The sequence below is a fragment of the Flavobacterium xylosi genome, from assembly GCF_042787345.1.
In the GTDB taxonomy this organism is placed as follows: Bacteria; Bacteroidota; Bacteroidia; order Flavobacteriales; family Flavobacteriaceae; genus Flavobacterium; species Flavobacterium xylosi.
Map to the genome: position 1 here is coordinate 57672 of NZ_JBHZPZ010000005.1, position 115343 is coordinate 173014.

The following is a 115343-nucleotide window of genomic DNA, read 5'->3' on the forward strand; positions in this document are numbered from 1 at the left end:
AATTATCACTGGAATTCTCAATCTTATTGGCATAAAAAAATGCGCTATCAATATTAGAATTTGTTAGTGTCCTGACTTTGTCCTGTAAAATTAAATACTCTTTATTAGACAAATTTTTGTTATTTTGAGCTAGACAAACACTTGATATTAAAAAGAAGACACAACACATTATAAACTTCATTGATTCTTATTTTGAATATTAATAGAAACTGGACAAATGTATTCTATAAGAAATTATTATCAAAACTATAAATTTAGCAAGAATTCACCATCAAAGTAATAATCTAGATTCGTAAAACAAAAATTGTTTTTAAAAATATAACATTTTTTAATGCTTTTGTTATATTTCTTTATGTAAATTTGTTCTTTTAAAAATCACAACCATGAAACCAGATTTATTTCAAGCTCCGGATTATTACAACCTTGACGATTTATTAACAGAAGAACACAAATTAGTACGTGATTCTGCTCGTGCATGGGTAAAACGTGAAGTGTCTCCCATTATAGAAGAATATGCTCAAAAAGCGGAATTCCCAAAACAAATTATAAAAGGTTTGGGTGAAATAGGCGGATTTGGTCCTTACATTCCTGAGGAATATGGCGGAGCCGGTCTAGATCAAATATCCTATGGTTTAATCATGCAAGAAATTGAACGCGGAGATTCTGGTGTACGTTCTACCTCTTCTGTGCAATCTTCTTTGGTGATGTATCCAATTTGGAAATATGGAAATGAAGAACAACGCATGAAATATTTACCAAAACTGGCTACCGGCGAGTTTATGGGATGTTTTGGATTAACCGAACCTAATTACGGATCTGATCCAGGAAGCATGATTACCAACTTTAAAGATATGGGCGACCATTATTTATTGAATGGTGCCAAAATGTGGATTTCAAATGCTCCGTTTGCAGATATCGCCATTGTTTGGGCAAAAGACGAAACAGGAAGAATTCACGGTTTAATCGTAGAACGCGGAATGGAAGGTTTTACAACTCCGGAAACACATAATAAGTGGTCGCTTCGCGCGTCTTCCACCGGAGAGTTAATATTTGACAATGTTAAAGTACCAAAAGAAAATCTATTGCCAAACAAATCAGGATTAGGAGCGCCACTAGGCTGTCTTGATTCAGCTCGTTATGGTATTGCTTGGGGTGCTATTGGTGCAGCAATGGATTGTTACGACACTGCATTGCGTTATGCCAAAGAAAGAATTCAATTTGACAAACCTATTGCAGGAACACAATTACAACAAAAGAAACTAGCTGAAATGATTACCGAAATCACCAAAGCGCAATTGTTGACTTGGAGATTAGGTGTTCTGAGAAATGAAGGAAAAGCTACAACAGCTCAAATCTCTATGGCTAAAAGAAATAATGTAGACATGGCGATTCATATTGCTCGTGAAGCCAGACAAATTTTAGGCGGAATGGGAATCACAGGCGAATATTCAATTATGCGTCACATGATGAATTTAGAATCTGTGATTACTTATGAAGGAACTCATGACATTCATTTGTTAATTACAGGAATGGATATCACAGGAATTCCAGCTTTTAAATAGTAGCAAACAACTATTATAGTATTTATAAAATCGATAGTAAAAGCTTCTTGGAAACAAGAAGCTTTTTTATATTTACACTAAAAAATACACTATGAATATTGAAGCAATTAATAAGACGATTCAATCCCAAAAAGAATCGTTGTTACAACATTCCTTATACAACAAAGTACAAACAATTGAGGATTTACATACTTTTTTAGAAAATCATGTTTATGCAGTTTGGGACTTTATGTCTTTATTAAAAGCATTACAAGCTAAATTAACTTGCACAACCACTCCATGGTTTGCCACCGAAAATCCAGAAACAAGATATTTAATAAACGAAATCGTTTTGGCTGAAGAGACCGACCTAACGATAGACGGCCGCCATCAAAGTCATTATGAAATGTATATTGAAGCCATGAAATCTTGTGGCGCAGATACGCATGGGATTGAGCGTTTTTTAGCTGAAGTTCATTCGTTTAAAAATGTGTTTGTTGCCATCAAAAAAAGTAATTTACACCCTAACATCAAGGCCTTTTTAGACTTCACTTTCCGAGTAATCGAAGAAGGAAAAACACACGAAATTGCCGCTGCATTTACTTTTGGCCGAGAGGACTTGATTCCAAGTATGTTTACGGCAATTTTGAAAAATTTTCAAGCAAATTTTCCCGAAACCGATTTAAGCAAATTGATTTATTATTTCGAAAGACATATCGAATTAGATGCTGACGAACACGGTCCCATGGCGATGAAAATGATAACGGAACTTTGCGGAACTGACGCACAAAAATGGTCAGATGTAGAAGAAGTATCCCTTTTAGCTTTAGAAAAAAGAATCGGACTTTGGGATGCAATCGAAGAAACAATCATGATGAATGTGGAATTGGCATAAAACCAATGCTTTCAAATAAACGTAACTATTGTTTAGAAATGACTCCTTCTTAATTTCAAAATAATGAAAAAACAATATCAAATAATAGTTGCGTTCTCTTTACTCCTTTTCATAGTGGGTTGCAGTATTGAAATTCCAATTTCTGAAACAAATCCTGCACCAGTAGTCACAAATCCTACAACTGCACCCAATCCCGCACCCTTAATAGTTCAACAAACACAAAATCAAACCTTTAGTTATTTAGCAATAGGAGACGGTTACACTATCGGGCAAAGCGTATGTGAAACCTGCAGATTTCCGGAACAATTGAAGAAAAGCCTGAGTAATTTGAATCCAAACAATACTTATCCTTTAAAGATTATCGCGCAAACGGGCTGGACAACCACCAACTTAATTTCGGCGATTAATTTACAAAATCCAGCTTCAGACTATGATTTGGTTACCTTACTAATTGGTGTAAACAATCAATATCAAAGCAAACCCTTTTCGTTATATGAGAAGGAATTTCCTGAATTAGTAATTAAAGCCATTGCTTTCGCAAAAGGGGATAAGGCGAATGTCATTGTGGTTTATATACCAGATTATGCTTATACGCCTTTTGGTCAAGGATCAGGAAATCAATCGAGGATTTCCCTGGAAATTGATGGATATAATGCTTTCGCAAAAAAGTATTGCATTGACAACACAATCGAATTTATAGATATTACTGATATCAGCAGACAAGGTTTAACAAATCCCAATCTTGTAGCTCAAGACGGATTGCATCCTTCGGAATTAGCGTATTCTTTATTTGTAGAACGTATTTTGCCAAAAGCAGCACAGCAATTCAAAAATAAAAATATCCCATTTTAAAGAAGTTATGCTATAAAACAGCTTTCATTGGTGTTTTTATATATCTTTATTTTTTCTTAAAATAAACAAATGTCTTCCCAAGAACGATTAACCAGAGCCTACAAAGAAGCCCAAAGAATTCCTTTTGATGATCAATCAAAATTTATTCTTTTTAGTGATTGCCACAGAAGCGACAACAGTTTTGCTGATGATTTTGCAAGCAATCGAAACGTCTATTTTCATGCTATGAACCAGTATTACAATGATGGTTTTGAGTATTGTGAGTTGGGCGACGGCGATGAATTATGGGAAAACATTTTTTTTAAAACCATTTTTGAAGCGCACAAAAACGTTTATCTTTTATTAAAGAAGTTTCACGACTCCAACAGATACCATAAAATCTGGGGAAATCATGAAATGGTTTTTCGGAATAAAGAGCACGCCGATAAAACACTTACGAGTTATATAAATACCCAAAATGACAGAGTTGAACCTTTATTTACCGGAATAAAATGTCACGAAGCCATCGTTTTAGTACACCAGGAAACCAAGCAAGAACTATTTTTGACTCATGGTCACCAAGCAGATTTCATGAATTATGTAGGCTGGAAAATCAACCGTTTTATGGTTGCTGTACTATGGAAACCTTTACAAATTTGGGGAATCTCTGACCCAACGAGCCCTGCCAAGAATTATGTAGAACGTATAAAAGTGGAACTACACATAAAAAAATGGATTGAAAACAACAATAGAAAAATTACGATTGTAGGACATACACATCGCCCCAGTTTTTCGTACCCAAGTCAAAACTCAACACCTTATTTCAATGACGGAAGCTGCGTGCATCCTAGAAGCATCACCGGAATTGAAATTGTAAATGGAACAATAACATTGATAAAATGGTTTATCGACACTAAGGAGAATGGCATCCTTCAGGTTGTAAAAGAAGTACTCGAAGGCCCGACTAACCTAAAAGATTATAAATAAAAAAAGCGTCCAGTAAGATGAACGCTTTGTTTTAATTTTCCGGAGCCAATTCCAGTTCTAATCCTTCGAGGCTTTCGGTGATTGGGATTTGACAGCCCAAACGACTGTTAGATTTTACGTAGAATGCTTCTGAAAGCATCGCTTCTTCATCATCCCCCATTTCGGGTAGTGCAACATCATTAAGAACATAACATTGACAAGAAGCACACATGGCCATTCCGCCACAAGTTCCTTCTACAGGTAGTTCATAGGCTTTACATAATTCCATGATATTCATGGCCATATCTGTGGGAGCCTGTAATTCATGCACTACTCCTTCTCTGTCTTTAATTTTTATTAATACATCCATAAAATCAGCTATGAGTTATAAGTTATGAGTTATAAGTTATGAGTTGTGGGGTTTGCGTGAGGGATAAAAGCCAGCTACCGAAGTAGCGCGGATAGCCCGACCGTTTTAAGAAAAAAGGCAAATACTCGTTATATTGAGTAGCCTTTTTTCTTAAAAGGGGCACGCCCTAAACATTTATAGGATATTTACAACAGTTTCAATTTGGGGAGCAAACTTTTTGATGGTGGTTTCCACGCCGGCTCTTAGTGTCATTTGGTTCACACTGCAGCTGGTACATGCTCCTTCGAGACGCACTTTTACATGTTTGCCATCTTCGATAGAAATCAAGGTAATGTCACCGCCATCAGAGTTCAAAAAAGGTCTGATTTCTTCGAGTGCTTTTTGAACTTCTATTGTTAATTCTTCTGTTGTCATTTTCTTTATTTAAAGATTGAAAGATTAGAAAATTGAAAGATTAAAAATCATTTCAATTTTCTAATCTATTTTTTATTTACTGCTGAACAACCGGCCATAGTTGTGATTTTTACCGCTTCGGTAGCCGGCAAACTTTCGTTTCTGCTTACTACTTCACGCACTACATTACGGGTTATTTCTTCAAAAACGGTTTCGATTATTGAACCTGTTTGCATCGCTGCAGGACGACCGTAATCTCCCGCTTCACGGATTGATTGTACAATAGGCACTTCTCCAAGGAATGGAACATCTAAATCTTCTGCAAGATTTCTGGCTCCTTCTTTTCCAAAGATGTAATATTTATTTTCAGGTAATTCTTCGGGTGTGAAGTACGCCATGTTTTCAATAATTCCCAATACAGGGACATTTATTGCTTCAGACATGAACATAGAAACTCCTTTTTTAGCATCAGCCAAAGCTACTGCTTGTGGTGTACTTACAATCACAACACCTGTAATTGGCAATGACTGCACGATTGAAAGGTGAATATCGCCTGTTCCCGGTGGCAAATCGACTAACATGAAATCTAATTCTCCCCAATCAGCATCAAAAATCATTTGGTTTAATGCTTTAGAAGCCATTGGTCCTCTCCAGATTACCGCTTGACTTGGCGCTGTAAAAAATCCTATAGAAAGAATTTTTACTTCATAACTTTCAACCGGTTTCATTTTTGATTTCCCATCGACCATTATAGAGATTGGCTTTTCGCTTTCTACGTCGAACATGATTGGCATCGATGGTCCGTAAATATCGGCATCCAGAATTCCTACTGAGAAACCCATTTTTGCTAATGATACTGCTAGATTTGCAGTAACTGTAGATTTACCTACTCCTCCTTTACCAGAAGCAACTCCGATAATATTTTTTATTCCTGGAATTGATTTCCCTTTGATTTCTGGTTTGTCCGGAACCTCAACTTTACTATTGATTTTGATTTTAGCATCCGGCGACACTAGTTCAAGAATTGTTTTTTTGATATCGTCTTCAGCACGCTTTTTAATATGCATTGCCGGTGTGTGTAACACTAAATCTACTACCACCTCATCGCCAAAAGTAACTACATTTGCTATTGCACCACTCTCCACCATGTTTTTTCCTTCTCCAGCTATAGTAATCGTTTCTAAAGCTTTAAGAATCTCTTTTCTATCTAATTTCATTTTTAGTTAACTGTTTTCTATTGGTGTTTTACCACCGGAATATTATCTTTATTTAAACTGATTTCAGATTGCAAAGATACTGTGAAAAGTTCTTATTATAAAGGTTTTGCATTGCATTTATTGATGTTGGGATTGATGGCGGTTATTCATTTTTTTAAATAAATCATCAATTTTTGCAGATTAGGATATAAAGAAGGTCTTAAAATTGTATTTCAGGTTGCCAAAAGTGCTTCTCAAAATCCACGATTTGATTATCGATCACAACAATTCCCTCGTTTTCAAGTAACTGTTGCATGAGATTGGTTCCGTCAAAATGGAGTTTACCGGTAAGCAGTCCTTTTCTGTTCACTACCCGATGTGCCGGAACATCTGGCATATTGTGGGAAGCATTCATGGCCCAACCGACCATTCTGGCGGAACGGGCAGTTCCTAAAGCTTTGGCAATTGCACCATAGGAAGTGACTTTTCCGTAAGGAATTTGTCTGGCGATGGTGTATACTCTTTCGAAAAAATTATCTTCGGACATGAATTTGAATCTAATAAAAAATGGCGACCACTAAACTATCTTAGGTTTTAGGACTAGAAAGCACTTAAATAATGCTTTATAATATTGATCAAAGTGACAACCGCAATCAATCCGGTTATACTACCAATAATGGTATTCATATTTCTCATGAGATAATCGGCTTTGTTTTGTATTTTTCCAAAAAAGGCGATGTAACAATAGAAAACTAAAAAAGCTCCCAAAACAACCCCATTCACAAAAATAAAAACAAAAGAGGTGTCGAAAGAAAACAAGTTATATGACGATAACGTAATGCTTACCAAAACATAATACGGAATCGGAAAAAAATTAAGTGCAGAAAGCAGCATCCCTAGAAAAAAACGAGAACTCTTACTCTGTTTCTTTATACTTCCTTTTATCTTCTTCGGCTTTTTGGCTATCAAAAGAAAATAAATGGTTAAACCGGAGAATACCACACAACCAATTTCGCGCAATAAAAGCACCAAATCAGGACGGTCATTAATAAATCTGGCAAAAAGAATAGCGAGATACGCTTGAAAAAATATTATAATTATTGCACCAAAAACAAACCATAAAGCACTTTTCTTTCCTTCTTTTAAGTTTACCTTCGCAGCTGTCATATTAAGCAACCCCGGTGGAGTAATCCCTATAAAAGCGGTGATAAAACCGGAAAGTAAAGATATAATTAGACTCATGGACAATGTATCAGCATTCAAAAAAAGACAAAAAATTCAGGTAAAAAAATAAAACTATTCTTTAATTTTAAATCGAATATACGTAATTGCTTTGTTAACTTCCAAATATTGTTTTTCGTAAAAAGTCTGAAAAGCAGTTACTTCCTCCGGACTTCCTTCATTTACGTATACATTATGATTGGCATACAAAACCTCGTGTCCTTCACCGTGAAGCAAACCAAGTGTATAACCATGCATGAATTCGCTATCGGTTTTAAGGTTTACAACACCGTCTTTTTTGAGTACTTTTTTATACAACTGCAAAAACTCGGAATTGGTCATTCTGTGTTTTGTTCGTTTGTATTTTATTTGCGGATCTGGAAACGTAATCCAAATTTCATCCACTTCATTTTCGGCAAAAATATGGTTGATTAATTCGATTTGAGTTCGAATGAAGGCTACATTATGCAAACCTGTTTCAACGGCTGTTTTGGCACCACGCCAAAAACGCGCTCCTTTGATATCAATCCCTACAAAGTTTTTATTAGGATATCTTTCAGCAAGACCCACGGAATATTCCCCTTTTCCACAACCCAATTCCAACACCAATGGATTATCGTTTTTGAAAAATTCAGCATTCCATTTCCCTTTAAGCGGAAACAAATCACCCACTACTTCTTCTCTTGTTGGTTGAAAAACGTTTTCGAATGTTTCGTTTTCCTTGAATCTCTTTAGTTTATTTTTACTTCCCACGCTTTTATAAATATTTCGGCAAAATTAATGAATTATATAAGACCGAAAGCCGTAGCGAAGAAAAATTAATAAAGACCCATTTATTAGACTATTTTTTTATTCCAAAAAAAATAATCCAACACCTTTATCAGACAGTTCAATCGACTTTTAAGAAATCTTGTGACTGTACACTTATTTATTGCCTTGCCTTTTTTTCAAAAAGGCTTCTTCGATCGGTGTTTTTATTTTCACCACCTCGTTTGTATTATCATTTGGTATGGTCATAGACAAAACATAGTGTTTTATTTTCCATTCGGCACCTATTTTTACCAAAACGCCTGAACCCCGGCAAATCTTCATTTGGGTATTCAACAATTCGTCAAACCAAGCTGTTCTCCCCGTTTCATCAAAATAAACATGACGCTCTACTGCTGTAAAATTCCATGCTTTTCCTTTATCAAAAAAAGGCTTGGCGAAAGCCTGAAATTCCGTTTTATTCCAATTTTCTGTGGCATCAGTGCCAATAAAAATAGCATCCTCTGACATTAAATTAAAATAATCGTTATAATTCGCTTCGGCAGCCGCATTATGCCAGGCATCAAGGGTTGAATTGATGTTTTCTTTTAAAATTGTTTGCTTCTCCATCATGCTTTTGCATCCGGATAAAATTAAAACCATAAGGACAGCCAGTATTTTTTTCATTTGTTTTAGGTATTTATTTATGGTTTTTATTTCACCTGATTTTTATTTTTCGATATACGTCAATGGCCATTAAATGCAATAAAAAATTCATGCGTACTCCTTTACGATTTAAAATAAAGGTAGCTAAAAACATTAGGTTATGGAATTAATAATACCAAAACTGGTTAGAATACTGCTTTCGAGCGCACAAACCGGCTTTCGCATTCTTGGCAACTCCTTCCGATTGAGCCGTATTTTTAAACCTAAATTTTGTTATTTCTTAGAAATTAATTCGCTTCAATTAGTAATAATTCGGTTATATTTTTTCAGCTATTGCCGTACCAAAACAACGCGAACCTGCACAATCAGTAACCTGCTTGGTTTTTATTTTACTATTGGGAACACGGTTATACCGCCATACTTTTTCCTTTAGAAGGTTTGAATTTTCAACACAAGTGCACAGCGGCCACTATTTTACATTTTACAGTCTATTTATTTCATAATTTTTGGATTTACAAACATTTATCAGACAAAAATTTTCGAATTAAAAAATAAATATAAAATTCAAATAATTGATAAACAAGTAGTTACTTGCATTTTTCTATTGATTTTCAAACAAAAAACAAAAACAGTGCATACAGTCCAAAAAATGCTCTCCTTTCAAAACAGGTATTTCAACACTTGATTTCACGTACTTTTGTATCGCCCTAAATGAATTATTACGCTTTAAAGTTTAACCTATGAGAAAGTTACCATTCCCAATTATAATTATTGTTATGACATTTTTGTTTTTAACGGTTTCCTGTAAAAAGCAGGAAAAAAAAGAAGTCGAAGAAAGCAAAATCTCTCTTGAAACTCCTTTTGACAGTACTTTGGTAAAAACATTTTTTGTTAATCATCCAAAACTACAAAAATACCAAGCCGATGTGGAGAAGTTATATCGCAAACATCGATTTCATTATGTTTGGTATGATGATAACGGAATTAACGATTTTGGTAATCTATTATATGACAAGATTAATAATCTTGAAGAAGAAGGTGTGCAGGTCGATGTTCCTTATAAAAAACAACTGGCCGATATCTACGAAGATCCAGATAATGATCAAAAGCCGGATGTTGATACGGAACTGCTAAGTTCTTCTCTTTACTTTTTTTATGCTGACAAAGTATTTCACGGTATATCTGCCAATAAAATGAAGGATCTTGAATGGTATCTTCCAAGAAAAAAACAATCCTATGTTAGTTATCTGGATTCACTTTTAATCGAACCTAACTTAATTAACAAAGATGAGAAAGGTGTCTTAAGTCAATATTACCTTCTTAAAGACGTGTTGCAAAAATACCGTGAAATAGAAAAAAAGGGCGGGTGGAAAACCATAGCCATTGATCCAAATGTAAAATCGTATAAACCGGGTGACAATTCTAAAATAATTGCACAAATCAGACAACGTTTATTCGTTACGGGCGATATCTCAAGAGATTCAAAAAGTACAGTTTATGATGATGCATTAGCTGATGGAATTTTGAAATACAAAATGAGAAGTGGCAACACTCCAGATAAAATTATTTTGCCAGCACACATCAAAGACATGAATGTTTCTGTTGCGCAGCGCATCAAAACAATTACGGTTAATATGGAACGCTGTCGATGGATTTCCAATGACATCACTAAATCACCTGAATATATAGTTGTCAATATCCCTGCTTATGAGCTAACTTATTTCAACAATGGAAAACCGGAGTTACGTTCTAAAGTCGTAGTTGGAAAAGCCTTAAACAAAACGGTAGTCTTTAGTGCTGTAATGAAATTTATAGCCTTTAGTCCGTATTGGAATGTACCGACGAGTATTTTGAAAAAAGAGATACTTCCTGCGATTGAAGAAAACGAAAACTATTTAGCTGAAAACAATATGGAATGGAACGGCAAAGATGTGAGACAAAAACCAGGAGGTGATAATTCTTTGGGTAAAGTGAAATTTTTGTTTCCAAATTCCAATAATATTTATTTGCACGATACACCCTCCAAAAGTTTATTCAACAGCGAAGACCGAGCATTTAGTCATGGTTGCATCCGAGTTGCTAAACCAAAAGACTTGGCGAATATCATTTTAAAAAATGATCCAAACTGGACTCCTGAAAAGATTGATGCCGCGATGAATAGTGACACGGAGACCATGTATACACTCAAAAACAAAATCCCGGTTTATATTGGTTATTTCACTTCTTGGGTAGATGACAAAGGAATCATTCATTTTTATGAAGATATCTACAATAGAGACGAACGATTAGCTTCCCTGATATTCGCGAAATAGACGCTCTGTTGAAATCGTAAAAAATTAATATTCCACGAAAAAATGACACTATCTTTTTTAAGAGATAATGTCATTTTTTTTATGGCTTCCAAAAAGGGAATTCTTTAGTGTGCTTTCATTTTATCAAAAGTGGTCCCCAATACTTTTTTCATCTTCTCTAACGAACCTTGAAAAGCTTTCTCAGTAGTATCAGCATGATTGGTGACTACTATAGGCTGCATATTTGCGGCACGAACTTCTATAAGACATCGTTTGTCATTAAGACCCGTCTTATCACTATTCTCATCTCCAAGATGCACTTCAAGACGAGTGATTTTATCTTCAAAACGAGCCAGTACTTTTTCCAATTCGGCAGAAAAATAAGCTTCCAATCGTTCGTGTCCTTCAATATTTTTGTCCGTGTTGATTTGAATTTTCATATTTATTTTATGTTTAGTATTGATTCTCAAATTTAACCATAGTGCGGTAAAAACAATAGTAATTAGTAAAACCTTGTGAAATCAAAAACCCTATTTATAGCATAAAACCTAATAATCAGGCAGTGGCAGTCCCTATTCATTTATTAATATATTCTTAAAAAAGACAAACAATTGGGGATATACTTTATACTGAGTATATATTTTTTTACCTTTATATATATAATTGTACTATGAGAAAATATGTTTTATCCATCGTAGTAATTGTATGTGGAGTGTCAGTTACTACAATTTACCATAACCGCAATGAGAATCTAACGGTTAAAGTATTTTCTATTGCCAAAAATATTCAGGAATACACTCTTGGAAAACCCGGAATCACTGTCAACAAGGACATAATTACTGGCTTCTTTACTAAATTTCCCGAATTAAAAAAATACCAATCTGATGTTACGGCTGTATACAAAAAACGGAATTACAAATCCATTTGGTACGAGGACAAGAAAATAATTGAATTAGCCCGTATGTTATATGCTGAAGTTAATCAATTGGAGCAAGAAGGTATTGACTCTAACTTTCCCTGTGAAGATAAAATTGACGGAATATTCGACACAAAATCTATAGCAGCGAATCTATCCGAAACCGATACAGAACTACTGCTGTCCTCTATGTATGTGTTTTATGCCAAAAAAGTGTTCTTTGGAATTGACACTCAAAAAATCATGGAAATTGGATGGTTTTTACCAACGAAAAATCGCTATTATGAGAATTTACTGGATTCCTTGTTAGCTAATCCCCATTCATTGAACCAAAACAACAAAAACATGTTGGGACAATATTATAAACTCCGCGACTTTTTAAAAACATACCGCCAAATAGAAAAAAACGGCACCTGGAATCCCATAGCCACAGACACTGCTGTAAAATTATACAAACCCAGCGACAGCTCAAAAACCATAGGCCAAATTAGACAGCGACTTACTGTTACTGGAGATTTAAAACAGGATTCCAAAAGTAATGTGTACGATAATGAGTTAATGGCCGGAATATTGAATTACAAAAAACGGAATGGCTATCAACCGAATTATCTGATTACCAATTGGCAAGTTCAACGAATGAATTTACCGATCCAAAAATACATTCAATCGATTACGGTAAATATGGAACGTTGCCGATGGATTGATCCTGAGTTGACAAATGCCAATGAAGTTATATTTATAAATATTCCTGCATTCCAACTGATTTATATTAAAAATGGAAAGAAAGAATTAGAGTCCAATTTGTTGGTAGGTAAAAACATAACGGAGACAGTGGTTTTCAGCAGTTACATCACTTCAATTGTTTTTAGCCCGTATTGGAATATTCCCCAAAGCATTGTCGAAAACGAATTATCAATAGCACTTTTTGCAGACAAAGACTATTTGGCTAAGCATAACATGGAATCAAACAAGGGCAAAGTCAGACAAAAACCTGGAGGAAAAAATCCAATGGGACTGGTTAAATTTATGTTTCCGAATTCTAATGATATTTATTTACACGACACCCCATCCAAAAGTTTATTTGAATTCAACTACCGTGCCTTAAGCCACGGCTGCATCAATATGGACAAGGGCAAGGACTTAGCCCAATTGCTATTAAAAAAAGACCCTCAATGGCCCGTAGAGCGTATAGCCGACGCCATGAAAGGGGAGAAAGAAACCACTTATAGGCTAAAAAATAAGATTCCCATTTACATCGGCTATTTTACCACTTGGGTAGATGACAAAGGAAACATTCATTTTTATGAGGATATTTACAACAAAGACGAAAAATTAGCTTCTTTAGTATCCGAGGAATAGATTGTGACGAGATATTTATTGAAATCATGCAAATCAACCCCCGTTTATTGTCAATAATCCAATTTACAGCGCATTAAATTATTTTCATTTGTTTTTTAACTATCTTTAATATACTAAAATCTTAAAGATAAGTACTATGAATTTCTAACGCTCCTCTTTTAGAACTCTTTTTTTATTATTGTGTTCTATTCTGATTTTTGGTGCGTTCACTAATTTTCGCATAGATGCGAAGGCGCAAAGAATGAAAACGTAAAACAAGGCAGCTTTGCGAGATGATTACAAACAAATTTAGATAGTAAATTAATTTAGTCGGACACTAATGAATAAAAATCAATAAAATGAAATTAGACAAAAAATTAATTCTTGCATTCCTATTAGCATTTACGGTTTCAAAATCACTTTTTGCTCAAAGAGCTGATAATATCATTTCTAACAACAACAATTCGTTGGGATTGTGGTTATTACTAATTATTATTGTTGTGCCAGCTGTTGTTTTCATTGGCGTGTTATATCTCAAATTCAAAGACCAAGTTACAGAAAATGAGGAATGGAAAAAATTGAACAACGAAACCCACTTTTCTGACTATTTGAAAAATTTAAGTAAAAATCAAATTCATAAATTTATAAATCTGAAAAACTCCAAAAAGCTGAAAGACAATAATTCTAAAATCATAAAAACAATTGCGTTTTTATTTTTTTCAGCTAATCTTTTTGCACAAAATCCGAGTAATCCAAAAGATAATTTTTTTAGCCAACCTGGAATTATTATCACTGTAATCATCGTTTTAATTCCGATTTTACTAGCTGTTATTTTTGCAATGGTAAAAGCGAACAATGCTGTTAAAACCTATATTAATAAAGGAAAAATAGCTGAAGCACAAGAATTTGCTGCGCATATTGAAGCATTAGATAATCAGGAAATAGAAGAAAATTTAGTAAAAAGAGAAAATGCGTTGGATTTTAATTTATCGAATAACGAACTTTCAGGAACCGAAAAGGCTGAGGACAAAATTGGAATACTAAACAATATTCGAGAAAAACATGAAACACATTTTACCTCTCTAAAAAAGAAAGCTGTTCGAAAACCAAGTCTGGAACCCAATATTGCCAAACTAATTATATGGTATTTTGGTTGTGCCACTTTTTGGTTGGTTGTTGGAACTGGAATTGGCGAATATTTAGGAATAAAATTTGTCGCTCCAGATATCGATCACACCAGTTGGTTGAGTTTCGGAAGATTGCGTCCTGTTCATACCAACATCGTTTTTTGGGGTTGGGCATCAATAGGAATGATAGGTTTAGGATATTATGTGGTGCCAATAGTTAGTAATGCCAAAATTTACAGCATAAAATGGGGTTGGATTGCACTAGTATTGACCAATTTAATGGTAATTCTGGGTACAATCTGCTTGATGTCTGGAATAAATAACGGAGGTGGTGAATTCCGAGAATACATTTGGCCAGTGATGGCGTTTTTTGCCGTAGCATTAATTTTAACGTTAGCCAACTTTATAATGACGGTTGCCAATCGAACAACTAAAGAAATTTATATTTCAAATTGGTACATTGTTTCTGCAATAATTTTTACCATAATTGTAGCGTTAACTGCTTACCTACCGTTTTGGCAAGATGGCGTTTCCGAAACTATTGTTCAAGGTTATTTTATGCATTCAGGTGTGGGAATGTGGTTTACACTCTATACTTTAGGGTTATTGTATTACTTTATTCCGCAGCAAATTAACAAACCCATTTACGCCTACAGTTTAGGGATTTTAGCCTTTTGGACACAAATCATTTTCTATACTATAATAGGAACGCATCATTTTGTTTTTGCGCCAATTGCTTGGTGGTTGCAAACGGTTGCTATAGTCGGAAGTGCCGGAATGATTATTCCAGTTGTTGCTGGAACTATAAATTTTTCGATGACTTTTAAAGGAAATTGGCACAAAGTAACCACAAGCTACACCTTACCATTCTTTCTCCTTGCCGTTATTTATTATTTTTTGGTTTCAATGCAAGGAACAGCCGAAGCTTTTAAATTTACTAATTTACTTTGGCATTTCACCGATTTTACAGTTGCTCATGCCCATTTAGGATTTTACGGAATAATAACTTTTACCCTCTGGGGTGGCATATATGTAGTGGTTCCCAGACTTACAGGAAAAGAACCACCTCAACATTTAGTTGGTGTACATTTTTGGCTGGCATTTATAGGATTGTTGTTTTATTCCGTTCCATTATCTATTGGCGCCACTTTGCGAGGTTTGATGTGGATGGAAGGAAAACCATTTATCGACAGTGTCGTGCTAATGTTTGACTTTTGGGTTTGGCGTGCTATAGGTGGAAGTTTGATGTTTATCTCGCATTTAATTTTCGCATATAATTTTTATCGAATGACCACAAAAGAACTCGAAGAAGTGGATGTAAAAGAAGAAGCGTTCAAAATTTTAGAACAACAAACAACCTAATTTATAGCTATGAATATTTTCAACAATCATAAAAGATTATACATCACAGCAGGACTTTTGTTTGCGTTGCTAACCTATTTGACTGTAATTGTGCCAGCGTTTCAAAACCAATATTCTAACTTGCCTTTGCCCGGAACAAAACCGCTTAGTGGCGATGCCAAAGCAGGAAAACTTATTTATATCGCCGAGGGTTGTGTAGGCTGTCACTCACAACAAGTTCGAAATGTAGAAATGGATAAAATGTTTGGAAGTCGTCCCGGAATGGCTTCCGATTATGCCAACATTGGTCGAACCAGTATTTGGCAAAACACCGCTACGCTTATGGGAACCGAACGAACGGGGCCAGATTTGACTGATGTCGGAAACCGTCAAGCCAGTAAAGATTGGAATTTAATGCACTTGTACCAACCACGAAGCGTGGTCAAACAATCCATTATGCCTTCCTATAAATGGCTTTTTGAAATGAAATTAAAACCTTCCAAAAATGATGTAATAGTAAGTATGCCCGCGGAATTTTTGAATGGTAAAGCCGGAAAATTGGTCGCAAAGAAAGAAGCATTGCAACTGGTCGCTTACATTCTATCACTTAAACAAACCCCCTTACCAACTGGAACTGTTCCACAAGAATTTTTATACAAAAAAGCGGTTGGCGAAATCCCCAGTTCAAAACTTAAAGATAAAACCGTTGACGGAAAAGCACTTTATGAAGCCAATTGTGTTGCCTGTCATCAAGCCAACGGCGAAGGTTTGAAAGGCGCTTTTCCGCCGTTGAAAGGAAGTGCTGTTGTAACGGGTGAAAATTTAGAATTGTATGTCGATATTATTATGAATGGCTACGACGCCAGAGCCGATTATGGCGTGATGGCTGCGGTGGGAACCAATATGAATTTCACCGAATTCGATGTGGCAGCAATCATCAATTACGAACGAAATTCATGGGGAAACAAGGACAAAGAAGTTACTCCCGAAGAAATAAAAAAAATAATGGATTTTATAAAAATTAAAGTTTCGGCTGAAAATAAATAAAATGAAAAAAGCAATCCCATTTTTGTCTCTCCTCGTTTTCCACATCGCAGCATTTGCTTGTCCCGTCTGCGAACGAAACCAACCCAAAGTTCTAAAGGGAATTGTTCACGGTGCCGGACCTGATAGTAATTGGGATTATGTTAGCATTGTTATTACTATGGCTATTGCGCTTTTTGCACTCATTTTTTCTATAAAATGGCTCTGGAAACCTAATGAAAACAATAAAGATCATATTAAATATTCAATCTTTAAATAAATCAAAATGAAAAATAACAGTTCAGTTTTTATATTTTTAGATGAAGAAACCCAACCATTTGGTGAATTTTATGTACCCATAAATTTTGAATTAGATACCACGAAATTAGTCGATGGCGATCACGTTTTGAAAATTGTGAGCAAAGATCCAAACGGTAAAGAAGGCATCCGAAAAATTCCGTTTTTTGTTCGAAATGGTCCATCAATAGCAGTCGAAGGTATTGCCGAAAATGATATTGTTGATGGTGTAATTCCGATAATGATAAATGCATATGGGAAAGGGGATCAAAAACAATTTTTGATTGAAGGAAGTGAAACACCACAGTCAACACCTGCTTGGTTTTGGGCAATAATTATTGGCTTTATTGGTTTTGCTATTTATTATTTTACGGTTGAAATGACAAGAGGAATTTAGTTTACAATATCATTTTTGGCAACACGTTTTATATAAGTACTTCGGCCAGAAAAGCTTACTATTCAATCCTAGATTCACTTTTGTCGGACGACAATGAAACAGATGTATTAAATTACTCAATGCTATTATAAAAACGACACCATTAGACACTTGGAAAGCCTATCTAAAATGGGGTGCTGTTCTAGCATCCAAAACGCTTTGGGGAATTGAAAAAAAAGATTCCTATTTACATCAGCTATTTTACCACTTGGGTAGATGACAAAGGGGACATTCATTTCTATGAAGACATCTATGATAAAGATGAAAAATTAGCTTCATTAGTAGCTGAATAATAGCTTGGAACGGGACATGTATTTAAAATCATGCAAATCAACCCCTATTTAATGTCAATAATCTAGTTTACAGTGTATTAAATTTTTTGCATTTGTTTTTAATTATCTTTAATATTCTAAAAATTTAGAGATAAGTACTATGAAATTAAAATTCTCCTCTATTAGAACTCTCTTTTTATTATTGTGTTCTATTCTGATTTTTGGTGGGTTCACTAAAATTAAGTCAGACAAAAAATTACTATCTGGTTTAACGCTCAAAAACATGAACACTTCGGTAAGGCCTGGTGATAATTTTGATGCCTATGTTAACGGTACTTGGATAAAAAATGCTAAAATACCAGCAGACAAGCCTTGGTATGGCATTTGGTCAATCTTACGTGACAAATCACAGGAAGATGTGCAAGCCATCATCGAGAATGCTGCCAAAGGCGGTTTTACCATTGGTTCCAATGAACAAAAAATTGGGGACTTCTATGGCGCTTTTATGGATACTATAACAAGAGACCAAATAGGAATTGCTCCACTTCTTCCGGAATTCAAGAAAATTGACGCCATTGCCAGTTATACTGATTTAGCGAAGTATTTTGGTTATGCTAATAAAACGGGGATTAACACCCCATTTGCAATAGGTGTTATCGAAGATTTCAAAGATCCAACACAATACATGCTTTATACCTGGCAAAGTGGTCTCGGAATGCCGGACAGAGAGTATTATTTTCTTGAAGATGCCAAATCAAAAGAAATAAGACAGAAATATGTAATACACATCCAAAACATATTGCAACTGGGCGGAGTAGCAAATCCCGCTGAAATCGCCCCAAAAATTATGGCTTTAGAAACTACGTTAGCGTCTCAACAGATGAAAAAAGAACAAACCCGTGATATGGTAAAGCTTTACAACAAGTACGCTATCAAAAATTTAAAGCAGTTAATGCCTGATTTTGACTGGACTGGCATGTTGAATAATGCGGGAATTATCAACCAGCAAAACATTGTTGTCACACAAATAGAATACATTAAATCGCTCAACAATGTTATAAAAACAACACCATTAGACACTTGGAAAGCCTATCTAAAATGGGGTGTTATTCATGAATCGGCAATGTCATTAAATACGGCTTTAGATAATGAAAATTTCAATTTTTATGGCAAAGCGCTTTCGGGTATTGAAAAACAAAAACCACTATGGCGAAGAGGTGTAGACAAGGTAAACAACAACCTTGGAGAAATTATAGGCAAAGTATATGTTGAAAAATATTTTCAACCGGAAGCTAAAGCACAAGTAACCGTTTTAGTTAAAAATCTACTTGAAGCCTATGGAAAAAGCATCAAAAATTTGGATTGGATGAGTCCGGAAACCAAAAAACAGGCATTTGATAAATTATCAAAAATTACTTTAAAAATTGGTTACCCTGCCAAATGGAAAGATTATTCCACACTAAAAGTGATAAAAGGTGATTTGTATGGGAATTTACAAAAAGCTACTGCCTTTGAATACAACCGATACCTAAATAAACTGGGCAAACCTGTTGAAAGGTCCGAATGGAGAACGACACCGCAAACCGTAAATGCATTTTACAATCCTCTGTTAAATGAAATTGTATTTCCGGCCGCTATTTTACAACCGCCTTTCTTTGATCCAAAAGCAGATGATGCCTTAAACTACGGCGGTATTGGCTCGGTAATTGGGCACGAAATCGGACATGCGTTTGACGATAAAGGAAGCGCTTTTGACGGTAATGGAGTCCTGCGCAACTGGTGGACGAAAAAAGATTTAGCGGCCTTCAAACAAAAAACGGGAGCATTAGTTGCCCAATATAACGGTTTTAAAGTATTCCCTGACCTCAACGTTAATGGAGAGTTTACTCAAGGAGAAAATATTGGTGATTTAGGAGGACTATCCATCGCTATAAAAGCCTATAAAATTAGTCTTAGGGGTAAAAAATCGCCTGTTTTGGATGGTTTTACCGGGGAGCAACGTGTTTTTCTAGGCTGGGGCCAAGTTTGGTTAACTAAAAGTCGCGACGAGTCATTACGAAACCAAGTGGCAAACGACCCACACTCACCCTCAAAATTCAGGATAAACGGCGTTGTGCGCAATATCCCTGAGTTTTATACCGCTTTCAATATAAAACCGAAGGATTCGCTATATCTCGCTCCAGAGAAAAGAGTTAAAATCTGGTAATTCAGACTTCTTTTCTAAATAAAAGAACTCCTTACCACGCCGTTCTATAAATAACAGAATCTCCTATTTTGTTCTACCGTCTGGATCCAAGTTAAAAATAGGACACAGCTAACACTGATTAAGCAGATTTACACTGAATTTCAAGTTGATATTAAAAAGTTAAACACCAATTTCACCAATTTTCACGAATTAGTTTGTGCAAATTCGTGAAATTCGTGTTTAATATCCTACCTAATTTTCGTTTCCACACGGTTGTACTTTACAGTGGTGATTTTTATGCAAAAAACTATATTTCAGTATCTTAGATTGTATTTTATCGTTTCAACCCGGCAAATACAAAAGTCTTTTTTGTATATTTATAGTTGAAAGAAATAAAATCTGTTGACATGAAACGTATACTTGTCCTATTGTTTTTCTGCATTCCTTCCTATTTAATATTGGCGCATTCCTATAGTCTTAAAGCAAGTAAAACTAAAGCTGATATTTCTGCTCTTTCCTTTATTTACAAAAAGACAACTCTTTTCTTGCATGAACCATTTGACAGCACATTGGTTGCTCCTTTTTTTGCCAAATACCCAAAACTGAAATACCTAAAACCCGAAGTGGTCAAACTATATCGGAAACACAATTACCAATTCCTTTGGTATGACCGCAATGAGCTGAATGAGTTTGCTGATTTATTGTACAGTAAAATCAACAATTTAGATCAGGAAGGGCTGAAAATCCGGGTTCCGTACAAGGAAAAAATGCAAACCATTTTCCAGGATTATGACAACAGGAAAGAATCAAATTTGGAGATAGAACTGCTGATGTCTTCGCTGTATTTTTTCTATTTCAATAGAGTTTATAAAGGCGTAGCTATTGAGAAAACGCAAGAATTGGGCTGGTATCTTCCCCGAAAAAAACAATCGTATGTCAATAGGCTGGACTCGTTGTTACAAGATCCCAGTTTAATCAATAAGCGGGACAAAGACCTTTTGGGACAGTATTATCAGTTAAAAGAGGCCTTGAAAAATTATCGGAATATTGAAAAAAAGGGAGGCTGGAGCTCCATTATTTGGCCTAAAAAAACGAAATCGCTGAAACCGGGAGATACCGCTGATGTGGTTTTGCAAATCAGAAACCGACTTTATATAACAGGTGATTTGAATGCCGATTCTAAAAAAAATTGGTACGACAACGAACTTTCGGCCGGAGTGCTGCATTACAAGGAACGCAATGCTTTTACTGCTGATCCCATACTACTGCCCAAACACATCAAGGACATGAATATTTCGGTCAATGAACGGATAAAAACTATTATGACTAATATGGAACGCTGCCGATGGATTTCTCCCAGTTTGATAAAAACACAGCAGTATATCATGGTCAATATTCCTTCCTATGCGCTCACTTATTTCAAAAACGGAAAACCCGCTCTGGAATCTAAAGTGGTTGTGGGCAAATCACTGAATAGAACGGTAGTTTTTAGCGGTGAAATGAGTGAAATTGTATTTAGCCCGTATTGGAACGTCCCTTCAAGTATTTTAAGAAAAGAGATTTTGCCGGCTATTGCCAAAAATGCAAATTATCTCGCAAAACACAACATGGAATGGGTTGGTGATAAAGTGAGGCAACGCCCCGGTCCGGAAAACTCCCTTGGATTGGTTAAGTTCGTTTTCCCAAACTCCTTTTCCATTTATATGCATGATACGCCTGCAAAAACCTTGTTTCAAGAGGAACAAAGAGCTTTTAGTCACGGCTGCGTTCGGGTGGCGCGAGCGAGGGATTTGGCCGTTGCCATTTTGAAGGACGACAAAAACTGGACTCCCGAAAAAATAGACGCAGCCATGAACCGCGGTATAGAAAAAACCTATACCCTTAAAACTAAAATCCCGGTTTATATTGGTTATTTTACCGCTTGGGTAGATCGCGATGGAACGATTCATTTTTATAATGACATCTACGGCCACGATTCCCGACTCTCTGAATTGTTGCTGACCGATTGAGTTTAATGAGCGGTTAGAATTGGCTTTTTTGATTTTGTCTCGAAATAATCTCAGACTCGATTTTGGCCACGCAATCCTCCAGATTTTTTTCTATTTGTTCACTCCAGAAACGAAGCACTTTCCAGTTTTGTGATTCTAGATAATTATTGACTTCAATATCTCGTTGCATGTTTCGTTCTATTTTCTTGATCCAGTATTCAGGATTTGTTAAAGGCTTTTTTCTGGTTTCCCAATCTTTTCCATGAAAAAATTCTGAATCTACAAAAATGGCAATTTTAAGTTGTTTGAAAGTAAGGTCTGGTTTACCAAAGACTGTTTTATTATTTTTTCTATATCTATAACCTAAATTCCATAATGCTTTAGCTAAAGTGAGTTTAGCTTTTGTTGCAGTGCTTTTGATAGCACGCATGTTATTGGAACGTTGTTCTGGAGTGAAACAATCCATGGTATAATTATTTGACTTTCCATGTAAATTTATAAATTTTAAATAAAAGGTGTTGCCTCTTCTTCATCAATTGGAATTGGCACATCCTTCATAAACATCTCAAAAGACCCAATAGGTGCAAAGTCAATATTGATTGTTGTATAATCCCCTTTTTTTCGCCATAAACGAATAGAATCAGTTCCTTTCTTTTGCAACCATTCGCGAGTTACCGGTTCACGTTCTTTTAATCCTAAAACATCTACTAATAACCATTGACCTAATGCAGATTGCCCGTATCTTTTACCATTTTCATCATGTTCTGTGTTACTTCCCGATTGAAAGTTTTTCATATTATCACCAGTTAATAAAGAAGGAATCGTTTTACCATTTGGTAATTGCAAATAGAAACGTATTTCAGGTTTCTCATTTTTAGCTCCATCATAACTTTTTCTAATTTTCAAAAACTCTAGTATATTTTCAGTGAAAAAATCGGGATGTTTTTTATGAAATTCTATTGGAACTGGAATATAAACTTCGTTAAGTGGCCTTGGAGCGTTACTGCCTTTACTTTTAGGCGCACCGTTCCAAGCATTTAATCCAGATTTCTCTTCTACTTCTTTCGATTCATATGAATACAAGGGTAAATAAGCTTCTACTATATCTGGTTCTATAGCTTTTGAAGTTTCAATAATATCAAAATACGCTTTCAATAGGAACGCAAATGGATCTTCAATAATTTTTACATCAAATCTATTCAGAACTAATGAATTATAATTATTAGAAGCGAATTTTTGATGTATCTGCGAATCTCCAAAAGTGTACCTATAATCTTTATTTCCATCTGACCAAGATAATGCTGACCTGGTTTCACTAAGATTTTTAAGGTTATTTATGTCAATCAATGGATAAGCGCATTCATTTATAGTGAATACACCTTTATCTCTGGTTACATAATGGTAAATATTTTTATCGTCTGATAATCCTAAGCGTTTATAATCGCTTTTCATTCTTTCATTCTTAATTTCAGAAATCTTGTAAGCTAACGAATGTAAGTTATCACGATGTATGTTGATTTCATTTTGATACCTTTTGAGTTGCATTACTTTTTGAAATGATGGTTTACTTCCCATCCAAGTTTTCAAACCGACACCTATTCTAACATCTCCAAAAACTGATAAAACGTCATGAGGAGTGTTACCAATATCAACATTCTGACTCTTGAAAATTTTAGCAAAAACCGTTTCTTGAAATTTAGAATCAAGATATGGAATTAAGTCACCTTGTTTTTGACGAAACAAATTTGACAAAGCTCCATAAACCTGTAAAAAACTTTATGTACTCTTCTTGTTGTTCATTAGAAAATTGTTCCCAAACACTCATTTTAAAGGACTTTAATAATTTCTTTACTAATTCTTTCAATCAAGGTAGTCGTCACCGAATTACCTGCTTGCATATACAACTTACTATTGGAAACATTTGGTAAAATATATTGATCCATCGGATATCCTTGAAATGCAAAACATTCTTTAGGAGTTAATTTCCTAATACCATAATCATCCAAAATTAAAGGGACGTTATGGCCTCCTGTTCCCATATTAGCTGTTAGAGTAGGACAAACTTGGCTTTTATTTTCTCTTACATAGACTCTTCTCCATTGATAAATAGTATCTTTTGAAGTCATAGTCTTTTCAAGTTCCGGATAATATTGATGATCTTTTCTATAATATAAATTATCTGCTTGCTTCCCTTTTTCTAAAATATCATGAATTGTATTAGTTAAAGGTATTGGTTGCGGAAATCTAAAATTTCCATGATTCGCTACTTGCTCTTTATCAAAAGCCACAATAAAAATCCTTTCTCTATTTTGAGGAACATTTGCATGAGTCGAAGAATTCAAAATTTTAGTATAGGTTTTGTAACCCAGTTTTTCCTCTAAAATTTCCAATATGACTTTAAAAGTATTCCCTTTATCATGTGAAACAAGATTTTTTACATTTTCAAGGAAAACTACTTTTGGCCTTTTAGTTTCGATAATCTTTTCTAAATCAAAAAATAGTGTTCCTCTTGTATCTTGAAAACCTTTTCTATTTCCTGCTATTGAAAAAGCTTGGCAAGGAAAACCTGCACACAAAACATCAAAATTATCGGGTATATAATTTTTAGTTCTCTCTTTTGTTATATCTCCAAATGGAACTTCTCCAAAATTTGCTCTGTATGTTATTTGTGAATCAGCATTCCATTCAGATGTAAATACGCATTTACCTCCAACATTTTGCAATGCAATTCTAAATCCTCCAATCCCAGCAAAAAGATCTATAAATTTGAAAGTATATTTTTCTGGAGTTGGAAAAGGAACGTTTTCTACTTCAAATAACAATTGTTGTAATGCTAGATCAGAAACTAAATTTTGATTTTCTTCCTCATTTTTATATTCAACAATTTGTTTTAAATATTCAGTTGCTTCTTCTTCAAAATGATCTTTGACACCATTATCATAATTATGCAAATAATGAGTTAATACTGCTTTTCTATTATCATCATCTTCAATAAAGCGAGTTTTAAATTTTTTAGCATCGAATTCATTAATTGATATTTTCTCTTTCATTATCATTTATTTTAGTAATCTTTCTAATTCTTCTATATTTTTAAATGACTTTAAATGTTCAAAGCCAATAAATGTAGTTTTTGAATCTATATTTTTTGTCATACTTCCTTTTAAAAAATCATCATTTTGATGAGAATTCAATGTTGTTACGTCGGCAAATCCGCATATCCAAACATCTTTAGTTCCTTTTTTTATTGTTATTATTGCTGGCTCATCGTTCATTTTATCAATAACAGGGAATTCTCCATATTCAGACATTATCACATTAACTCTTTTACCAGAAATAAAAATAGAAGGTGAATAAGTTTTCGGATTTACAATAGACCAATCTATTAATTCAAGTTTTAAAAAGGTCTCTAATGCTAAAATGCTTAAAATTTTTAATGAAAATTTATCTATGAACGCAACTCCTTCGTATAGATCTCTTAGTTCGTTTATATTATTAAGTTTAAGACTGCTTAAGACTGCCTGCTGAATTTTTATTGTTCCTTTATAGCTAACTGTTTCATATTGAAACGAGTCTCTATTTGATAACACTTTAAGTATAAAATTTTTCATTGTTAATCAGTAAAATTTAGTTTTTATTATATGTAAGCGACAATCCGAACCCCAATTACCATGAAAATTTAGACAAATGATCTAAAAAACAATTCAATTTTCCCTTTCCAATCTTAAAAATCGTTGTTCTACTAACTTTTATTATATCTACTAAATGTTCTATATAGCATTCTTTAATTATTAGATTTTGTTATTTCTTAGAAACAATAAATATTTTCATTAGATTTTTTTTAGTTTATAAACATCTTTACTTATAAATGCTAAAAATTATTATCGCTAAAAAAATCTTTAAAACCCGTATCGAGCGCAAGAATTATTTTCTCTATTATTTCAATTGAAACATTTCTTTTTCCTTTCTCGATATCAGAAATATAATTCCTGTCAACATTCGAAATATTAGCGAGTTGCTCTATCGAGAAGCCTTTTTCTTCTCTTAATACTTTTACTTTTAGACCGAATTTTTCTTTAATCTCCATATTTGATAAAATTAGTTTTACGCCTACAATTGACCCGCCTACAATTGACCTCATTAATTTTTAGTTTTCAACTTGATTTTTTGATAAGTAAATTATTTCCACAAAAAAAACGCTACTCTTTCGAATAGCGTTTTTTGAATTTCTTGTTGGTATCAATTCGTGATGGGATTGCTTTGCCGCGTACCTCGCAACTCCTCGCAATGACAATCTTCTGGGTAATCTGATGCCCTAGCCCTGATTGTAACGAAAATCCTTTATGTCAGCCATTTCGGCGGATATAAAGATTGCAGTGAAAAGCAGGAAATAGCTCCTAAAAATAAATCCTATTCAGCTATTTTTTGCAATTCGGTTACGCCCATATTGTGCAAGGTAAATGCCTGGATGTCTACGTTTTCCTGAATGGTTGCCGCCACGGATTTTCCTGCGCCGTGTCCTGCATTGATGTCAATACGGATTAAAGTAGGATTAGGTCCAGTTTGTTTTTCCTGTAATTCGGCAGCAAATTTGAAACTGTGTGCCGGCACTACTCTATCGTCGTGATCGCCCGTTGTGACCATCGTGGCCGGATATTGGGTTCCTTGTTTTACATTATTCACCGGAGAATAGCCCTTGATGTAGTCAAACATTTCTATGCTGTCCTGTGACGTTCCGTAATCATACGCCCAACCCGCTCCCGAAGTAAAGGTGTGGTAGCGCAACATATCCATAACACCCACGGCCGGCAAGGCGACTTTCATCAAATCCGGGCGTTGCGTCATGGTGGCTCCCACTAACAATCCGCCGTTTGAACCACCGCGAACGGCAAGAAAACTGGAAGAAGTATAGTTTTGAGCAATCAGATATTCAGCGGCTGCGATGAAATCATCAAACACATTTTGCTTTTGCATTTTGGTTCCCGCATCGTGCCATTTTTTCCCATATTCTCCTCCTCCGCGTAAATTAGGAACGGCAAAAATGCCTCCGCTTTCCATCCAAACTGCATTGGCAATACTGAAACTTGGCGTTAAGCTTACGTTGAAACCGCCATAACCGTAAAGCATTGTTGGGTTTTTGCCGTCGAGTTTCAATCCTTTTTTATGGGTGATCATCATTGGGATTTTGGTTCCGTCTTTGGAAGTGTAAAACACTTGTTTAGAAACGTAGTCTTCGCTTTTGAAATCTACTTTCGGTTTTTCATATACCGCCGATTTTCCTGATTTTGGTTCGAATGAATAAATCGTTCCCGGGCTGACATAATTAGTAAACGAATAATAAAGGGTTTTTTCTTTTTTCTTTCCGCCAAAACCGCCTGCAGTTCCCAGCGCTGGCAACTGTATTTCGCGAATCATTTTTCCTGAATAATCATATTGTTTCACCACCGAAACGGCATCTTTCATGTAATTAGCAAAAATGTAACCGCCACCTGTTGTTGGTGACAAAACGTTCTCCGTTTCCGGGATGAAATCTTTCCAGTTTTCCGGTTTTGGATTCTTGACATCCACCGTTACGATGCGTTTGTTGGGCGCATTCAAGTCGGTTTCTATGAATAATTTTGTACCTTCATTATCGATTATATTGTTGTCGCTTTTGAAATTATCAACAATAGTCACAATAGGACTGTTGGGCTTGGTCAGGTCTTGGATATACAATTCGTTTCCGTAAGTCGAAGTCGAAGCGGTGATAACCAAATAATGATCGTCCTCTGTCACGCTTCCGCCTACATAACGTCGTTTTTGGTCTGCGCCAAAGATGATTTGGTCTTGCTTTTGTGCGGTTCCCAACTTGTGAAAATAGAGTTTGTGTTGGTCCGTTTTTGCCGACAATTCGCTTCCTTTTGGCTTGTCGTAACTGGAATAATAGAAGCCCTCGTTTCCTTTCCAGGACACGCCGCTGAATTTCACATCGACAATCGTGTCTTCAATTATTTTTTGGGTGATGGCATCCATTATCATCACTTTTCTCCAATCGCTTCCTCCTTCTGAAATGGCATACGCTACTTTTGAACCGTCTTTGGAGAAATCCAATCCGCCAAGCGAAGTGGTTCCATCTTTAGAAAAAGTATTGGGGTCCAGGAAAACTGTTTCGGTTCCTTTGGCGTCTTTTCTATACAACACCGATTGGTTTTGCAAACCGTTGTTTTTGTAATAATAGGTATAATTCCCCTCGGTGAAAGGTGCGCCTATTTTCTCGTAATTCCACAGTTTTTCCATTCTTGCTTTTAGCACATCGCGAAACGGAATCTGGGCTAAATAATCATAGGTCACTTTGTTTTGAGCTTTTACCCAAGCACCGGTTTCGACAGATTTATCGTCTTCGAGCCAACGGTAGGGATCAGGAACTTTGGTATCAAAATAGACATCAACGGTTTCACCTTTTTGGGTAACTGGGTATTTCATTGTAGTTGGTTTTTGGTTTTGGCCAAAACTTGCAATAGTGGCAGATACAGCCATTAATAAAAAAGTGTTTTTCATCATTTTAGTTTTAGGTTATAACAAAAATAGGGAAATAGTTAGTGTTCCTGATAAAGGAAAGTCTTAAAAAGAGTTAGTCGTTAAAATGTTTTTTTTATTACAGTTATGACAATTTAAACCGAATTATATATTCCTAATGCTGAAAATAACAAACATATAAGTCATATAAGTTTTTTTTAAGTTTAGAAATAATTGACGTGTGCAGCAAAAAAATAATAAACCATATAAGGCATTTAAGGTCATATAAATTTTAAACTAATTCGTTTGTGTCAAAGTTTGAACTCAATTCTTATATGACTTATATGTTAAAAAAAAATAGCCTAAAGACTTATTTTATAGTGTAAAGAAAAACGCTACTCTCTCGAATAGCGTTTTCTTATTTTTATGCTTACGCAAAAGTGCTACAAATTAAAATTCACCCCAAAAACTATGTTTCTTCCTATGTTAGGAATTCCATCGGTTTTCAAGCGGGAAAGATGCGCAATATAGCTTTTGTCCAATAAATTATTCCCGTTCAAATTAATATCGAAAGCCATTTTACCTAGTTTTACTTTTCCTCCAAAACCTAGGTTTACCAATGTGTATCCATTCGATTTTGTTTCAAAACCACTCACGTTATTTTGATTGAAAGTAGAGGAAAAATTCAAAGTGGCGAATCCCTCTTCCAACCAATTATTGATTTTAAATTCGGTTCTAATCGTGTTGTTCCAATTGTTAGCCGGAATCAAAGGCAGAAAATCACTCCCGCCGCTTCGGGATTGTTTCTTACCGGTTACGGACTCAAAACTGGTGTCAAAATGCAACCAATCCAATGGATGGGGGTGAAAATGCAGACCTATTTCGCCTCCGTATAATTTGGCATTATCCTGAATATAATTAAAAACAGCATTCTCATCAATCACTTCTCCTGTTGGAGAAGTGTAGATATAATTGTTGATGTGGTTGTAAAATCCATTGGCAAAAAACTCAAAATGGCTATTTTTATATTCTAAATTCACATCGGTTTGCACGTTTTGTTCCGTTTTCAAGTCACTGTTTCCTACCTCATAACGATTAGTTCCTTCATGAACTCCATTGGAGGTTAATTCGGCTAAATTCGGCGCTCTAAACCCAGACGCCAAATTCAATCGCAATGTCAAATCCTCGGCCAGATTAGTTTTGTAACCCAACGAGGCATTAAAACTATCGTACGATTTATCGATGGCTTTAAAATACCCTTCCTCACCTACAGTTCCGTGTTCTTCCGTGGTGATTTGTCTGTTATCGAAACGCAATCCCCCTTGCAACACGTTTGATTCCCATTCATAGTTAGCAGTTCCAAAAACTCCAAAATCATTGGTTGTCGCATCCGGAATCAGATATTCTTCCCCAGAATTCATATTGGTTTGGTGCATTCCCTGAATTCCAAAAATAGATTCGACTTTTCCTATTGTTGGCAAATGGTATTTTGCATCATAATTGAATGTTTTTAGTTTCATGTGCAAAACCGCAACATCACTATCTTCAAATTCCGAACGATCATTGGCAACATAACCCAAATCGACATCCAGTTTTGAATTTTTTAAATAAAATATGGAATTCAAACTCAACAGATGATTAAAAACGCCTTGTTTAGGAAAACCTGTTTTTTTACTTGTGGATTGCTCTACAATACCATTTTCCGGGATTCCTAAATCCAGGTTGTTGTAATTGTAACGAAAAACCGTCGAAAATTTGGAGTCACTGTAACCAATTCCTGTTTTGAAATCGGTTTCATTGTAACGGGTGTTGGTCACACGGTCGCCATTAGCAATTTTATAATCAGAATGGCTATTGTAACTTCCACGAGCTAGATATTTCCAATTATCAGTAGACGTTTTCAATCCTAAAGAAGTATTACTACCTAAAGTATTCGAAAAAAGCTTCTGGCTGAAATTAGCTTTGAAGGTATTAGCATCGGCAAATTTTTCTGGATTAAAATACAAAACACCACCCAAAGCATCTGAACCATAAAGCAATGAAGCCGGTCCTTTGATAACCTCAACGCTTTCTATTCCGGAGTCATTTAACCCCAAACCGTGTTCGTCTCCAAACTGTTGGTTTTCCATTCGGACACCTTGTGAATATACCAAAACCCGATTCCCGCTCAATCCACGAATGACCGGTTTCCCGATGGAAGTTCCTGTAGAAACCTGCGAAACGCCCGGAATGGTTGCCAATCCTTCGATTAAGGTGGCGGTTCCTTTTCGTTGCATCTCTTTAATACTTTCGTGCTCGACTTTCATCACATTTTGTGATTGTATTTTATTGAAAGCCGTCGAAACGATTACCTCATCCATTTGGAATATCGTTTCTTCGAGAATTATATCGAGTGAGTTTTCTTTTTGTAAACTGTTTATGGTTTTATTTTGTGTTCCAAATCCAACGAAAGTAAAAGTCAGTTTTAGTTTTCCATTAGGGAGATTGGTAAAAGTGTATTTTCCGTTGTCATCAGTTGCAGTTCCCTTGTGCAATTCTGATGCATAGACCGAAACACCTTTTATGGGTTGATTATTTTTATCTGTTACAATTCCAGAAAGTGTGTTTTGCGCTTGAAGCATGGCCGAAAACCCCAAGAATAGGGCTATAATAAAATATTTCATTGAAAATGATTGTATTGTTCCTAACCACATTCTTCTCAAAAATGAAGGAAGATGAGTCTGGAATTATTTAGTAAATAAAATAGAAATGGGACGTGCTGAATAAATCAACAGAAGCTGAAATAAATTCAGCTCAAATTATTTACAGGGGGTCCGCGAAGAGAATATAAACTTCCGGAAAACGAAAGAATCGTTTCCTCAGCACTAATGAAATATGGTATTTCTTTATAAGTAGTATATAATTGATAGGAAAACTCTTTTGGAGAAATATAACTTCCAAAAGTAAAATCACAAACATAACAATGATCAAAATTGTGGTGCTGGTGCGTTATTTCTTTCTGGGTGACGTTGTATTTATGATGGCATTGCTTTTGCGAAAATTGCTTCTCTAAATGATCATAGGTATGAAAGGACTGAAACAGTATTGAAAACAATACGGCAGCCGCTAAAAAAAGACTTATTATGAGCTTATTTTTTTTCATCCTTGGCAAATGTATGAAAACATAAAAATTTTACACCTATTTAAAACAAAAAAACTACAACGTTTAAGATTGTAGTTTTTTTATAATATGTAGAGACGCAAGGTAGAGACGCACTGCAGTGCGTCTCTACATCGTCAAAATTTAAACCAATTTTGCTGCAATCAAATATTCAGCAATTTGTATCGTGTTTGTTGCCGCTCCTTTTCTCAAATTATCCGCAACAATCCACATGTTCAATGTATTGGGCTGGCTTTCGTCACGACGAATTCTACCTACAAACACATCGTCTTTTCCTTGCGCATACATTGGCATTGGATACGTATAGGTATCATTGTTGTCCTGAACCACCACTCCGTCAGTATGATGCAAAATATTTTGGATATCAGACACTTCAAAATCATTGGTAAACTCAACATTTACCGCTTCACTGTGACCACCAACAATAGGCACACGAACAGCAGTTGCCGTCACAGCAATTGTTCTGTCGCCCAATATTTTTTGAGTTTCACGAACCAATTTCATCTCTTCTTTAGTGTAACCATTGTCTTCAAAAGAATCACATTGTGGGATTGCATTTCTATGAATTGGGTATTTGTATGCCATTTCACCCTGAACACCTGCGTATTCATTTTCCAATTGTTGCACCGCTTTTACACCTGTTCCAGTGATGGATTGATACGTAGAAACAATAACACGTTTGATATTGTATTTTTTATGTAAAGGTGCCAAAACCAAAACCATCTGAATAGTAGAACAATTTGGATTAGCAATAATTTTATCTTCTTTTGTTAATTCTCCCGCATTGATTTCAGGAACGATTAATTTTTTGGTCGGATCCATTCTCCACGCCGATGAATTATCGATAACTGTTGTTCCTGCTGCTGCAAATTTTGGAGCCCATTCCAGTGAAGTTTCACCTCCTGCAGAAAATAAAGCAATGTCTGCCTTCATATCTACGGCCGTTTGCATGCCTACAACGGTATATTTTTTTCCTTTGAATTCGATCTCTTTCCCTACTGATCTTTCAGAAGCTACAGGAATTAATTCCGTAACAGGGAAATTTCTTTCTGCTAATACTTTCAACATTACTTCGCCAACCATTCCAGTAGCGCCTACAACTGCTATTCTCATAGTATATTTTTATTATTGGACATTCAATTAGAATTACAAAAGTAAGTAATATTGAAATCAAAACAATCGTGTTCACAAAAAATAACAAAATGTTACAATCATAACATTTCATATACAACCACTAATTCATAGATAAAAAATTTGAAATCAGCAGTACTATAGTTTTTTAGGATTCCTCTGGATTTTTTTGCAAAACATCTTGTTTTAATAATTCAAACCATTAAGAAATTGAGAAAATTTAAGCGCCAATTCTTAATGAAAATTAACTTCTTAATGGTGAAAAATGTCATTGTTTTACGTGAATTTTTAAAAAAGAAAAACCTTCTCAATTAAGAAGCGGTTTAGTCCTGAAACTAATTCAGGATAAATTAGAATATATAGTATAGCGGTATTATTTTTTTACCCTTTGGATCTAATTCAAGTTTTTTTAAACGCATAGAAACATAGTTTTTAACTGTTTCTATGAAGGCTTTCAATTTATTATAGTAAATCATAGCTTTGTGAACCCAAGAAACTGGTTTATCCTAATCTTTTTTTCTATGTTTCTATGAGTTTGTTTTTTTGGAATTGCTAATTTTAAATAATTGCACCCAACAGACTATTTTTTTAATAAATCTCTAATTTGAGTAAGCAATTCTTCCTGAGTAGGTCCGGCTGGAACAGTAACAACTTCTTCTTTCTTTCTGGCTTTTTCAGCAGCTCTCAGAATAACAAAAATAAAGAAGGCAATAATAACGAAATTGATAATCGCCTGGACTAAATTCCCATAGGTAATTACTGCAGCTCCGGCTTTTTTTGCCTCTGCTAAAGTTCCATAACTATTCCCATCTAATGTGATAAATTTTTGTGTAAAATCGATTCCACCTGTTATCAGTCCTACAATTGGCATAATAACATCATCAACCGCAGAACCGACAATTTTACCAAACGCAGCACCAATAACTACCGCAGTTGCTAAACTCAACACATCACCTTTCATTAAAGATGCTTTAAAATCGCCGAAAAATCCCATAATTAATTTTTTAAGTTAAAATTATATTTGCTAAACGAATTTAATCAAAATTTTTATTCAATTACCAACCATTCCCGCAATTACTTACTCTCTATAAAATACTCTCTTTACTCGTTGCGAAATACTGGTAAGAACTTCATAAGGAATTGTGTTTAATTTTTGGGCAATATAATTTACGTTCGGGCTTTCGCCAAAAATAATTACAGCGTCACCTTCCTTGCAACCTATCCCGCTGACATCTACCATTAGCATATCCATACAAATGCTTCCAAGAATAGTCGCTCTTTCATTTTTAATAATCACAAAACCAACTCCATTTCCCCAGCCTCTCGAAATTCCGTCAGCATAACCTATAGGAATTGTTGCGACTTTTGTTGGTTTCTCCGCCATAAATCGTCTGCCATAACCTACGCTATCTCCTGCAGGAATTGTTCTGATTTGAGAAATAATAGATTTAAGTGTGCCTACATTTTCTAAATATTTCTGCTCTTCATCGTCATTTGAAACTCCGTAAAGTCCAATTCCAAGACGAACCATATCATATTGAGAATCGGGATAATTACTAATTCCTGAAGTGTTCAAAATATGTCGAATGGGTTTTATTTGCAGTTCCGTCATTAATTTCGAAGATAATTTCTCGAATAGATCAATTTGTGAATGCGCAAAATCCTTATGTTCTAAATCATCGCTCGTGGCCATGTGCGAAAGAATACTTTTTATCTCAATGGTTTGATTTCCTCTTAAAGTGGTAATCAAATCGTCTAGTGTATTGGCCTCAAAACCCAAACGATGCATTCCCGTATCCAATTTGATATGGATAGGAAAGTGTTTTAATTTTTTTTGTTCGGCAATTTTAAGAAAAGCACGAAGTCCTTTCAAACTGTAAATTTCCGGTTCTAATTGATGTTGGATAATCGCGAGAAAACTCGTGTTTTCTGGATTCAGTACCATAATAGGCAAATGAATTCCCAGATTTTTCAATGAAATTCCTTCATCGGCGAAAGCGACTCCCAAATAATCCACTTTATGATGTTCCAGTAATTTGGCAATTTCAAAGCCACCGTTTCCATACCCAAAAGCCTTGACCATTACCATCATTTTGGTGGCTGGCTTCAACTTCGATTTAAAGAAATTCAAATTATGGCTGATGGCATTCAGATTAATTTCAAGGACCGTTTCATGCGTCTTCTCTTCCAACAGGGAAACGATTTCCTCAAACTGAAACGTTCTTGCCCCCTTAATTAAAATGGTTTCATTGCTAAAGTCCAAATTCTCAAAATCAGAGATAAACTCTGCCGTGCTATTATAAGTTACGCAGTTGACGAATTTATCTTTAAATACCGAAATAGTTTCACCAACACCTATTACCCTGCTGATTTTGTTTGAAATAATTAACTCTGCGACCTTAGAATACAGTTCGTCCTTAGGCAAACCGCTCTGAAAAATATCCGATAAAATCACTGTTTTCTTTTGATATTCTTTGCTATGCCTGTTCGCCTCTTGGGCTCGGGTCTGACTTTCGAGAAAATCCAAGGCTATTTTTAGGGATTGAAAATCGGAACTGTAACTGTCGTCAATAATACTGCATTTATTGATTCCATTCTTGACTTTCAAACGCATTTCAACAGGATACAATAATTTCATTCGGTTTTGAATCGTTGTTACATCGTATTTAAAATACAGCAAAACCATCAAACACGAAATAGAATTCTCAACTGAAGCCGCATCCTGAAAAGGAATTTCTATTTCAAAATTTTCTTTCGCTTGACGAATCTGTAAAACTGTTTTATCAAAAACAGCCCTTTTGGCAACAAAAACATCAGCCGTTGCATCATTGAAACTCCATGAAAAAAGGGTTTGAATCCCATTTTCAAAATCCGACAAATTAGCATCGACAATATCACTCTTCTGATAAATAAGGACTTTCGAATGCTTGAATAAAAGGAGTTTCTCTCTTATTTTTTCTTCTAAATTCCCGAATCCTTCATCGTGTGCAGAACCTATGCTTGTTAAAATTCCAATCGTGGGCTTGATTATTTTCTCCAGTTTTCCCATTTCTGAACTGGTAGAAATGCCCGCTTCGAAAATTCCAAGATTATGCTGTTCATTAATAGCAAGTACTGACAAGGGAACACCCACTTGTGAGTTGTAACTTTTAGGGCTTCTTATGACGTTATAATCCGGGCTTAACAGGAAATTAAGCCATTCCTTGACGATTGTTTTACCATTGCTCCCCGTCAATCCAATAACCGGAAAATCAAAAAGATTGCGATGATATCCTGCAAATTGCTGTAAAGCAACTAATGTGTTTTCGACTACCAAAAAATTAGCTTTGCCGGCAGAGTCTTCTGGAATATGGGTGACTACAAAATTCTGTACGTCTTTTTCAATTAAATTTTTAATGTACAAATGCGCATCATTATTGGGCCCGACCAATGCGAAAAATAAAGTTTGCGAACCATTTTGTAAAGAGCGACTGTCTATAGAAACAGTGTCTATTGTTTTAGCCTTATTGTTATTTACAAATACAGCCTGAATTTGCGAAATTATATTTTGAATTTTTAGAATCATTAATTTAGAAAGCGAATGACGCTCATTTAAGGATTTATATAAATTACTATTACAAAAGAGAAGAATATTTTATTCCCTGATTAGTTAAATAGAAACAATTACTGTTTTCAATGGTTCCTCAAAAATAACACTTCTTTTGACAATGAAGACTTTGAAAGCTCAGAAATTATTGCCAATTTACATTTATTAATTATCAATCCCAATTACTTAGAAAGCCTTATTAAATGTTAACAAACTCAAAAACACAGCTACACTTTACAAAATTATTTATATTTGTTGAAGTCAATAAACATCAGAACTCTTGAAAAAAATCCTTCCTTTATTTTCTTATATTTTTCATCCGATATTTATTCCGGCGATGGCCACCTTATTTTATCTTTTTTTTAATACTACTGCTTTTGCAACTGAAGAAAAGTTATTCGTCTTTTTTCAAGTGGCGATTATTCTGGTGATCATTCCAATACTATTTTTTTTAATTTTAAAAGCTGCCGGAAAAATTGATTCTATAATGATTGCTGAAGTCACACAACGTAAAATACCGCTGATTCTTCAATGTTTTTTAATCATTTTATTGGTTCGAAAAAGCATAACGATAGACCGATATCCCGAATTGCATTTTTTCTTTTTGGGAGCGCTTCTCAGCACTATTTTGGCTCTAATATCTTTATTTCTCAATATAAAAGCCAGTCTGCACATGATGGCAATAAGTGCATTGACCTTATTTGTGATTGCAATAAGTTTACATTTTCAATTTCAGAATACTTTTATCATTGCTTTTTTAATACTCGCAAATGGCCTTGTAGCTTCCTCCCGTATAGAAATGAACGCACACACGAATAAAGAATTAATTATAGGTTTTTTTTTAGGAAGTATTCCGCAGTTGCTTTTATTATTTTTATGGCTATAAAATGTAGAAGATTATTCCAATATTTAGGGATTTCATAGTGATGGGTTCCCCTTCAATTTTTGCCGATTTAAACAAAGAATTTAAACCATAATAAGCATACACATTAATGGTGTTATAACCAACTGAAATATAGGCACCATAAAGAAGTTTATTAAAATCCTTATTACTGGTGACGATAATTTTTCCTTGGTCATCTTCAAAAATAGAACGATCATGAATTAAATAACTCAATTTGAATCCTCCATAAATTCTCCAAAACTTATGGCTTTCATAAGTTGAAGTTCGCCATCTAAATTCAATAGGCACCTCTACTAAAAGTTGTGAAAATTTATTTTTATTAAAACTTGTTTCCGAATCAATAATCGAATACGTTGGCGCTTGATCTGATTTATAAATCGCCAGATTCTGATTGTAATTGTTATAAGAGAATCCAATTCCGGAAGCTAGTGCTTTAGTTCTGTTTTTGTTTATCGGCATATCCCTCAGGAAACCTAATGAAAATCCAGTAGACAATTTGCTTTGGGACAAACCGTCAGGCTTATTGATTAAGGTATTATATGTAAATCCAAAATAAAATTGGTCTTCTCGATATAATGAATCGATTTTTACTTTTGAAGCATCCTCGAGAGTTATGGTTTCTTGTGAAAAGGCATTAAAAATGGATAGAAGAATAAAACAACTTAGAAATAATTTTAAGTGGTTCTTTTTGTTTAATGATTGCTTCATGTGAGTCTTAAAATACATTTTTCGATTCAACTATTGTTTATCGTTGTACAAATATAGGATTTTGACAGGTACCCGAAGCGTATTCCTTTGAAAAAACGCAGTAGTGAATTTTAGTAAATTCCTCCAAAGACCAACTTAGTATCTAATCAAAAAGTTATAAAAACCAACATAAACATTAAAGCAATCATTGACAAACTCACGGTAGTAAAAAGAAATGCACCCATGTACAAAAACACACCGTTTTTTTTATTTTCTGTTTCCATCTCTTCCATGTTTTCGTTTTTTTAGTTTTTCCTTTTTATTTTAATGATGCCTTAAACATTGTTTTTTATGTTCTTCGATTACCTATTTAAAGTCGATTTCCTGCTTCTTTTAAAGAATTCATGTGTTTTTATTCTTCACTTAAAATTACACATTCAAGGTTTATACTACAAATATAATCGATTAAATACATAAATAAATATTTTTAGTGCTTTTTTTCTTACCTTTTTAAAAAATAAAAATAGATAATAAAATATTTCGTTTTTAAAAATCTTGATTTATTTTGCCGAGCAAAAAATCTTAAGATCGCAGAATGTGAAACTTCAAAAAAATATATGTAAGTGATTGGTTTTTATTGGCATCTGTAAAGAGAATAGGATTAGTTTCACAGATACCGGAAAGCGTAGTCTCACAACGAAAATAATGCTTGGCATTTCATGCCTGATCCTTTTTTGTTTTAGAGCTTAGACAAACTAAAACGTTTGCCACGCTGCAACTTCTTCAATTAAGGATTACCCGCGGTGATTCCCTGAGGGGCGTCTGACAAAGAAATTAAAGCTTGGCATTTCATGCCTGATCCTTTTTTGTTTTAGAGCTTAGATAAACTAAAACGTTTGAAAGCTGTAACTTCTTCAATTAAGGATTTCCTGCGGTGATCCCTGAGGGGCGTCTGACAAAGAAATTGAAGCTTGGCATTTCATGCCTGATCCTTTTTTGTGTTAGAGCTTAGACAAACTAAAACGTTTGCCACGCTGTAACTTGTTCAATTAAGGATTACCTGCGTGATCCCTGAGGGGCGTCTGACAAAGAAATTAAAGCTTGGCATTTCATGCCTGATCCTTTTTTGTGTTAGAGCTTAGACAAACTAAAACGTTTGCCACGCTGTAACTTGTTCAATTAAGGATTACCTGCGGTGATCCCTGAGGGGCGTCTGACAAAGAAATTAAAGCTTGGCATTTCATGCCTGATCCTTTTTTGTTTTAGAGCTTAGACAAACTAAAACGTTTGCCACGCTTTAAAACAAAAAATGCTCCCCTTTCAGGAAGCATTATTTCTTTGCAGAGAGGATGGGATTCGAACCCACGATACAGTTACCCATATACTAGCTTTCCAGGCTAGCTCCTTCAGCCACTCGGACACCTCTCTATTTTTATTTGGTGTGCAAAGAACACGAAAAAAAATGAGTTAGAAAAGTAAAATCTAATTATTATATCATTTCTCCTCGCAAAGATGTTTCAAAAATCTTTTTGAAATCATTCGAAGCAATTTTTTGACCTAATAAATACATTAATTTCGTGATTGCCGCCTCAGTGGTGATATCTTTTCCAGAAATAACTCCGATTTCTTTCAAAGAAGTACTCGTTTCATATTGCCCCATACTCACACTTCCGGCAGAACATTGCGTCACATTGATGATATGCAATCCTTTAGTAATGGCTTTTTTCAAAAGGCCAATAAACCAATCTTCTGTAGGAGCATTTCCGGCACCATAAGTCTCTAAAATGATTCCTTTAAGATTCGGAATGCCAAGAATCGCTGCCAAAACGACTTCACTAATTCCAGGAAACATTTTAATGATAGCCACATGGTTATCTAAATTTTTATGGACTTTTAATTGCACATCACTTTTTAAAGGCAAAAACAATTCAGAATTCAGTTTTAGATGCACACCCGACTCTACTAAATGAGGGTAATTTGGTGAAGTAAACGCGTTGAAATGTTCCGCATTTATTTTTGTGGTTCTATTGCCTCTATACAATTTATATTCAAAGTAAAGACATACTTCACTAATTACAGGTTTACCATTTTCACGCAAAGTAGCAATTTGAATCGCAGTTATTAAATTCTCTTTCGCATCGGTACGTAAATCTCCAATAGGCAATTGCGATCCGGTAAATATAACTGGTTTAGACAAATTCTCCAGCATGAAACTTAAAGCGGAAGCGGAATAAGACATCGTATCTGAACCATGAAGCACGACAAATCCATCAAATGAAGCATAATTATCGGCAATGATTGTCGCAATCTTTGCCCATTTTTCGGGATTCATATTCGAAGAATCAATAGGATTTTCGAAAGAAAGAGTTTCTATCTTACAGTCCAATTGTTTCAATTCCGGTATTCTTTGTAAAAGTTTACTGAAATTAAAAGCCCGAAGAGCACCAGTCTCAAAATCTTTTTTCATACCAATAGTCCCACCGGTATAAATCAAAAGTATTTTGGCTTTAGACAACATTATGATATTTTAATGTATTCACAACAGGATTGGAATACATGGCAAGAAAACCTTCTAAAGCTACTGGATTATCATGATCAATTCTCATTTCTAATCTGCGCTCAAAAAGTAATTTTTCATTTTCGGTGTATAAATGCGAATAGGTATTCGATTTATTTACTATATCGTAAGCGATGAAATTCGTAGGCCATAATTTATAATTGCTCAATATTGCATCATCCATAACTTGGGCCAAAGCTTGTATTTGCTTATTTGTATTGTCGTTTTCAGCTGCAATTTTATCAATTTCAGCATCTAAAACTTTCCCAACATGAATGTGGATTCTTTTCTTTTGTCCCATGGCACCACTAAGAATCGTCATGAAATCTTCATTTTTTTCCTTGATATAAATTTCATTATTGGCCTCAGCCATCAATTGAGGCATTTTCAAAGCATCAGTTGGGTCGTATTCATAGGAAATAGAAACCGGTACAATTTTGATTTTTTTGAAATAGTCCATCAAATTCTTTTCGTCAGAACCCATTCCTAGCATTTTCAAAACACCGGGATTTGTCACATCATTCCCATCTTTTGTTCTTCCTTCCCGCTGTGCGATCCAAACCGAACGATTTTCATGAAGCAATAAATTACCAATATATTCCGATAAAAGTTTTGAACTTTGCAGCATTTCTCTTGGAGTCAAACCACGAAGCACCAGAAAATTACGATTCAGTTTCGCTAATGTACTTAAGAATGCTTTTTTAACCAAGTTATCTCCAATCGCGGAAGCCGTCATTACTAAACCATGTTCAAATAATGCCGTATTTAGTAAGGTTGTATCCAAGAGAATGTCTCGATGATTTGAAATAAACAAATAGGATGTGTTTTTTTCTAAATTTTCAAAACCGGAAGTCGTTAAGCCCTCAGAACTTTTCTCTAGTACTTTTTGAACCGAATGGTAGATGAAATTACATTGAAAATCACGAATGGAATGCGTTTTCTTGAGTTGTTCTTTCCAAACTTCGTCTTCTACATCAGGGAAAGTAAAGTTCATTAATGCCTTCATCATAGGATGATGAATAACGTTTTGAAGAGCCTCGTTTACTTCGGAATCGTAAAATGGCCGAATGGCGTCAAATTTTTGCATTTTGGTTCTCAATTTTTGTGTGGGCAAATGAACAAAAAAAATATTAAAATAATGTGAATTCTCTTTTAAATACCGAAAATAGCTTTCGAATTTAGAGTTGTCACCCTAGCAATTTCATTTACCGAAAGGTTATAAATTTGAGCCAGTTTATCAACTATATTAACTAAATAACAGCTCTCATTGCGTTTTCCGCGAAAGGGAATTGGCGCCAGATAAGGTGAATCCGTTTCCAAGACGATGTGTTTTAATTCGATTTGATGCAAGAATTGATCTATTTTTCCATTTTTAAATGTTACAACGCCTCCAATTCCAAGCTTCATATTATAGGAGATTGCTTTTAAAGCTTGTTCGTATGTCCCTGTAAAACAATGAAAAATACCAAATAATTCATCAGATTTTTCATCTTCCAAAATTTGGAATATTTCATCAAAAGCTTCTCGGCAATGAATCACAATAGGTAGTTTATAATGTTTGGCCAACCTTATTTGAGTTCTGAAAGCAATTTGTTGTTCTTGCAAATGGGTTTTATCCCAATACAAATCGATACCAATCTCACCTATGGCGCAGAACTTCCTTTTGTGTAATTCATTTTCCACATGTTGCAATTCTTCCAAATAATTCTCCTTTACATAGGTGGGGTGCAAACCCATCATCAAGAAAACATTCTCAGGATAATTTTCCTCTAATTCATACATGGCTTTAGTACACGTTGAATCAATCGCCGGAATAAAGAAACGTGTAACTCCAACATCTATGGCACGTTGTATCATCTCAGTTCTGTCTTGATCAAATTCTTCACTATAAAGATGCGTATGTGTATCGGTAATTATTGTATTTGTTTCCAAGTGTAAAGTTTAAGGATACAAATTTACAAGAATAAAACTAGGCGGAAAAATTGTTTCACAAAGAAAATACGATTCGCAAAATTCCTTTCCAAACTCAAGAAAACTCCGTGTATCTTTGTGAAACAAGAATAGTAAATACTGGAATAAATTCAGCATAAATGAAAAATCTGCACGACATCCTTAAAAAAGAAAATTACAAAAAAGTAAAATTCAAAATTACAAAAACACAACATCTTTTAATAAAGGCAAAAATCAATGGAGTCATAGGGAACTTCATTCTGGACACGGGAGCTTCCAACAGTTGTGTAGGATTTGAAAGTGTTGATCTATTTTTATTGGAAGCCAAAAAATCAAAAACTAAAGCTTCCGGGGCTGGCGCAAACGGAATGTTTACGCAACTTGCATCAAAAAATCACTTACAGCTTGGTTCTTGGAAAGATTGTGATTTTGAGATTGTAATTTTTGATTTATCTCATGTAAATGAAGCTTTAAAACAACATAAATCAAAAGCAGTACACGGAATTATAGGCGCTGATATTTTGATGAAAGGCAAAGCGATTGTGGATTATTACAATCATTATTTGTATTTAATGAAGTAAAAACAGATAACTCCATACAAAGAGAAGTGACAAAAACTATCTTTTAAAAAAACCTACTTTTATTTTCTTGTTCTATCGACAACGAAAATGAAATCATATGTTGAAATTTTACGATTTATAGGTTCCGCAAAGTGCAAATCATGCTCTTTTTGAATTTTAGGAAAATTAAAAAAGTCCTGTTTAGAATAACCAAACAGGACTTTTTTGTATTCTTAAATGTGATTTTTACAATTCTAATGCTTTTTTAGGATTGTTGTCCATCAATAATTCTAATGGATTTTCTAAAGCTTCTTTTACTGCTACCAAGAAACCAACAGACTCACGCCCATCAATAATTCTGTGGTCATAAGATAAAGCAACGTACATCATTGGGTGAATTTCCACTTTTCCATTTACGGCAATAGGACGCTCAATAATATTGTGCATCCCAAGGATTCCTGATTGTGGAGGATTGATAATTGGAGTAGATAACATACTTCCAAAAACACCACCATTAGTAATCGTGAACGTTCCACCAGTCATATCATCAACGGTAATTTGTCCGTCACGTGCTTTGATAGCTAATCTTTTGATATCAGATTCAACACCACGGAAAGTCAAATTCTCCGCATTACGAACAACAGGAACCATTAGTCCCTTTGGTCCTGAAACCGCAATAGAAATATCGCAAAAATCGAAAGCAATCTTATGATCACCATCCATCATTGAGTTAACATCCGGGAATAATTTTAATGCTCTGGTCACGGCTTTAGTAAAGAATGACATATAACCCAAACCAATCCCACCATGTTTCGCTTTGAATGCGTCTTTGTATTCATTACGCAAGGTATTGATAGGCGTCATGTTTACTTCATTGAAAGTAGTCAACATCGCTGTTTCATTTTTAGCGGCAACTAATCTTTCTGCTACTTTACGACGTAACATAGATAATTTAGTTCTTTCCGTACCACGAGATCCTCCTGTAGGAGTTCCCATCGATGGTACAGCATTTACGGCATCATCTTTAGTAATTCTTCCGTCTTTTCCTGTTCCTGTAAGTGATGCAGGAGCTATATTTTTTTCGTCTAATATTTTTCTTGCTGCTGGAGAAGGCGTTCCTGAAGCGTAAGTTGCTGCTGCTACTGGAGCCGCAACCGGTGCTGCTTTTGGTGCTTCAGCTTGAACTTCAGCTTTTGGTCCCGAAGTTTCGGGATCGACTGTTTTTGCAACTTCAGCCGCTGGTGCATCACCTGATGGTTTAGCCGCATCTGTATCGATAAGACAAACAACTGCACCAACTGCAACTGCATCTCCTTCTTCTGCTTTTAATGTAATAATTCCGCTGGCTTCTGCTGGTAATTCTAGTGTTGCTTTATCAGAATCAACCTCAGCAATTGCTTGGTCTTTTTCTACATAATCTCCGTCTTTTACTAACCAAGTTGCAATTTCAACTTCTTTGATTGATTCCCCCGGTGATGGAACTTTCATTTCTAAAATCATGTCTTATTATTTTAAATTATGAATTTTAAATTTTAATAGGTTTATTATCTACTTATTCCTTTTTAGCCCCGATTGCAGTGAAAATCCTTTTTGTCTCTTTTTAGAGATAAAAAGATTGCAACGGAAAGCGGGAAATAGCTCCTAATATTTAATTGAATAAATTTTTATCAAATACCATTCGTATTGCATCTGCCTGACGACGTTTTGCTCTTGTATAACTTCCTGCCGCTGGTGCTGCATACGCTTTTAGCGAAGCCAATCTCCATTTTACCAAATCGAAGTTCATCAACATGAAACTGTAAGCTCCCATATTTTTTGGTTCTTCCTGTGCCCAAACATAATCATCGGCGTTTGGATATTTAGCGATAATCGCTTTTAGTTGTTCTAACGGTAATGGGAACAATTGTTCGATTCTAACTACGGCAACATCTTTACGACCATTGATTTCTCTTTCGGCAGTAATGTCATAATAGAATTTACCCGTACAGAAAACCAATGTTGTCACCTCTTCTTTATTCACGGTTTCATCATCGAATGTTTCCTGGAAACTACCGTTTGCAAATTCTTCAACAGTAGAAACTACTCTTGGATCACGCAACAAACTTTTTGGAGTAAACACAATTAGCGGTTTACGGAAAGTTGTTTTCATTTGTCTTCTCAACAAGTGAAAGAAGTTGGCTGGCGTTGTACAATCGGCAACATACATATTTTGTCTGGCACACAATTGTAAATAACGTTCCATTCTTGCAGATGAATGCTCCGCTCCTTGTCCTTCATATCCGTGAGGCAATAATAAAACAATTCCGTTTTGGTTGTTCCATTTATCTTCTCCACAAGATATGTATTGGTCAATCATAATTTGGGCCCCATTACTGAAATCCCCAAATTGCGCTTCCCATATAGTAAGTGTATTTGGATTTGTTAAAGCATAGCCATAATCAAAACCTAAAACACCATATTCAGATAAAAGGGAATTGAAAATATTGAATTTCCCTACTTTACCTTCTAAATTATTGATTAAAACTACTTCTTCTTCAGAATCTTCGACTTTTACTACGGAATGACGATGAGAAAAAGTACCTCTTTCTACGTCTTGTCCAGAAATACGAACATCATACCCTTCTTTCAATAATGATCCATAAGCTAAATGTTCAGCCATAGACCAATCCAGCTTATTGGTTTCGAAAAACATTGTTTTTCTATCGTTAATCAGTTTCTGGATTTTGCTGATAAACTTTTTATCTGAAGGCAAATTACAAATTGCATTTGCGACATCGGTAAGACCTTCTTTAGGAAAAGAAGTATCTACTTTTTCAAGCATTTGTACATCAGTAACCTGTTCAAAACCTCTCCATTCATTTTTCATAAATGGTGTGATAATAGTCAGGTCTTTTTTACGTGATTCTTCAAGGTTTACCTCTAAATTAGATTTGTACTCTTTCTCTAATCCATTTACATAAGTTACATCAATAACACCTTCTGACAAGAGTTTTTCTGCATAGATATCTCTGGGGTTTTGATGCTTTGCAATAATTTTATACAGAACTGGCTGAGTGAAACGAGGCTCATCACCTTCATTATGCCCGTATTTTCTATATCCTAATAAATCGATGAATACATCTCTACCGAATTGCATTCTGAAATCCAAAGCAAACGACATGGCGTGTACTACGGCCTCAGCATCATCTGCATTTACGTGTAATACCGGCGACAGCGTTACTTTGGCAACATCCGTACAATAGGTTGATGAACGAGCATCCAAATAATTAGTTGTAAAACCAACCTGATTATTGATTACAATGTGAATTGTACCTCCCGTTTTGTATCCATCCAATTGCGCCATTTGCACAATTTCATACAGAATTCCCTGACCAGCGATTGCTGCATCTCCGTGAACGGCGATTGGCAATACTTTAGAGAAATCGTTAGGGAAATATTTATCTTGTTTTGCTCTGGTAATTCCTTCAATTACTGCACCTACTGTTTCAAGATGCGAAGGATTTGGCGCCAAATTAATATTTATATTTTTTCCTGATCTGGTTACTTTTTCAGCCGTAAGCCCTAAATGGTATTTTACGTCACCATCAAAATATTCCTGATCGTAATCTTTTCCGTCAAATTCTCCAAAAATGTCTTGGGTAGATTTACCAAAAATATTGGCTAAAACATTCAAACGACCACGATGTGCCATTCCCATTACAAATTGCTCGACTCCTTGCTCTGCTGCTTTTTCAATCAAAGCATCAAGGGCAGGAATAATAGATTCTCCACCTTCCAGTGAAAATCGTTTTTGACCTACATATTTAGTATGCAAGAAATTCTCGAAAGAAACGGCTTGATTTAATTTTTCAAGGATTGTTTTCTTTTCATCAGCAGAAAAATTCGGCTGATTGTCATTTTTTCCTAATTTTTTCTGTATCCATTCTACCACTTCCGGTTTACGAATATACATATACTCTATCCCAATGTGCTGACAATAAATAGCCTCAAGGTGCATTATAATTTCCTGAAGCGTACAAGGTTGAATACCGATAACTTTAGCCGCATCAAAAACCGTGTTCAAATCGGTTGCAGAAAGATTAAAATTAACAATATCTAATGTAGGAGATGATATTCTTCTGTCTCTTACGGGATTTGTTTTTGTAAACAAATGTCCGCGAGTTCGATAGCCATCTATCAATTTAAGTACGTTGAATTCTTTCTGAAGTTTTTCCGATACATGCTTGCTCTCCATGTCCCCAGAAGCAACATTTGCTATATAGGTTACTGGATTTTCCTCATTATAAGTAGTCATCCCAAAGTCAAATCCTTGAAAAAAACTTCTCCAGCTCGGCTCTACGCTATCTGGATTTACTAAATATTGATCGTATAATTGTGCGAAAAATTCGGTGTGTGCTGCGTTTAAAAATGAAAACCTATCCATATCGTTAGTGTCTGTACTTTTTTGTTAAATAGTTTGACAAAAGTACAATAATCAATTATATCTAAATCTATTTTTTAACTACTTTTACGTAAAGATTTGTTAAAAAAACCAACGAAATATGAAAAAAATTCGCCTTTTAACCATTTTAAAGTCCATTTTGATTTTCCTGTCCCTATTCTCTTCTGGATTTTTATTGGCTCAACAACAAACGGCATCACCAAAAACTAAAAGTGATTTTTGGAGAAAAGTACAATTTGGCGGAGGTATCGGATTAAGTTTTGGTTCAGGCTATACCGATATTTCGCTCGCACCAAGTGCTATTTATAATTTCGATCAATATGTAGCTTTGGGTCTTGGCGCTCAGTACACGTATGTAAAGCAAAAAAATTATTACGCGTCAAACTTATATGGAGCAACTATTATTGCATTGTTTAATCCAATACCCGAAATCCAACTTTCGGCAGAATTAGAAGAATTGAGAGTGAATGTTGATTTGATTGGCTCTGATGGCAATTCGCAAGACTACTGGAATACCGGTTTATTTCTGGGTGCCGGTTATAGAAACGGAAATGTGACTATCGGAGCACGTTATAATGTGTTAAATGACAACAACAACATTTATGGCAATGCATTCATGCCATTTGTAAGGGTTTATTTTTAATTTAGCATCATGAAAAAGACCCAGCAATTATTCTTTATTTTATTTATAAGTTCCTGTTTTGCACAAAATAACATTTTACAATCCGGTCCTATGGTCGGTTATTGCGAAATGAAAGAAGCAGTTATTTGGTTACAGACCAATAAGGAAGCTACAGTTAAAGTAGCCTATTTCTCGACCGACAATCCGTCCAAAATATTTTACTCTAACAATTACACTTCCTCGAAAGATTCTGGATACACGTACCATATTATTTTAGACCAATTACAGCCTGGCAAAAAATACAAGTACCACATTTTGATAAATAATAAAAAAATCAACTTGCCCTATGAAACTTCATTTTCCTCAAAAAAATTATGGCAGTGGCGAGAGGACGCACCTGATTTCACGGTAGCATTTGGCAGCTGCATGTATATCAATGAAACAGAATTTGACAGACCCGGAAAGCCTTATGGAAGCGGCTATTCCATTTTTGAAAGCATTGCTAAAAAAAATCCGGACATCATGATTTGGGGTGGAGATAATTCCTATTTAAGAGAAGCCGATTGGGACAGCAAAACTGGTATTTATTATAGAAATACCCATTCGAGATCAATCAAGGAAATTCAGCCTTTGTTAGCAAAAACTCAAAATTTTGCAATTTGGGATGATCATGATTTTGGTCCTGATGACAGCGACCGCAGTTTTTACAACAAACATATTACTCAAAAAGCATTTAAGGATTTTTGGGGAAATAAAAGTTACGGAATCAGTCCTGATCAAAATGAAGGCGTTTTTTCAACTTTCAATTGGGGGGATGCACAGTTTTTTCTAATAGACGATCGCTTTTTCAGATCTCCAGATAATCGAATTACCGGAGAAAGAACCATGCTAGGAACTACACAATTTGAATGGCTAATTGATGTTTTAATTTCATCAGACGCCAGTTTTAAAATAATTGTAATTGGTGGCCAAGTCATAAATGCCGTTCTGGACGCAGAAAATTATGGCCGCTTTCCTCTAGAAAAAGAAAAACTACTTAAGGAAATCACAGACAATAAAATAAAAGGAGTGTTTTTTCTAACTGGCGACCGGCATTTTGCCGAAATGTCAATGCTCCCCCGTGAAAACACCTATTCTATTTACGACTGGACCGTTTCTCCATTGACAGCAGGAATTGTTTCCAAAAAAGTATTAACCGAAGACAATAAATATAAAGTTCCGGGAAGTGCATTTGTACAGAATAATTTTGGGACATTCTCTTTTTCCGGCTCGAAAGAAGACCGACAAATGAAACTTACATTATTCGATGTAAACGGAAATGAATTATGGAATAAAATAATCTTGAAAAAAGAGCTGCAGTAATTAGTATTTATTCCTAAACCACACTTTTTGCCATTCTCTTTTTAGAATTAAAAAAGATACTTGTTCGGCTAGGACTACTAAATCTGATCCGTCCAATTGTTTTATTTGTTCCTCAGAAACATCTATTATGTATAGCAGATTAAGATATTCCGCAAATTTATATTGTATCAGTCTATAAATTTTTTCATGCAATTGCAGTTTCAATTCTTGAGGAGAAATACTCATGGGAAAATCAATTGCTTCATTAGCGAGATTAAAATCCTTATTCATTTGTTCAATTAACTTGAGATATAAGGCTTCTTTTTCGGCTTCCGAAATAAGCAAATCAATATTTTGTGGCACTACGAACATTTGATTTTAGAATTTAGATTAACGAATTTAGATTTTTGATTTTATGAAACTGCTCTAAATGTTTGATTTTTTTTGAATTATATTGATATTTTAAATAGACCATTATTTATCTGAAGTAAAACTTCTGAGATCAAAAATCGTTGATCAAAAATCTCAAATCTACACTTTTCGTCCCATTAAATTTTCTCCAAAAGTTCTCAATATTGATTTTTTATCCTCCTCAATATTCATTTTTTCAACGATTTCAAATGCCTTGAAGGTAAATTCCTGAATCGCATCTTGGGTAGCTTTTGAAGCACCTGAACTGTTAAAAATTTCTTTTACAGAACTAATTTTATCTGAATTATCATCAGGGTGAATTGAAAATAAATGACTTAATTGCTCCGCTTCTTCTTTGGTCGAAAATTCTAATGCTTTTAGATACAAATAGGTTTTTTTGTTTTCAATAATATCACCACCCACTTGTTTTCCAAAGGTTTCGGGATCACCAAAAGCGTCTAAATAATCATCTTGCAACTGAAAAGCCAGTCCTAAATTTAATCCGAAATCATAAATTAAATTCGCGTTTTCTTTGGATGTTTGCGCAATAATCGCCCCCATTTTCATCGCCGCAGCCACCAAAACTGCTGTTTTGTATTCGATCATTTTCAGATAATCCGGAATCGTAACATCATCACGAGTTTCAAAATCCACATCCCATTGTTGCCCTTCACAAACCTGAAGCGCTGTCTTGCTGAACAATTTGGCCAGTTTCCGGAATATTTTTGGTTGATATTTTTCGAAATACTGATAGGCCAAGATAAGCATGGCATCACCCGATAAAATCCCGGTATTGACATTCCATTTTTCGTGAACAGTCGCCTGCCCTCTTCTTAGAGGAGCATCGTCCATGATATCATCGTGAACCAACGAAAAATTATGAAAAACTTCAACGGCTAAGGCAGCGGGCAATGCTTTTTTATAATTGGCATCAAAAATTTCACTTGTCATTAAAGTAAGTACCGGACGTATTCTCTTTCCCCCAAGATCTAATATGTAATGAATGGGCTCATATAGATTTTTAGGTTCTTTGATCTCATATTGTGATTGCAAATAATCTGAAATAAATTCCTGATACTGATAAATGCTATGCATAAAAATTAATTTTTGGCTAATTTACAGTATTCACAAGAGATTACAAACTGCGTTCCTTAAGGAAATGTTAAATAAATAAAAATACAATGGAAACTTCTTTGGTATTCAAAGTTTCCGCTTTACATTTGTATTCGAAATTTTAACATTTCCACCACACAAAATAACCTTTCCAATTATTATGAAAACAAAATGGACAATTGATTCAAGCCAATCAGATGTTATGATCAAAAACAGACACTCCATAATTGCTTATTTGGATGGCACAATCCATAAATTCAAGGGTCACGTTGACATCCAGAATAACGAACTTGAAGATGCTTCGATCGAATTTGCTTTAGATGTAAACAATACAGATACAAAACTGGAACAAAGAGACATGCACGTAAAACTAAACGATTTTTTTGATACCAATGAATATCCGGTCATCAGCTTTAAGTCGACTTCGTTTCAAAAAGTAAACAAGAATATCAATTTTTTGAAAGGAAATCTAACGATTAAAAATATTACTAAAGTAATTGAACTGGACGCAGAATTCATCGGAATTAACACTACAAACGGAATTGAAAAAGCAGCTTTTGAAATTATAGGAAAGATAAACAGTAAAGATTTTGATTTAAAATTCAATTCTTATACACAAACCGGAGGCTTAGCAATAGGACAAGATATTAAACTGATTGCCAACTTAGAATTTACAGCCTAAAAACCAGTTTGCAAAATCAATTTGGCATAAATAAAAAACACTAAAAAGCATTTAGCACAAAAAAATGAAAGAAAAAATTATATCAAAAGCAAGCGACATGTTTTTAAAACTAGGTTTTAAGAGCATTACTATGGATGATATTGCAGGAGAAATGTGCATTTCTAAAAAAACGATTTACAAGTATTTCTGTAATAAGGAAATACTTATTGAAGAAAGTACAGCCGCCATTCATAAAGAAATTCACGAAATTATTGATACTATTATTAAACAAAACCACAATGCAATTGAGGAAAATTTTGAGATCAGAAAAATGTTTAAAGAGATGTTTAAATCATCTGACACCTCGCCTATATATCAATTGAAAAAACATTATCCTGAGATATATGAAAAGGTAATGCTTAGAGAAATCAATGAATGCAATTCCGCTTTCGAACAAAATATTAAAAAAGGAATTCAACAAGGATTATATCGAGAAAACATCAATATCGATAGTTATATCCAATTTTATTACCAGCTAGTATTTAGCATTAAAGCAAACATCGTTTCGGAAAAAGAAAGCCAAAAAATAGAACTTGAAATATTAGAATACCACACCCGAGCTATGGCAACACCAAAAGGATTAATTGAACTTGAAAAACATTTACTAAACTATACTATATAATGAAGAAACTAATCTTAATCACATTCTTGATTTTTGCCATTACTGCAAAATCACAAGAAGCAAAATCGCTAACACTAAAAGATGCGATTACCTATGCATTAGAAAACAAAGCCGATGCCAAAAAAGCCAAGCTGAAAGTAGAAAACAGTGAATACCAAATTCAAGAAGTACGCTCACAAGCGTTACCTCAAATTTCAGCAAATGGAAGTTTAACTTACAATCCCGTTTTACAGACAACCGTTATCGACGGAGCAAATTTTGGTCAACCGGGAAGCATTATTCAAGCAAATTTTGGACAAAAATGGAATTCAACGGCTGGTGTTTCTTTGACACAAGCGATTTTCGATCAAACGGTTTTTACAGGTTTGAAAGCGGCAAAATCTACTAGAGAATTTTACCAAATTAACGAACAATTAACCGAAGAACAGGTAATTGAGCGCGTAGCCAATAATTATTATCAGGTATATGTTCAAAGACAAAAATTAACGGTTATTGACAGTACGTATAAAAATACCACCAAAGTAAAAAACATCATTAAAGGTCAATTTGATAATGGTCTAGCCAAAAAAATTGATTTGGATCGAATTTTAGTAAAGATTTCAAACATCAATACGCAACGTCAACAGGTTTTGAATGCGGTACAAATTCAAGAAAACGCATTGAAATTTTACATGGGAATGCCAATAGAAACTCAAATCGAGATTCCACAAACTGCATTTGAAGTGAGTCCACGATCGTTGTCAGAAATTCCAAATACGGCAAACAGAACAGAATATTTGCTTTTGAAAAAACAAGAACAACTTTTAGGTTATCAAAAAAAGGCTGTTGAAGCCGGTTATTACCCAACATTATCATTGAGTGCCGGGTACAATTATATTGGTCAGGGTCCTAAAATGCCTATTGGTGGTAAACCAGCTGATGGCGTGTTTTGGTCAGATTTCTCTTCAATTGGTTTGAATTTAAAAGTGCCTATTTTTACAGGATTCGGTACACGTGCCAAAGTTAGACAAGCTGATATTGATTTAAGAGCTATAAAAGAAGACATCAACGATACAAAATTATCGCTTGATCTGGCTTTCGCCAATGCAAAAACTCAAATTGACAATAGCTTAACCACTATCAACAATCAAAGAGAAAATGCCCAATTAGCCAAAGAAGTTTTAGACAACACCAGAAACAATTATGTACAAGGATTAGCCTCTTTAACTGATTTACTAGATGCCGAAAACTCATTGACTGAAGCACAAAACAACTACACCTCTGCGATATTAGATTACAAACTGGCAGAAATTCAATTAATCAAATCAAAAGGAGAATTAAGAACACTTATAAATAACTAACAAAATGAAAAAAAATATAATAACCATAGGATTAATCGTAGCCGCCTTAGCAATTATTTCTTATACTTTAATGAATAATAAAAAAGAAAACGAAGCAAAAACAGCCATTGTAGCGGAGAAAAATGCCAGCGTTTCTGTTAAAATTGGAACTGTTAAAACCGAAGAGGTTTCGTTAGATTTTTCTGCTAATGGTAATTTTGAACCTTTACAAGAATTAAAATTTTCTGCAGAGAAACCAGGCAGAGTGGTACGAGTTCTTGTTAAAGAAGGAGACAATGTGAGAATTGGACAAACTTTGGCAATTATCAGAAGTGAGCAAATTTCATCTGATTTACAGACCGCTCAAGCTTCTTATCAAAATGCACAAGCGGATTACAATCGTTTTGAAAATGCCTACAAAACCGGTGGAGTTACAAAACAACAATTAGATCAAGCCAAATTAGGTTTAGTAACTTCAAGATCCAGATTACAACAAGCAAAGGTTAATATTGGTGATACTAATATCAAAGCAACAATCAATGGAATTGTAAATAAAAGATATATTGAACCAGGTTCTGTTCTTGGTGCCGCAACTCCAATGTTTGATTTAGTAAATGTTTCAAAATTAAAACTGAAAGTTACTGTTAACGAAAGTCAAGTGGCCGGTTTGAAATTAGGCAACATTGTACAAGTTAGCGCCAGCGTTTATCCGGACACGAAATTTTCAGGTAAAATTACTTTCATCGCACCAATGGCAGATTCTAGTTTAAACTTCCCAGTAGAAATCGAAATTGCTAACAATTCATCCAATGATTTAAAAGCAGGAATGTACGGAACCGCTGAATTTGCATCCAACCAACAAAAACAAACGTTGATGATCGTTCCTAGAAATGCCTTTGTAGGAAGTGTTAGCAGTAACCAAATTTTCGTTGCAGAAAACGGTGTTGCTAAACTGAAAACGGTAACTGCCGGAAGAATCCTTGGTGATAAAGTAGAAATTATAAACGGACTTTCTGATGGAGAAACGGTAATTACAACTGGTCAAATCAATCTTCAAGATGGATCTAAAGTGGATATTATAAAATAGTCGAAAGTCATAAAGTCAAAAGTCGCAAAGTCAAAAGTAGAAACACTAAGACTTGATACCGTAAACTTTAAGACCTAAAAAATAAATATATGAAATTAGCAGAAATATCCATAAAACGTCCTTCATTAGTAATTGTGTTGTTCACGATTCTAATCCTTGGTGGACTATTCAGTTACAGTCAATTAGGCTATGAATTGATTCCGAAATTTGAACAAAACGTAATTACAATTGCTACAATTTATCCCGGAGCTTCGCCAAGTGAGGTCGAAAATACGGTGACTAAAAAAGTGGAAGATGCAGTAGCATCATTGGAAAACATCAAAAAAATCGACTCTCGTTCCTACGAAAGTTTATCAACCGTATCAATTACTTTAAATACAAAAGCTAAAGTCGATATTTCGTTGAACGATGCCCAACGAAAAATAAATGCCATAATTAGTGATTTACCCGATAATGCAAAGACACCTTCGTTAAGTAAATTCTCATTGAGTGATTTACCGATAATGACTATTGGTGCCAATGGTAAAATGGATGAAGTAGAATTTTATGACTTGATTGACAAGAAAATTGCTCCTGTTTTATCCCGCGTGACCGGTGTGGCTCAGGTAAACATCATTGGTGGACAGGAAAGAGAAATTCAAGTCAGTTTAGATGCGGTTAAAATGCAGGGTTACGGACTTTCTGTTCCTCAAGTACAACAGGTAATCTTGTCTTCAAATCTAGATTTCCCAACAGGAAACATTCAGACTCGGGAACAAAAAATCCTAATTCGTTTAGCCGGAAAATACAAAAATGTTGAAGAATTAAAAAACTTAATTGTATCCTCTAAAAATGGCATCCAAGTTCGTTTAGCTGATATTGCCGATGTTCAGGATGCTCAAAAAACAGCGGAGAAAATAGCGCGTATTGATAGAAAAAGTGCCATCATTTTACAAATTGTAAAACAATCGGATGCTAATGCAGTTGCCGTTAGTGAACAGGTGCTAAAAACGATTACAAAATTAGAAAGTGACTATAAAGCCAATGATGTAAAACTGAATGTGGCTAATGACAGCACGGTTTTCACATTGGAAGCCGCTGATTCTGTAATTCATGATTTACTGATTGCGGTATTTCTTGTGGCATTTGTAATGTTATTTTTTCTGCACAGTGTCAGAAACTCCTTGATTGTAATGGTTTCTATCCCAGCTTCATTAATCTCCACGTTCATTGGATTTTACTACCTTGGATACACGCTGAATTTAATGAGTTTGCTAGGACTATCACTGGTTGTAGGTATTCTTGTGGATGATGCGATTGTAGTTTTGGAGAATATTTACAGGCATATGGAAATGGGTAAAAACCGTGTTCGTGCCGCGTACGAAGGAACTGCAGAAATTGGTGGGACGGTAACCTCGATCACCTTAGTAATTGTAGTGGTGTTTCTACCAATTGCAATGAGTACCGGATTAGTTTCCAATATCATTACTCAATTTTGTGTTACGGTAATTATTTCAACATTATTCTCCTTATTAGCTTCGTTTACCATAATTCCTTGGTTGTCTTCCCGTTTTGGAAAACTAGAACACATTGAAGGTAAAAACGTTTTTGGACGAGTAATCCTTGGATTCGAAAAACAATTAACCCGTTTCACGAACTGGATTTCAGATTTATTAGAATGGTGTTTGAATCATTACAAAACGACGCTATTAGTTGTTCTGGTATTGTTTTTCGGCTCTGTTGCGCTTGTTCCTGCAGGATTCATTGGTGGAGAGTTTTTTGCCCATTCCGATAGTGGAGAGTTTTTAGTTCAAATAGAATTGCCTAAAGACGCTTCCTTAGAACAAAGTAACTTTATGACTCAGAAAGCAGAAGCTTATTTGAACACGCAAGAATACATCAAAAGTTTGATTACTAAAGTTGGCCAAACCAGTGAAGGTATGGGTTCGTCTCAAGCTACAGCATACAAAGCAGAGATTGATGTAAAAATGATTGATCAAAAAGACAGATCGGATGATGCATCCGTTTATGCCGCAAAAATGAAACGCCAATTAGAAAAAATATTGGTCGGAGCCAAAGTAAAAACGACTCCGGTAGGTATTTTGGGAACGGCAGAAGACGCTCCAATAGCATTAATTGTTACGGGTTCCAGTTTAGACAATGCTATGATTTTTGCGAAAGCAGCCGAAGCGGAATTGAATAAAATTCCTGGAGCAACAGGTGTGAAATTATCTGTAGAATCCGGAAATCCAGAAATTAATGTACAGGTTGACAGAGATAAAATGGCTGCCCTAGGTTTATCCTTGCAAACCGTTGGTTTAACCATGCAAACGGCTTACAGCGGAAATACCGACGGAAAATTCAGAGCTGGCGAATATGAGTATGACATTAACATTAAATACAGTAGTTTCGACAGAAAAAGCATAGATGATGTAAGTAATCTTCTTTTTATAAATGAAAGAGGAGAACAAATTAAGTTGTCACAATTTGCAACCGTAAAAGAAGGTTCCGGTCCAAGTCAATTAGAAAGAAGAGACAAGACAGCCTCTGTAACCGTAAAAGGACAAACTGTAGGTGTACCGGTGGGAACCGTTGTTGCCCAACTTGAATCAAGATTAACTAAGATGAAAAAGCCCGTAGGTGTAAATTACATTTGGGGTGGTGATCAGGAAAATCAAAGTGAAGGTTTTGGAACGTTAGGTTTTGCCCTATTAGCCGCGATTATCTTGGTTTATCTGGTAATGGTTGGATTGTATGACAGTTTTGTTCACCCGTTTGTAGTATTATTTGCTATTCCGCTTTCGTTTATCGGAGCCTTATTAGCCTTGGCTTTGACCAATAATACGTTGAATATATTTACTATTCTTGGAGTAATTATGTTGATTGGTCTGGTTTGTAAAAATGCAATTATGTTGGTGGATTATACCAATCAGCGAAGAGCTGCGGGTGAAAGCATAAGAACAGCATTAATTCAGGCCAATCACGCACGTCTTCGTCCAATTTTGATGACGACTATTGCAATGGTATTTGGGATGTTCCCAATCGCATTGGCTTCTGGAGCTGGTGCCGAATGGAAAAATGGATTGGCTTGGGTAATTATTGGTGGATTGATCAGTTCATTATTCTTGACCTTGATTATTGTTCCGGTGATTTATGAAATCATGGAGAAATTAATTTACAAATTTACAAAGGGAGAAAAAACAGATTACGAAGCTGAAATGGTAGCTGATTACGACCATGCAGCATTGAGTGAAGATGGATTTAATCCAAAACATACGATATAATTTCATTTTTTAGCTATAAAGAAAGGCTTCCAATAGTATTGGAAGTCTTCTTTTTTTAATAGTATTTATCACTGATGTCCACTTAAAATAAGTTGAAAACCAGCTGGTTAGAATCAAGTTCATTGACATTATTATAATCTGATTTCATAAGTAATTCATTTACAGGTGTTTTATCTAGTAATGATGCTGATAAAATTTGTAGAATTTCGTAGATTGAACGATTGATTTTTAAGTCTTTTGCAATGATTGACACCAAGCAATAAGTTATTATTGCGCTCTGGTCAGCAGTTACTATAAAGCACAAAAAAAGCGGCTTAAAACATAAGCAGCTTTTTTTGGTATTATTTTATAAATTTTTTGAAACTGATTAGTATTCCAGTTTCCCCACATGTCTCATGATACGGACAATTTTAGATTTTCTATTATTGATATAAGAAGAAGAACTTGTTGCTTTATACTTTCTTGGATTTGGTAAAATAGCCGCTATTCCTGCCGCTTGTTGTGGCGTAAGATTTGCCGCCTCTTTTCTGTACCAGTGTTCTGCCGCAGCTTGTGCTCCATAAACTCCATCCCCCATTTCGATACTATTCAAATAGACTTCCATGATGCGTTTTTTACCCCAAATGGTCTCTATCAAAACGGTGAAATATGCTTCCAATCCTTTTCTTAAATAACTTCTTCCCTGCCAAAGAAAAACATTTTTGGCGGTTTGTTGCGATATGGTGCTTCCTCCTTTTATTTTACGGCCTCTTTCGTTGCTTTTGTATGCTTTTTGCATTGCGGTAAAATCAAAACCATTGTGTTTCAGGAAAGTTCCGTCTTCACTGGCGATTACTGCTTTTTGCAGATTAACCGAAATATTTTCAAGAGGTTCCCAATCGTGACTGAAATAAACTTCTTTCCCGGCTGCTTTATTTTCAATGGCACGAATGACCATCAAAGGAGTAAACGGCACAGGCAAAAATTTAAACAGAACAACGAAGAAAATTGAAAGTCCAATGAACCATAATAAAATTTTGAATAGAAATCTACTTAGTTTGCTCATAAAAGAAGTCGTGTCTTTTTTTACGGGTTGCTTTGATCTTCTTGGTGTTATTTTCGTTGCCATTATACTAAATCTGCTAATTCTGTTCCTATTAAACTTCCTATTGCCACGCCCATTCCCCCTAACCGTACCCCGCAATATACATTTTCAGTTAATTGAGAAACGATAGGGTTCTTGCTGTTGCCAATACCCATAATTCCACTCCAACGGTGTGCAATTTCAAATTTTTGGTTTGGCAAAATTACTTCTTTTAATAGTTGTTCCAATCTATTTTGTACAATTTCTGTTTGTCCAAATTCGGTTGTTGTTTCCGTATCAAAATCAAGATTTCTGCCACCACCCAATAAAATTCGATCACCAATATTTCTGAAATAATAATAACCTCTGTCTAAGTGAAAAGTCCCTTTTATATCTAAATTTTCTATCGGTTCCGTAATTAAAACTTGGGCCCTGGCTGGCTTTACTGCTCCATTTGTCAATGCATTGGCAAATCCGTTAGTCGCAAATAATAATTTTTTTGTACTGAAACTAAAATCGCCAAGCACTACTTCAACATCATTTCCTTTATCCACATACGATGTTACCGTTTGCTGATTTAAAATTAAAATATTTTCCGAAACTGCTTGTTTCATCAAAGCCTGCATCATATTTCCAGTGTCAATCTGCGCCTCAAAGGGATTAAAAATCAGATATTCATGAATGCCTCCGAATCCAAAACGATCGACTTCTTTAGCAAACACATCACTTTTAAAAAGCGGTTTTAGGATCTCATTTATAAAGGGTAGTTTACCAACACATTCAGAATAAGCACTTTCGTCAGCTGCCAAAAACAATTCATAACCGCCGTAAGGTTTAAAATCCATCGCCGTATCGCTAAGCCTTCTTCTTAATAATTGCAAACCATTCCAGCGTTTTTGGACAAGATTTACAACTTCCTCTTCCGAATGGGATTTTAAATCATCTATAATTTCCGAAAGGCTGCCAAAACAGGCGAAACCAGCATTTTTAGTACTGGCGCCTTGTGGTAACATTCCTTTTTCCAACACCAGAATTTTACTGTCAGGAAATCTTTCGCGCAAGCGTAATGCAGCATGGAGTCCCACAATACCACTTCCTACTATAGTGTAATCAATATTTGTAAACCAATTTTTTAATTCCCAATAGCTTAAATCCATGTCTCAATAATTTTTATAAAAATAATATTTTTTACCTCTGATACCCTAATCAATAAAAATAATTATTAGAAATTAAACAAAGGGTTCGATTCCTAAAACGCTACGAAACTCATTTTAATGCTAGTAACACAAAATTTAGATTAAAATCAACATTTTACATGTTTAATGAGTTTTAATTATAATATTTTGTTAAAATGGCGAAATATTTATACCTTTGAAACGTTAAATTTAACCAAAACCCAAACCCTTTATGAATAAAAATCTACTCTCAATTGCATTGATTGCAATTACAAGTTTTTCCTTTGCCCAGGGAGGAACTTTATGGAAAACAACCATTAAAAAAAATACTTCAGCTGTTTTTGAAAACAAATCACAGTTATCGAATGCTAAAATATTCGAATTGAATGTCACTGAATTGAAAAGATCTCTGTTAAATTCTCCAAAAAGGAGTGCTCTCACAGGAAAATCTAACACAATTATCTCTTTTCCAAATGCAGATGGAAAATTAGAACGTTATAGAATTTTCGAATCTTCTAATATGGATCCTGCATTAGCGGCAAAATATCCTGAAATTAAGTCCTACGTAGGAAATGGAATTGACAATCCTACATCGTCAATCTATTTTAGCACTTCTCCTCTTGGCATACAAACGATGGCTATTAGCGCAGATAAATCAGCCGTATTTATAGAACCTTATACAAAGGATTTAAGCGCCTATGTTGTCTATAAAAAAACAGACAAAGCAGCTTCATTATCTAAATTTGAATGTACGATAATAGCGAATGCCAAAAAAGATTTAAAGGACAATAGTCTTTTAAACAGGCCTAATGCAGATGATGGAAATCTAAGAACTTTTAGATTAGCACAGTCTGTGACTGGTGAATACACAACCTATTTTGGAGGAACAAAAGCTTTGGCTTTAGCAGCAATAAACAACACTATGACCCGTGTGAATGGAGTCTTTGAAAAAGATTTCGGTGTTCATATGAATCTTATTGCTAATAATGATCTAATAATTTACACAACCGCTTCGACGGATCCTTACTCTGCTTCAGCGTCTAAAGCAAATTGGAATCAAGAGCTGCAAACTAACCTGACCAATGTGATAGGTAGTGCCAATTATGATGTTGGGCACTTATATGGTGGTGATGGCGGCGGTGGTAATGCTGGTTGTATTGGTTGTGTTTGTAAAAACCCTACCGCATCTGTACCGTTAGGAAAAGGAAGTGGATACACTTCTCCGGGTGATGGAATTCCTCAAGGTGACAATTTTGATATTGATTATGTTGCTCACGAGTTAGGACATCAATTTGGTGGAAACCATACTTTTACACAAAGCAATGAAGGAACCGGAGTTCAAATGGAACCGGGTTCAGGGTCAACAATCATGGGTTATGCAGGAATTACAGCCTTAGATGTTCAGCCACATTCCGATCCTTTTTTCCATGCAGTAAGCATCCAACAAGTTACTAATTATGTAAAAACCACTACTTGTCAGACTACTACCCTTACTGGAAATGCAGTGCCAACCGCAAGTGCTGGTTTAGATTACACAATTCCAAAAAGCACTCCGTTTATGTTAACAGGTGCCGCAACTGATGCAAATGGAGACCTACTTACTTACGACTGGGAACAAATGGATAATGGTACTACTGCTGCTGTACCAAGTGCAACTAAAACAACAGGACCAAACTTCAGGTCTTACAATCCTAGTACTTCAACAGTACGTTATTTTCCTAAAATGTCATCCGTATTGACAGGAGCTACAACTACTGCCGGAACAGAACTTACTGTAGAAGCATTATCTTCTGTGGCTCGTACATTAAACTTCAGACTAACTGTTCGTGATAATCATGCTGGCGGACCGGCAAATAATAGTGATGATACTATCATTACTGTAAATGCTACAGCCGGACCTTTCACTGTTAGTGCTCCTAACACAGCTGTTTCTTATGTAGGTGGATCATCTCAAACTATAACTTGGAATGTTGCGGGCACAACTGCAAATGGAGTTAACACAGCGAATGTTGACATTCTATTATCTACAGATGGAGGAACGACTTTTACTGTTACCTTACTTGCTGCAACTCCAAATGACGGTACGCAGGCATTAACAATTCCTAATACTGCCGGAACGCAAAACAGAATCATGGTAAAAGGAACAAATCATATCTTTTTTGACGTTTCGAATACCAATTTTACTATTACAGCAGGTTCTTCTGACACAGTTGCACCTTCAGCTCCGACCACTTTAGCAGCTTCCGGAACAACTCAAACCACTACAAATTTATCTTGGACCGCTTCAACAGATAACGTTGCCTTAACAGGATATGATGTATATCAAGGAGCTACTTTAAAAGCTACTGTTACTGGAACAACTTATGGTGTTACAGGTTTAACCGCTTCAACTGCTTATACTTTCTCAGTAAAAGCAAAAGATGCTGCCGGAAATATTTCTGCAGCAAGTAATGTTGTAAATGTTACTACTTTGGCACCTGTTGCTGATACAACAGCTCCAACTGCACCAACAACTTTGGCAGCTTCCGGAACTACGGCTACAACTACCAATTTATCCTGGACAGCTTCTACTGATAATGTTGGGGTAACAGGTTATGATGTGTACCAAGGTGCGACATTGAAAGCAACTGTTACAACTACTACTTATAGCGTAGCTGGATTAACAGCTGCTACTGCCTACACTTTCTCTGTAAAAGCAAAAGATGCTGCCGGAAACATTTCTGCATCAAGTAATGTAGTCAATGTTACAACTGCAACTACTGCACTTGTTTATTGTACTTCGCAAGGTAACAGCGTAGCCGATGAGAAAATCGGGAAAGTTCAACTTGGAACAATAATCAATACTTCAACAGGAGGAACTGGTTACACTGATTTCACAGCTATTTCAACTAACCTGACTCTAGCAACGGCCAACACAATTACAATTACTCCGGCTTGGACCAGTACAGTTTACAGCGAAGGTTATTCCGTTTGGATTGATTATAATAAAGATGGTGATTTTATTGATGCAGGAGAACAAGTCTATACAAAAGCAGCTTCAACTGCAACTCCAGCAACTGGTTCTTTTACTATTCCTGCTACCGCTACTTTAGGAGCTACAAGAATGAGAGTTTCAATGAAATACAATGGAATTCCAACTGCTTGTGAAGCTTTCTCTTATGGACAAGTAGAAGATTATACGGTAAATATTGTATCGGCTGCAAAAGAATCTGTAACATCCAGAAACACGATAGCAGAAATTAATTTATATCCAAATCCTGCGTCTTCAGTTATAAATATTACCTCAGTTTCTGACAATGCTACGTTTAAAGTTTATAACTTATTAGGACAAACGGTTATCAATGGTAAATTATCAAACGGTTCAATTAATGTTTCAAGTATAAATGCCGGTAATTATATTTTAGAAATTACTGATAAAGAAACAACTACCGTAAAACGATTTATCAAACAATAATAAATAAAAATCATTGCGCCTCCCTCTATTCCGGGAGAGGCAACGATAATTAAAACTAAAAACTATCTCAATTGAGGTAGTTTTTTTTTGGACTTAAATCAGTAATTTTATCTTTTATAAAAAATTAATTGTTGCAATGAAAAAAATACTGCTTACAACCCTAATAATGATGAGTCTAAATACTATGGCACAAAATGTAATGACCCCGGAATTACTTTGGAAATTAGGAAGAGTAACCCCACTAGGCATTTCCAAAGACGGAAAAAATGTAGTTTACAAAGTTTCCACTCCTTCGATTGAAGAAAATAAATCGAACTCTAAATTTTACACATTACCTGTAAACGGAGGAAATCCTACTGAAGTAAAAGATACAAAAGAAGTATTGAAAGACAAGAATATTTCTCCGGACGGAAAGTATATTGTTTATAATGAAGAAGTGAAAATCGAAAAGGTACTTGGAAAAGATTTATATCCTGAATTAGAAAAATCAGAAGTTCAAATTTACAACGGGTTAAATTATCGTCATTGGGACACATGGAACGAAGGTAAATTCAACCATGTTTTTTACAAAGAAAACAAAGAAGGCGCAGTAGGGACTGACATTCTGAAAGGTGAGAATTTTGATAGCCCACAAAAACCTTTTGGAGGTGATGAAGATTATATCTGGTCACCGGACAGCAAAAGTATTCTTTACGTAAGTAAGAAAAAAGCAGGGACACAATATGCGATTTCAACAAATACCAATATTTTCGAATACAATCTGGAAACTGGCAAAACCTTAAACAAAACCGAAGATAATCTCGGTTACGACATGGCGCCCCAATTTTCACCAACAGGAAATCTGACTTGGCTACAAATGAAACGCGATGGATATGAAGCCGATAAAAATGATCTTATTGTCAGTTTTAAAGGAATGAACTTGAACCTAACTGCTGGTTGGGATGGGACGGTAGATCATTTTATGTGGAGTAAAGACGGCAAAAAAATCTATTTTGTTGCGCCAATCGATGGAACGAAACAATTATTCGAAGTCAATTTTCCAGGGTCAACTAATCCCGATGCTTCGGGAGCGATCAATGTCCATCAAATTACTAAGGGCGATTTTGACGTAAATGATTTAGTTGGTTTTTCCGGCGAAAACATCATAGTTACGAGAACAGATATGAATCATGCCGCTGAAATTTTTTCTTATAATCTAAAGAAAAACAGTTGGAAACAATTATCAAATGTAAATACAACAACATACAAGTCTCTGGCGTTAAGCAAAACCGAAAGAAGATATGTTACCACAACTGATGGCAAAAAAATGTTGGTATGGGTAATTCTTCCTCCAAATTTTGATGCTTCAAAAAAATATCCAACACTTTTATATTGCCAAGGCGGACCACAATCTCCGTTAACACAAAGCTATTCCTTTCGTTGGAATTTCCAATTAATGGCTGCAAATGGTTATGTTGTTGTAGCTCCAAACCGTCGCGGAATGCAAGGTCATGGAGTAGCTTGGAACGAACAAATAAGTAAAGACTGGGGTGGACAAGTCATCAATGATTATCTATCTGCGATTGATGATGTGGCTAAAGATAACTATGTTGACAAAACAAGATTAGGATGTGTAGGTGCTAGTTATGGTGGTTACTCCGTATTTTATTTAGCAGGGATTCACAATAACAGGTTTAAAACTTTCATCGCTCATGATGGCGTTTACAATACTCAAAGTATGTTTGGCACCACGGAAGAAGTGTTCTTTAACAACTGGGATTTTGGAGGAGCGTATTGGGAAAAAGATAATGCTGTTGCCCAAAAAACCTACACGACTTTTAATCCGATGACCATAGTCGAAAAATGGAACACCCCTATCTTGATCATCCAAGGAGGAAAAGATTTTCGTGTACCAATAGGACAAGGACAAGAAGCTTTTCAAGCGGCACAATTACGAGGAATAAAAAGCAGATTTTTGTATTTCCCTGAAGAAAACCATTGGGTACTAAAACCACAAAACGCTCAAGTTTGGCAAAAAGAGTTTTACAAGTGGCTGAAAGAAACTTTGTAAATTTTACCTATCGATGGAAAACAAAAAACCTCACTTTTCAGTGAGGTTTTCTTATTTTATTCCGGATCATTCATTTTAAAAGTATCCATAAAAGCAGTTGTATAATTTCCTGAAACATATCGAGGATCATCCATTAACTGTCTGTGGAATGGAATAGTTGTTTTTATTCCTTCAATTACAAACTCATCTAAGGCTCTTCTCATTTTACTGATTGCTTCTTCTCTTGATTGTGCAGTAGTAATTAACTTGGCAATCATAGAATCATAATTTGGCGGAATCGTATAACCTGAATAAACATGAGTGTCCAAACGAACACCATGTCCACCTGGCATGTGTAGTGTTGTAATTTTTCCTGGAGAAGGACGGAAATCATTATAAGGATCTTCCGCATTAATTCTACATTCGATGGCGTGCAATTGTGGTAAATAATTTTTACCTGAAATAGGTATTCCGGCTGCAACCATAATTTGTTCCCGAATCAAGTCGTAATCGATAACTTGCTCCGTAATAGGGTGCTCCACTTGAATACGTGTATTCATTTCCATGAAGTAAAAATTACGATTTTTGTCAACCAAAAACTCTACTGTTCCTGCCCCTTCATACTTAATATATTCGGCCGCTTTTACAGCAGCTTCTCCCATTTTTGTACGAAGTTCATCCGTCATGAATGGCGAAGGCGTTTCTTCAGTTAATTTTTGATGACGTCTTTGAACAGAACAATCTCTTTCTGAAAGGTGACATGCTTTTCCATAAGAATCACCGACAACCTGAATTTCAATATGACGAGGCTCTTCGATTAATTTTTCCAGATACATTCCATCGTTTCCAAAAGCGGCAGCTGATTCCTGACGGGCATCTTCCCATGCTTTCAATAGATCTTCCTCTTTCCAAACAGCACGCATTCCTTTTCCACCACCACCAGCAGTCGCTTTCAACATTACTGGAAAACCAAAATCTCTAGACAACTGTAAAGCTTGGTCATAAGATTCTAAAATTCCTACTGAACCTGGAACACAAGGTACACCAGCTTCAATCATAGTCGATTTTGCGGAAGCTTTATCACCCATTCTATCAATCATTTCAGGAGATGCTCCAATGAATTTGATACCATGTTCTTGGCAAATTTTAGAAAATTTTGAATTTTCAGAAAGGAAACCATAACCTGGATGTATTGCGTCTGCATTGGTAATTTCGGCAGCTGCAATAATATTTGACATTTTTAAATAAGACAAGTTACTTGGAGGCGGCCCTATACAAACTGCTTCATCAGCAAACTTTACATGAAGACTTTCAGCATCGGCAGTAGAATAAACAGCTACTGTTTTGATACCCATTTCCTTACATGTTCTAATTACGCGAAGCGCAATTTCTCCCCTATTTGCAATTAATATTTTTTTAAACATCTTTTTTTAAATTAAAAATTAAAAATTACGAATTAAGAATTAGAAAGCTACTTTTATGAGATTTTTAATTCTTAATTTATAATTCTTAATTGATTATGATGGGTCTACTAAGAATAAAGGCTGGTCAAATTCTACAGGTGACATGTCATCAACCAATATTTTTACAATTTTACCGGATACTTCAGATTCAATTTCATTAAACAATTTCATCGCTTCAATAACACAAAGCACATCTCCTTTAGAAATAGTTTTACCTACTTCAACAAACATCGGTTTGTCTGGTGATGGTCTTCTATAGAAAGTTCCAATAATTGGAGATTTTATTATGATGTAATGCGCATTTTCTACCACTGGAGCCTCTGCAACTGGAGCAACAGCAGCGATTTGCTGAGGCGCTACTGCTTGTTGAAGTGGAGCATGATTTGGCATTTGTTGTACATAAGTAGTCTCAGTTACATTTCCTTCTAAAGTTGTTCTAATAGTGATTTTAACATCATCCATTTCTAATTTAACTTCTGCAACACCTGAATTAGCTACAAACTTGATTAAATTTTGAATTTCTTTTAAATCCATAATTGTTTATTTTTAGTTTAAATTTATTTTTTGTCGTAAGCCCACTTTAGATAAATGGCTCCCCAAGTAAATCCTCCTCCAAAAGCTGCCAAAATAATTTTATCGCCTTTTTTGAATAAATGTTCAAAATCGCTAAGTACTAATGGCAAAGTTGCTGAGGTGGTATTACCGTATTTTTCAATATTCATTAAAACTTTTGAGTCATCCAAATCCATTCTATTTGCGGTAGCATCAATAATGCGTTTATTAGCTTGATGAGGAACTAACCAATCTACATCTTCATTAGTAAGATTATTTTTTTTCAAAATTAACTCACTAGCATCAGCCATATTAGTAACCGCATATTTGAAAACCGTTTTACCGTCTTGGATAATGTTGTGCTTGTTCTCTGTTACCGTTTCAAAAGAGGTAGGGTTTAGAGATCCACCAGCATCAATTTTTAAAAAATCACGCCCTACTCCATCACTACGTAAATACTCATCTTGCAGTCCTAATCCTTCGTAATTAGGTTCAAATAATACTGCGCCGGCACCATCCCCAAAAATAATACAGGTAGATCGGTCAGTATAATCAACGATTGAAGACATTTTGTCTGCTCCTATTAAAAGCACTTTTTTATAACGCCCTGATTGTATGTAAGCTGCAGCAGTAGACATTCCGAATAAAAAGCTGGAACATGCCGCTTGTAAATCGTATGCAAATGCATTTGTCGCGCCTATCTGTGTTGCCACATATACACCCGTTGATGCTACTGGCATATCAGGTGTAGCAGTTGCCATTATCAATAAATCGATTTCTAAAGGATCTATATTTGCTTTAGCCAGTAAATCTTGCGCTGCTCTAATAGCTAGATAGGAAGTTCCTTTATCTTTGTCTTTTAGAATTCTTCTTTCTTTTATTCCTGTACGAGAAGTAATCCACTCGTCATTTGTGTCAACCATTGTTTCCAAAACTTTGTTTGTAAGTACAAATTCTGGTACATAGGCTCCAACAGCGGTAATTGCGGCCGTAATTGTATTCATTGTATTCGATTATTTCTTATCAAATGTTGCCACTTGAAAATTTTTTAAAAGACTTGAAAATTACAAAAAAAATTTTGTTATTCATTGATTTGTAACCTCTTATTTAACGAAAATTATAGACAACAAAAAAACTCTCACATAGTGAGAGTTCTAATATCATTTACAAAAACATATTAAGCAACAGCTACAGATTTATCTATAACAACTTGCCCTCTGTAATACATTTTCCCTTCATGCCAGTAAGCTCTGTGATACAAGTGTGCCTCACCAGTTATAGGGCAAGTAGCGATTTGTGCTACAGTAGCTTTGTAATGTGTTCTTCTCTTATCTCTTCTTGTTTTGGAGATTTTTCTCTTAGGATGCGCCATTTTACTATATTATTTATCCGTTAATAGTTGCTTTAATTTGTCCCAACGCGGGTCAATATTTTCTTCTTTTTGTACTTCTTTTTTATGCTCTTTTTTCTGTTCTTTTATTGTCAATTCCTTGAGTTTTGTTAAGGCTTCCGAATTTAAACTTCCGTCTTTCACACCAGGATGAACACGTCTTAGAGGGACAGAGAGCACTGTCATTTCATAAATAGACTGCGAAACATCTATTTCAAATTCACCAAATGGCAAAATGAGCAAATCTTCATTGTCATTATTATACGTTTCCCCAAAGCGAACAAACAATTTCATTTTACCTTTTATTGGTAAATCAAAATCTTCGCTTGTAAGATCACATGGAACATTTACTATACCCGAGTGCTTGAAACTTAACTCCAACATGTTGCTTTTCTTCTCTAAAACCACATTAACTTTGATATTTGAATTTTGAAATTCATTATAATCAAAGATTTCAAAGAACACATTATTGATTTGATATTCAAATTGGTGTTTGCCTAGCTTTAATCCTACGAAAGGAATTAAATATTCTTTTGTCTTGTTCATTTCAACAACAATTTACCCTATACCGAGGCTTCGGTACGGGAGTGCAAAGATATAAAATTATTGCAAAACAAATAATCTTATTCACCTTTTTTTGTTTATAACTGTTTTTCTTTTGTTTTTAGCGGTTTCGCACTGATTTCTTTATATTGATTTCGAGAATTATAAATATCAATCGCTAAATAAACCGCTTCTTTAAATGAATTATAATCCGCTATACCTTTTCCTGCAATATCATAAGCAGTCCCGTGATCAGGAGACGTTCTGATTTTATTTAATCCAGCAGTATAATTGACTCCTTTACCAAAAGACAAAGTTTTAAACGGAATTAATCCCTGATCATGATAAGCCGCAATAATAGCATCATACTTTTCATATTGGTTGCTACCAAAAAAACCATCCGCAGCAAAAGGACCAAATACCAAAGTTCCCTTTTCAAATATTTTTTTCAATGCCGGTTTAATCACCAAATCATCTTCCTTCCCAATAACTCCTCCATCACCGCAATGCGGATTTAAACCTAAAACAGCAATTTTAGGCTTATTAATACTAAAATCTTGAATTAACGATTGCTTGACCGTTTCAATTTTTTTAATAATCAACTCTTCTGTAAGCTTCGATGCCACTTCGCTTACAGGAATATGATCCGTCAGTAACCCAACTCTCAAATTATCCTGAACCATTAACATTAAAGCATTTCCTTCTAATTCCTGATCCAAATAATCCGTATGACCCGGGAACTTAAATGTTTCTGATTGTATATTATACTTATTTATGGGCGCAGTTACCAACACATCGATAACCCCCTCTTTCAAAGCATTAGTGGCAGCAACAAAAGATTTTATCGCATATTGACCAATTTTTTCATCGTTCGTTCCAGGATTCAAATCAACCCCTTCTTTCCAAAGATTAAAAACATTAATCTTTCCTACAACGATTTGGTCCAACCTATCAATTCCATGAAGCATTGAAGTGGACTCAAAACTCTTTTTCACAAATGACATTATTTTCACATTGGCAAAAATAACCGGCGTACACAACTCTAACATACGAGAATCCTCGAATGTTTTTAAAACAACTTCGCTTCCAATACCGTTTAAATCTCCAATTGAAATTCCAACGATTATATTTTCTGTTTTTTTCATCATGATTTAACGTTATTTATTGCTAATTTTGAAGTGCAAATTTAGTAAAATAAAACAAGAAATGTTTACAGGAATAATAGAAACCCTTGGCATAATCCAAGAAATAAAAAAAGAGAAAGACAATATTCATATCACAATAGATTCTTCTATTACCAGTGAACTTAAAATTGACCAAAGTGTCGCTCATAATGGAATCTGTTTGACTGTCGTGGCTTTAAAAGACACTCTTTATACAGTAACGGCTATTGACGAAACAATTAAAAAAACGAATTTATCGTCTTGGAAAACAGGAGACAGCGTGAATCTTGAAAGAGCAATGAAACTTGGAGATCGACTTGACGGTCATATTGTACAAGGTCACGTAGACCAAAAAGGAACTTGCATAGTAGCTCAAGAAACTAACGGAAGTTGGCTTTATACCTTTGAATACGATGAAACACTAAATAACATCACTATTGAAAAGGGCTCAATCACCGTAAACGGCGTTAGTTTAACGGTAGTAAACTCAAGGAAAAATCAATTTAGCGTAGCCATTATTCCTTATACCTATGATCACACCAATTTTAAATCATTTGAAGTTGGAACAAAAATAAATCTTGAATTTGATGTGATTGGCAAATATGTCTCTAGATTATACTCTAAATAAATACAACCGCTACTTTATAAAAACAAAAACTCCAATTTAAATTGGAGTTTTTGTTTTTAATCTATGACTGTAAATAACGTACATTCCAAAAATTAATGCAATTATTATTAGTATAAAAATATTTTCATCAATAGGTAATCCAGGGGGCGGTGGTGGCTTTCTTCTTCCCATAGGATTCGGCTCAGGAAGTGCTGGATTCCCTGCCATAGCAGACAACGTCCCAAACAGGAAGGCAATAAAAAGATAAAATTTGTTTGGCAAAATATTCATAATTTCCAAAAATAGTAAATCAATCGTTTGAAAAAAGTAATTTGAGCTATTTATTATCAATCTTTATTAAATTTAACAAAAAAAAATCTATTTCTCCCAAAAACTATTTCTTATTATACAAAGATATGCATTTTGCATGTAGTCCAATTTCGATATATCCAAAAAAACAAAACCCCTCAAAATATTAATTTTGAGGGGTTTTTTGTGGTCCCACCTGGGCTCGAACCAGGGACCACCTGATTATGAGTCAGGTGCTCTAACCAGCTGAGCTATAGGACCGGTTAAGAGTGTGCAATATTACCACTATTTTTCATTTGCTCCAAATATTTCTGCCTTAGATTTTCAGATACTTTTAATATTTATATTTATTAATTAGAAAACCATTGATTATTAGAGATCTAAATTTTTTGTTTACCTCAAATTAACTTATTTCCTGGCACAATTCGATTAAAACTCCATTGGTGCTTTTGGGGTGCAAAAAAGCAACTAGCTTATTATCAGCGCCTTTCTTTGGTGTTTCATTCAAGACAACAAATCCTTCTTTTTTTAAACGGGCAATTTCAAGCTCAATATTTTCAACGTCAAAAGCAATATGATGTATTCCTTCTCCTTTTTTTTCTATAAATTTAGCAATAGGACTGTCCGGATTGGTAGCTGCCAAAAGCTCGATCTTGTTTGGCCCAACAGCAAAAAAAGAGGTACTTACACCTTCACTTTCTACATCTTCAAATTTATAAGCGGGAGCACCCAATAGTTTTTCGAAAATTAAATTTGAAACTTCTAAATTTTTAACTGCAATTCCTATATGTTCAATTTTTTTCATTTCTTATTTATTATCTAAAATTATAAACTTTATATCGAGGTAAATTTACACATTAAAAGATAAAAAGGGAATAAAGAATCCTAAAAGTAAGCCTGACCAAATACCTATAATAAAATATTAAAAAGTTTCAATTCCATTAATTATAATTGTTATTTTGTAATTCTAATACAAATTTGATATGTTGAAAAACAATTTAAGATATATTTCCCTGCTATTAATTTTAGTAATGATGGGTTGTGCCAAAAGAGGAACCATAACCGGAGGCTTAAAAGATACGATTGCACCCGTTTTGAAAATGAGTTTCCCTAAGAATTTTAGCACCAACTTTAAAGGAGACGAAATAAAATTGGTCTTTGACGAAAACATTAAATTAAAAGATCTAAACAAGCAATTAATCATTTCTCCTCCAATGAAACAGCAGCCTTTGATTTTACCAACTACTGCCAGTAAGTTCATTACAATTAAAATAAAAGACACCCTTCGGCCTAACACAACGTATAGTTTCAACTTTGGTCAAAGCATTTCTGACAACAATGAAGGAAACTCTTTTAACCAGTTCAAATATGTATTTTCAACTGGTGATTACATCGATTCTTTATCTCTTAATGGAAAAGTGAAGGATGCGTATGACAAAGAAATAGAGCCATTTGTTTCTGTAATGCTTTATGAAATAAATGACACTTTTAAGGATTCGGCAATTTATACTGATACCCCTAAATATATCACTAACACACTTGACAGCTTGAAAACTTTTAAATTAGAGAATTTAAAAGCCGGAAAATACCTTCTTGTTGCAATGAAAGACTACAACAGCGACAATAAATTTAATCCAAAAAAGGACAAAATTGGGTTTAACAAACAATACATAACCATCCCGAATGACACGGTTTACGAATTACAATTATTCAAGGAAGATTTACCGTTTAAAGCTTACAAACCAAGTCAAGGTTCGGGCAATAGGTTAATTATGGGTTACGAAGGAAAAGTGAACTCAGAAAATGAAAGACCTAAAATAATCTTAAAAAACAAAAATGAGATACTTCCTTCAATTGTTACTCAATTCCCAAAAAAGGATTCCCTCCAAATATGGTTCAAACCTTTAAAAGCGGATTCATTAGCCTTAACGGTTAACAGGGATAAATATCAACAGGATTTTACCTTAAAAATCAAAGAACAGAAAAAAGACACTTTAAGTATTACTGCGGTACAAAATGGGGTTTTAAATTTCAGAGATCGTTTGGCTTTTGAAACGACTACACCGTTAGTTAAATTTGATAATTCAAAAATCACAATAGTCAATAAAGCCGGAACTACCGTTCCTTTCACATCTGAATATGACGAATTTAATCAAAAATTATATTTAGATTTCAAAAAAGAGCCTTCTGAAGAATATGCTTTTACAATTCAACCTGGTGCATTAACTGATTTTTTCGAAAAATCAAATGATACATTGGCTTATAAAGTAACCACAAAAACTACCGCTGAGTATGGGAATCTGAGCGTTTCTTTACAAAATGTGAAACAATTCCCTGTCATAGTGGAATTGACAAATCAAAAAGGAGAAGTTTTAGCTACTGAATACTCGGAGAAAAACACCACCATAGACTTTAATTTAATTGAACCTGCCTTATATTCTCTTCGTGCAATTTATGATGTGAATAAAAATAAGGAATGGGATTCAGGAAATTATTTAGAAAAACGCCAAGCCGAAGAAGTTATTTATTTCTCAAAAGAAATTGATGTTCGTGCCAATTGGGATGTTAATCAGATTTTTGATTTAAGCATTCCATATAGCCCGGAACCGAAGAAGAAAACGGTGAAAAAGTAGGGATTTAAGAATAATGATTAACGATTTTTGATTATTTTTACAACATCTGAAATCAAAAATCGTTAATCATAAATCACAAATATTTTATTCTTTTATTTCAAACGAATCTCTATCAGTAAGAAAACCTAATTTTTGTCTTGTCAACATCATTTTTTCTTTATTTAATTCAACCGAAAAAATAGCTTCAGATTCAGTAGGTTCAAACAAATACTCCCCAAGACAATCGACAACTTGCGAGTGCCCGGTATATTGATACCCATTATCATCCTCGCCTGTTCTATTCACGCCAATCACATAACTCATGTTTTCTATTGCGCGCGCTTTAAGTAAAGCATCCCAGGCATTTATTCTTGTTTTTGGCCAACTTGCAACATAAATTAGCAAATCATAATCTTCAGAATTCCTTGAGAATACAGGAAATCGTAAATCATAACATACTTGGAGACAAATTTTCCAATCTAAATAATTGATGATTACTTTTTGTGTTCCGCTAGTGTACACTTTATCTTCACCTGCTAGAGTAAATAAATGTTTTTTATCATAGCATTGAATTTCCCCTGACGGAAATACGAAAACCATTCTATTGTAGAAATTATTATTTTCTTCAATAACTAAACTTCCCGTAATAGCGCTTTTTTTGGATTTTGCCAACGCTTTAAGCCACGTTATCGTTTCGCCTTGCATTGTTTCAGCAACATTCAATGAATTCATTGTAAAACCCGTTGTAAACATTTCAGGAAGTATAATCAGATCCATATTTTCAGAAATTGAATTTATTTTTACTTCGAAATAGTTTCGGTTCTCTTTTGGACTTTCCCAAATTAAAGGCGATTGGATTAGGGTAACTTTCATTTTAAATCATTTTTATAAAGATAAAAAAAAAACGCATTCAACTTTTACATTGAATGCGTTTATAATTTCACTTATTAGGTTTTATCCTTTCAAACTTGCAGATAAATATTCTCTATTCATTCTAGCGATGTTTTCAAGAGAAATTCCTTTTGGACATTCTACTTCGCAAGCTCCAGTATTGGTACAGTTACCAAAACCCTCCGCATCCATTTGCGCAACCATATTCAATACACGGTCAGTAGCTTCCACTTTTCCTTGTGGCAATAAAGCAAACTGAGATACTTTAGCAGCAACAAATAACATAGCCGAAGAGTTTTTACAACTCGCCACACAAGCTCCACAACCAATACATGTTGCAGCATCAAAAGCTCTGTCCGCATCATGTTTAGGAATAGGAATTGTATTGGCATCAATAGTGTTTCCAGATGTGTTTACAGAAACAAAACCACCAGATTGCTGGATTCTGTCAAATGCACCTCTATCAACCACTAAATCTTTAATTACTGGAAACGCTTTTGCTCTAAATGGCTCAATAAAAATAGTATCCCCATCTTTAAATTTACGCATGTGCAATTGACAAGTTGCTACTCCTCTATCCGGTCCGTGCGCTTCTCCGTTTATGTATAAAGAACAGGATCCGCAAATTCCTTCGCGACAGTCATGGTCAAAAGCTACAGTGTCTTCTCCATTTACGATTAACTCATCGTTCAAAATGTCAAGCATTTCAAGAAAAGACATATCTGGTTCAATTCCATCTATCGGATATTCAACTATTTTTCCTTCGGCAGCGGCATTTTCCTGACGCCATATTTTTAATGTAAGTTTCATTTTTTTTGTAAGTATTAAGTATTAAAGAATTAAGTATCGAGACTTTTCTAAATACTATTTATAACTTCTTTGAACTAGTTTAACATTTTCGAATTTCAACTCTTCTTTGTGTAGCACTGCATCGCTAGGTTTACCTTTGTATTCCCATGCTGCAACGTATGCAAAATTTTCGTCGTCACGTTGCGCTTCACCTTCTGGTGTTTGATATTCTTCACGGAAGTGACCTCCACAAGATTCGTTTCTATGCAAGGCATCTTTAGCAAACAACTCTCCTAATTCAAGGAAATCTGCAATACGAAGTGCTTTAGCCAACTCTGGGTTAAAACTGTCCGCTGTTCCAGGAATTTTTACCTCTTTATAAAATTCGTCTCTAATTGCGGCAATTTCATTTTGCGCTTCTGTTAAACCCGCTGCATTACGAGCCATTCCAACTTTGTCCCACATGATTTTCCCTAATTTCTTATGGAAATAATCTGCTGGCTTAGAGCCTCCGTTATTCATTAAAGCCTCAATTTGAAGCTTAACATTTTTCTCTGCTTGTTCAAATTCTGGAGAATCAGTAGAGATGGTACCCATTTTAATATCTGGCGCCAAATAATCTCCAATAGTGTATGGAAGAACGAAATATCCATCAGCCAAACCTTGCATCAATGCAGAAGCTCCCAATCTGTTCGCTCCGTGATCTGAAAAGTTAGATTCTCCAATAGAGAAACAACCCGGAATCGTAGTTTGCAAGTTATAATCAACCCAAGTTCCGCCCATCGTGTAATGCACGGCAGGATAGATCATCATAGGAGTTGAATATGGATTCTCATCCACAATTTTCTCATACATTTGGAACAAGTTACCGTATTTATTAGCCACAACTTCTGTTCCTAATTTCGTAACCAAAGCTTTATCATTCTCGTCTAAATGTTTTAATCTCGCTTGATCTACTCCGTATCTTTCAATTGCCGCGGCAAAATCAAGGTAAACAGCTTCTCCCGTTTTATTAACACCAAAACCGGCATCACATCTTTCTTTAGCAGCACGAGAAGCAATATCTCTAGGTACTAAATTTCCAAAAGCAGGATATCTTCTTTCTAAATAATAATCTCTGTCCGCTTCTGCAATTTGAGTTGGTTTTAACTTCCCTTCTCTGATCGCCTTGGCATCTTCTAGTTTTGCAGGAACCCAAATACGTCCATCATTACGCAACGATTCTGACATTAACGTCAATTTTGCCTGATGATCTCCAGAAACTGGAATACAAGTCGGGTGAATTTGTGTGTAACAAGGATTCGCAAAATACGCGCCTCTTTTATGAATTTTCCAAGCTGCAGTTACGTTACTTCCCATCGCATTAGTCGATAGGAAAAACACGTTTCCGTATCCTCCTGAAGCAATAACTACGGCATGAGCAGAATGTCTTTCGATTTCTCCTGTAACCAAGTTACGAGCGATAATCCCTCTTGCTTTTCCGTTTACGATCACTAAATCAAGCATCTCGTGACGGTTGTGCATTTTAATTTTTCCACGACCGATTTGGCGATTCATTGCTGAATACGCTCCTAATAATAATTGTTGTCCTGTTTGTCCTTTTGCATAAAAAGTTCTAGAAACTAATGTTCCTCCAAAAGAACGGTTATCTAGCAATCCACCATATTCACGGGCAAAAGGAACACCTTGAGCCACACACTGGTCAATAATATTAGTAGAAACCTCAGCAAGACGGTGAACGTTTGCTTCACGGGCGCGATAATCACCCCCTTTTACTGTATCGTAAAACAAACGGAAAACGGAATCCCCGTCTCCTTGATAATTTTTGGCAGCGTTGATTCCTCCTTGTGCAGCAATAGAGTGCGCACGACGCGGTGAATCTTGAAAGCAAAATGCTTTCACGTTATATCCTAATTCTGCCAAAGTTGCAGCGGCAGAACCTCCAGCTAAACCTGTACCAACAACAATTATATCTAAATTACGTTTGTTAGCAGGGTTTACTAAATTAATATGATCTTTATAATTTGTCCATTTGTCCGAAATTGGACCGCTAGGAATTTTTGAATCTAATGCCATTTATAATTTAATATTAATGATTAAAATAATGAAATAATGCAATGAAAATGAAACCAAAAGGAACTACAATTGCAAACGCATATCCCAATTTATGTAATGATCTTGAATACTTGTTGTTGAATCCTACTGATTGAAAAGAGGAATTGAAACCATGCCATAAGTGTAATGACAATAATAAAAAAGCAATACTGTACAAGGCCGTGCGAACCGGACTTTCAAACTTTTCAGCTAATTCATGGAAGTATCTCGTTTCATTCAATGGATTAACATCTACATATTTATAAACCATTTCAGGGAACCAAAAATCGTAAAAATGCAACGCTAAAAAAGCCAAAACAACTGAACCGGAAACAATCATATTTCTTGAAGCCCAAGAAGAATTAGCCCCTCCATTATTTCTTGCATAAGAAATTGGTCTTGCGCTACGGTTTTTGAAATCTAAAACAAAACCCATGATAAAGTGAAAAACTACCCCAATAATCAGAATTGGCTGAATAACGAATTGAACTAATGGATTATTTCCCATAAAATGGGATATTGAATTGAAAGTATCGGAACTAAAAACCGATGTCATATTGATAAAAAAGTGCTGTGCTAGAAACAACATCAAAAAAAGTCCTGAAAGAGCCATAGCTACTTTTTTTGCTATTGACGATTTCAATAATGCAGATTTTGCCATAAGATTTATATAATTTGTTTTTAAAAATGCTACAAAAATAAAGCAATTAGTGATGAACTACAACCTTTTCGTTGTTATTTATAATGATTTTAAAGTGCTAATACCAACCATTTAACACCTCTTCTAAAACTAACCCTTAACGCCACAAACCAAAGAGTTTCCATTATACAAATGTGAAAAATTGAGGATTCTGTTTTTATGGATTTAGCTAATAATTGCAATCAAATTATCGAATCCATAATTATGACCGTTTTATATTTTAAAATCCATAAAATAGTTCAAAAAAAACACTTTCTATGTTTAAAAAAATCGTGATTTATTAATTGCCATTACCCTTTATTCGCAAAATATTCAACCAGAAAAAGAATTAACTCACCCTACTTTGAAGACATAAACATAGGTTCCTCGATAAAAACTTTGGCTAAAACTAAAAAACAGCGAACCAACAAATAAAAAATCAGCTAAATTTAGCCATATACTGCTGCACAATCAAATCCGTGTTCTCATTTCGAACTTTCTGTTCTAAATGAATTGGAGGAGAAGCTCTTTCCAGGCAATTCTTAACTGCACAGGTCTCACAGGTCACGCCTACAATTTGTTTTTGAATGGATTTATTATCAATGAATTTGAATTTTTTCTTCACACTGGGCGTGATTAATATCCCCACAGAAATACTTCTTAAACAATCTTTTTTGAACGGATCCAGTGTAGCTGACGAGAAAACCAAATACTCATTACTACTGTTATCATAACGAGAAATTTGCGCATCAAAAAAGTGACTTTTATTTTGTTTTATCGCATTCTCAATCGTCTTGATTGATATCCATCTTCGGCAATAATGCTCATTCATTTCATTGGCGTGTGGCTCTTGCTGATTAGTAATATGTAATTCTTTTTTAATCTGATAGGTATCCGCCCCAATTTTATGGGACAATCGCAGAAAAAAGAGATTTTTTAACTGAAAATCTTTTGGCAAAATATTGGTCAGCCTTTGATAAAAAGACTCGGGCGAAACATTGAATTTACCCATAAGCTGAATCATTTCTTGTGGCTTAGGGTCTGTTTTAGATAAAAACAAATTCAATTCATCAATTAATTGTTGTCTTGGAATAAGTAATGCACCGGCAAAATAAGAAGCATAGAAATTATTAAGTACCTGATCGAAATTATCAAATTTTATCCAACTAAAAGTAAATAGTCTTTCGGTAATTTCAAGGTAATTATAAGCGATTTCTTTGGCCAAAATAAAAGCTTTTTGAGGCTCATCAATATCTAGAGAAAGTAATAACGTTTTGCTTTTAGGAACAAAAATCGATCTTAAATCTCCCAGTTCTTCTTGCTCTGAAAAAACAATTTCTTGAATAGTATAACCATATTCTTCAATCAAGATGGCAGACAATTCCTCAATGGAAATTTTGGTGTCAATATTTATGTGAAAGGCTTTAGAGAATTGCAATACTTTCAATTCTAAATCTTCAAAATAATTATTGTGAGCTTCTTGATAAGAACGCAAGGCAGCCAAGAAAAAACTCTCGCGTGTTAAATTATAATGTTGGGCAATCTCAATAATGGTGCTTATAAAAGCATTTACTTTTGCAGGAGCATTAGCAATAATATCGATAAGATCATTTTCCTGAATCCCAAAAATCTCCAAAGGAATCTCTTTCAAGATACCCGATTTTAAAATTTCACCAATGGGCGCCAAATTATTATCCAGTTTTAAGGAAACCATGTGATCATAAGAAACATCCAGTTTTTCCGACAGAAGAATAATCTTATCTGTTTTTGGATATTTTTTTCCTTTCTCGATTTCGTTTAAGTACGATTTTGAAAGGTCTGTAATTTTAGCCAAACCAAATAAAGACAAGTTCTTATTGGTGCGGGCTTGCTTGAGTTTTAACCCAAAAATCAACTTGATATAATCCTTTTCTATATTCATAAATCAAAGATACGCTAAAAAACAAAAACACCAAAAAAATATTTTTTGCATTTTTAGCGTACGTTCGCTTGTTTTGTAAAAAACTTTTTGTACCATTGTAATGTAAAACGAATTAGCCATGATACAACAAAACGAAACAACCGAAAAATTACTTCAGTTATCAACTGAAACGAATCACCATTATCCAGAAATATTGACGGATGAGGCGATTGATTTTTTAACAGACTTGCATCAGAAATTTAATAACAAAAGACTTTCGTTATTAGAAGACCGAAAAAATCAACAGGTCTTATTTGACCAAGGAGCATTACCAAGTTTTCCTGCCGAAACAAAAAGCGTCAGAGAAAACAATTGGGAAGCCGGAAAAACTCCAAAAGACTTATTAGACAGAAGAGTCGAAATAACCGGTCCTGTTGACAGAAAAATGGTCATTAATGCACTTAATTCGGGAGCAAAAACTTTCATGGCCGATTTCGAAGACAGCACTTCACCAACCTGGAGTAATTTGATGAGTGGACAACAAAACTTGAAAGATGCCGTAAATAGAACCATCACTTTAGAAGACACCAAAAAAAATAAAAAATACAGTCTAAATGAAAAAACGGCAGTATTAATAGTTCGCCCAAGAGGCTTGCATTTGCCGGAGAAAAATATTTTGATTGATGGTCAACAAGCCTCAGGATCACTTATTGATTTTGGACTGTATGCTTTCCATAATTACAAACAACTTACCGAAGATGGAACCGCTCCCTATTTTTATATTCCAAAATTGGAACACTATTTAGAAGCAAGATGGTGGAACGAGGTTTTCGAATTTACACAGGAATATTTGGGAGTGCCAAACGGAACATTCAAAGCAACTGTTTTAATTGAAACCATAACTGCCAGTTTTCAATTGGACGAAATCATTTTTGAACTAAAGGATCACATCGTGGGTCTTAATTGCGGGAGATGGGATTACATTTTTTCATACATCAAAAAATTAAGAAATAATCCGGCTTTTATTGTTCCAAACAGAGACCAGGTAACAATGACTTCTCCATTTATGAGTGCTTACTCACAGTTAGTTATTCAAAGATGCCACAAACGTAATATTCATGCAATAGGTGGAATGGCAGCTCAAATTCCAATAAAAAACGATGATGAAGCGAATACAATTGCTTTCAATAAAGTAATCGCCGACAAAGAACGTGAGGTACAAAACGGACATGACGGCACTTGGGTTGCGCATCCGGATTTGGTTTCATTAGCCATGACCATTTTCGACAAACACATGCCAACAGAAAACCAAATTAATGTAAAAAGAGAAGACGTACACGTTACCGAAAAAGATTTATTAGAAATTCCAAAAGGAACAATCACGGAAGAAGGAGTTCGAAAAAATATCAGCATTTCTGTTTTGTATATCGCATCCTGGCTAAACGGACAAGGTGCCGCAGCATTACACCATTTGATGGAAGACGCTGCAACTGCCGAAATATCAAGGTCACAATTGTGGCAGTGGCTTAAAAACGAAGTGGTATTAGACAATCAAAAAGTATTAAATGAAAAATACTACCACCGAATGGCAATGGAGGAATTCGAAAAAATCAGAAAAATGGTTGGAGATGAAAATCATGAAAAACAAAAATACAGATTGGCAGAACAACTATTAGACATCTTAGTGGTAAACGATAATTTCATCGAATTTTTGACAATCCTAGGATACAAATACATTTAAAATTCCACTAAAATCAATATCAATAAAAAAACTATTAACAAACAACCATAAAAACGCATAAAATGAAAACAACAGAAACAAGAATTCAAGAATTAGTTGCAGACTGGATCACTAATCCACGATGGAAAGGTGTCGAACGCCCTTATACTGCTGAGGAAGTTATCAAATTACAAGGGTCTTACATCATAGAACACAGCGTCGCAAAAATTGGAGCTAACAACCTATGGAACAAACTTAATTCTCAAGATTTTGTAGCTGGACTTGGTGCATTAACGGGCAATCAGGCAATTCAAGAAGTTGAAGCAGGTCTAGATGCGATCTACTTAAGCGGATGGCAAGTTGCCGCTGATGCAAATGTTGCCGGCGAAATGTACCCAGACCAATCTTTATACCCTGCCAACAGTGTTCCTCTAGTTGTAAAACGAATCAACAACGCACTTTTACGTGCCGATCAAATACAAGTTGTTAACGGTACAACTGACAAAAAACAATATTTAGTTCCTATAGTTGCTGATGCCGAAGCCGGTTTTGGAGGTAATCTAAATGCTTTTGAATTAATGAAAGCGATGATTGAAGCAGGCGCAGCAGGAGTTCACTTCGAAGATCAATTGAGTTCAGCTAAAAAATGCGGTCACCTAGGCGGGAAAGTTTTAGTACCAACACAAGAAGCAATCAACAAACTGATCGCAGCAAGATTAGCGGCTGACGTTATGGGAACTCCAACTTTAATCGTGGCTCGTACCGATGCTGATGCTGCCAATTTATTGACAAGCGACATCGATCCTAGAGATGCCAAATTCATTACAGGTGAGAAAACAGGAGAAGGATTTTTCTATGTAAATTGCGGAGTTGAGCAAGGAATTGACAGAGGATTGAGCTATGCGCCTTATGCTGATTTGATTTGGATGGAAACCAGCAATCCTGATTTGGCTTATGCTAAACAATTTGCAGATGCCATTCACAAAGAATTTCCAGGCAAAATGTTAGCCTACAACTGCTCGCCTTCATTCAATTGGGCTGCAAAATTATCTGTTGCCGAAATGGAAACGTTCAGAGAAGACCTTGCTGCAATGGGATACAAATTTCAATTCATCACATTAGCTGGATTTCATGCCTTAAATACCAGTATGTTCGAATTATCAAAAGCGTACAAAGAAAGAGGAATGGCCGGTTATTCTGAATTACAGGAAAGAGAATTTGCTTTGCAAAAACATGGTTTCAAAGCCGTAAAACATCAAGGTTTCGTAGGAACATCTTATTTCGATGCCGTACAAAATACGGTTACTACAGGAAAATCTTCAACCACGGCCATGAAAGATTCTACTGAAGTATCACAGTTTTAATAAAAAAAGCAGTTAAGAACACAAAATGTATTTGGTCTGAAAAACAAATTTCAGACTATTACGTTTTGTGTTTTTTTATATAATTTTGCCAAATTCGTAACTAAAATGATTTAAACTTACTATTTTTGAGTAATTAAAAGTTTAAACACAATTGTTATGAAATACCATCAAATTGACCGCGACTTATTTATAAAAAATCGTGCTAAATTCATGGCTCAAATGAAGCCAAAAAGTGTAGCAGTATTTAATTCCAACGATATTTACCCCGTTTCTGCGGACAGCACTTTGCCTTTTGCGCAACACCGAGATATTTTTTATTTAAGCGGAGTAGATCAAGAAGAAAGTATTTTATTGCTTTTCCCCGATGCGCCTTACGAAAACCAAAGAGAGATGTTATTCCTGAAAGAAACCAGCGAACACATTGCAATTTGGGAAGGTGAAAAACTGACTAAAGAGCGCGCTCTGGAAGTTTCCGGAATCAGAACGGTTTATTGGTTACAGGATTTCGAAAAAGTTTTATTCGAAATGATGACACATTCTGATACAATTTACATCAATACGAATGAGCATTACCGCGCTACAGTAGAAACCGAAACCCGCGAAGCCCGTTTTGTAAAATGGTGGAAAGAGAAATATCCGGCACACGCAGTCGCAAAAAGTAATCCTATATTACAACGCCTTCGTTCTGTAAAGGAAAGCGAAGAATTGGATTTAATCCAAAAAGCATGTGATATTACCGAACTTGGTTTTAGACGATTATTGCCTTTCGTCAAACCCAACGTAACCGAATATGAAATTGAAGCCGAACTGATTCACGAATTCATTCGCAATCGTTCCAAAGGTTTTGCTTACACACCTATTATCGCTTCGGGAAACAATGCTAATGTGTTGCATTACATCGAAAACAACCAACAATGTCACGCTGGTGATTTGATTTTACTAGACGTTGCTGCCGAATATGCTAATTATTCCAGCGATATGTCAAGAACCATTCCTGTTTCAGGGAAATTTACAGGCAGACAAAAAGACGTTTACAATGCTGTTTTGCGTGTAAAAAAGGAAGCTACCAAAATGCTTGCTCCGGGAACACTTTGGAAACAATACCATATCGAAGTCGGGAAAATCATGACTTCTGAGTTGTTAGGTTTGGGTCTTATTGACAAAGCCGATGTGCAAAACGAAAACCCAGACTGGCCAGCCTATAAAAAATATTTCATGCACGGAACCTCCCACCACATGGGATTGGACACGCATGATTACGGAATTCTAACGGAACCTATGCAAGCTAATATGGTTTTCACAGTAGAACCGGGAATCTATATTCCAGCCGAAGGTTTCGGAATTCGATTAGAGGATAATATAATTGTTCAGGAAAGCGGCGAACCATTCAACATGATGCGCAACATCCCAATTGAAGTAGACGAAATCGAGTCCTTGATGAACGCCTAAAATTTTCAGTTTACAAATAACAAATCGGTTTACAGCAATGTGAACCGATTTTTTTTGGGCGCAACCCAGCCTCCGTAAACTCCGGCTGCGTCGGGCTATCCGCTAGAAGTCCTCGTCTCGTCCAAAAAGACGAGACTGCGGGCTTTCCGCTATTATCCCTTGCGCGCTTCAACGAGAAAATCGATAACTCAAAACATCAATTCCAAAATTCATCTTAAAGCTGTAACTTTATAATCATCCTTCCGACATATTTAAAAATTCATTGTACGCAAAACAAATTTTTTATATAATTTGAATCATTAAGAAAATTTCAGCCTAAATCTTAATGAAACTTAATTTCTTAATTGTTTAAAAAAGATTAACTAAAAACTTAAAATATAGAAAACATGCAAGCACACGAAATAGATTACCACATATATGGCGAGGAAATGCAATATGTAGAAATAGAATTGGATCCACAGGAAATCGTAATTGCCGAAACCGGAAGTTTTATGATGATGGACAACAACATCCAAATGGAAACCATTTTTGGAGATGGATCAGAACAACAATCCGGATTATTTGGCAAACTGTTGAATGCCGGAAAAAGAGTTCTTACAGGCGAAAGTCTTTTTATGACAGCGTTCATCAACCAAAATAACACCAAAAGCAAAGTTTCATTTGCAGCTCCCTATCCGGGAAAAATAATTCCGATAGACTTGACCCAATTTGGTGGTAAATTCATTTGCCAAAAAGATTCCTTTCTTTGTGCAGCCAAAGGCGTTTCTATTGGAATTGAATTCTCTAAAAAACTGGGACGCGGACTTTTTGGCGGAGAAGGTTTCATCATGCAAAAAATCGAAGGAGACGGAATGGCGTTTGTACATACCGGAGGAACATTGGCCAAAAAAGAATTAGCCGCAGGCGAAATTCTAAAAGTAGATACAGGTTGTATCGTTGGTTTTACAAAAGACGTTGATTACGACATTGAGTTTATTGGCGGCATAAAGAATTCCATTTTTGGTGGCGAAGGTTTATTTTACGCAACGCTTCGAGGTCCGGGAACGGTTTACGTACAATCCTTGCCTTTCAGCCGACTAGCTGATCGAATCATAGCTTCTGCTCCAAAATCAGGAGGAAGCAATCGTGACGAGGGCAGTTTATTAGGAGGATTAGGAAGTCTTCTTGATGGCGAAAGACGATTCTAAATTTTATAAGCGGCTTTCAAAAATGGGAACCGTTTTTTTAACCATATGAGTCATTTAAGCAAATAGAAGTAGTGTTTAAATGACTAACATAGTTGAAAAACACTTTTTGTTTAATAATTCTGTTAAAATATTTTTTCAATTTTTATTCGTGTTTTTTAGTCTAATTCGCCACAACAATTCTAAAAACTTATATGACTTATCTGTTTAAAAAAAATTAAAGTCCTAATTTTGCAGTCGCTCAAAACAAAACTAAAAAAGTGAAACAAATTCTCTTTAAAAACACCAACATTTCCTACTCCGATACCGGGAAAGGCACCGCTATTGTTTTGCTACATGGTTTTCTGGAAAACAAAACGATGTGGGAATTTTACATTCCGGAGTTGGCCAAAAAAAATCGGGTGATTACTATCGATTTATTAGGTCATGGCGAAACAGAATGTTTAGGATATGTGCAAACGATGGAGGAAAATGCCGATGCTGTTCACGAAGTTTTATCCGCATTGCGAATTCGTAAGGCCATTTTTGTTGGTCATTCTATGGGAGGTTACGTCGCTTTGGCTTTCGCAGAATTGTATCCTGAAAAGGTAAAAGGATTGGTTTTATTGAATTCAACGGCAAAAGCCGATAGCGAAGAACGAAAAATAAATCGCGATCGCGCTATTAAAGCGGTGAAGAAATCTTTTATAAATTTTGTGTCACTTTCAATCGCTAACTTATTTAGCGAAAATAACAGGGAAAGACTTTCATCAGAAATAGAAAGTGTAAAAATCAAAGCTTTAAAAACACCACTTCAAGGAATTGTAGCTTCATTAGAAGGAATGAAAATCAGAAAAGACCGAGAAGTTTTATTGCACCTTACGCCCTATCCTAAACTGTTAATTTTAGGAGAAAAAGATCCTGTTTTAAATTACGTAGAAACCAAAGAACAAATAGAAAACACCGAAGTGAAACTCGTTACTTTTCCCGATGGACACATGAGCCACATTGAGAACCAAGACCAATTATTAAAAACGTTTTTATTATTTTTTAAAAGCATTTAAATTATTTTCTCTTCAAAAGGAATAGTTACATCTAAAATCTCATTCAACAAAACGACTATTTGTTCCAAATAATTGGATAAAACTTCCTCGTTGATAATTGAATTCATTTCTTTTTCTTCTTTAAAAGCAAAAGGTAGAAATCCGCCTTTTAAATTCTTAAAGGAAATAATCCCCGCTTCTATTGGTTTCCCTTTCGCCTCCTGCTCATACATATAAGCATAGGCCAAAACCTGAATGATTTTGTCATTTTTAATATCTTCGGTTAATCCTTTCCAGGATTTTAAAGTGACGCTTGCTTTTTCTACTTTTCCCGTTTTATAATCAATGATTCGAATCGTTCCGTTGCGTTCTTCGATTCTGTCTACATTTCCTTTTATCAATACCGGAAAAGGCAAGCTAGGGTGATTTAATGATCTCTCGAAAGTTTTTTCTAAAGCCAAGATTTTAATAGCATCGCCATTTTTAATACTTTCCAGCTCCACTTTTAGGAAATTTGAAACATTGCGCTTGGCAACTTCAAAAGCCAAAAGATTGCGTCCTTTTTTTATTTCACCTTCTTTGTAAACCAACTTGAATTGTTTCAAGACTTCAGCATCAATTTGCTTGAAACAGTTTAAAATACCACTTTCTGAAATAAATCTACCAATGAATGGTTCGTACAAAACTTTCAAAGTTTCATGTATAATGGTTCCCAGCGTATTCAAAGCAATATTCTCCTCCACTTCTTCGACTTCACTGATGCGCAAAATCTTTTGGAAATAAAACTGAATCGGATTCCTGATATAACTCGTCAATGCCGAAGGAGAAAATCCTTTTTCTGCAATTTCCTTCAATCGCAACATCACACTTTCCGACTTTGGAATTACCATTGGTTGATAAGCTGTTTCAGGCAAAACAGCATTGTAAATCTCGTGCGTAAGTGTATGATTCTTTTGCTTTTCGACTTCCAGTTGGGTGATAAATCGACTTTTTTCACCTGCATCCAATCCTTCACTTTCGGTGTTATAAAGCAAATAAATGGTTTTGGCCCTTTGCAACAAGTGATAAAAATGATACGTATAAATGGCATCTTTCTCTTTGAAAGTGGGCAAACCCAGTTCGCGCTTCACATCATACGGAATAAACGAATTCTGGGATTTCCCTGCAGGAAATTTACCTTCATTCATTGAAGTAACGATTACAGTGTCAAAATCCAATACACGACTTTCCAATACACCCATAATTTGCAAACCATTCAACGGTTCTCCTTCAAAAGAAACGGCAGCTAAATCAATTACTTGTTTGTAAATGGCGTAAAGCGTTTCTATTTTATCGATGTGTTTGTGTTGAGAGTAATAATTAATCAGTTTGTTAATTATTTTAAAAATAGCAAAGACAAAAGCTTTGGTTATTTTCTCCTCCTCATTATCATTACTTAGGTTATTTTTAATTACTTGCAGCAACTTAGAAATAGATTCTAAAACCGCAATCGAACCATTTTCCCATCTTTTAAATAATAATAAAAATAAATCACTTGCATCTGAATGAAGTTCAAGGAGCTTTTTATGAGTTATAAAAGTGTAATTATTTTTATTAATTGTGTTGACTAATGCACTGGTCTTCGCGTGAGGCTCCACTAAAGGATGCGTTAAAATGTCGAGTACATCTTTATAATACAAAACATAATCTTTGGCATTTCTGGACAATGCATTCGTATGCATTTTGAACAATTTGGCTATCAAAATCTGAGCTGGATTATTTTTACTCGAATAGCCCATAGTTATGTTCAATGCTCCGACACTTGATGGCAAAGAATACAAAAGCGGAACCAATAAATTTTCCTCTCCCAGAACAACCGCTACTTTATCTAATGAAGCATCAGTCCCGAGGCTTCGGGATTCATTGATAATATTTTCTATTATACTTCCGGTAATTTTAGCTTGACCAATAGATTTTGGCGTGCCTATAACATGAATGTTTTTTGTTTGCGCAAAATCATCTACAATCCATTCGAAAGGATTGGATTTATAATGTTTCCAACTTTCTTTGAAACGCCTTACAAACAATCCTGCATCGTGATATGGATCATTGAGAAAGGTTTGATCTACATCCCAATATATCTTGGCGCAGTCAGAAGCGATTAAATGTTGTATAATTTTCTCTTCAGCGGCATTCAGCGCATTGAAGCCAGCAAAAATATATTGTTTATCCGCAATTGAATTAGAAAAATGACTTAAATTATTTACTGCCTCGCGATAAATTAAACCTTGATACCCAATTCTTTTATTTAATAAATGTATATAAAGTGAATTGTAATAATTGGGCAATAATTTCCAAAAATCAATATATTTCTCCAGTAATGCAGTTTTATTTTCAACTTCAATTCCCCATTTTTTTATGTCTTCAATGTCTTTCAGATAAGACAAAACATAAGAAGGATCTAATAAATACCGATCAATTTCATTAAAATCCTGCAACAATGTTTTTGCCCAATTAGCAAAAAGTTCAAATGACTGTTGGTTTGATTTTTCAGTAATAGACAAATAAACTTCATAAAATTCAAATAATAATTCGATTGGATCTATGGAACGTATATTAGAAATATCCTGAATAAAATCTTCAATACTAATAATTTCAGGCGAAAGGATATTCGTTGATACTTTATTCTTTAAAGCTTCTATCAAAAATATTTTGGCTCGTTTGTTTGGCAAAACAACTATTACATTGGATAACTCATTTGAATAATTTTCAATTAAAACGGCAGCAATTTTATCTAAAAAAGAGGTATTTGTCATTTTATAAAAATAAAAAAAACGCCCCGATAAATCGAGGCGTTTTGCATAAATATTTTAGAAAAATTTATTCTTTGATTAAAGAAATTTCAGTTCTTCTGTTCATTGCTTTACCTTTTGCAGTTTTATTAGTTGCAATTGGTTTAGTTTCACCAAAACCTGAATGTTTTAATCTGTCAGCAGCGATTCCGTTTTCAATTAAATAATTTTCAACTGCGTGAGCTCTATTTTCAGATAATGTTTGGTTCATTTCATTAGAACCATCGCTATCAGTATGACCTTCAATCAAGAATCTTGAATAAGGATATTCTTTTAAGATTGCAGTAATTGATTGTAAAGTTGGGAAAGTTTGTTTTTTGAAAGTAGATTTTCCAGAATCAAACAAGATTGTTCTACTGTACTCATTTAATTTCATCATAACTTCTTCAGAAACTTCAGGACAACCTTGATTAGCAACAGTACCTTTTACATCGATACATTTGTCATCTTTGTCTAAAACACCATCTCCGTCAGTATCTGGCCAAGGACAACCTGCGTTTTCTTTAGGACCTGCAACTGTAGGACATTTGTCATCTTTGTCTGCAACACCATCTCCATCAGCATCTGGACAACCATTCAATGCAGCTAAACCAGCAACTTCTGGACAAGCATCATCTTTATCAGCTATACCATCTCCATCAGTATCAGGACAACCTTTCAATGCAGCTAAACCAGCAACTTCTGGACAAGCATCTTCGCTATCTTGAATACCATCTCCATCAGTGTCAGGACATCCGTTAAATTGTTTTAAACCAGCAACTTCAGGACAAGCATCGTCTTTGTCATAAATTCCATCACCATCTGTATCTTTACCACCAAATTTGAAAATAAGACCAGCTGAATGTTGAAAATGTGATGGAGCATCTGGAACACCAGCTGCATCTTCTCTATCACCAAAAGATTTTTTATATTTTGTAGCAAGTTCTAAACCAACATTTTCAGTAAACCAAAAAGTTAATCCAGCACCTGGATTTAAAGTTCCGTAACTGCTATCACCAAAAAATGTATAACCTCCACCAACAGATAAAGACGGATCAATCACTTTGGAATTGATCAAGTTCATCATGCTGTATCTGATAGTTGCATCAATACCATAATACATTAAGTCTCCTACTTTAGATACAACGTACCCACGAGAATCATGACCAACTGCAGTTGGTGCAAATCTCACATATTTATCAATTTTGTTTACAGAACCAGAAAGACCAAAAGAGAAATTATCTCCTACGAATTTAGACACACTAAGATAAGATACTGAAGGAAGAATGTTCCAATTGTCTTTTGCAGCGAATGGTTGAGAAAAATGACGATCTGCCCAATTTTTTCCACCACCAGCACTCGTTCTGGTGTCAACAGCATTAACTCCAAAAGAGATTGCCCATGGGTTGTTACTGTCTTGTGCGTGAGAACTTAATCCCATCACCATCATCACAGCAAATAAAAGTTTGTTAAGATGTTTCATACTTATTTTTTTTAATTAAAAATTTAGTTAATTACAAACAAAAGTAGTGCGTAATTTTATAAATACAAAATGAAATGTTAAAAAAAACCTACAAATGCGAGCAAAAGTGGAAATTATATAACTTCAGGTCAAAATTATATAACTTTTAGCATCGTACCCACTTCAATAAAGGCGGTTATTGCTTTATCTAAATGAGCCGTAGTATGAGCCGCTGATAGTTGAACTCTAATTCTCGCTTTATCCTTTGGAACTACCGGAAAAAAGAAGCCAATTACGTAAATTCCCTTTTTTAATAGCTCATTTGCCATATTCTGAGATAATTTAGCATCATATAACATCACTGGAACGATAGCTGAATCGCCATCAATGACATCAAAACCTGCTTTTTTCATTCCTTCCTTGAAATAATTCGTATTCCATTCTAATTTATCACGTAATACAGTATCTCTCTCTAATATTTCAAAAACTTTTATGGAAGCTCCAACAATTGCTGGCGCCAAAGAATTCGAGAACAAATAAGGTCTAGATCGTTGACGTAATATTTCAATGATTTCTTTTTTGGCTGTTGTGTAACCGCCCATAGCTCCACCAAGCGCTTTTCCTAATGTACCGGTAATAATATCCACACGTCCCATTACTCCTTTCGCTTCTAGTGTCCCTTTTCCAGTTGCTCCTATAAATCCAGCTGCATGGCATTCGTCAACCATAACCATGGCATCATACTTATCAGCTAAATCGCAAATCTTATCTAATGGCGCTACTACTCCGTCCATAGAGAAAACACCGTCTGTAACAATTAATTTGAAACGAGTTCCAGCCTCTATAGCTTTAACCAGCTGTTGTTCCAAATCTTCCATATTGCTGTTTTCATAGCGATAGCGTGCCGCTTTACATAAACGAACCCCATCGATAATAGAAGCATGATTTAAACTATCAGAAATAATGCAGTCTTGGTCTCCTAATAAAGGCTCAAAAACACCCCCGTTAGCATCAAAAGCTGCAGCATAAAGAATTGTGTCTTCGGTTCCGTAAAATTCAGATATCTTTTTTTCCAATGTCTTGTGAATATCCTGAGTTCCACAAATAAAACGCACGGATGACATTCCGAAACCATGCGTATCCAAAGCATCTTTCGCCGCCTGAATAACCTCAGGATGTGATGACAAACCCAGATAATTGTTGGAACAAAAATTTAAAACTGTCTCTCCAGTAGAAATCGTGATTTCAGCTCCTTGCGGAGAAGTAATAATTCTTTCAGTTTTAAAAATTCCGTTATCTACAATCGTTTGAAGTTCTGACTGCAGGTGTTGTTGTATTTTTCCGTACATGATATTGTTACAGTTTAAGATTTAAAGCTCTTAACCTAAAGGCATAAAAGCTCAAAGTTTATAATTTAGATTACAAATGTACTACATCGATTGCTGAACCTATATACACAAGTGCTTTTTTTACCACTTTATACCCCATTAATTCAATTGCCTGTTGATAATTTTCCAATTGTAATTGGTATTTTGAATTGTGAGTTCCTGTTTTATAATCCAACAAAAACACCTCTTTATTTTTGTTTATCGCCATTCGGTCAGGCTTAATGGTTTTCCCTTGCTTTTGGATTATGGTTTGTTCGTTTAAAATTTCATTTTCCTCGGAAAAATAAATTGAAAGTTCACTATGATTAACAATTTCCTGAATACTATTATAAACCGTTTCTTTTTGTCCAAAAGTGATTAATCCACTCTCGATAGATTTTGTAATCGCTAAATCAACATCAGCTTTTGTTTTCACAAAAGACAAAATTTCATGAACCAAATTTCCATACTCTATGGCTTCCTGCTGGTGCGTTCCCCACATAAGAGCTTCGCGTTGTGCAATTTTTATGTTTTTGGGGTTGAGAATTTCTGTCACCAAAGGAATCGTTTTAGAAGTGTCAACATGCTTTTTTTTATCAGATAATTTGTTTGAATTTCCAAATTCATACTCCAATTTACTTTCGTCAAATTCGCCTTTGCTTATCAAATAATTTATGAAAAAAGCACACATGTTATTTTTTGGAATTTCTCCTTTTCGTGACAAATTCATATTGGAAATGACATATAATTGTTCTTCGGCACGAGTTAATGCCACATACAAAACATTGATATTATCCAATAATTCTTCTTGCTTTTTTTGGTTATAAACCAATGATGCTTCTTCGCCAAATCCTTCCACTGCACTACTATTATCAATTAAAACTTTAGGCAAACCTATAGTTTCCTCTTCGGCGTTGAGCCATAGTTTATCTTTAGGTTTCCTATTGTAATCTTCCTCCGCAAAAGGAAATATAACCACCGGAAATTCCAAACCTTTCGATTTGTGAATGGTCATAATCCGAACTGCATTATTCCCTTCTGGCGAAGGAATGCTAAATTTCTCCGCATTTTTGTCCCAGAAATTAAGAAAGTCCGAAATACCTGCTTGGTTACGGATGTCTCGTTCCAAAACAATATCCAGAAAATATTGGACGTAGGCATTCCCCTCCCCAACCCTCCCCGAAGGGGAGGGAGACGAAACCGAAGATTCGTTTTTTAGAAAAATTTCTTGCAGAATTAATTCTTCTTTTATTTTTTCTAACACAATTGAAACACTGTCAATTACTTCCTCATTGGTAAACCGAATTACTTTAAATCCAAATTTAGTTAAAGTCTCTGTTCTATTTTTGTCTAATTGAATTTGTTCTTCGGTAAAATGATAATCACCATCCACTTCAACAACCAGTTTTTTTGACAAACAAACAAAATCAATAATAAAATCATCTATCAAATGTTGCTGTCTAAATTTACTTTCTAAAGATTGAGACTTAAGCTCCATCCATAATATTTTTTCTGCATGTGTTGGCTCTTTTCTCATCTCTTTCGCTTTTTCAATTAAAAGATGAGAATAATTTCCACCCGTCATATATCCTAATTTACCCACACGGTTTTCCGTTTTGGCTCCCTCTCCTTTGGAGAGGGCTGGGGAGAGGAATTTACTTATTATAGTTTCGACAGACTCATACAGCGATTTTTTTCTAATATTTTGGAACGAAAGTGAGATATCAAAACTCATCAGCCAATTTTCGAAATCAACTTCCTGTTTATGTTCCATTCCTTGAGCAATGAAATCATGAACTGGCATTTTATCCTGAATATGCTCTCCAACATAATGCAAGAAATAAGCCTTCGCTTCCAAATCGGCGTTGTTTTTTAGGTATTTTAATAAATGAATAATCAAACGGACTTCAGTAGCGTTTTGTATCATCAAAGTTTCGGATGACAAAAGCGGAATTTTTTGCTCTGTCAAATAATTGGCGATGGCAATTCCCTGACTTCGTTTTCTGGTCAGAATCACAATATCTTTGTATTCAAAACCTTCCAGAATTACTTTTTGAATTGTATTTAAAGTCGCTAAAACAAATAATTCTGTTTTATCCAAGGATTCTTCCTCATCTTCTGAAGTTTCCACTTTTGGGATAAAAGAAATATTTACATAGCCACCCGTTTTATCATTTGTCTTTTGGTGACTGTGATTTTCGTATAAGTCTTTATAATCTAAATGTTCGAATTCATTCGATACCAATTGAAAGAAATCATTGTTGAATTCAATTACCTGAGAATAACTCCTGTAATTTTTATCTAAATGTTCCAGCACTTTCTCTGGATTATTGAATGGATTTTGGTCTTTACTCAAGTCGATAAATTGTTCCGCTTTTCCGCCACGCCATCTGTATATAGATTGTTTTGGATCACCTACAATCATCAAAGTTCCTTTTTCGCCATCAATTTCACTGGAAGTGGCGTTCTCAATAAGCGGAATTAAATTCTGCCATTGCATTTCGGACGTATCCTGGAATTCGTCAATAAAAAAATGACGGTAGCGCTCTCCCAATCTTTCGTATATAAAAGGGGCCGGCTGGTTTTGAATTTCCCTATGAATTATCGCATTAAATTCCGAAATAGAAAGCACGTTTTGTTCGCTTTGAATTTTCGCTAATTCGTTACTAACGGTATTCAACAATGATAATGGTGTAATATTTTTTAGAAAAGCTTTATAGAAATCTCTTCTTTCGAAAGTTTTATAAATCCTGTCCAAAATCTGCAATAATTCCGGGATTATGTTTTCAATAATCGCGCGGTCTTTGGCAGTTTTATTGATTTTTATATCATCAAATTCATGATAGGTTTTGTTTTTTGGATTGAATTTCCCTTCTTGAATACTCAACAAATGTTTTGGAAAATGCCCTGCAGAAAATGATTTAGTATCAATTCCATTTTTTTCGATTAGCAATAATGCTTCTTCGGCAAAAACTACCGTTTCTGTTTCTAAAACTTTGCAGGCTTCGGCTAGTTTCTTCTTTATTTCAACAAATTCAGCGATGGATTTGTCTTGAAAATGCGTGATTTCATTTCGGTTATTTTCGTTTAAAACCAAACGACCGGTATCGAGAATTTCACGGGAAATATCCCAAGATTTATCATCGTCAGTTTTTTCCATCGTAAAATCGATGAGCAATTTCGTCAATGTTTCATCTTCACCAGCTTGCGCGATTATGGCATCAACGGCTTCAATCAATAAATTTTCAGTATCTAAAGTGACTTCAAAAGTCATAGGTAAACCCAAATCGTGTGCAAAAGCCCGAATCACTTTATGCGTAAATTTGTCAATCGTAGAAATATCAAAAGCAGCATAATTATGAATAATATGCTTGATTATTTGTTTTGATTTCGTTTTGATTTCAATGATAGAAAGTTCCGTATCTATGGACAAATCCTGCATTAAATCTTGTGCTTTCCCGCTTGGTTCTTCTTTAGCAAATTCGGATAAACTGCCTACAATTCTGCTTTTCATTTCGTGCACCGCTTTGTTGGTAAACGTAATGGCGAGAATGTTACGATAGGCATCATTTTTCTTGGCAACAAGAATAATTTTTAAATATTCTTTGACCAAAGCGTACGTTTTTCCGGAACCAGCCGAAGCGTCATAAATGGAGAAGGAAGGTCTCCCCTCCCCAACCCTCCCCGAAGGAGAGGGAGCCGAAACTGGATTTATTTTATGTTCCAAATTGATGTTGTTTATTCATTACGATTTCTGATTTAGAATTAGCGTGCTAATTTCCCAAATCCCCTAGCCCTGATGGAAACGGCATCCTTTCTTGCCGGTGTTCGGCAGGAAAGATATAGTGAACAGCAGGAAATAGCTCCTAAAAATACAACTATTCCTAGGTTGTTTTTAAAAATTGTCCCGAAACTTCGGGATAAAACTTAAAAGTAGTATTTTTGCAGCATGGAAACAAATAGACAGAAAAAAATAGGTGGGGTTATCCAAAAAGATTTGGTTGATATTCTGCAAGGTGAAGTGAGAAAAAACGGATTGGCTAATTTAATCATTTCGGTATCCAAGGTTACTGTAACTACAGATTTATCAGTAGCTACAGTGCATTTAAGCGTTTTCCCTCAGGACAAAGCAAAAGAGATTTTAGAGGCGGTTAAGTCCAATGCTAAAACAATAAAACATGATTTATCACAACGTGTTCGTTTGCAATTAAGAAAAGTCCCAAATTTGGTTTTCTTTATTGATGACTCTTTGGATTACATTGAAAAAATTGACAATGCCTTAGCGAACAGAGATAATCCTATAGAAAACAGAGATCTTTTGGACAAACGTAGATTTCAGTAAAATTTGAATTTCCCTCTTTACATAGCCAAACGCTACATTCTTAGCAACAGTAAAAACAACGCTATCAATATTATCAATCGCATTGCCAGCATGGGAATTATTGTTGGTGCAATGGCGTTATTTGTAGTTTTGTCTGTTTTTAGCGGACTGAAAGTTTTTAGTCTTTCGTTTACGAATGACATTGATCCCGATCTAAAAATAAACAGCACTTTAGGGAAATCATTCTTTATTTCTCCTGATCAGGAAAGCCAAATCAAGAAAATTGACGGTGTTGCTTCGTATACCAAAATAATTGAGGAACGGGTCTTATTTACTTTTGACGGGAAACAAGAAGTTACATATCTTAAAGGTGTTGATGCTAATTTCAGCAAAGTTAACGCTATCGAAAAAAAGCTTTTCAATGGCCAATGGTTGAAACCGGATACATATCAAGTGGTGGTTGGTTATGGAGTTGCCCAAAAATTTTCAATGGGTTTAATTGATTTTAATAATCAATTGGAAGTGATGGTGCCAAAGGCTGGTAAAGGCAACATTGAAAATGAAGAACAAGCTTTTAATAAAACTGATATCATTCCGGTTGGGATTTATGCCATTAGCGAAGATTTAGATTCGAAATATATTTTTGCTGATTTAGGTTTAGCGCAGGAACTATTGGAATACAAAACCAATCAGGTTTCCGGAATTGAAATAAAAGTTAAACCTGGTGCTGATGAAAGTTCCATCATCAGCAAACTTCAAACCATTTTCAACAATAAAATTACCATCAAAAATAGGGCACAGCTTAACGAATCTTTATATAAAATGTTGAATACCGAGAATATTGCGGTGTATTTAATATTTACTTTGGTAATCGTAGTAGCACTTTTCAACTTGATTGGCGCTTTGATTATGATGATTTTAGATAAAAAAGGAAACCTAAAAACCCTTTTTAATTTGGGAACTGAAATCAAGGATTTAAGAAAAATATTCTTGCTTCAAGGTACTTTACTGAGTATTTTTGGAGGAATTATCGGCTTGGTTTTAGGAATTATAATTGTGTTACTGCAACAACAATTTGAACTTATTATGATTACTCCTACACTGGCTTATCCAGTGATTTTCTCTCTCGAAAATGTACTGATTGTCATGGGAACGATTGTCACACTTGGCTTTATTGCTTCCTTAATTGCAAGTAGTCGCGTGAGTAAGAAGTTGTTGGAGTAATTTTATTAATTAAAAAAAATATTTACATTTACTTTTTTAAAATCTAAACGCTATGATAGTTTCTGTCTAGTCCTTCTTTATTTTTAAAATAATTAGGACCCCTTTATTTACTTCTAAGTTCAGCTAATAAGTTTGGACTAATCTTCTCATTAATCCTAATTTATCATGACAGAAACAACATTAGAAAAAAACTTATTTTCTCGAATTTTCACAACATTAAAACAAGCTATTAAAGGAGATGAATCTTTTGATTACACTTCTGGAAGCATCAAAAAAGGAGTAATTCTTCTTGCCATTCCGATGGTATTGGAAATGCTTATGGAATCAGTTTTCGCGCTTGTCGATTTATATTTTGTTGGTCATTTAGAACAAAGCAGTTACGCCATTCAAGCGGTTGGCTTGACCGAATCAGTAATCACGATTGTTTATTCTCTTGCTATCGGAATTAGTATGGCCGCTACTGCGGTTGTTGCTCGTCGAATTGGCGAAAAAGATCCTGTCGCTGCTGCAAAAGCTGGAATGCAAGCCATCATAATAGCATTTGTCATCAATACAATAATCAGCATCTTTGGTTTTATTTACGCCAAAGATATATTGTTATTTATGGGAGCTTCCGTTGAAGCAGTTGAATATGGAGTTAACTTCACTCGAATTATGATGGGCGGAAGTTTGTGTATCATGCTTCTGTTTCTTATTAACGGAATATTTCGTGGCGCGGGAAATGCTGCCATTGCCATGAAAAGTCTTTGGTTGGCTAATATTTGTAACATTATTTTATGTCCTATATTAATTAATGGACTTGGACCCATTCCCGCTTTTGGATTAATGGGTGCTGCAATGGCAACAACTATTGGAAGAAGTATTGGTGTTTTATACCAATTGTATCATTTATTTAATGGTCGAGGAACTCTAAAAATTATTCCTGCTTATTTTATTCCAGATTTGGAACAGATTAAAGCATTGTTAAAAATAGCTGCCCCTGGAGTATTACAGTTTGTAATTGCTTCCTGCAGTTGGATTTTTCTGGCTCAATTAGTCGCCACAACCGGCGGAGATCATGGTTCTGCAGGATATCAAACGGCATTACGCATCATGATGTTTTTTATTCTGCCTGCTTGGGGATTAAGTAATGCCGCCGCGACTTTAGTAGGTCAAAACTTAGGCGCTAAAAAAATTGAACGTGCCGAAAAATCAGTTTTTACCACGGCAAAATACAATGTAATTTTTATGGCGATTATTACGGTTATTACATTGATTTTTTCCCGTTCTCTGATTTCATTTTTCACTAACGACCTGATTATTCAAAAGATTGCCGTTGAAGCATTACAGACAATGTGTTTGGGATATGTTTTTTACGGAATAGGGATGGTGTTAATTAATACATTCAATGGTGCCGGTGATACCTGGACTCCTACAATGATTAATTTTTTCGGATTCTGGTTATTCCAAATTCCGTTGGCTTATTTATTGTCCAAATATTATAAAATGGGCCCAACAGGTGTTTTTATGGCGATTCCTATAGCCGAAACCGCAATTACTTTGGCAAGTATTGTTCTCTACAAAAGAGGAAAATGGAAACATATAAAAGTATAATACAAAAGGCTTAACAAATTTGTTAAGCCTTTTGTGTTTTAACCCAAATTCCGCATTAGAAATCTACTACAACTAAATTCTTCTTCAAAACCAAGAACTTACTCCCATTTTTAAATTCAAAATACAAATGTATTCCTTCTTCAAAAATAGTCCGTGAGCTCTCGCTTTTATTGAATAATTTAGTTTCGCAACGAAGTCTAATCCGGAATGTGGGTTTAAACAACCTCGTAGCCGGCATACACATCTTCGATTTCATTCAAAGCGGCGAACAACTCTTCAGGATGATCTAACGTAACTAATTGTTGTTTATGTGGTTTAAAAGAGTGAATTCCTTTGAAATAATTAGTGTAATGCGGACGCGTTTCTACAATTCCAAGACGCTCACCTTTCCATTCCATTGCCCATGTTAAATGATTTCGAACCGCTTCAACCCTATCAATCACAGTAGGTTTTGCCAGATGTTCCCCAGTTTTGAAGTAATGTTTGATTTCGTCGAAAATCCAAGGATAACCAATCGCAGCACGACCAATCATAATTCCGTCGATGCCATATTCATTTTTATATTGTAATGCTTTTTCCGGAGAATCAATGTCGCCATTACCAAAAATAGGCATTGTAATTCTGGGATTATTTTTTACTCGGGCAATGTGTGACCAGTCGGAATGACCTTTATACATTTGGGCTCGAGTTCTGGCGTGAATGCTCAAAGCGGCAACACCAATGTCTTGTAAACGCTCTGCAACCTCATCAATATTTATCGAATTATCGTCCCAACCCAAGCGCGTTTTTACTGTCACTGGCAAATGGGTACTATCAATTACTGCTTTTGTCAAGCGAATCATTAAATCTACATCTTTTAAAACTCCGGCTCCAGCACCTTTACAAACCACTTTTTTGACAGGGCAACCAAAGTTAATGTCAATGATATCCGGGTTTACTGCTGAAACAATTTTGGAGGACATTGCCATCGCTTCCTCGTCACCGCCAAAAATCTGGATTCCAACTGGGCGTTCGTAATCGAAAATATCTAATTTCATTCGGCTTTTGATGGCGTCACGGATTAGGCCTTCAGATGAAATAAATTCAGAATACATCATATCAGCACCGTGCATCTTACACAACCTGCGAAAAGGCGGATCGCTCACATCCTCCATAGGTGCGAGAAGTAAAGGGAAATCAGGTAATTCTATGTTGCCAATCTTAATCATCTTCATTTAATTTGGTGCAAAATTACAACATTTAGATGAATAGCAGAAAGTAGTTACCGAAAAGAGTTCTTACTTAACCCATTAGTTTACTAATTCTAGGCTTTGAAGCTATTGATTTTAGCTTATATTTGCAGATTAATTGTCGCTGTTTGGCGATTGCGTGAGATTTGAGATTAAGAGGAGGACAGCCAGTGGCTGTCAGGTAATTTAAAATAAACTGGTATTTGCGTGAGGGATAGCAGTGGAAAGCCCACAGTGAGGCGCAGTCCCGACGCTTCGGGACGGAACTTTGCGAGGACTTGAAACGGATAGCCCGACCCTTGTGGTCACGCCCTGAAACAAATTCAGGGTAAACCTAAATAAATTTGATATAAACGGAAAATGAAACATATTAGGAATTTTTGCATTATTGCACATATTGACCACGGGAAAAGTACGCTTGCTGACCGATTACTTGGCGCAACACAAACCGTTACCGCTCGTGAAGAAAAAGCGCAATTGCTTGATAACATGGACTTGGAGCGCGAACGCGGGATAACCATAAAAAGTCACGCGATTCAGATGGAATACACGTATAAAGGACAAGAATACATCCTGAATTTGATTGACACTCCTGGACACGTGGATTTTTCGTATGAAGTTTCTCGTTCTATTGCGGCTTGTGAAGGCGCACTTTTGATTGTAGATGCAGCGCAAAGTATTCAGGCACAAACGATTTCGAATTTATATTTGGCTTTGGAGAATGACTTGGAAATTATTCCGGTTTTGAACAAAGTGGATTTACCAAGTGCCAATCCTGAGGAAGTAAGTGACGATATTATTGATTTGCTTGGATGTAAATTGGAAGATATTATTCATGCTTCGGGTAAAACTGGTTTTGGAGTAGAAAATATATTGGCAGCGATTATCGAAAAAATCCCGCCTCCATCAGGAAATGTTGATGAGCCATTGCAAGCGTTGATTTTTGACTCACACTACAATCCGTTTAGAGGAATTGAAGTTATTTTTCGTGTAAAAAACGGTCAGATTAAAAAAGGTCAGAAGATAAAATTCATGGCTACCGGAAACGAATATTTTGCGGACGAAATTGGGACTTTAAAATTAAACCAAGTTCCGAAACAAGTAATTTCAGCTGGTGATGTTGGGTATTTGATTTCTGGAATTAAGGAAGCGAAAGAAGTAAAAGTAGGAGATACGTTAACGGATGCAAAAACACCAACAACGAATATTATTAAAGGTTTTGAAGACGTGAAACCAATGGTTTTTGCTGGGATTTATCCTGTAGATACCGAAGATTATGAGGAGTTGAGAAACTCTATGGAAAAACTGCAGTTGAATGACGCTTCGCTGGTTTTTTTACCGGAAAGCTCAGCAGCTTTAGGATTTGGTTTCCGTTGCGGATTCTTAGGAATGTTACACATGGAAATTATCCAGGAACGTTTGGAGAGAGAGTTTAACATGACTGTGATTACTACCGTTCCCAACGTTTCGTATTTGGCTTACACCAAAAAAGACCCTACAACGCCGCTTATAGTAAATAATCCTTCGGACTTGCCGGAGCCATCTCGTTTAGACCATGTTGAAGAACCTTTTATAAAAGCAACAATCATTACCAAATCTGATTATGTTGGAAATGTAATGAGTTTGTGTATCGAAAAAAGGGGCTTGATTACCAACCAAACGTATCTGACTACGGAACGAGTAGAGTTGACTTTCGACATGCCTTTGGCTGAAATTGTATTTGATTTTTACGATCGTTTGAAAACTGTTTCTAAAGGATATGCTTCGTTTGATTATACTCCAATTGGGATGCGAACTTCTAATTTGGTTAAAGTGGATATCTTATTGAACGCTACGATAGTTGATGCTTTATCATCCTTGATGCATGCCGACAACGCATATTCTATTGGTAAAAAAATGTGTGAGAAACTGAAAGAACTAATTCCGCGTCAGCAATTTGATATTCCTGTTCAAGCGGCAATTGGGGTAAAAGTAATTTCTCGTGAAACAATAAAAGCATTGCGTAAAGACGTTACCGCTAAATGTTATGGTGGAGATATTTCCCGTAAACGTAAATTATTAGAAAAACAGAAAAAAGGTAAAAAACGTATGAGATTGGTTGGAAATGTTGAAATTCCACAAGAAGCGTTTATGGCTGTTTTGAAATTGAATGATTAGATTTTTTTTAGAAGAAAGAATAAAGAGAATAGAAAATAGAAAAAACCTGACGATGTAAAAATTGTCAGGTTTTTTTGTTTTTTTTCAATATCGTAGAGACGCACTGCAGTGCGTCTCTACATCGTGCGTCTCTAAAATAAAATGCGCAGCAACAATACATTTATTTATTTTTCAACCATTCAAATAATCGTTTTGCATCTTCCAATTTAAACAATTGGGTTCCCTCATTCATCGTTGCTGCCGAACCGCAAGCGACTCCCCAACGAATGACTTCTTTCAGACTTTTATTTTGCGAAAGCGCCCATACCATTCCTCCCACCATACTGTCGCCGGCACCTACAGTACTTTTTTTGGCAACATTGGGAGCAGGAACAAACTCGTAAACATCCTTTGTAACCAACACGGCACCTTGTGGACCAAGGGAAACGACTACTATTTCTGCGCCGCCTTTCGCTATGATTTGTTTTGCAGCTTCATTTACTTCTTCCAGTTCTAATCGCTCAACACCAATCAGTTTTGCGAGTTCACCAACATTGGGCTTAATCATATAAACACCGACTTCTAACGCTTTTTTTAATGCTTCGCCTGAAGTATCCACAATTAATTTAGCGTTTGATTTTTTTGCGATTTCTGCAATTTTCCGATAAAAATCTGTTGACAAACCTTCATTTAAACTGCCACTGGCTACTAAAAATTTTGGTTTTAAAGCAGCTATGGTTGCTAATATTCTGTTGCTTTCTTCTTCGGAAATTTTTCCACCTGTAAATCCAAATCGGTATTGTGAATTGGTATTATCATCCACGGCAACAAAACTTTCTCTGGTCCAACTCTGAACAGCAACAGCTTCATAAGTAATCGATTCTTTACTAACCAATTCTTCCAGCATTTTACCTGTAGGTCCACCAGAGGTAAAAACCGCTAAAGAAGTTCCTCCTAAACGCGAAATTGCCTTAGATACGTTGATTCCGCCTCCACCAGCATCAAATCGCGGTTCATCGCATCGTATTTTCTGTTCTGGAACCAAGCCTTTAAAGTGGGTACTTTTATCCAAAGCCGAGTTAACTGTAATAGTAACGATATCAAATGATTCCATTGTTTATGAATTTAATAACTTAAAGATGCGAAAAAAATGTCAAAAATTGATGCAATTCGAGGCGAATATTTCTTTGTATATTTGCAACCTCAAAAGAAAGAAAAAAATGATTGAAGATAAAAGCCCACAACGAACAAGTATCGCACAATTAGGAGAATTTGGATTGATTGACCATTTGACAAAAAACTTTGAAATCAATCAACCTTCAACTCTAAAAGGGATTGGCGATGATGCTGCAGTTTTGGATTTCAAAGATAAAAAGGTAGTTATCTCAACTGATTTGCTGATTGAAGGCGTACATTTTGATTTGGCTTATATGCCGTTAAAACATTTAGGTTACAAGGCAGTCGTAGTTAACATCTCTGACATTTGTGCGATGAATGCTAAAGCAACACAAATCACCGTTTCTGTTGCAGTATCCAATCGTTTCCCTTTAGAAGCTTTAGACGAATTATTTGCAGGAATTACACATGCGGCCAACGAATACAAAGTAGACGTTATTGGCGGAGATACCACCTCATCACAAAAAGGATTAATAATTAGTATCACAGCTATTGGCGAAGCAGATGAAGAGGAGATTGTTTATAGAAATGGTGCAAAACAAACTGATTTATTAGTCGTAACAGGTGATCTTGGCGCTGCCTATATGGGTTTACAAGTTTTGGAACGCGAGAAACAAGTGTTTCAGGTGAATCCAAATTCACAACCTGATTTAGATGCCTATACGTATCTTATCGAACGACAATTAAAACCGGAAGCCCGAAAGGATGTGCGTACTTTACTGCATGCTTTAGAAATAAAACCAACTTCAATGATTGACATTTCTGATGGATTGTCATCCGAAATTATGCATTTATGCAAGCAGTCTAAAGTGGGTTGTAATTTATATGAAGATAAATTACCTATCGATCCTCAATTTATAAATGTATGTGAGGAATTCAATATTGACAGCACAACCGTTGCAATAAATGGCGGTGAAGATTACGAATTACTTTTTACTATTGCTATGGAAGACTTTGAAAAAATAAAAGGGAATCCAAATTTTACCATCATTGGACATATGACACAAGAAAGCGAAGGAATTCATTTAGTGACTCGAGCCAATACAAGAATCGCTTTAAAAGCTCGTGGTTGGGATGCGATCAGAGAAGAATAATTTTTTTAATTAAACAAAAAAGATACTTATTCAGTGTCTTTTTTGTTTAATTATTTTAAAAAGCTAAAAAAGCAATCCTCTATTTTTAGCCTCTCGAACTAATTCAATATCGCTGCCTTCTTCCACTTTCAATAATTCTTTCAAGTTTATTTTTCTTCTTTCAATGGCACCTAAAGATATTGGGATATATTGCGGTATTTCATTCAACTTGGTTCCTTTAGATAAATGAAACAAAATTTGTTTATCAAATTGGTCAATTTCTATAGTATCTTCAGACAAGTTCAACATATTCAGAACTGATTCACTATAATAGGTTTTGCCTTTTATAACTTTATCAAAAGCAAAAAGCAATTCATCAAATGTTAAATCATTTTTTATAACCAGACCATTTGGGTTAATTGTCTTGATAATGGTCTTTATTTTCAACAATTCAGTATACATTGTAAGCAAAATAATTTTGCAGTTTGGCATGTATTCAGCAATCAACTTTGCCAAATCCTCTCCGTTATAAATTCCCTTTTCTTCGTAAGGAGGCATACTAATATCTAAAAAAGCAATATCAAAAACCATAGTATCGGGGTTTGTAATAATAGTATATGCTGATTCGCAATCTTTCGCCTGACTAATTAAGAATTCAAAGTCTTTAGGATTATATCTTGTTATCGCATTTTTGTAGCCCTCAATAATAAAAGGGTGATCATCAACTATTAAGATATTATTTTTAGTTATCGTCTTTACATTTGAGGCAATTGTCATTTCTATGTAAGTATTTGTTTATTTTCAAAAGGAACTACAATCGTTATGATTGTTCCATTTCCTTTTTTTGATTGTACATCAGCAGTTCCATTGCATTCTGTGGTTCGGGAATGTATATTTTGCAAACCAATACCCTTTTTTGACTTCTTTGTGTCAAATCCATTACCATCATCACTTATCGTTAAAAATAAGTCTCCATCCCTTTTTTTGAGTTCTACTTTAATAGAATTTGCTTCAGCATACTTGTTAATGTTTTGAAGTGACTCTTGGATAATCCTATATAAATTTATTTTAATGGCATTACTCACTAATTCCCATTTTATAGTTCTGTCAATAATTGCAATTAATTTGGGTTTGAATGTCTTTTTTTGATCTTCCAATAAATTATCTACAATGGCAACGAAGTTATTAATTAATTCTGATTTTTCTCTATTCAAATCATGTGAAATTTCACGAATATCTTGCTCTATGTTTTTCAATTCCGACAGGTAGCTGATCCTCTGTTTAACGGCTGGTTCATCATTTAATTTATTCAAGCCGTCCAGATTCATTCGTACGCCAAACATTCTTCCCAAAACTCCATCATGTAATTCCTGGGCTACCCTTTTTTTCTCTTGTACCCTATTGGTTTCTATGGTGTTTTGTTGCGAAATCATTAGATTATAAATCTCCTCATTTACCTTTTGTTGTTCTTGTTTGAAAAGTAATTCTCTATTTTTTGTTTTTTGGGCTTTGAGAATATATAAAAATAATCCCAAGACAGTTAAAGCACTGAATCCAAATAATAAATTCCTGTTTTTAGTTTCCAAATCAGTGTTCTCGTCTTTTATCTGATCAGTTTCATATTCAATGCGGGAGAATTTATCGCCCATTTTTCGTTCTGCTTTTTGCAAATTTTCATTAACATGAATATATTCTTTGTTGTAAACTGCCGCATTTTTGGGTTCAATAACAGCCAATTGTTTTAACGCCACTAAAATGTATGCAGAAATATCAGTGCTTCGAGCAAGTAACAAAGCTTCTTTAGAATATTGTAATGCCTTAATTGTATCCGTTTTTGAAACGAAATACTCAGATAAATGGATTTTATTGATAAATATTCCAGAATTCAGTTTTAGACTTTCTCTCAGTTTCAACGACTGGTAAAACATTTTCGGAAGCCCCTCATTTTCATTTAGTTTAAATTTAGAATATGCTAAATTATCCAACAACATCGCATAAACGGATGGTTTTTGAATAGCTAGGTTTTTTTGTTCCAATCCTTTTTGAAAATACCTTTTTGCGAGCAAGTAATTTTGCGAACTGAGATAAAGAAATCCGATATTGTTAAACGTAGTAGCTTTCGACTGAAATTCCTTCGGTATTATTTCATCGTTACTGATCACTAAAGCTTTATTATGATATGCAATTGCATTTTCATATTCCCCAAGCTCAGCATATATTACTCCCAGAAGATTATAAGCATCGTATAAAATATTAGTTGTTTGCTTTTCTCCTTTAATTATTCGTAATACATTGAAAATTGCTTTTTCACCCCCTAAATAATCACCCGCTTGATATTGTAAAGTAGCTTTATTTATTAATGTTTTACCCCAATTTAGATTATCGCCCTGGTCTTCATACATATTCGCTGCTTTTTTATAGAACTGGAATGAACTGTCCAAAATTGCCTGTGACTCATAATAATCCCCTAAATAAGTATAGGCTTTTGTCATACTTACAGTATCATTAACACTTTCCGACTTCTTTAAAACAAAATATACCGTTTTATTAAAGTCTTTCCAATTCTTCATGTTATAATATCGATTAGCCACTTTGAACAGATTTACTCGGTTTAGAGAATCATTTTCCTGATTTACAATTATTTCAAATGACTTGCGATTATATTCTTGCCTTTTCTCTAAAACTAAATTGAAATCATTTGCCAATAAAAAATAAGCGGATAGACTGTCTGCCGATGAAGTAACAGGACTGTTTTCTGCCTTTTTTTTGGCACAACCAAAAAAAATAAAAATCAGAAACAATAATAGAAGTATGTAGTATTTATTTTTCAATAGTCGCTAATGAATTTAATCAAAAATACTAAAATAAAACTATTGACATGAAAAAAGGCTATCAAAATTTGATAGCCTAAATATTTTTTAAAAATTTTGTTGAAAAATATTAATCTACTTTCACCTCTTGTTTAACAGAAGTTCCTCCAATGATATTTAAGCTTGTTTTAGTATCTACTTTAGTTTTGTTTGAAGTCTCTGGTGCAGTAAATGAAGTTAATACCATTACTAAAGAGAATAAACCGATTGTTAAGATTGCTTTTTTCATGATTTGGGTTTTTTATGTTTTTAATTGATTTTACGATAGTTACCATTCTTTTAGCAAGAATTTCTCTAGTAAAACTACAATGGCAATCTTAAATTTTCTTACAAAAAAAAGGGTTTATGGTAGAACAAGGTCATCTGAGAGTGAATGACTGTCAAATTAGGGTAAATGACAGTTTTTAAATTTCTAGGTAATTTCCATTGGAGAAATCAGAAATAATCTGGTCTACATTTGCCTTATACGATTTAGAAAAGGGAATTTTGACGGTAGTATTTTTAATATAACACACCGTATTTCCAGTATGAATTCGGGAAATACAATTTCGGTTTACGATATAACTGTTGTGAATTCTAATAAAAGGAAAAGATAGAATTCCTTCAAAATGCTTTAATGTTTTGAATGCAGTAATCATTTCACCATTATTAAGGTGAATGTCTGTAGAATTATTATCCGCTTGAAGATAGCAAATATCTTTGGCATCAATATACCGGTAATCACCATAGGATTTCACACATAACATCAATTGTTTTTCCTCATTTATAGGTTTCTGCTGTATAGTAGAAGTTGGTTTTTCTTCAAGGATAATTGTTTGCTCTTTTGGTATTTGAAACGGAATACAAGATTTATTCAATTTCAAAATTAATTTTACCAAATCAATATTTATCAAAGGTTTCAACAAATAATCTGCCACTTCATATTGTATTGCCTCAAAAGCCAAATCTTTATTGGTCGTTGTGACAATGATTTTAGGGATTACATTCAAGAATCTATACAATTCATTGATAAGAGCCAATGATAAGTTACTGTCTTTATTGATTGGATTAATTTCGAGAAAAATTAAATCCGGCTTAAATTCTAATATGAGATTTAAGCCATCGTTATAATTGTTTGCTTCTGCCACAAAAATAAGCTCCGAAAAACCATCTGCAACGGCTTTCGTATTCAAAAAACTTTCCTGATTATCGTCAATAATAATGTACGAATAATTCATCAATTTTTTTTCCTGATGGGGTTAGGCATTTTATCAGTGGTCCAAAGTAAAATATACTTCAAATTATTAAATTATGTAAGTAGTTTGGATAAACTAATTAAATTAAAAAAGAGTTTTTAACTTCAATATTCTTGTTAACCTTCTAAAAATAAGCATTTAACCATTTTTCAATAGCTCTTGTTAATATGTTTTTAACAAATGTTAATACATTAAGATGAAGTGCAAATAAATCCGATAAAGTACATGAATCATATTTTCAAAAGGCACTCTGGATTAAATTCATTTCGTAAATCATCTCTAAAAAACATTTCGTGGTGTAACAAAAAAACTTTCCGCATAGGAATTACTTAAGGAGAAGACAAAAGTAAATTAATTGACTAACACTTTATCTGAATTAACCAACATTAAATTAAATATGAAAAGCATTGTTTTTTACAAATTTATCCTACTTTTAAACAAAAAACTATTTCTATGAAAAAACTATTTATTGTAATGTGCTTAACTTCTTTTTTATCTGGTTTTAGCCAAGAAAAAGAAACAATCGATTTCAAAAGAAATGAGATTAAAGGAAATGTTCTTTTCTTAGTATTAGGAGCTGGTGAAATTACTTATGAACGATTACTTAACGAAGATTCCGGATTAGGAGTTTCTTTATTTTTTGTTAAGGAGGAAGATTTTGATACCCAATTTAGTTTAACACCGTATTACCGTGCTTATTTTGGCAAAAAAACAGCAGCCGGCTTTTTTGTTGAAGGGTTCGGAATGATTAATTCGGGAAATACTGGAAGTGATTCAGAATACGATTCAGTAAATCAAAACTATTATTTGGTAGAAGGAAAAAATTTCACAGATGTTGCTTTGGGTTTTGGTTTAGGTGCAAAATGGGTACAAAAAAGAGGATTTGTTTTTGAAATAAACGCTGGTATTGGCAGAAATTTATTTAACAGCAATAGCCCTGAAATAGTTGGACGAGGTGGAATAACACTTGGATATAGATTTTAAACAAAAAATGCTTCTCGATCGAGAAGCATTTTTTTATAAATTATAGATAGTTTGATTACATTTTCATCAACCAGTTTTTAATCGAAACTTCATTTTCGATAATTGATTTCAAATCGGAAATTTTTACACGATCCTGTTTCATCGAATCTCTGTGACGAATGGTTACCGTTTGATCTTCTATAGTTTGATGATCAACGGTAATACAAAACGGAGTTCCAAGAGCATCCTGTCTTCTATAACGTCTTCCTACAGCATCTTTTTCATCGTACGCCACATTGAAGTCCCAACGTAAATCATCAACAATTTTATGAGCGATATCTGGTAATCCGTCCTTTTTAACTAATGGTAAAACTGCTGCTTTGGTTGGTGCCAAAACGGATGGTAATTTCAGAACTGTTCTCGTAGAACCATCTTCTAATGTTTCTTCTTTTAATGAAGTTGCAAAAACAGCCAAGAACATTCTATCTAATCCTACTGAAGTTTCCACTACATAAGGAACATAATTCTGATTCAATTCGGCATCAAAATACTGTAATTTTCTACCGGAGAATTGTTCGTGTGCCTTCAAGTCAAAATCAGTGCGCGAGTGAATCCCTTCTAATTCTTTGAATCCAAAAGGGAAATTAAACTCAATATCAGCTGCTGCATTGGCGTAATGTGCTAGTTTTTCATGATCGTGGAAACGGTAATTTTCTTTTCCAAGTCCTAATGACAAATGCCAATTAAGTCTTGCTGATTTCCAGTGTTCGTACCATTTCATTTCATCGCCTGGACGTACAAAAAATTGCATTTCCATTTGTTCGAACTCCCGCATACGGAAAATAAATTGTCTTGCAACGATTTCATTTCTAAAAGCTTTACCAGTTTGTGCAATCCCAAAAGGAACTTTCATTCTTCCTGATTTTTGTACATTCAGGAAATTCACAAAAATACCCTGAGCTGTTTCCGGACGTAAGTATAAATCCATTGCCGTATCAGCTGATGCTCCTAATTTGGTACCAAACATCAAGTTAAATTGACGCACTTCGGTCCAGTTTCTAGAACCTGTTTCTGGGTCGGCAATTTCCAGTTCTTCGATTAAAGCTTTTACATCTTCAAGATCTTCGTTACCAAGCGAACGAGCCATTCTTTCCAGAATTTCTCTTTCTTTAGCTTTGTATTCAATCACTCGAGCATTTGTAGTTACAAATTCCTGCTCGTTGAAAGCATCACCAAAACGACTTCTTGCTTTTTCGATTTCTTTGATCGCTTTTTGATTCAGCTTTTCGGCATAATCTTCAATCAAAACATCGGCTCTATATCTTCTTTTTGAATCTTTGTTATCAATTAATGGATCGTTGAAAGCATCCACGTGACCTGAAGCTTTCCAAGTCGTTGGGTGCATCAATATTGACGCGTCAAGACCTACGATGTTATCGTTCATTTGAACCATCGCTTTCCACCAATATTCGCGTATGTTCTTTTTTAACTCTACTCCGTTTTGTGCATAATCATAGACTGCACTTAGACCATCGTAAATTTCGCTTGACGGAAAAATAAATCCGTATTCTTTTGCGTGCGAAATTACATTCTTAAATAAATCTTCTTGTTTTGCCATAATACTGCAAAAATATAAAAAGTGAACTAAAAAAAAAGAAAATTGTTAAAGATTGAAGCATTGATTTGTCTATTTTTATAAATAAATCCCTGATTATATGTTTGAAAGCATTATAAACCTCTTTTTTCCAAAAGTCTGTTCCGGTTGCAGCTCTTTTTTGTTATCTAATGAAAATGTGATTTGTACCGTTTGCCGACACGATATTCCGTTGACGAATCATCACTTGAATCCGGAAAATGATGCCTTCAAAAAGTTTTACGGAAGAATTCCTGTAATTCACACTTCGGCTTTGTTTTATTTTCATAAAAAAGGAATTGTACAAGAACTCATCCATAATTTAAAATACAAAGGACATGAGGAAATAGGTGCAATTCTTGGCGAATGGTATGCCGAAGATTTAAAAACAATAGCTCTATTGCAATCCGTAGACGAAATTATTCCGGTTCCATTACATCCAAAAAAATTAAAAGAGAGAGGATACAATCAAGTAACTGCTTTTGGAACTGCTCTTTCTGCTAGTTTAAATTTGGTTTATAATGATTCGCTGTTAATTCGAAATGTGTACTCAAAAACGCAGTCTAAGAAAACCCTTTTGGGAAGAACGGAAGGAATCGAAACTATTTTCGATGTTTCCTTTACCGAAAAAAATCACAATAAACATTTTCTCTTAATTGATGATGTTATCACAACAGGAGCAACATTAGAAGCTTGTTCTCGTGCCATAATGAAAATTCCAGGAGCTAAAATTAGTATCGTTTGCATGGCGATGGCACAATCCTGATAAAAAAATTTCAACCCTAATTTTGTATTAAGATAAAAATAGCATTAAAAAATACAGTCGTTTTTAGCCCTGAGTGAAGTGAAAATCCTTTCTAGTCCTGAACTTGTTTCAGGATCCTGAAACAAGTTCAGGACTAGAAAGATTGCAGCGGAAAGCAGGAAACAGCTCCTGAAAACAATAATGTTACAATAACATCTCCTATTAAAAAGAGCACACTATCAATTAATTTAATGAAATTATAACGAAATAGAATTTCCGATTACAAAGTTAAATGTATAAATTTGAATGAAATATTATTATAAATTAATTTAAACAATCATATTATGGCTTTTGAATTACCACAATTACCTTATGCGTATGACGCATTAGAACCTTACATTGATGCCCGTACGATGGAAATTCATCATACTAAACATCATAACGCTTACATTACTAATGTTAATGCAGCGATTGCCGGAACAGATTTAGAAGGTAAAACTATTGAAAATATCTTGATTAATCTTGACATGAAAAACATGCCAGTTCGTAACAATGGTGGAGGTTTTTACAACCACAATTTGTATTGGACTGTAATGACTCCAAACGGAGGCGGACTTCCAACTGGTGATTTATTGGCTGCCATTGAAGCTGCTTTTGGAACTTTTGAAGAGTTTAAAGCAAAATTTAGCAAAGCAGGAGCTACACAATTTGGTTCTGGTTGGGCATGGTTATGCGTACATAAAGGCGGAAAACTAGATGTATGCGGAACTCCAAATCAAGATAATCCTTTGATGCCTGGCGTAGGCTGTGGCGGAACTCCAATTTTAGGAATGGATGTTTGGGAACATGCGTATTACTTGCATTATCAAAACAGAAGACCTGATTATATTGAAGCATTTTTCAATGTAATCAATTGGACCGAAGTTTCCAGAAGATATGCTTTGGACAAATAAGCCACTAACCCCCAAAGCGGGAATTAGCATAACAGGCCAGAAAAAAAGATTTAATTGTCTTTTTTTCTAGCCTGTTTTTTTGTTGTCACAGAAAATTTGTTTTGTATGGCTGTTTCTTTTCCCCTTTGGGGGTTAGGGGCTTTGACTTTATTCCAATAAAAAAGGTGGAATTGCTTCCACCCTTTTTGCCCCAAATCTACCATAAACTTAACCTACTAATGTTATATGGTGGAGTAAATCTATAGCACTTATATGTTCTAAACAAATAAATTAGATGAATAACTTATAAAAACGTTTAATGGTTGATTTACAATAGTTTATAAGTAAGATCTGACATCTTTTGCTTCGTAAAAATTCATAAATACGCGATTACCACTCGGTATAGGATAGTCTCTGGTAAAACACCAATCCGTTAAATTTCTGGACAAACAATATGCAAATATTCTGCAGTTTGGAATATTATTTTTACTTCGGCATTTATTTCAGGAGAACTCAACTTTTAAGCAATTTTATCTGAAGCTTCCTGCTCTTGAAATAGCTCATATATAGCCGTTACATAATTTAGCTGCTTTTGACTTTATTCCAATAAAAAAGGTGGAATTGCTCCCACCCTTTTTGCCCCAAATCTACCATAAACTTAACCTACTAATGTTATATGGTGGAGTAAATTTATAGTACTTATATGTTGTAAACAAATAAATTAGACGAACAACTAATAAAAACGTTTAACATCTGAATTTCAGACATCTATCAGTAAGCTCTGACATCTTTTCCTTCATAAAAGTTCATAAATGCTCGATTTACCACTCGATTACCACCCGCTGTAGGATAGTCTCCGGTAAAGTACCAATCCCCTAAGTTTTTTGGACAAGCGATATGCAAATCTTCTACAGTTTGGAATATTATTTTTACTTCGGCATTTATTTCAGGAGAACTCAACATTTCGGCGATTTTATCTGAAACTTCCTGTGGTTGAAAAGGCTCATATATTGCTGTAACGTAATTTACTACATCATGGTCTTTATAGTTTTCCTGTGCTTTACATTTTAAATACACCTCATCAACAATATGATATAAGTTTCTTTCTTTAAGTA

At 34.9% G+C, this 115343-nt stretch carries 94 protein-coding genes and 2 tRNA genes (2 of these 96 cut by a window edge); 39 read left to right on the top strand and 57 right to left on the bottom strand.

What is annotated here, in order from left to right:
• Positions 1-112, bottom strand: the start of a protein-coding gene (locus ACFX5E_RS05510; protein ID WP_379854183.1) for a helix-turn-helix domain-containing protein. The gene continues 1562 nt to the left of window position 1, outside the view; the window shows 112 of its 1674 coding nt (coding positions 1-112); it begins with the start codon at positions 110-112; its stop codon lies off the left edge, out of view.
• Positions 113-383: 271 nt separating this feature from the next.
• On the opposite strand from ACFX5E_RS05510, the gene ACFX5E_RS05515 reads away from it, so the two are divergent.
• The 4 genes from ACFX5E_RS05515 (at position 384) to ACFX5E_RS05530 (ending at position 4254) form a co-directional block, all read left to right on the top strand.
• Positions 384-1562 (top strand): acyl-CoA dehydrogenase family protein, encoded by a 1179-nt coding sequence (locus ACFX5E_RS05515; RefSeq protein WP_379854184.1) that lies wholly within the window; start codon positions 384-386, stop codon positions 1560-1562.
• A gap of 91 nt (positions 1563-1653) precedes the next feature.
• Positions 1654-2436 (top strand): DUF3050 domain-containing protein, encoded by a 783-nt coding sequence (locus ACFX5E_RS05520; RefSeq protein ID WP_379854185.1) that lies wholly within the window; start codon positions 1654-1656, stop codon positions 2434-2436.
• A gap of 63 nt (positions 2437-2499) precedes the next feature.
• Positions 2500-3288, top strand: a complete 789-nt coding sequence (locus tag ACFX5E_RS05525; protein ID WP_379854186.1) for an SGNH/GDSL hydrolase family protein — start codon at positions 2500-2502, stop codon at positions 3286-3288.
• Between the two features lie 69 nt (positions 3289-3357).
• Complete coding sequence (locus ACFX5E_RS05530; RefSeq protein WP_379854187.1) at positions 3358-4254, top strand: serine/threonine protein phosphatase; 897 nt, start codon at positions 3358-3360, stop codon at positions 4252-4254.
• A 31-nt stretch (positions 4255-4285) separates the two neighbouring features.
• On the opposite strand, the gene ACFX5E_RS05535 is transcribed toward ACFX5E_RS05530, so the two are convergent.
• The 7 genes from ACFX5E_RS05535 to ACFX5E_RS05565 all read right to left on the bottom strand — a co-directional run bounded on the left by ACFX5E_RS05535 (position 4286) and on the right by ACFX5E_RS05565 (position 8847).
• Positions 4286-4603, bottom strand: coding sequence for a 2Fe-2S iron-sulfur cluster-binding family protein (locus ACFX5E_RS05535; RefSeq protein ID WP_035668621.1), 318 nt, complete (start codon positions 4601-4603; stop codon positions 4286-4288).
• Between the two features lie 174 nt (positions 4604-4777).
• Positions 4778-5017, bottom strand: coding sequence for a NifU family protein (locus ACFX5E_RS05540; protein WP_165152410.1), 240 nt, complete (start codon positions 5015-5017; stop codon positions 4778-4780).
• A gap of 65 nt (positions 5018-5082) precedes the next feature.
• On the bottom strand, positions 5083-6213 hold the full coding sequence (locus ACFX5E_RS05545) for an Mrp/NBP35 family ATP-binding protein (RefSeq protein WP_379854188.1): 1131 nt from the start codon (positions 6211-6213) through the stop codon (positions 5083-5085).
• Positions 6214-6412: 199 nt separating this feature from the next.
• Positions 6413-6739 (bottom strand): MGMT family protein, encoded by a 327-nt coding sequence (locus ACFX5E_RS05550; protein WP_379854189.1) that lies wholly within the window; start codon positions 6737-6739, stop codon positions 6413-6415.
• Positions 6740-6792: 53 nt separating this feature from the next.
• On the bottom strand, positions 6793-7434 hold the full coding sequence (locus tag ACFX5E_RS05555) for a LysE family transporter (RefSeq protein ID WP_379854191.1): 642 nt from the start codon (positions 7432-7434) through the stop codon (positions 6793-6795).
• Between the two features lie 54 nt (positions 7435-7488).
• The gene (gene trmB / locus ACFX5E_RS05560; RefSeq protein WP_379854192.1) at positions 7489-8166 is read right to left on the bottom strand and encodes a tRNA (guanosine(46)-N7)-methyltransferase TrmB; all 678 of its coding nucleotides are present in this window, start codon (positions 8164-8166) and stop codon (positions 7489-7491) included.
• A 171-nt stretch (positions 8167-8337) separates the two neighbouring features.
• Positions 8338-8847 carry a nuclear transport factor 2 family protein gene (locus ACFX5E_RS05565; protein WP_379854193.1) on the bottom strand — a complete coding sequence of 170 codons (510 nt, stop codon included), beginning with the start codon at positions 8845-8847 and terminating at the stop codon, positions 8338-8340.
• Positions 8848-9566: 719 nt separating this feature from the next.
• Between ACFX5E_RS05565 and ACFX5E_RS05570 the strand changes: the two genes are divergently transcribed.
• Positions 9567-11138: a L,D-transpeptidase family protein gene (locus tag ACFX5E_RS05570; RefSeq protein ID WP_379854194.1), complete on the top strand. Its 1572-nt coding sequence runs from the start codon at positions 9567-9569 to the stop codon at positions 11136-11138.
• Positions 11139-11242: 104 nt separating this feature from the next.
• On the opposite strand, the gene ACFX5E_RS05575 is transcribed toward ACFX5E_RS05570, so the two are convergent.
• Positions 11243-11557 (bottom strand): HPF/RaiA family ribosome-associated protein, encoded by a 315-nt coding sequence (locus tag ACFX5E_RS05575; RefSeq protein ID WP_379854195.1) that lies wholly within the window; start codon positions 11555-11557, stop codon positions 11243-11245.
• A 230-nt stretch (positions 11558-11787) separates the two neighbouring features.
• Here ACFX5E_RS05575 and ACFX5E_RS05580 point away from each other — a divergent pair, with 230 nt between their 5' ends.
• From ACFX5E_RS05580 to ACFX5E_RS05615, 8 genes are all read left to right on the top strand, one after another.
• Positions 11788-13392 (top strand): L,D-transpeptidase family protein, encoded by a 1605-nt coding sequence (locus ACFX5E_RS05580; protein WP_379854196.1) that lies wholly within the window; start codon positions 11788-11790, stop codon positions 13390-13392.
• A gap of 338 nt (positions 13393-13730) precedes the next feature.
• Positions 13731-15860 carry a cbb3-type cytochrome c oxidase subunit I gene (locus ACFX5E_RS05585; RefSeq protein ID WP_379854197.1) on the top strand — a complete coding sequence of 710 codons (2130 nt, stop codon included), beginning with the start codon at positions 13731-13733 and terminating at the stop codon, positions 15858-15860.
• 9 nt (positions 15861-15869) lie between these two features.
• Positions 15870-16886: a cytochrome c gene (locus ACFX5E_RS05590; protein WP_379854198.1), complete on the top strand. Its 1017-nt coding sequence runs from the start codon at positions 15870-15872 to the stop codon at positions 16884-16886.
• A 1-nt stretch (position 16887) separates the two neighbouring features.
• A complete protein-coding gene (locus tag ACFX5E_RS05595; RefSeq protein WP_379854199.1) occupies positions 16888-17142 on the top strand; it encodes a hypothetical protein in 255 nt (84 codons plus the stop codon).
• A 6-nt stretch (positions 17143-17148) separates the two neighbouring features.
• On the top strand, positions 17149-17556 hold the full coding sequence (locus tag ACFX5E_RS05600; protein ID WP_379854200.1) for a cytochrome C: 408 nt from the start codon (positions 17149-17151) through the stop codon (positions 17554-17556).
• A 206-nt stretch (positions 17557-17762) separates the two neighbouring features.
• Positions 17763-17888 (top strand): hypothetical protein, encoded by a 126-nt coding sequence (locus ACFX5E_RS05605; RefSeq protein ID WP_379854201.1) that lies wholly within the window; start codon positions 17763-17765, stop codon positions 17886-17888.
• A 139-nt stretch (positions 17889-18027) separates the two neighbouring features.
• Positions 18028-20073, top strand: coding sequence for a M13 family metallopeptidase (locus ACFX5E_RS05610; protein WP_379854202.1), 2046 nt, complete (start codon positions 18028-18030; stop codon positions 20071-20073).
• A 386-nt stretch (positions 20074-20459) separates the two neighbouring features.
• Positions 20460-22061, top strand: a complete 1602-nt coding sequence (locus ACFX5E_RS05615; protein WP_379854203.1) for a L,D-transpeptidase family protein — start codon at positions 20460-20462, stop codon at positions 22059-22061.
• Between the two features lie 13 nt (positions 22062-22074).
• Here ACFX5E_RS05615 and ACFX5E_RS05620 read toward each other — a convergent pair whose 3' ends face one another.
• The 11 genes from ACFX5E_RS05620 to ACFX5E_RS05670 all read right to left on the bottom strand — a co-directional run bounded on the left by ACFX5E_RS05620 (position 22075) and on the right by ACFX5E_RS05670 (position 36388).
• Positions 22075-22506, bottom strand: a complete 432-nt coding sequence (locus tag ACFX5E_RS05620) for a very short patch repair endonuclease (protein ID WP_379854204.1) — start codon at positions 22504-22506, stop codon at positions 22075-22077.
• 38 nt (positions 22507-22544) lie between these two features.
• Positions 22545-23792, bottom strand: coding sequence for a phospholipase D-like domain-containing protein (locus ACFX5E_RS05625; RefSeq protein ID WP_379854205.1), 1248 nt, complete (start codon positions 23790-23792; stop codon positions 22545-22547).
• Between the two features lie 74 nt (positions 23793-23866).
• Entirely contained in the window at positions 23867-25090 is a 1224-nt protein-coding gene (dcm, locus tag ACFX5E_RS05630; RefSeq protein ID WP_379854207.1) for a DNA cytosine methyltransferase, read from the bottom strand.
• A 6-nt stretch (positions 25091-25096) separates the two neighbouring features.
• The gene (locus tag ACFX5E_RS05635; protein WP_379854208.1) at positions 25097-25648 is read right to left on the bottom strand and encodes a hypothetical protein; all 552 of its coding nucleotides are present in this window, start codon (positions 25646-25648) and stop codon (positions 25097-25099) included.
• A gap of 260 nt (positions 25649-25908) precedes the next feature.
• Positions 25909-26178 carry a helix-turn-helix domain-containing protein gene (locus ACFX5E_RS05640; protein ID WP_379854209.1) on the bottom strand — a complete coding sequence of 90 codons (270 nt, stop codon included), beginning with the start codon at positions 26176-26178 and terminating at the stop codon, positions 25909-25911.
• A 269-nt stretch (positions 26179-26447) separates the two neighbouring features.
• Positions 26448-28553, bottom strand: a complete 2106-nt coding sequence (locus tag ACFX5E_RS05645) for a prolyl oligopeptidase family serine peptidase (RefSeq protein ID WP_379854350.1) — start codon at positions 28551-28553, stop codon at positions 26448-26450.
• Between the two features lie 422 nt (positions 28554-28975).
• A complete protein-coding gene (locus ACFX5E_RS05650; protein WP_379854210.1) occupies positions 28976-31195 on the bottom strand; it encodes a TonB-dependent receptor in 2220 nt (739 codons plus the stop codon).
• A gap of 125 nt (positions 31196-31320) precedes the next feature.
• Positions 31321-31674 carry a hypothetical protein gene (locus tag ACFX5E_RS05655; protein WP_379854211.1) on the bottom strand — a complete coding sequence of 118 codons (354 nt, stop codon included), beginning with the start codon at positions 31672-31674 and terminating at the stop codon, positions 31321-31323.
• Positions 31675-31815: 141 nt separating this feature from the next.
• A complete protein-coding gene (locus ACFX5E_RS05660; protein ID WP_379854212.1) occupies positions 31816-32805 on the bottom strand; it encodes an aspartate-semialdehyde dehydrogenase in 990 nt (329 codons plus the stop codon).
• Between the two features lie 598 nt (positions 32806-33403).
• Positions 33404-33817 (bottom strand): large conductance mechanosensitive channel protein MscL, encoded by a 414-nt coding sequence (gene mscL / locus ACFX5E_RS05665; RefSeq protein ID WP_379854213.1) that lies wholly within the window; start codon positions 33815-33817, stop codon positions 33404-33406.
• Positions 33818-33901: 84 nt separating this feature from the next.
• On the bottom strand, positions 33902-36388 hold the full coding sequence (locus ACFX5E_RS05670; protein WP_379854214.1) for a bifunctional UDP-N-acetylmuramoyl-tripeptide:D-alanyl-D-alanine ligase/alanine racemase: 2487 nt from the start codon (positions 36386-36388) through the stop codon (positions 33902-33904).
• Positions 36389-36689: 301 nt separating this feature from the next.
• On the opposite strand from ACFX5E_RS05670, the gene ACFX5E_RS05675 reads away from it, so the two are divergent.
• Positions 36690-37295 carry a hypothetical protein gene (locus ACFX5E_RS05675; RefSeq protein WP_379854215.1) on the top strand — a complete coding sequence of 202 codons (606 nt, stop codon included), beginning with the start codon at positions 36690-36692 and terminating at the stop codon, positions 37293-37295.
• Here ACFX5E_RS05675 and ACFX5E_RS05680 read toward each other — a convergent pair.
• From ACFX5E_RS05680 to ACFX5E_RS05700, 5 genes are all read right to left on the bottom strand, one after another.
• Complete coding sequence (locus tag ACFX5E_RS05680) at positions 37290-38039, bottom strand: porin family protein (RefSeq protein WP_379854216.1); 750 nt, start codon at positions 38037-38039, stop codon at positions 37290-37292. The genes ACFX5E_RS05675 and ACFX5E_RS05680 overlap by 6 nt on opposite strands.
• Positions 38040-39341: 1302 nt before the next feature.
• Positions 39342-39428, bottom strand: a tRNA-Ser gene (locus ACFX5E_RS05685).
• 61 nt (positions 39429-39489) lie between these two features.
• Entirely contained in the window at positions 39490-40518 is a 1029-nt protein-coding gene (locus ACFX5E_RS05690; RefSeq protein ID WP_379854217.1) for an asparaginase, read from the bottom strand.
• On the bottom strand, positions 40508-41644 hold the full coding sequence (locus ACFX5E_RS05695) for a 1-acyl-sn-glycerol-3-phosphate acyltransferase (RefSeq protein ID WP_379854218.1): 1137 nt from the start codon (positions 41642-41644) through the stop codon (positions 40508-40510). Before ACFX5E_RS05695 ends, ACFX5E_RS05690 begins: the two co-directional genes overlap by 11 nt.
• Before the next feature lie 65 nt (positions 41645-41709).
• On the bottom strand, positions 41710-42489 hold the full coding sequence (locus ACFX5E_RS05700) for a TatD family hydrolase (protein WP_379854219.1): 780 nt from the start codon (positions 42487-42489) through the stop codon (positions 41710-41712).
• A gap of 158 nt (positions 42490-42647) precedes the next feature.
• Between ACFX5E_RS05700 and ACFX5E_RS05705 the strand changes: the two genes are divergently transcribed.
• Positions 42648-43088, top strand: a complete 441-nt coding sequence (locus ACFX5E_RS05705; RefSeq protein ID WP_379854220.1) for a retropepsin-like aspartic protease — start codon at positions 42648-42650, stop codon at positions 43086-43088.
• Between the two features lie 225 nt (positions 43089-43313).
• Here the strand turns inward: ACFX5E_RS05705 and odhB are convergent, their stop codons facing one another.
• Both odhB and ACFX5E_RS05715 read right to left on the bottom strand, forming a co-directional pair.
• Complete coding sequence (odhB, locus tag ACFX5E_RS05710) at positions 43314-44567, bottom strand: 2-oxoglutarate dehydrogenase complex dihydrolipoyllysine-residue succinyltransferase (protein WP_379854221.1); 1254 nt, start codon at positions 44565-44567, stop codon at positions 43314-43316.
• A gap of 148 nt (positions 44568-44715) precedes the next feature.
• Positions 44716-47490 (bottom strand): 2-oxoglutarate dehydrogenase E1 component, encoded by a 2775-nt coding sequence (locus ACFX5E_RS05715; protein WP_379854222.1) that lies wholly within the window; start codon positions 47488-47490, stop codon positions 44716-44718.
• A 118-nt stretch (positions 47491-47608) separates the two neighbouring features.
• On the opposite strand from ACFX5E_RS05715, the gene ACFX5E_RS05720 reads away from it, so the two are divergent.
• The gene (locus ACFX5E_RS05720) at positions 47609-48151 is read left to right on the top strand and encodes a hypothetical protein (protein ID WP_379854223.1); all 543 of its coding nucleotides are present in this window, start codon (positions 47609-47611) and stop codon (positions 48149-48151) included.
• A gap of 9 nt (positions 48152-48160) precedes the next feature.
• Positions 48161-49492: an alkaline phosphatase D family protein gene (locus ACFX5E_RS05725; RefSeq protein ID WP_379854224.1), complete on the top strand. Its 1332-nt coding sequence runs from the start codon at positions 48161-48163 to the stop codon at positions 49490-49492.
• Here the strand turns inward: ACFX5E_RS05725 and ACFX5E_RS05730 are convergent, their stop codons facing one another.
• Positions 49493-49843, bottom strand: a complete 351-nt coding sequence (locus ACFX5E_RS05730) for a hypothetical protein (RefSeq protein WP_379854225.1) — start codon at positions 49841-49843, stop codon at positions 49493-49495.
• Between the two features lie 159 nt (positions 49844-50002).
• The gene (locus tag ACFX5E_RS05735; protein WP_379854226.1) at positions 50003-50977 is read right to left on the bottom strand and encodes a polyprenyl synthetase family protein; all 975 of its coding nucleotides are present in this window, start codon (positions 50975-50977) and stop codon (positions 50003-50005) included.
• A 178-nt stretch (positions 50978-51155) separates the two neighbouring features.
• On the opposite strand from ACFX5E_RS05735, the gene ACFX5E_RS05740 reads away from it, so the two are divergent.
• From ACFX5E_RS05740 to ACFX5E_RS05760, 5 genes are all read left to right on the top strand, one after another.
• Entirely contained in the window at positions 51156-51677 is a 522-nt protein-coding gene (locus ACFX5E_RS05740; protein ID WP_379854227.1) for a YceI family protein, read from the top strand.
• 64 nt (positions 51678-51741) lie between these two features.
• On the top strand, positions 51742-52338 hold the full coding sequence (locus ACFX5E_RS05745; protein WP_379854228.1) for a TetR/AcrR family transcriptional regulator: 597 nt from the start codon (positions 51742-51744) through the stop codon (positions 52336-52338).
• A complete protein-coding gene (locus ACFX5E_RS05750) occupies positions 52338-53678 on the top strand; it encodes a TolC family protein (protein ID WP_379854229.1) in 1341 nt (446 codons plus the stop codon). The genes ACFX5E_RS05745 and ACFX5E_RS05750 overlap by 1 nt, the downstream gene beginning before the upstream one ends.
• A gap of 4 nt (positions 53679-53682) precedes the next feature.
• The gene (locus ACFX5E_RS05755; protein WP_379854230.1) at positions 53683-54744 is read left to right on the top strand and encodes an efflux RND transporter periplasmic adaptor subunit; all 1062 of its coding nucleotides are present in this window, start codon (positions 53683-53685) and stop codon (positions 54742-54744) included.
• Between the two features lie 89 nt (positions 54745-54833).
• The gene (locus ACFX5E_RS05760; RefSeq protein ID WP_379854231.1) at positions 54834-58007 is read left to right on the top strand and encodes an efflux RND transporter permease subunit; all 3174 of its coding nucleotides are present in this window, start codon (positions 54834-54836) and stop codon (positions 58005-58007) included.
• Between the two features lie 367 nt (positions 58008-58374).
• Here ACFX5E_RS05760 and mtgA read toward each other — a convergent pair whose 3' ends face one another.
• Positions 58375-59115, bottom strand: coding sequence for a monofunctional biosynthetic peptidoglycan transglycosylase (gene mtgA / locus ACFX5E_RS05765; RefSeq protein ID WP_379854232.1), 741 nt, complete (start codon positions 59113-59115; stop codon positions 58375-58377).
• A complete protein-coding gene (locus ACFX5E_RS05770; RefSeq protein ID WP_379854233.1) occupies positions 59115-60227 on the bottom strand; it encodes an NAD(P)/FAD-dependent oxidoreductase in 1113 nt (370 codons plus the stop codon). Before ACFX5E_RS05770 ends, mtgA begins: the two co-directional genes overlap by 1 nt.
• 250 nt (positions 60228-60477) lie before the next feature.
• Between ACFX5E_RS05770 and ACFX5E_RS05775 the strand changes: the two genes are divergently transcribed.
• A complete protein-coding gene (locus ACFX5E_RS05775; protein WP_379854234.1) occupies positions 60478-63699 on the top strand; it encodes a reprolysin-like metallopeptidase in 3222 nt (1073 codons plus the stop codon).
• Between the two features lie 136 nt (positions 63700-63835).
• A complete protein-coding gene (locus ACFX5E_RS05780; protein ID WP_379854235.1) occupies positions 63836-65749 on the top strand; it encodes a S9 family peptidase in 1914 nt (637 codons plus the stop codon).
• A 56-nt stretch (positions 65750-65805) separates the two neighbouring features.
• On the opposite strand, the gene accC is transcribed toward ACFX5E_RS05780, so the two are convergent.
• From accC to pdxA, 6 genes are all read right to left on the bottom strand, one after another.
• Entirely contained in the window at positions 65806-67152 is a 1347-nt protein-coding gene (accC, locus tag ACFX5E_RS05785) for an acetyl-CoA carboxylase biotin carboxylase subunit (protein WP_379854236.1), read from the bottom strand.
• A gap of 93 nt (positions 67153-67245) precedes the next feature.
• Complete coding sequence (accB, locus tag ACFX5E_RS05790) at positions 67246-67725, bottom strand: acetyl-CoA carboxylase biotin carboxyl carrier protein (protein WP_379854237.1); 480 nt, start codon at positions 67723-67725, stop codon at positions 67246-67248.
• Between the two features lie 23 nt (positions 67726-67748).
• A complete protein-coding gene (locus tag ACFX5E_RS05795) occupies positions 67749-68747 on the bottom strand; it encodes a beta-ketoacyl-ACP synthase III (protein ID WP_379854238.1) in 999 nt (332 codons plus the stop codon).
• Between the two features lie 173 nt (positions 68748-68920).
• Positions 68921-69115, bottom strand: coding sequence for a 50S ribosomal protein L32 (gene rpmF / locus ACFX5E_RS05800; RefSeq protein ID WP_007137315.1), 195 nt, complete (start codon positions 69113-69115; stop codon positions 68921-68923).
• A gap of 9 nt (positions 69116-69124) precedes the next feature.
• Positions 69125-69679 (bottom strand): YceD family protein, encoded by a 555-nt coding sequence (locus ACFX5E_RS05805; protein ID WP_379854239.1) that lies wholly within the window; start codon positions 69677-69679, stop codon positions 69125-69127.
• 95 nt (positions 69680-69774) lie between these two features.
• The gene (pdxA, locus tag ACFX5E_RS05810) at positions 69775-70824 is read right to left on the bottom strand and encodes a 4-hydroxythreonine-4-phosphate dehydrogenase PdxA (RefSeq protein WP_379854240.1); all 1050 of its coding nucleotides are present in this window, start codon (positions 70822-70824) and stop codon (positions 69775-69777) included.
• Positions 70825-70882: 58 nt separating this feature from the next.
• On the opposite strand from pdxA, the gene ACFX5E_RS05815 reads away from it, so the two are divergent.
• Positions 70883-71467, top strand: a complete 585-nt coding sequence (locus tag ACFX5E_RS05815; RefSeq protein WP_379854241.1) for a riboflavin synthase — start codon at positions 70883-70885, stop codon at positions 71465-71467.
• Positions 71468-71503: 36 nt separating this feature from the next.
• Here the strand turns inward: ACFX5E_RS05815 and ACFX5E_RS05820 are convergent, their stop codons facing one another.
• The 3 genes from ACFX5E_RS05820 to mce form a co-directional block, all read right to left on the bottom strand.
• Positions 71504-71737: a hypothetical protein gene (locus tag ACFX5E_RS05820; RefSeq protein ID WP_379854242.1), complete on the bottom strand. Its 234-nt coding sequence runs from the start codon at positions 71735-71737 to the stop codon at positions 71504-71506.
• A 205-nt stretch (positions 71738-71942) separates the two neighbouring features.
• Positions 71943-72016, bottom strand: a tRNA-Ile gene (locus tag ACFX5E_RS05825).
• Between the two features lie 142 nt (positions 72017-72158).
• The gene (gene mce, locus ACFX5E_RS05830; protein WP_379854243.1) at positions 72159-72560 is read right to left on the bottom strand and encodes a methylmalonyl-CoA epimerase; all 402 of its coding nucleotides are present in this window, start codon (positions 72558-72560) and stop codon (positions 72159-72161) included.
• A 178-nt stretch (positions 72561-72738) separates the two neighbouring features.
• Here mce and ACFX5E_RS05835 point away from each other — a divergent pair, with 178 nt between their 5' ends.
• Complete coding sequence (locus tag ACFX5E_RS05835; protein WP_379854244.1) at positions 72739-74388, top strand: Ig-like domain-containing domain; 1650 nt, start codon at positions 72739-72741, stop codon at positions 74386-74388.
• A gap of 84 nt (positions 74389-74472) precedes the next feature.
• Here ACFX5E_RS05835 and ACFX5E_RS05840 read toward each other — a convergent pair whose 3' ends face one another.
• From ACFX5E_RS05840 to ACFX5E_RS05860, 5 genes are all read right to left on the bottom strand, one after another.
• Entirely contained in the window at positions 74473-75240 is a 768-nt protein-coding gene (locus ACFX5E_RS05840; protein ID WP_379854245.1) for an amidohydrolase, read from the bottom strand.
• Positions 75241-75321: 81 nt separating this feature from the next.
• On the bottom strand, positions 75322-76068 hold the full coding sequence (locus ACFX5E_RS05845) for a succinate dehydrogenase/fumarate reductase iron-sulfur subunit (RefSeq protein WP_379854246.1): 747 nt from the start codon (positions 76066-76068) through the stop codon (positions 75322-75324).
• A 54-nt stretch (positions 76069-76122) separates the two neighbouring features.
• Positions 76123-78123, bottom strand: a complete 2001-nt coding sequence (locus tag ACFX5E_RS05850) for a fumarate reductase/succinate dehydrogenase flavoprotein subunit (RefSeq protein ID WP_379854247.1) — start codon at positions 78121-78123, stop codon at positions 76123-76125.
• 13 nt (positions 78124-78136) lie between these two features.
• A complete protein-coding gene (locus tag ACFX5E_RS05855) occupies positions 78137-78802 on the bottom strand; it encodes a succinate dehydrogenase cytochrome b subunit (RefSeq protein WP_379854248.1) in 666 nt (221 codons plus the stop codon).
• Positions 78803-79259: 457 nt separating this feature from the next.
• Positions 79260-80741: a helix-turn-helix domain-containing protein gene (locus tag ACFX5E_RS05860; protein WP_379854249.1), complete on the bottom strand. Its 1482-nt coding sequence runs from the start codon at positions 80739-80741 to the stop codon at positions 79260-79262.
• A 118-nt stretch (positions 80742-80859) separates the two neighbouring features.
• On the opposite strand from ACFX5E_RS05860, the gene aceB reads away from it, so the two are divergent.
• The 5 genes from aceB to ACFX5E_RS05885 all read left to right on the top strand — a co-directional run bounded on the left by aceB (position 80860) and on the right by ACFX5E_RS05885 (position 87480).
• Positions 80860-82461, top strand: coding sequence for a malate synthase A (aceB, locus tag ACFX5E_RS05865; RefSeq protein WP_379854250.1), 1602 nt, complete (start codon positions 80860-80862; stop codon positions 82459-82461).
• A gap of 62 nt (positions 82462-82523) precedes the next feature.
• A complete protein-coding gene (gene aceA / locus ACFX5E_RS05870; protein ID WP_379854251.1) occupies positions 82524-83804 on the top strand; it encodes an isocitrate lyase in 1281 nt (426 codons plus the stop codon).
• Between the two features lie 156 nt (positions 83805-83960).
• On the top strand, positions 83961-85253 hold the full coding sequence (locus tag ACFX5E_RS05875; protein ID WP_379854252.1) for an aminopeptidase P family protein: 1293 nt from the start codon (positions 83961-83963) through the stop codon (positions 85251-85253).
• A 386-nt stretch (positions 85254-85639) separates the two neighbouring features.
• Positions 85640-86440 carry a TIGR00266 family protein gene (locus tag ACFX5E_RS05880; RefSeq protein WP_379854253.1) on the top strand — a complete coding sequence of 267 codons (801 nt, stop codon included), beginning with the start codon at positions 85640-85642 and terminating at the stop codon, positions 86438-86440.
• Positions 86441-86697: 257 nt separating this feature from the next.
• Positions 86698-87480 carry an alpha/beta fold hydrolase gene (locus ACFX5E_RS05885; protein WP_379854254.1) on the top strand — a complete coding sequence of 261 codons (783 nt, stop codon included), beginning with the start codon at positions 86698-86700 and terminating at the stop codon, positions 87478-87480.
• Here the strand turns inward: ACFX5E_RS05885 and ACFX5E_RS05890 are convergent.
• The 4 genes from ACFX5E_RS05890 to ACFX5E_RS05905 form a co-directional block, all read right to left on the bottom strand.
• Positions 87477-90254 (bottom strand): PD-(D/E)XK nuclease family protein, encoded by a 2778-nt coding sequence (locus ACFX5E_RS05890; protein WP_379854256.1) that lies wholly within the window; start codon positions 90252-90254, stop codon positions 87477-87479. The two genes, ACFX5E_RS05885 and ACFX5E_RS05890, sit on opposite strands and share 4 nt — an antisense overlap.
• A 64-nt stretch (positions 90255-90318) precedes the next feature.
• Positions 90319-91752, bottom strand: coding sequence for an OmpA family protein (locus tag ACFX5E_RS05895; protein WP_379854257.1), 1434 nt, complete (start codon positions 91750-91752; stop codon positions 90319-90321).
• Positions 91753-91886: 134 nt separating this feature from the next.
• Positions 91887-93080 (bottom strand): glycine C-acetyltransferase, encoded by a 1194-nt coding sequence (gene kbl, locus ACFX5E_RS05900; RefSeq protein WP_379854258.1) that lies wholly within the window; start codon positions 93078-93080, stop codon positions 91887-91889.
• A gap of 70 nt (positions 93081-93150) precedes the next feature.
• The gene (locus ACFX5E_RS05905; protein ID WP_379854351.1) at positions 93151-96813 is read right to left on the bottom strand and encodes a UvrD-helicase domain-containing protein; all 3663 of its coding nucleotides are present in this window, start codon (positions 96811-96813) and stop codon (positions 93151-93153) included.
• 234 nt (positions 96814-97047) lie between these two features.
• Between ACFX5E_RS05905 and rbfA the strand changes: the two genes are divergently transcribed.
• The 3 genes from rbfA to ACFX5E_RS05920 all read left to right on the top strand — a co-directional run bounded on the left by rbfA (position 97048) and on the right by ACFX5E_RS05920 (position 100236).
• Positions 97048-97440, top strand: a complete 393-nt coding sequence (gene rbfA, locus ACFX5E_RS05910; RefSeq protein WP_379854259.1) for a 30S ribosome-binding factor RbfA — start codon at positions 97048-97050, stop codon at positions 97438-97440.
• A gap of 3 nt (positions 97441-97443) precedes the next feature.
• Positions 97444-98643, top strand: coding sequence for an ABC transporter permease (locus ACFX5E_RS05915; RefSeq protein ID WP_379854260.1), 1200 nt, complete (start codon positions 97444-97446; stop codon positions 98641-98643).
• 165 nt (positions 98644-98808) lie between these two features.
• Positions 98809-100236, top strand: a complete 1428-nt coding sequence (locus ACFX5E_RS05920) for an MATE family efflux transporter (protein WP_379854261.1) — start codon at positions 98809-98811, stop codon at positions 100234-100236.
• Between the two features lie 215 nt (positions 100237-100451).
• On the opposite strand, the gene dusB is transcribed toward ACFX5E_RS05920, so the two are convergent.
• Complete coding sequence (gene dusB / locus ACFX5E_RS05925) at positions 100452-101444, bottom strand: tRNA dihydrouridine synthase DusB (protein WP_379854262.1); 993 nt, start codon at positions 101442-101444, stop codon at positions 100452-100454.
• Between the two features lie 381 nt (positions 101445-101825).
• Here dusB and lepA point away from each other — a divergent pair, with 381 nt between their 5' ends.
• Positions 101826-103622, top strand: a complete 1797-nt coding sequence (gene lepA / locus ACFX5E_RS05930; protein ID WP_073209088.1) for a translation elongation factor 4 — start codon at positions 101826-101828, stop codon at positions 103620-103622.
• Positions 103623-103782: 160 nt separating this feature from the next.
• Here the strand turns inward: lepA and ACFX5E_RS05935 are convergent, their stop codons facing one another.
• Complete coding sequence (locus ACFX5E_RS05935; RefSeq protein WP_379854263.1) at positions 103783-104715, bottom strand: 1-phosphofructokinase family hexose kinase; 933 nt, start codon at positions 104713-104715, stop codon at positions 103783-103785.
• Between the two features lie 106 nt (positions 104716-104821).
• Between ACFX5E_RS05935 and thiL the strand changes: the two genes are divergently transcribed.
• Entirely contained in the window at positions 104822-105871 is a 1050-nt protein-coding gene (gene thiL / locus ACFX5E_RS05940) for a thiamine-phosphate kinase (RefSeq protein WP_379854264.1), read from the top strand.
• A gap of 63 nt (positions 105872-105934) precedes the next feature.
• Here thiL and ACFX5E_RS05945 read toward each other — a convergent pair whose 3' ends face one another.
• From ACFX5E_RS05945 to ACFX5E_RS05960, 4 genes are all read right to left on the bottom strand, one after another.
• Positions 105935-106627, bottom strand: a complete 693-nt coding sequence (locus ACFX5E_RS05945) for a response regulator (RefSeq protein ID WP_379854265.1) — start codon at positions 106625-106627, stop codon at positions 105935-105937.
• 2 nt (positions 106628-106629) lie between these two features.
• The gene (locus ACFX5E_RS05950; protein ID WP_379854266.1) at positions 106630-108681 is read right to left on the bottom strand and encodes a tetratricopeptide repeat-containing sensor histidine kinase; all 2052 of its coding nucleotides are present in this window, start codon (positions 108679-108681) and stop codon (positions 106630-106632) included.
• A gap of 109 nt (positions 108682-108790) precedes the next feature.
• Positions 108791-108949, bottom strand: coding sequence for a hypothetical protein (locus ACFX5E_RS05955; RefSeq protein WP_379854268.1), 159 nt, complete (start codon positions 108947-108949; stop codon positions 108791-108793).
• A gap of 175 nt (positions 108950-109124) precedes the next feature.
• Positions 109125-109937 carry a LytR/AlgR family response regulator transcription factor gene (locus ACFX5E_RS05960; protein ID WP_379854269.1) on the bottom strand — a complete coding sequence of 271 codons (813 nt, stop codon included), beginning with the start codon at positions 109935-109937 and terminating at the stop codon, positions 109125-109127.
• A 471-nt stretch (positions 109938-110408) separates the two neighbouring features.
• On the opposite strand from ACFX5E_RS05960, the gene ACFX5E_RS05965 reads away from it, so the two are divergent.
• Positions 110409-110939, top strand: a complete 531-nt coding sequence (locus ACFX5E_RS05965) for a DUF3575 domain-containing protein (protein WP_379854270.1) — start codon at positions 110409-110411, stop codon at positions 110937-110939.
• Positions 110940-110994: 55 nt separating this feature from the next.
• On the opposite strand, the gene ACFX5E_RS05970 is transcribed toward ACFX5E_RS05965, so the two are convergent.
• The gene (locus tag ACFX5E_RS05970; RefSeq protein ID WP_379854271.1) at positions 110995-112536 is read right to left on the bottom strand and encodes a glycine--tRNA ligase; all 1542 of its coding nucleotides are present in this window, start codon (positions 112534-112536) and stop codon (positions 110995-110997) included.
• A gap of 97 nt (positions 112537-112633) precedes the next feature.
• Here ACFX5E_RS05970 and ACFX5E_RS05975 point away from each other — a divergent pair, with 97 nt between their 5' ends.
• Positions 112634-113317 (top strand): ComF family protein, encoded by a 684-nt coding sequence (locus ACFX5E_RS05975; protein WP_379854272.1) that lies wholly within the window; start codon positions 112634-112636, stop codon positions 113315-113317.
• 323 nt (positions 113318-113640) lie between these two features.
• The gene (locus tag ACFX5E_RS05980; RefSeq protein ID WP_379854273.1) at positions 113641-114249 is read left to right on the top strand and encodes a superoxide dismutase; all 609 of its coding nucleotides are present in this window, start codon (positions 113641-113643) and stop codon (positions 114247-114249) included.
• Between the two features lie 750 nt (positions 114250-114999).
• On the opposite strand, the gene ACFX5E_RS05985 is transcribed toward ACFX5E_RS05980, so the two are convergent.
• Positions 115000-115343: the 3' end of an amidophosphoribosyltransferase gene (locus tag ACFX5E_RS05985; protein WP_379854274.1), read on the bottom strand. 1555 nt of this gene lie beyond the right edge of the window; only the last 344 of its 1899 coding nucleotides appear in the window; its start codon lies off the right edge, out of view; its stop codon occupies positions 115000-115002.

Excerpts from the sequence above, each read along its gene's own strand:
- ACFX5E_RS05515 (WP_379854184.1), top strand. The coding sequence starts at position 384 with ATGAAACCAGATTTATTTCAAGCTCCGGATTATTACAACCTTGACGAT.
- ACFX5E_RS05520 (WP_379854185.1), top strand. The coding sequence starts at position 1,654 with ATGAATATTGAAGCAATTAATAAGACGATTCAATCCCAAAAAGAATCG.
- ACFX5E_RS05525 (WP_379854186.1), top strand. The coding sequence starts at position 2,500 with ATGAAAAAACAATATCAAATAATAGTTGCGTTCTCTTTACTCCTTTTC.
- ACFX5E_RS05530 (WP_379854187.1), top strand. The coding sequence starts at position 3,358 with ATGTCTTCCCAAGAACGATTAACCAGAGCCTACAAAGAAGCCCAAAGA.
- ACFX5E_RS05535 (WP_035668621.1), bottom strand. The coding sequence starts at position 4,603 with ATGGATGTATTAATAAAAATTAAAGACAGAGAAGGAGTAGTGCATGAA.
- ACFX5E_RS05540 (WP_165152410.1), bottom strand. The coding sequence starts at position 5,017 with ATGACAACAGAAGAATTAACAATAGAAGTTCAAAAAGCACTCGAAGAA.
- ACFX5E_RS05545 (WP_379854188.1), bottom strand. The coding sequence starts at position 6,213 with ATGAAATTAGATAGAAAAGAGATTCTTAAAGCTTTAGAAACGATTACT.
- ACFX5E_RS05550 (WP_379854189.1), bottom strand. The coding sequence starts at position 6,739 with ATGTCCGAAGATAATTTTTTCGAAAGAGTATACACCATCGCCAGACAA.
- ACFX5E_RS05555 (WP_379854191.1), bottom strand. The coding sequence starts at position 7,434 with ATGAGTCTAATTATATCTTTACTTTCCGGTTTTATCACCGCTTTTATA.
- ACFX5E_RS05565 (WP_379854193.1), bottom strand. The coding sequence starts at position 8,847 with ATGAAAAAAATACTGGCTGTCCTTATGGTTTTAATTTTATCCGGATGC.
- ACFX5E_RS05570 (WP_379854194.1), top strand. The coding sequence starts at position 9,567 with ATGAGAAAGTTACCATTCCCAATTATAATTATTGTTATGACATTTTTG.
- ACFX5E_RS05575 (WP_379854195.1), bottom strand. The coding sequence starts at position 11,557 with ATGAAAATTCAAATCAACACGGACAAAAATATTGAAGGACACGAACGA.
- ACFX5E_RS05580 (WP_379854196.1), top strand. The coding sequence starts at position 11,788 with ATGAGAAAATATGTTTTATCCATCGTAGTAATTGTATGTGGAGTGTCA.
- ACFX5E_RS05585 (WP_379854197.1), top strand. The coding sequence starts at position 13,731 with ATGAAATTAGACAAAAAATTAATTCTTGCATTCCTATTAGCATTTACG.
- ACFX5E_RS05590 (WP_379854198.1), top strand. The coding sequence starts at position 15,870 with ATGAATATTTTCAACAATCATAAAAGATTATACATCACAGCAGGACTT.
- ACFX5E_RS05595 (WP_379854199.1), top strand. The coding sequence starts at position 16,888 with ATGAAAAAAGCAATCCCATTTTTGTCTCTCCTCGTTTTCCACATCGCA.
- ACFX5E_RS05600 (WP_379854200.1), top strand. The coding sequence starts at position 17,149 with ATGAAAAATAACAGTTCAGTTTTTATATTTTTAGATGAAGAAACCCAA.
- ACFX5E_RS05610 (WP_379854202.1), top strand. The coding sequence starts at position 18,028 with ATGAAATTAAAATTCTCCTCTATTAGAACTCTCTTTTTATTATTGTGT.
- ACFX5E_RS05615 (WP_379854203.1), top strand. The coding sequence starts at position 20,460 with ATGAAACGTATACTTGTCCTATTGTTTTTCTGCATTCCTTCCTATTTA.
- ACFX5E_RS05620 (WP_379854204.1), bottom strand. The coding sequence starts at position 22,506 with ATGGATTGTTTCACTCCAGAACAACGTTCCAATAACATGCGTGCTATC.
- dcm (WP_379854207.1), bottom strand. The coding sequence starts at position 25,090 with ATGAAAGAGAAAATATCAATTAATGAATTCGATGCTAAAAAATTTAAA.
- ACFX5E_RS05635 (WP_379854208.1), bottom strand. The coding sequence starts at position 25,648 with ATGAAAAATTTTATACTTAAAGTGTTATCAAATAGAGACTCGTTTCAA.
- ACFX5E_RS05640 (WP_379854209.1), bottom strand. The coding sequence starts at position 26,178 with ATGAGGTCAATTGTAGGCGGGTCAATTGTAGGCGTAAAACTAATTTTA.
- ACFX5E_RS05645 (WP_379854350.1), bottom strand. The coding sequence starts at position 28,553 with ATGGCTGTATCTGCCACTATTGCAAGTTTTGGCCAAAACCAAAAACCA.
- ACFX5E_RS05650 (WP_379854210.1), bottom strand. The coding sequence starts at position 31,195 with ATGAAATATTTTATTATAGCCCTATTCTTGGGGTTTTCGGCCATGCTT.
- ACFX5E_RS05655 (WP_379854211.1), bottom strand. The coding sequence starts at position 31,674 with ATGAAAAAAAATAAGCTCATAATAAGTCTTTTTTTAGCGGCTGCCGTA.
- ACFX5E_RS05660 (WP_379854212.1), bottom strand. The coding sequence starts at position 32,805 with ATGAGAATAGCAGTTGTAGGCGCTACTGGAATGGTTGGCGAAGTAATG.
- mscL (WP_379854213.1), bottom strand. The coding sequence starts at position 33,817 with ATGGGATTTTTCGGCGATTTTAAAGCATCTTTAATGAAAGGTGATGTG.
- ACFX5E_RS05670 (WP_379854214.1), bottom strand. The coding sequence starts at position 36,388 with ATGATTCTAAAAATTCAAAATATAATTTCGCAAATTCAGGCTGTATTT.
- ACFX5E_RS05680 (WP_379854216.1), bottom strand. The coding sequence starts at position 38,039 with ATGTATTTTAAGACTCACATGAAGCAATCATTAAACAAAAAGAACCAC.
- ACFX5E_RS05690 (WP_379854217.1), bottom strand. The coding sequence starts at position 40,518 with ATGTTGTCTAAAGCCAAAATACTTTTGATTTATACCGGTGGGACTATT.
- ACFX5E_RS05695 (WP_379854218.1), bottom strand. The coding sequence starts at position 41,644 with ATGCAAAAATTTGACGCCATTCGGCCATTTTACGATTCCGAAGTAAAC.
- ACFX5E_RS05705 (WP_379854220.1), top strand. The coding sequence starts at position 42,648 with ATGAAAAATCTGCACGACATCCTTAAAAAAGAAAATTACAAAAAAGTA.
- odhB (WP_379854221.1), bottom strand. The coding sequence starts at position 44,567 with ATGATTTTAGAAATGAAAGTTCCATCACCGGGGGAATCAATCAAAGAA.
- ACFX5E_RS05715 (WP_379854222.1), bottom strand. The coding sequence starts at position 47,490 with ATGGATAGGTTTTCATTTTTAAACGCAGCACACACCGAATTTTTCGCA.
- ACFX5E_RS05720 (WP_379854223.1), top strand. The coding sequence starts at position 47,609 with ATGAAAAAAATTCGCCTTTTAACCATTTTAAAGTCCATTTTGATTTTC.
- ACFX5E_RS05725 (WP_379854224.1), top strand. The coding sequence starts at position 48,161 with ATGAAAAAGACCCAGCAATTATTCTTTATTTTATTTATAAGTTCCTGT.
- ACFX5E_RS05730 (WP_379854225.1), bottom strand. The coding sequence starts at position 49,843 with ATGTTCGTAGTGCCACAAAATATTGATTTGCTTATTTCGGAAGCCGAA.
- ACFX5E_RS05735 (WP_379854226.1), bottom strand. The coding sequence starts at position 50,977 with ATGCATAGCATTTATCAGTATCAGGAATTTATTTCAGATTATTTGCAA.
- ACFX5E_RS05740 (WP_379854227.1), top strand. The coding sequence starts at position 51,156 with ATGAAAACAAAATGGACAATTGATTCAAGCCAATCAGATGTTATGATC.
- ACFX5E_RS05745 (WP_379854228.1), top strand. The coding sequence starts at position 51,742 with ATGAAAGAAAAAATTATATCAAAAGCAAGCGACATGTTTTTAAAACTA.
- ACFX5E_RS05750 (WP_379854229.1), top strand. The coding sequence starts at position 52,338 with ATGAAGAAACTAATCTTAATCACATTCTTGATTTTTGCCATTACTGCA.
- ACFX5E_RS05755 (WP_379854230.1), top strand. The coding sequence starts at position 53,683 with ATGAAAAAAAATATAATAACCATAGGATTAATCGTAGCCGCCTTAGCA.
- ACFX5E_RS05760 (WP_379854231.1), top strand. The coding sequence starts at position 54,834 with ATGAAATTAGCAGAAATATCCATAAAACGTCCTTCATTAGTAATTGTG.
- mtgA (WP_379854232.1), bottom strand. The coding sequence starts at position 59,115 with ATGGCAACGAAAATAACACCAAGAAGATCAAAGCAACCCGTAAAAAAA.
- ACFX5E_RS05770 (WP_379854233.1), bottom strand. The coding sequence starts at position 60,227 with ATGGATTTAAGCTATTGGGAATTAAAAAATTGGTTTACAAATATTGAT.
- ACFX5E_RS05775 (WP_379854234.1), top strand. The coding sequence starts at position 60,478 with ATGAATAAAAATCTACTCTCAATTGCATTGATTGCAATTACAAGTTTT.
- ACFX5E_RS05780 (WP_379854235.1), top strand. The coding sequence starts at position 63,836 with ATGAAAAAAATACTGCTTACAACCCTAATAATGATGAGTCTAAATACT.
- accC (WP_379854236.1), bottom strand. The coding sequence starts at position 67,152 with ATGTTTAAAAAAATATTAATTGCAAATAGGGGAGAAATTGCGCTTCGC.
- accB (WP_379854237.1), bottom strand. The coding sequence starts at position 67,725 with ATGGATTTAAAAGAAATTCAAAATTTAATCAAGTTTGTAGCTAATTCA.
- ACFX5E_RS05795 (WP_379854238.1), bottom strand. The coding sequence starts at position 68,747 with ATGAATACAATTACGGCCGCAATTACCGCTGTTGGAGCCTATGTACCA.
- rpmF (WP_007137315.1), bottom strand. The coding sequence starts at position 69,115 with ATGGCGCATCCTAAGAGAAAAATCTCCAAAACAAGAAGAGATAAGAGA.
- ACFX5E_RS05805 (WP_379854239.1), bottom strand. The coding sequence starts at position 69,679 with ATGAACAAGACAAAAGAATATTTAATTCCTTTCGTAGGATTAAAGCTA.
- pdxA (WP_379854240.1), bottom strand. The coding sequence starts at position 70,824 with ATGATGAAAAAAACAGAAAATATAATCGTTGGAATTTCAATTGGAGAT.
- ACFX5E_RS05815 (WP_379854241.1), top strand. The coding sequence starts at position 70,883 with ATGTTTACAGGAATAATAGAAACCCTTGGCATAATCCAAGAAATAAAA.
- ACFX5E_RS05820 (WP_379854242.1), bottom strand. The coding sequence starts at position 71,737 with ATGAATATTTTGCCAAACAAATTTTATCTTTTTATTGCCTTCCTGTTT.
- mce (WP_379854243.1), bottom strand. The coding sequence starts at position 72,560 with ATGAAAAAAATTGAACATATAGGAATTGCAGTTAAAAATTTAGAAGTT.
- ACFX5E_RS05835 (WP_379854244.1), top strand. The coding sequence starts at position 72,739 with ATGTTGAAAAACAATTTAAGATATATTTCCCTGCTATTAATTTTAGTA.
- ACFX5E_RS05840 (WP_379854245.1), bottom strand. The coding sequence starts at position 75,240 with ATGAAAGTTACCCTAATCCAATCGCCTTTAATTTGGGAAAGTCCAAAA.
- ACFX5E_RS05845 (WP_379854246.1), bottom strand. The coding sequence starts at position 76,068 with ATGAAACTTACATTAAAAATATGGCGTCAGGAAAATGCCGCTGCCGAA.
- ACFX5E_RS05850 (WP_379854247.1), bottom strand. The coding sequence starts at position 78,123 with ATGGCATTAGATTCAAAAATTCCTAGCGGTCCAATTTCGGACAAATGG.
- ACFX5E_RS05855 (WP_379854248.1), bottom strand. The coding sequence starts at position 78,802 with ATGGCAAAATCTGCATTATTGAAATCGTCAATAGCAAAAAAAGTAGCT.
- ACFX5E_RS05860 (WP_379854249.1), bottom strand. The coding sequence starts at position 80,741 with ATGAATATAGAAAAGGATTATATCAAGTTGATTTTTGGGTTAAAACTC.
- aceB (WP_379854250.1), top strand. The coding sequence starts at position 80,860 with ATGATACAACAAAACGAAACAACCGAAAAATTACTTCAGTTATCAACT.
- aceA (WP_379854251.1), top strand. The coding sequence starts at position 82,524 with ATGAAAACAACAGAAACAAGAATTCAAGAATTAGTTGCAGACTGGATC.
- ACFX5E_RS05875 (WP_379854252.1), top strand. The coding sequence starts at position 83,961 with ATGAAATACCATCAAATTGACCGCGACTTATTTATAAAAAATCGTGCT.
- ACFX5E_RS05880 (WP_379854253.1), top strand. The coding sequence starts at position 85,640 with ATGCAAGCACACGAAATAGATTACCACATATATGGCGAGGAAATGCAA.
- ACFX5E_RS05890 (WP_379854256.1), bottom strand. The coding sequence starts at position 90,254 with ATGACAAATACCTCTTTTTTAGATAAAATTGCTGCCGTTTTAATTGAA.
- ACFX5E_RS05895 (WP_379854257.1), bottom strand. The coding sequence starts at position 91,752 with ATGAAACATCTTAACAAACTTTTATTTGCTGTGATGATGGTGATGGGA.
- kbl (WP_379854258.1), bottom strand. The coding sequence starts at position 93,080 with ATGTACGGAAAAATACAACAACACCTGCAGTCAGAACTTCAAACGATT.
- rbfA (WP_379854259.1), top strand. The coding sequence starts at position 97,048 with ATGGAAACAAATAGACAGAAAAAAATAGGTGGGGTTATCCAAAAAGAT.
- ACFX5E_RS05920 (WP_379854261.1), top strand. The coding sequence starts at position 98,809 with ATGACAGAAACAACATTAGAAAAAAACTTATTTTCTCGAATTTTCACA.
- dusB (WP_379854262.1), bottom strand. The coding sequence starts at position 101,444 with ATGATTAAGATTGGCAACATAGAATTACCTGATTTCCCTTTACTTCTC.
- lepA (WP_073209088.1), top strand. The coding sequence starts at position 101,826 with ATGAAACATATTAGGAATTTTTGCATTATTGCACATATTGACCACGGG.
- ACFX5E_RS05935 (WP_379854263.1), bottom strand. The coding sequence starts at position 104,715 with ATGGAATCATTTGATATCGTTACTATTACAGTTAACTCGGCTTTGGAT.
- thiL (WP_379854264.1), top strand. The coding sequence starts at position 104,822 with ATGATTGAAGATAAAAGCCCACAACGAACAAGTATCGCACAATTAGGA.
- ACFX5E_RS05945 (WP_379854265.1), bottom strand. The coding sequence starts at position 106,627 with ATGACAATTGCCTCAAATGTAAAGACGATAACTAAAAATAATATCTTA.
- ACFX5E_RS05955 (WP_379854268.1), bottom strand. The coding sequence starts at position 108,949 with ATGAAAAAAGCAATCTTAACAATCGGTTTATTCTCTTTAGTAATGGTA.
- ACFX5E_RS05960 (WP_379854269.1), bottom strand. The coding sequence starts at position 109,937 with ATGAATTATTCGTACATTATTATTGACGATAATCAGGAAAGTTTTTTG.
- ACFX5E_RS05965 (WP_379854270.1), top strand. The coding sequence starts at position 110,409 with ATGAAAAAACTATTTATTGTAATGTGCTTAACTTCTTTTTTATCTGGT.
- ACFX5E_RS05970 (WP_379854271.1), bottom strand. The coding sequence starts at position 112,536 with ATGGCAAAACAAGAAGATTTATTTAAGAATGTAATTTCGCACGCAAAA.
- ACFX5E_RS05975 (WP_379854272.1), top strand. The coding sequence starts at position 112,634 with ATGTTTGAAAGCATTATAAACCTCTTTTTTCCAAAAGTCTGTTCCGGT.
- ACFX5E_RS05980 (WP_379854273.1), top strand. The coding sequence starts at position 113,641 with ATGGCTTTTGAATTACCACAATTACCTTATGCGTATGACGCATTAGAA.